We start from the raw sequence: 111,855 nt of genomic DNA on the forward strand, positions 1-111,855 counted from the left end.
GTGCGCGAACTGCGCGAGACCTACGATGCGCGCACGCTGGCGCTCTTCGATGCGCCCCGGCCGCTCGGCTTCAGCCTCGATTTGCGGCGCGGCGTTTTCGACGGCCGCACGGTCGCTTATGCGGGCCTGCAGGTGCTCGCCGCGCTCGGCTTCAAACGGCTCTATCTGCATGGCGTCGATATGGTCGACGCGCGGCGCACGCCGCGCTTCTATGAGGAGGGCGCAGCGAGCATGCAGCCCAGCTATCTCGACGAGAACTTTCAGGACTTCATCGAGCCGTCGTTTCGCCACGCCTCCGCGCTGCTGGCGCGCCGTGGCGTGGACGTGCGCAATCTCTCGATGCATAGTGCGCTCGGCGCAGATATCTTTCCCAAGATGCCGTGGCAGAAGCTCGCGCGTACCTTCGCGAGTGCGGGCTTCACGCCGTTGCGCCTGCGCCCTCGCGTCGGCTTGGGCGTCGTGCGGACGTTCGCGTAGCGCCATGCGCGTCGTCCACATTTCGAACACGCCGGTCGCGGGCAGCCCCGGCAATATCGTCGCGGCGCTGAACCGGCACACCGACATCGAGGCGCGCCACGTCGTGTTCGACGCATCGGCGTACGGCGCGCGCACGTTCGCGGTCGACATCGACTGGCGCACGCAGCGCGACGAAGCGCTAGCGGCCATCGACGCCGCCGACATCATCCACCTGCATCAGCACTTCTCGTTCGACGCGACCTTCGGTGCCGACCTGCCGCGCCGCTTCGGCGCGCGCAAGCTGATCCGCCAATATCACTCGGCGCCCGCGTTGTGGGCGAAGCATGATCCCGATCTGCTCACGCGCATCATTGCCGATCCGGTGCCGCAACTCGTGATCGCGCAGGGGCCGGAGCGCTACTATCCGCTCGCGCGCGTGGTGCCGAACCTCGTGCCGATCCACGACGCGCGCTATCTGCCCGAACCCGAGGACGACGACGGCCCGCCCATCGTCGTCTATGCGCCGAGCGGCAGCCGAAGCGCATGGAAAACGCGCTGGGAAACCAAGGGTGCGCCGCAGACGCTGGCCCTGCTGCGCCGACTCGAACGCCGCGGCCTGTGCCGCGTGCGGACGATCGTGAACACGCCGCACGATGCGTGCTTGCGCCTGAAGCAGCGCGCGGCGCTGGCGGTCGACGAATGCGTGACCGGCAACTATCACCTGAGCGGGCTCGAATCGCTCTCGCAGGGCAAGGCCACAATCGGGCATCTGGATGCACGCGTGCAGGCGCAACTGCGCGCTATGACGGGCGCGGTGGAACTGCCCTGGGTGGACGTGCGGCTGGAAGAGGCGGAGCCCGTGCTGCGCATGCTGCTTGCCGATAAACGCCTGCGCGATGAAATCGGCCTGGCTTCGCGCCGCTGGATGGAAACGCACTACGATGAGCGCACGCTTGTTGGGCATTACGAGCGCGCGTATCTCGATCTGTATGAGGCGCCCGGGACCTTCGGCGTGCCGCGCTTTCGCACGCATGCGGAGCAATGGCGCGCTGTGGCGCTACACGATCACGCATGGCGCGAGCGCCGGCGCGTGGGCATGCCGTGGTGGCACCAGGCCGCCGACGCGCTCAAGCGCTTCGTGAGAGGCACGCAGGGCTTGCCTTGAGACGAAAAAAAACCGGAGACATGCTCCGGCTTTTTTTGCCCGTACGGTGCAACGCTACGGTGCAGCGCCCCCGTGCTACTGCACCGAAACGCTACCGAAGTTCTGCCGCCCGAACGGGCTCACCTGGTAGCCGCTCACGTTCGTGCGCGTGATGGCCGCGGCCGTGGGATATCCAAGCGGAATCCACAGCGCCTGATCGTGGATGATCTTCTGCGCGGCTTCATAGTCCTTCGCGCGCTGTGCCTGATCGGCGGTGGTCTTGCCGTCGGCGATCAGCTTGTCGAGCTGGGGATCGCAGAAGCGCGCGAAGTTGATGCCCGACTTCACCGCGTTGCAGCTAAAGAGCGGCGAGAGGTAGTTGTCGGGGTCGCCGTTGTCGCCGGCCCAGCCCATGAACAGCGTGTCGTGCTGGCCCTGCTTTGCTTCCTTGATGAGCTCGCCCCACTCGATCACCTTGATCTCGGCCTTCACGCCGATCTTCGCGAAATCGGCCTGCAGCAGCTCGGCGCCCGCGCGCGGGTTCGGGTTCAGGACGCTGCCGTTCGGGCGCACCCAGATCGTGGTCGCGAAGCCGTTGGGCACGCCGGCCTCGGCGAGCAACTGCTTCGCCTTCGCGACGTCGTGCGGATACGGCGAGATCGACTTGTCGTAGCCCCAGGTGATGGGCGGCCACGGGTTGGTCGCGGGCGTGGCGGTGTTGTCGAAGATCGCCTTGAGATACGTCGTGCGGTCGAACGCGAGGTTCAGCGCCTGGCGCACCTTCACGTTATCGAGTGGCTTCTTCTGCGTGTTGAGCGCGACGAAGGCGGTCATGAACGCGGGCGTCTGCACGACCTTGAGCGCCTTGTCGGTTTTGGCGTCGGCCACGTCCTGGGGCTTGGGCGAGAGCGCGATCTGGCATTCGCCGGCCTTCACCTTTTGTGCGCGCACGGCGGCGTCGGGCGTGATCGCGTAGATCAGGCGCTCCACCTTGGGCTTGGGCCCCCAGTACGTGGGGTTCGCATCGTAGCGGATCACGGCGTCCTTGGTGTAGCTCTTGAGCACGAACGGGCCGGTGCCCACGGGCTTCGCGTTCAGGTCGACCTGCTTGCCGGCTTTGAGCAACTGGTCCGCGTATTCGGACGAGTAGATCGACGCGAAGCCCATCGTGAGGATCGGCAAGAAGGTGGCGTTCGGTTCGTTGAGCTCGAACTTCACCGTGTTCGCGTCGACCTTCGTGATCGACTTGATGAGCTTCGGCAGGCCCATCGACTGCGCGTGCGGGAAGCCGCTCGCGCCCGCTACCTTGTGCCACGGATTGTCGGCATCGAGCATGCGCCCGAAGGTGAAGACGACGTCGTCGGCGTTGAGCGCGCGCGTGGGCTTGAACCATTCGGTGGTCTGGAACTGCACGTCGGGACGCAGATGGAACGTGTAGGTCAGGCCGTCCGCGCTCACGTCCCACGACTGCGCGAGCGCGGGCACGACCTTCTTCTGCGCTTCGTCGTAGGCGACGAGCGAGTTGAAGATCACGTCGGCGGATGCGTTGGTGGTCACGAGCGAGTTGAACTGCACGACGTCGAAGCCGTCCGGGCTCGATTCCGTGCACACCGTGAGCGGTTTCGCGAGCGCGGGCAGGGCCGCGCAGGCGAGCGCCGCGCCAAGCGCGGCGGCGAGCACGGGAGCGGGCGAGAGGAAGCGCATGGGGTCTCCTAGGGTCTCCGATTGGCTTTATAGCCGGCCAAGCTTATCGAACGGATATTGCGCAGACAACAACATAATCGGCATACCCATATGGGGCGCGATCGGGCGAGGCGGTTGCGTGGGACTGCTGTGCGGATCAGCCGCTGGCGGTCAATGCTGGGTGGCGCGCGGCTTGCGCGGGGCGCGCTCGAACGCGCGGTCGTAGAGCCAGCGCGGCAGCACGCCGAGCAGCGCCGCGACCACGCGCATCGGCCAGGGGAACACCGCAAAGGCGGTGCCGCGCGCGATGGCATCGGCGGCCTTGGCGGCGAAGCGGTCGGCGTCCATGAGGAACGGCATGCGGTACGGGTTCTTCGCCGTCATGGGCGTGCGGATGTAGCCCGGCGCGATCGTCACCACGCGCACCTTGAATGGCCGCATTTCCACGCGCAGCGACTCCAGATACGCGAACGCCGCGGCCTTCGAGGCGCTGTAGGCGCCCGAGCCCGGCAGCCCGCGCACGCCCGCCACGCTCGCGACGCCCATGAGCGTGCCGCGCCGCGCTTGCGCCATGGCCTCGGCGAACGGCTCGAAGGTGGCGACCATGCCGAAGTAGTTGGTGTCCATCACGTCGCGGAACGTGGCGAGATCGCCGTGACCGGTGAGTACGCCACGGCTCACGCCCGCGTTGGCGATCACCACATCGGGCAGGCCGTGCTCGGCGATGAAATCGCGCGCGGCGGCCGCGAGCGCATCGGCGTCGCGTACATCGGCGCAGTAGAGGGAGATGGGGTGCTGCGGCCGGGCTTCGCGGAAGGATTCGAGCGCATCGGCGCGGCGCGCGACGAGGCCGAGGATGGCGCCGCGCCGCGCGTATTCGGCTGCGAGCGCAGCGCCGATGCCGCTCGACGCGCCGGTGATGAAGACCTTCAAGGGTGACGTCATACCGGCGCGCGGGCTCACATCTTCTTGGCGCGGATTTGGGCGATGATGAAGTCCATCACCTGGAGCGTGCCCGGCAGGCTGTTGGTCGCGGCCGGACCCGTCTCGTACTTGCCCTGGATGGCGATGGTCGGCACGCCGTCGATCTTGTACGCGCTTTCCATGGCCTTGCCGCGCTGGAGCGAGCTTTGCGTCGAGAACGAGTTGTACGCTTCCATGTACTTCTTCGGATCGACGCCTTGCGTGGCGAGGAACTTCGCCTGGTCTTCGGGCGTGAGCAGGTAGTTCTTGTTCACATGGATCTCATGGAAGATGACCGGCGTGAGCTTCTGCGTGAGGCCGAGCGCGTCGAGCGCGTAGAGCATCTTCGAATGCGGGATGAAGTCGTCGCGGAACGCGACCGGTATGCGCTTGAACACGACGTCCGGGCCTTGCTTCTTGATCCAGTCTTCGAGCAGCGGGTCGAACTCGTTGCAGTGCGGGCAGCCGTACCACATGAACTCGATGACCTGGATCTTGCCCGCGGGCACGTCGAGCGGCTGCACGGCCTTGAGGACCGTGTAGTCCTTGCCGGCAACAGGCGCTTCGGGCGAGGCGTGGGCCGCACCGGCCAGCATCGAGAGCGAGACCAAAAGCGTTCCGAGAAGTCGTTTCATAGCGTGTTATTCCAGTGGACGGGGCCGGCGGCGTCCGGCGAGGCGGTGCGCGAGCGCGTCATGCGCTCGCGCGGGTGAGGCATCAGGTGGGTTATTGCTTCGTGAAGCGGATCACAGCGGTGTCGATTCCGGCGTCAGACAGACGCTGACGGTTCGAGTTCATGTCGTCGAATTTCGAGAACGGCCCGATGCGCACGCGGTAGTACGTGACACCGCCCGCGTCGCGCTGCGTCACCTTCGACTCGAAACCCTGGAACGCGAGACGCGCGCGTTGCTGCTCGGCGTCCGCCGAGGTCTTGTACGCGCCCACCTGCAGGAAGTAGCCGGTGTTGGCGTCGGCGGCCGTGGGTGCGCCGGGCTGCGCGGGCTTGGCTGCGCTGTTTGCGTTATTTGCATTAGGCGCGGGGATGGCGTTGGGCGCCTTCTGCGGCTGATTGTTGGCGAGCTGCTGCGCGGGCGCGTTCGGCGCCTGCGGCTTCGGCGCGGCGGCCGAGGCATTGCTGCCGGTCGAGGGCTTGGGCGCGACCGCGACGCCGTTATTGGCCCCGTTGTTGGCCCCGCTATTGGCCCCGCTATTGGCCCCGTTGTCGGCGGAACCCGACGGCGGCACTTCGACGATCTGCGGCTCTTCGAGCATGCCCGAGGATTGCGACTGGTTCGTGGTCTGGCCCGGTGCGGTGTTCGGCGGCGTGCTTTGCGCGGCTTGCGGCGGCACCGGCTGGCCAGGCGTCTTGCCTTGCAGCACGCGGTTCGGATCGTATTGTCCGGGCTGGCTCGCGTCGGCGGGCGGGGCGACCTTCGCGACGAACGGCGTGGGCGAGCGCGTGATATAGAGCGCCACGACCACCGCGATCGCAAGGCCGACAATCAGGCCCAGCACGACACCGAGAAAAGTACCCCCGGACTGTTTCGACTGCTGCTTCGTAGTGCGGCGCGGTTTTGCCATCGTCTGAATCACCTGCAAACAAGAGAATCTGGAACGGCGCGTATCCGCGTGCGGATGCGCCCCAAACATGTCGTGCGCGGCTTCGCGCGGCGCGCCGGCGGCGGGTTGGCTTCCGGCGAGCCGCATGCGAAGCGAGTCGTGTTACATGCGCTCGGGCGCCGACACGCCGATCACGGCGAGGCCGTTCGCGAGCACCTGGCGCGTGGCCGCGAGCAGCGCCACGCGCGCGTCGCGCACGGCGGCATCGTCGACGAGAACGCGTTCGGCATTGTAGAACGAGTGAAACTCAGCCGCGAGTTCGCGCAAATAGAACGCCACGGCGTGCGGCGCGAGTTCCGTGGCGGCATGCGTGAGCATGTCGGGGAACTCGCCGAGTTTTGCGATGAGCGCGAGCGCGCGCTCGCTGTCGAGCGGCGCGAGGTCGACCTTGGGCAGCGCGGCCAGATTGCCGCCGTGCTTGCCTTGCCAGTCGCCGAGGATCGACGAGATGCGTGCATGCGCGTATTGCACGTAGTACACGGGGTTTTCGTCGTTTTCCTTGAGCGCGAGGTCGATGTCGAACACGAACTCGGTGTCGGCCTTGCGCGAGATGAGGAAGAAGCGCACGGCGTCGCGGCCGCGGCGGATGGTGGCCTCGTCGAGCAGGTCGGGCGCGACTTCGCTGCCCGGGTTCGCGCCGCCCGACCATTCGATCAGGTCGCGCACGGTCACGTAGCTGCCCGCGCGCTTGGAGATCTTCACTTCCTGGCCGTCGCGCATCACGGTGACCATCTTGTGCAGCACGTAGTCGGGGTAGCCCTTCGGGATGCCCACGCCGAGCGCCTGCAGGCCCGCGCGCACGCGTGCGATGGTGCCGTGGTGGTCCGAGCCCTGGATGTTGATGACCTTGGTGAAGCCGCGTTCCCACTTGGTCACGTGGTAGGCGACGTCGGGCAGGAAATACGTATAGGTGCCGTCGGACTTGCGCATCACGCGGTCCTTGTCGTCGCCGTAGTCGGTGGTCTTGAGCCACAGCGCGCCGTCCTGCTCGTAGGTCTGGCCCGAGGCGATGAGCGCCTCGACGGTCTTCTCGACGCGACCTTCCGTGTACAGCGACGACTCGAGGTAGTAACGGTCGAACTTCACGCCGAACGCCTGCAGATCCAGATCCTGCTCGTGGCGCAGGTACGCGACGGCGAAGCGGCGGATCGCTTCGAGGTCCTCGGGGTCCCCCGCGCCCTTCACGGGCTCGCCGTCCTTGGCGGCGACGGTCGCGCCGGCGAGGTAGTCGCGCGCGATGTCGGCGATGTATTCGCCGTTGTACGCCGCTTCGGGCCAGCCTGCGTCGCCGGGTTTGAGGCCGCGTGCGCGCGCCTGAGTGGAGATGGCGAGGTTGCCGATCTGCACGCCTGCGTCGTTGTAGTAGAACTCGCGATGCACGTCGTAGCCCTGCGAGGCGAGCACGTTCGAGATGGCGTCGCCGAGCGCGGCCTGGCGGCCGTGGCCGACGTGCAGCGGACCGGTGGGGTTGGCCGAGACGAACTCGACCAGCACGTGCTTGCCGGCTTCGCGCTTCGATTGACCGAACGCAGTGCCTTCGTCGAACACGGCGTTAAGCACGGCGCGCTTGGCGTCGGCGGTCAGGCGCAGGTTGATGAAGCCGGGGCCGGCCACTTCTGCGTCGGCGATCAGGCCGGCCGCGGCGGGCAGCGCCTTCACGGTTTCGACGATCTGCTGGGCCAGCGCGCGCGGATTGGTGCGCAGCGGCTTGGCAAGTTGCATCGCGACGTTGCAGGCGACGTCGCCGTGCGCGGCGACCTTCGGGCGCTCGAGCGCGATGGCGGGAACGACGAATGCGGCTTCGGCGGCGCCTTCGGTGGCCTGGGCCACCTTGGCGACGGCGTCGGCGAGCAAGGTTTCCAGGGTCAGTTTCTGTGCGGGCAGCATGCTTGTTGCAGGTCCTGTGCGGGTAATGGGGGCGGGGCTGGCAGCCGTGGCGGCGGGCCGGCGGCGAGGTTTCGGCATTGCGTCTCGCGACGCTTTGGGCAGATCTCGCGCGTGGCTGCGCCCTGCGGGTAATTCCGATCAGACGGATTTTAGCAGGTGCTAATATGTGAAAAGAGATGTGGAACGAGAAGCCCGAGGCGGGCCCCGAAAAACACAAAGGAGAGAGCACAAATGCTGGTTACGTTCAAATGCCACGCAGCGCCCGACGTGACGATGCTGGAAAACCTCGCTCAGTACCTCCTCGGCATTATCGGCAAGCGGCTCGGTCCGCGAGGCGTCATCACGCACGAAGAGCTCGAGACGGCCATCGGCAAGCTCGAAGCCGCCATCGCCACGGACAAGAAGGAACGTGCCGAGCACGAGGGGCATTTCCACGAAGGCGAGGAAGGCCACGACCACCACGAATTGCCCCCGGGCCTCGCGCAACGCGCGTTTCCGTTCCTCGACATGCTGCGTGCGGCGAAAAAGGAAGACAACGACGTGCTCTGGGGCCTCTGAGGCATACAGCCCTACCGGCATCCCCCAAAGCAAAAAGCCCGCACAGCGAACTGTGCGGGCTTTTTGCTTTGGTACTCGCAGCTTTTACTGGCTGGCGGCGGCCGCCGGCGCTGCTGCCGGCGCCTCGGAAGCGGCACCCTTCTTCGCCTTCTGCTTCTTCGGCTTCTTCACGTGCTTCTGGGTGGGGGCCGAATACGACGACGCGTCGCTTGCCTCCTGGTGCACGGCCGCAGGCTGCTGGGCGAACGACGGCTGCGAGAGCGCCGCGACGCCGAAGGCGGTCAACATCAACATCAGCTTCTTCATATGATTTCTCCGGACGACTTTTAAGGACTTGCTGATGAACGAGCCGGAGCGGCGCCAGATGATGCGTGCCGCGTTGGGCTTGGGGTGCTGCCCGGTCATCTTACAAAGCCGAAAAAAAGCCGAGAATTCGCGTGCGCAAAATACTCGGCCTATCGGTTTCCGTATGTTGGCGCTGTCGGCGCCGGCGTATCAGAGCAGCGGCGCGAGCGCGCGTCGTGCGTCCTCGGGAGAGAGGGCCATGCGGCGCCCAAAGTCGGCGAGCTGATCCTGGCCGATCTTGCCCACCGAGAAGTACGTGCTGTCCGGATGCGCGAGATAGAAGCCCGAAACGCTCGCCGCCGGCAGCATCGCGAGCGATTCCGTCACCGTCATGCCGACTTCGTCCGCCTGCAGGAACTCGAACATGTCGCGCTTCACGAGGTGGTCCGGGCACGCCGGGTAGCCCGGCGCCGGGCGGATGCCCGCGTACTTCTCGGCGATCAGCGCGTCGTTGTCGAGCGTCTCGCTGGCCGCGTAGCCCCACAGGTCGCGGCGCACGCGCGCGTGCATCGCCTCGGCGAACGCTTCCGCGAAGCGGTCCGCGAGCGCCTTGAACATGATCGAGCTGTAGTCGTCGAGATCCTTCTGGAACTGCGCTTCTTTCACATCGACGCCGATGCCCGCCGTGACCGCGAACATGCCGATGTAGTCGGCCACCCCCGAGTCCTTCGGCGCGATGAAGTCGGCGAGCGACCGGTTCGGGCGCATCACGCCATCCACCACCGGGCGCACCGACTGTTGGCGCAAATTGCGCCATGTGAGTGCGACTTCCGTGCGCGACTCGTCGGTGTAGATCTCGATGTCGTCGTCGTTCACGGTGTTCGCGGGCAACAGCGCGATTACGCCGTTCGCCTGCAGCCAGCGGCCCTGGATCAGGCGCGAAAGCATCGACTTGGCGTCCGAGAACACCTTGCGCGCCGACTCGCCGACGATCTCGTCGTTGAGAATCTGCGGATACGGGCCCGCGAGATCCCAGGTCTGGAAGAACGGGCCCCAGTCGATGTACTTCGCGAGGTCGTTCAGGTCGAAGTTCTTGAACACGCGGCGGCCGAGGAACTTCGGCTTCACGGGCTGGAAGTTCGCCCAGTCGATCTTGGTCTTGTTCGCGCGCGCCTCTTCGAGCGTGACCATCGGCAACGCCTTCTTGTTGGCGTGCTGGTCGCGGATGCGGTCGTAGTCGGTCTTGAGTTCGTCGAGGTACTTCGCCGCGCCTTCGTCGGAGAGCAGGCTCGACGCCACCGAAACCGAACGCGACGCGTCCGGCACGTACACGACCGGGCCTTCGTAGTTCGGCGCGATCTTCACGGCGGTGTGCACGCGCGAGGTGGTCGCGCCGCCGATCAACAGCGGAATCTTCTTCCCCCGGAAGTAGTCGTCGCGCTGCATTTCGGAGGCCACGTAGGCCATCTCTTCGAGCGACGGCGTGATGAGGCCCGAGAGGCCGACGATGTCCGCGCCTTCGACCTTCGCTTTCGCGAGGATCTCGTTGCACGGGACCATCACGCCCATGTTGACCACTTCGAAGTTATTGCACTGGAGCACGACCGAGACGATGTTCTTGCCGATGTCGTGCACGTCGCCCTTCACGGTGGCGATCACGATCTTGCCCTTCGCGCGCACGTCGCCGCCGGCTTCCGCGAGCTTGCGCTTTTCTTCCTCGATGAACGGAATCAGGTGCGCCACGGCCTGCTTCATCACGCGCGCCGACTTCACCACCTGCGGCAGGAACATCTTGCCCTGGCCGAACAGGTCGCCGACGATGTTCATGCCGTCCATGAGCGGGCCTTCGATCACGTTGATTGGGCGGCCGCCGCCACCCATGATCTTCTGGCGCGCTTCTTCGGTGTCCTCGACAATGAAGTTCGTGATGCCGTGCACGAGCGCATGCGCGAGACGCTTCTCGACTTCCTGGTTGCGCCACTCGAGGTTCTCTTCCTTCTTCGCGGCGCCGGTCTTGAACTTGTCGGCGATTTCGAGCAGGCGGTCGGTGGCGTCGGCGCGGCGGTTGAGCACCACATCTTCTACGCGATCGCGCAGCTCGGCGTCGAGGTCGGCATACACGCCCAGCTGGCCCGCGTTCACGATGCCCATGTCCATGCCCGCCTGAATGGCGTAGTAGAGGAACACCGTGTGGATGGCCTCGCGCACCGGGTCGTTGCCGCGGAACGAGAACGACACGTTCGACACGCCGCCGCTCACCTTCGCGTGCGGGAGGTTTTGCTTGATCCAGCGCGTCGCTTCGATAAAGTCGACAGCGTAGTTGTTGTGCTCCTCGATGCCCGTGGCCACCGCGAAGATGTTCGGATCGAAGATGATGTCCTCGGGCGCGAAGCCCGCTTCGTTCACGAGCACCTCGTAGGAGCGCTTGCAGATCTGCGTCTTGCGCTCGAACGTGTCGGCCTGGCCTTGCTCGTCGAAGGCCATCACGACAGCCGCCGCGCCGTAGCGGCGGATCAGCTTCGCGTGATGGAGGAACGGCTCCTTGCCTTCCTTCAGCGAGATCGAGTTGACGATCGCTTTGCCCTGCACGCACTGCAGGCCCGCTTCGATCACTTCCCACTTCGACGAGTCGATCATGACCGGCACGCGCGCGATGTCGGGTTCGGAGGCGATCAGGTTCATGAAGCGCACCATCGCGGCCTTCGAGTCGAGCATGGCTTCGTCCATGTTGACGTCGATGACCTGCGCGCCGTTCTCGACTTGCTGGCGCGCGACGGCGAGCGCTTCGTCGAACTGGCCGTTGAGAATCATGCGCGCGAAGGCCTTCGAGCCGGTCACGTTGGTGCGCTCGCCCACGTTGATGAAGAGCGACCCTTCGTTCACGTTGAAGGGTTCGAGGCCGGAGAGGCGCAGGGTGTGGTCAGTCATGGCGTGGGACCGGATCGTCAGAGTGTCGTGGTGAATCGGCGCGTGGGCGCTTCGTTATGCGGCGTCGCGATATTGACCGGGCCAGCGGCGCGGCTTGATCTCAGCAAGCGCCTTCGCGATTGCGGCGATGTGTTCGGGCGTCGTGCCGCAGCAGCCGCCCGCCACGTTCACGAGGCCAGCCGCTGCGAATTCCTTCAGCAGCGCCGAGGTATCGGCCGGCGTTTCGTCGAAGCCGGTGTCGCTCATCGGATTGGGCAGGCCCGCGTTCGGATAGCACGACACGTAGGTATCGCACAGCTTTGCGAGCTCGGCGATGTACGGGCGCATGAGCGCGGCGCCCAGCGCGCAGTTCAGGCCGAACGTGAGCGGCTTCGCGTGGCGCAGCGAATTCCAGAACGCCTCGACGGTCTGGCCCGAGAGAATGCGGCCCGAGGCGTCGGTGACAGTGCCCGAGATCATGATGGGCAGATTCTCGCCCGTGTCTTCGAACAGCTGGTCGAGCGCGAACAGCGCGGCCTTGGCGTTGAGCGTGTCGAAGATGGTCTCGACGAGGAACAGGTCGCAGCCGCCGTCCATCAGCGCCTTGGCCTGGTCGTAATACGCGCGGCGCAACTCTTCGAACGTGACGTTGCGCGCGCCCGGGTCGTTCACGTCGGGCGAGATGCTCGCGGTCTTCGGCGTCGGTCCGATGGCGCCCGCAACGAAGCGCGGCTTGTCGGGCGTCGAGTACTTCTCGCACGCGGCGCGCGCGAGCTTCGCCGATTCGAGATTCATCTCGACGGCGAGTTCGCCCATGCCGTAGTCGTCCTGCGCCACGGTGGTCGCGCCGAAGGTGTTGGTCTCGATGATGTCCGCGCCCGCGGCGAGATACTGCTCGTGAATCTCGCTGATGACGTGCGGCTGCGTGAGCGAGAGCAGTTCGTTATTGCCCTTGATATCGCGCGAATAGTCGGCGAAGCGCTGGCCACGGTAGGCGGCTTCGTCGAGCTTGTAGCGCTGGATCATCGTGCCCATCGCGCCGTCGAGGATCAGGATGCGCGAAGCAAGCAGCGCGGGCAGCGCGGCGCCGCGTGTGTACGGGGTAGCGCCCGGGGCGGCCCCGGCGGGGCGCGAAGCGTGTTCGGCAGGCTGGTTCATGGATGGCGGGCGGGCAAAAGCGCCGACTGGACTGGGAAACCCATCATTGTAACGGTAGCGGGGGTGCCTCGCTGGCGCACCACCTGGGCGGCCCGAAAAATGAAAACCCCGCGCGGCTTGCGGCCGGGCGGGGTTCCCTGAGCGGGGGGGGGGTGCCTGTATTGCGGTGAGGGCGCTATGGATTGCCAGGATATTGCGTGTGTGTGGGCGCCGTTTGTTTGAGTGCAGGTGCAACTGCGGGTTTCACTACAAGTCGTACTGCGGGCCTTACTGCGAGCGTGAGCACTGGAACCGCGACGCCAAGCGCGCAGCGTCAGTGAAGCACGACCGGTTGTTGCATGAGGCTGTCGAACTGTCCGAGGAATTCGTCTACCTCGTCGAGCGACTGCTCTTCGTCCATCAGCTTTTGCACGTCTTCGCGAAAACGCGCGGCCATTGCGCCGTCGATAAAAATTTCACGCCGCGCATTTTTGTCGACGATCTCATAGCCTCCCGAGCACATGGCGATATGGCCATCCTGCGGGGGAAACTCAACAACGCAATAGTTGGGACTGTTGTAGATCATTTGCATGGCGACACTCCTTTTTCCTGTGCTCCCTCACTGCTTGCATTGATACATGGAGCGTTCGTTCGGGAATTCAAGGGGTGGGTCCCACATCACCTCTTTATCCGATTGCCCTCCCTATTTCCGCCTTTTTCTCCTTTCTCAGGGTGCAACAAACCCGGCGCATCATTTAGACATGCTGCCCAAGAAACGTTTCGAGCAGGGCCGCGAAACTGTGACATTCCTCTACAGGGGCCAGATGTGCGGCATCAAGCAATTCGAAGCGCGCATCGGGTATGGCTTGCGCCATGGCTTCAGTCAATGCGGGTGGCGTGCCCGTGTCGTGGCGTCCCGCCACGACCAGCGTGGGCACGCGCAACTGCGCGAGTCGTTCGTGAACGTCGAAATCGCGCAGCGCTTCACACGCGCGCGCATAACCTTCGGCAGGCGTGCGTAATAAAACTTCACATATTTGCGCGGCTGTATCGCGATGCGTGAGACGGAAGCCGGCGGTCAGCCAGCGCGCCATCGTCGTGTCGGCGAGCGCCGTTAGACCTTCGCGGCGAACCAGCGCGGCGCGTTCGTCCCATGTCGGACGTGCTTCGGGCGCGGTGCGGCTCGCGGTATCGCAGAGCGTTAGCGAACGCGCACGCGAATGCGCGACCGTTTGTGCGTCTGACGCGGTGTCGGGTGTCGTATGGTCGAGCGCGAACTGTTGCGCGATCATGCCGCCCATCGACATGCCGACGAGATGCGTCTTCTCAATGCCTTGGGCGTCGAGCAGTGCAGCGAGGTCGTCAGCGAGTTCGCGAAAGCCGAACGTCTCGCGCGAAACGGCACTTGCGCCATGGCCGCGCACGTCGTAGCGCAGCACGCTATAGCGATGCCGGAAATGACCCGCGAGGGTGTCCCATACGGTGAGGTCGCCGCCGAGCTGATGAATGAACGTCAATGCGGGGCCACCGCTGCGGTCTTCGAAGACGTAGCGCGTATCGATGCCGTTGACAGTCGCTTGCATGCGTTCCTCCTTGACCTTGAGGTCGGGAGTCCAGCCGATTGCGAGTCCCTGCGTGAACGTCGTTTCCGCGTCGCGAACGCTGCGTACGAAAGGTGTGCGCGGGCGCGGTGGCGTTCATGGCGCTTATCATGTTGCATCGTCATGTGCTGCTGTCCGGCTGCGCGCGCTGTCTCGTTGTGTCTCGTGGCGGGCGCGTCAGCGGATGGGTTCGAAGCTTTTCCTCAGTGGATTCGTCTAGTCGTTCTTTACCGCCCGTATTTGCCACCCGCATTTGCCACCCATAGCGTGCCGCCATGGGCGCTTCGATGATTTTCAGTATGCGCCATTTCGCGCAAACGTGTAGGTAGAACGGCCGGCATCGTCGCGTATCGGCGACTTTGTTATGCGTTTGTGTGTGGCAGGGCGCTCAGGGGTGCATGGGCGCGTCGGCGGGGGGCAACGGCGTCGTGTCTTGCACGGCCGGCTGCGCTGCGGGCTGCATCGGTTGCGCTTCCGCCGGCGCCGCGAACGCGGGCGCGGCGGACGGTGATGCAGCGCCCGGTGTACCGCCGTTGGTGGTGGCCGGCGCGGCTTCATCCGTCACCACCGGAGAGGTTGCGGCGCTGGCTGGCGTGTCCGGCTTCGCATCGTCCGCGGTTGCGCTCGACGTGCCGCTTGCCGTGCCGTTCGCCGCCTCGTTCGCCGGCGGCACGCTGAGCGCCCCGCGCCACAGCAGCTCGATCTGCGTGCCGTTCGGTTCGGTCTGCACGAGCCGTACCGGCAGCCAGCCGAGCGCGGGCGCAAGCCACACGTCGATGCGGCGCTTGTCGCCCTCGCGGCGAGGCAGCCGCATGAAGTGGCGCGCCGTGACCATGCCGTGGTCGGTGCTCACCGTTTCGTCGCCGATGGTGGCGATGGGCCAGGTTTCGCCGCTGTTGTTGTCGGCCACATAGAACTCGCGCGTGACGCCGGGCTTGTAGGCGTCGGGGTCGCCGCGCACGAGACTCGCGAGCTGCATCACCATGCTGAAGCGGTCCTGCGCGCCGTCGGGCAGCGCGAGCGAATTCGGCGTGCGCGTAAAAACGATCTGCTTTTCTTCGCGATTGAAGATCGTGAAGTTTTCGGGGCGGCTGCCGCGCTTTTCGATGTACTGCTCGGGCGCGAGGCCGAACGCATCAACATGGCCGCGGCTCGTCCAGCTGAACGTGCCGACGAAGGGCAGCGGTACTGCCACCACGATCTCGTAGCGTTTGCCGTCGCTCTTCCAGTGGATCGTGCCCGGCTGGTTGCGCGCGCCGTTAAAGAACGTGTCGTATTGAAGCTCGCCTGAAGGCGGCACCGAGAACTTCAGGCCATGTGAGGCCTGATCCGTCTGGGCAGCGGGATTGTTGCCGTTGCCGGACGCGGCGGTTGCGCCGCTTGCGCTGTTCGCGGTGCTTGCCGATGCGCTCTCCGTGTCAGGGCCGGCTTGCGGCGCTTCAGGCGCGGCGGCCGTTTCGGGATGCGGCGCGGGCGGCGTGATGGCATGCAGCGTGTGCGGCGGGCTCGTCGCGCGCTTCGGGCGCACGGGCGCCGCAGGCTTCGGTTGTACCGGGGCGGGCGCGGCGGGCCGCGCCTGCTGCTCGATGCGCTCGGTCTTGAGCAGCGTCACCTGCACGGGAACGCGCGCCGGTGCGAGCGGGGGCGGCGCGCCGTGATGGCGCTCGAACCATTGCATCGCGCCCCAGTGCAGCACGCTCACCGCCACGAACACGGCCACCCAGCGCCACGCGCGTGAGCGACGCGGCGCTGGGCGATCGAGCTGGCGGTTTGCGGTGGACGTGGACATCGGGCTCAAATTGGACTGAAGGTGGACGGAGAGCGCTAGCGCGTAGAGAAAGCGATGACTGCAAGCCCCTTACTGTGACACGGCACGTGCGTTGGCTGCAGAAAGCCTCGACCGCCGGGCTCCCTCAGCGTTCAACGGGGCTGTACCCCAATTCGTACGAGAGCTTCTGCGCGCACGCGCGCAACGCAGTATCGACGACGCCATTCCAGGCAATGTCGAACGCGCCTTCATGGCCGAGTGCGATGAGCCCCAGCGCGAGATCGCCCGTGGCGTCGAAGACAGGCGTACAAAACGCGTGGATGGTCGGCAGCAGCATGCCTTCCACGCGCGCGGCGCCATGTTCGCGCACTTCGGCGAGCGCGCGCTCGAGTGCTTCGGCCGAGCGCGGCGTCGAACCCGATGAGTAGTGCTGCGCGCCGCCGAGTTCGCGCTCGATCATCGGCCCGGTCTTGCTGCGCGGCAGGTAGGCGGCGAACAGCAGCCCCGTGGCGGAGCCGAGCATGGGCATGACGTCGCCGAGCTTGAGCGAGGCCTTGGCCGGATGGCTCGATTCCATCCAGTGCACGACCGTCGGCCCCTGGTTGCCCCATACCGCGATGCCCACGGTGATGTCGAGCGCATCGCGCAGTTCGGCGAGCGCGATGCGCGCAAGCTTCACGCCGTCAACACGCGCCAGGCGTGCGAGCCCGAGTTGCAGCGCGAAGCCGCCCAGTTCGTAGCGGCCCGAGAGCGGATCCTGCGCAACTACGCCGAGCCGCATGAAGCTCACGAGATACCGATGCGCCTTCGCCGGGCTCATGCCCGCGCGCTGCGCGAGGTCGCGCAGCATCATTGCGCGCGGCTCGTTGGTCAGCACTTCGAGCAGCCGGAAGCCCACTTCGATCGACTGAATGCCCGAGCGCAGTTTTTCTTCGCCGGTGTCGGCGCCGTCTTGTGCGTCGTTTGCGTCATCGATGTCGATGGCGTCGTCGGCGCGAGTGGCAGACTCGGCCGGTGTGCTGGTGGAGCGGGCGGATCGGGAAGACGGCGGCATGAAGTCGTTCTGGTCGAGGTGTTCGGAATGCGCTGCGCGGTCCCGCTTGGGTCGCGCCGATTCACCATCGTAGAATACATTTCCTCTATCGTCATCCACGCCCCACTCCATGAAACTCGCCACGTTGAAGGACGGCACCCGCGACGGTCAGTTGATCGTCGTTTCCCGCGACCTGCGCAGCGCCGCCATTGCCGACGCGATCGCGCCCACGCTGCAGCGCGTGCTCGACGACTGGCGCTTCTACGCGCCGCAACTGCTCGATCTTTACGACACGCTCAACCATGGCCGCGCGCGTAACGTCTTCAGCTTTGACGCCCGCCAGTGCATGGCGCCGCTGCCGCGCGCCTACCAGTGGGCGGACGGCTCGTCCTATGTGAATCACGTCGAGCTCGTGCGCCGCGCGCGTGGCGCGCAAATGCCGCCCGAGTTCTGGACCGACCCGCTCATGTACCAGGGCGGCAGCGACGACTTTATCGGCCCGACCGACGACATCGTGTGCGCATCGGAAGACTGGGGCATCGACTTCGAGGCCGAAGTCGCCGTCATCACCGGCGACGTGCAGATGGGCGCGAGCGCCGAGGACGCGCTCAGGGCGGTGCGGCTCGTCGGGCTCGTGAACGACGTTTCGCTGCGCAACCTGATTCCCGCCGAACTCGCGAAGGGCTTTGGCTTTTTCCAGAGCAAGCCGGCCTCGTCGTTCGCACCCGTGATGGTGACACCCGACGAACTCGGCGGGCACTGGCGCGAGGGCCGCGTGCATCTGCCGATGCTGGTGCACTGGAACGGCAAGAAGGTCGGCCAGCCCGACGCGGGCACCGACATGGTGTTCCACTTCGGCCAGTTGATCGCGCACGCGGCGAAGACGCGCAATCTGCGCGCCGGGGCGATCGTCGGGTCGGGCACGGTCTCGAACAAGGATGCAAAGCGCGGCTACTGCTGCATCGCTGAAAAGCGCTGTCTCGAGACAATCGAGCATGGCGAAGCCCGCACCGAATTCATGAAGTTCGGCGACACCGTGAAGATCGAAATGCTCGACGAAGCGGGCCACTCGATTTTCGGCGCGATCGATCAGGCGGTGGCGCCGGAGGCCGAGTCTGCTTGAGTTGTCTGGTAGGGGTGAGCGCAGATTAAGCGGGGGTTTAGCCTGATTCCGCAGGCTTCGAGGGCGGCTACACTGGCCCACTCGAAGCGGTACCCAGAATACGCCGATATACCAAGACACCGGAGACACCGTGAAGCCCCTTCGCCCACGTCGCTTACGTCGTTTTGCTGGCTCGCTCGCATTCAGACTGGCCGCGCCATGCGCGGCGCTCGCCAGCCTGCTCGCCCCCACGCTCGTACTCGCGCAGGTCAAGGTCGGCCTCGTGCTTTCGCTCACCGGCCCGGCCGCTTCGCTCGGCATTCCGGAGCGCGACACGGTGGCCATGCTGCCCACGCAGATCGGGGGGCAGCAAGTCCAGTACATCGTGCTCGACGACGCCTCCGACACCACCCAGGCCGTGCAGGACACGAGAAAGCTGATCGACGAGCAGCACGTGGACGTCATCGTCGGTTCGTCGATCACGCCGAACACGCTCGCGATGCTCGATGTGGTCGCGCAGAGCGAGACGCCCACGATCTCGCTGGCGTCGTCGGCGAAGATCATCGAGCCCGTGGACGACAAGCGCCACTGGATGTTCAAGACCCCGCAGACCGACGCGATGATGGCCGGCGCAATCGCTGAGCACGCGGCCGCACACAATGTGAAGACCATCGCCTACATCGGCCAGGCCGATGCGCTCGGCGAGGCCTTCTATGCCGAAGTCGAGAAGGCTGCGCAGGCGCGCGGCATCAAGCTCGTCGCGAGCGAGCGCTTCAATCGCACCGACCCGAGCGTGACGGGCCAGGCGCTGAAGATCGTCGCCGCGAAGCCCGACGCCGTCGTGGTGGGCGCGGCCGGCACGCCCGCCGCGCTGCCTCCGAAGGCGCTCAAGGAGCGCGGCTACAAGGGCCTCATCTATCACAATCATGGCGTAGGCAACCGCGACTTCCTGCGCGTGTGCGGCGCCGACTGCAACGGCACTTTCCTGCCCGCGAGCCCGGTGCTGGTGGCTTCTCAATTGCCCGAGGACGAGCCTGCGCGGCGCCTCGCGCTCGACTATATTTCGCGCTACGAAGCACGTTACGGCGCCGGGTCGGTGTCGGCGTTCGGCGCCTATGCGTGGGACGCGGGCCTCGTGCTCCGCGGCGCGATTCCGGTAGCGCTCAAGTCGGCGGCGCCGGGCACGAAGGCGTTTCGTCACGCGCTGCGCGACGCCATCGAGTCGACGCGCGGCCTGCACACCACCAACGGCATCGTCAACATGAGCGCCACGGACCATCTGGGGCTCGACGCGCGTGCACGCGTGATGGTCGAGATCCAGGACGGCAAATGGGTCTACCAGCCGCGTTGATGTTGCGTTGATATCGCGTATAACTATGCAATCCGAAGCAATTCAGGAGCCCCTCATGAACGATCCTTTTTATGCTAACTATCACGCGCTGCGCGTGCGGCGGCACGAGCACGGCATCGTCGAGATCGTGATGAGCGGCGAAGGCGCGAACAAGAGTGGTCTCGCCACCGCCGACGCCAACATGCATCGCGAGCTAGCCGAAATCTGGCGCGACGTCGACCGCGATCCCGCCGCGCGCGTCGCCGTGATCCGCGGCGAGGGCAAGGGCTTTTCGGCGGGCGGCGACCTCGCGCTCGTCGAGGACATGGCCACCCATTTCGACGTGCGTGCGCGTGTCTGGCGCGAGGCGCGCGACCTCGTCTACAACGTGATCAATTGCAGCAAGCCGATCGTATCGGCAATGCATGGCCCGGCGGTGGGCGCGGGGCTCGTGGCGGGCCTGCTCGCCGATATCTCCATCGCGGCGAAGTCGGCGCGCATCATCGACGGGCACACGCGCCTCGGCGTTGCGGCGGGCGACCACGCCGCAATCGTCTGGCCGCTGTTGTGCGGCATGGCGAAGGCGAAGTACTACCTGCTGCTGTGCGAACCGGTGAGCGGCGAGGAGGCCGAGCGCATCGGCCTCGTCTCGCTCGCAGTGGACGAGAACGACCTTCTGCCCAAGGCGTTCGAAGTCGCGAAGCGCCTCGCGAACGGTTCGCAAACCGCGCTGCGCTGGACCAAGTACGCGCTCAACAACTGGCTGCGCCAGGCGGGGCCGAATTTCGACACCTCGCTGGCGCTCGAATTCATGGGCTTTGCCGGACCCGACGTCCACGAGGGCGTGAAGTCGCTGCGCGAGCGGCGCGCACCGGAATTTCCGGGTGGCGATCCGTTCTAACGGGACCGTGGCGGCGCGGTATGATCGAAGCAGACTATTCGTGCTTTGCGCCGCGCGCGGCAAGACCTGCCGCGCACCGCAAGTCGCTGTTCACACTGGCCGGCCCGCAAGGCCGCCAACCTCGCGAGGGAGAATCCGCATGACCGAATCCGCAGGCACCGTGCCGCCGTTCCCGGGCTTTCCCGGCTTTCCGCCCGCTGAAATGCTCGACCGCATGTGGGGGATGATGCGCCTCACGCCCTTCGGCAGCGCCTTTCCCGGCAGCGAGCCGGGCGCGGGGCAGGGGCTCGGACCGTCGCTTTCGATGATGTCCGACATGATGACGCCGCTCACGAACATCGAGGAACTCGACAAGCGCATCACCGACCTGCGCGCCGTCGAGCAGTGGCTCAAGCTGAACCTGAGCATGCTGCAGTCCGCGATCCAGGCGCTCGAAGTGCAGCGCGCGACGCTGTCCACGCTGCGCGCGTTTGGTACGTTCGCGCAGTCGCAGATGAGACCGTCTAGCGAACAGAGCGCGCCGGAACCCGAGCCGCGCGCCGCACGCCCGCAGCCGGGCGCCGAGTCGGCCGAGGCGGCCAAGGCTGCGCAGGCAGCGGACGCCGATGGGGCAACGCCGCCGCCGGGCTTCGATGCCTCGTCGTGGTGGAACCTGTTGCAGTCGCAGTTCAATCAGCTTGCGGAGTTCGCGATGGCCCAGCCCGCTGCGGCGGCCGAGGCGGCGCAGGCTGCCGCCGAAGCGGCCGCGCCGCGTGCGAAGCCGGCGGCCAAGCGCAGCAGCAGTGGTGGCGGCAGCGCGGGCAAGACGACTGCGCGCGGCGCGAAGCGCCCGCCCGCGCAGCCCGAGTAAGGCAGGGTGAGGGCGCGGTAAGGGCGCGGTAAGGGCAGTCAACAGCAATTTCGTCCTGCGGGACGGAGCACTCGGGGAGCGTCGGCATCATGCGGCTTGCGCTCGTGATGATGGGCGGCGGCGCACGCGCGGCCTACCAGGCCGGCGCGCTGCGCGCGCTCGCGGAACTCGCCGGAGCGGCCGAGCCGGCGCGGCGCGCGATGCCGTTCACGGTGATCTGCGGCACCTCGGCGGGCGCGATCAACGCCACCTCCATCGCCAGCCACGCCGATCACTTCCTGCATGGCGCCCAGCGTCTCGTCGAGATCTGGTCCTCGCTGAACGCCGCTCAGGTGTATCGCGCCGACTTGCCCGGCGTTGCCGCGTCGGGCGCGCGCTGGCTCGCTGCGCTCATGTTTGGCTGGGCCACCTTCGGTCTCGCCGCGCGACGCACGCCGCGCACGCTGTTCGACAACACCCCGCTCGCGCATTTTCTGGCGGACACGCTCAACTTCCACCGCATCGAGCAGATGCTCGACGAGCGCCTCCTGCACGCGCTTTCCGTGACGGCGCTCAGCTATTCATCGGGGCGGCATCTGACCTTCTATCAGGCCAGCGAGCCGATCAGCGCGTGGCGGCGCGCGCGGCGCACGGCGCGCATGGTCGCGCTCACGCCAGCGCATCTGCTGGCTTCGGCGGCGATTCCCTACGTGTTTCCCGCCGTGCGCCTCGAACTCGACGGCCACCACGAGTATTTCGGCGACGGCTCGATCCGCCAGATCGCGCCGCTTTCGCCTGCCATTCACTTCGGCGCGGAGCGCATCGTCGTGATCGGCGCGAACGCGAGCGCGCCCGAGGTGCCGGCCGCGCGTCCCGACATCGACGTCTATCCGACGCTCGCGCAGATCGGCCAGCAGGTGCTCGCGAGCGTGTTTCTCGACGCGCTGGACGCCGACATCGAGCGCATCGAACACGTCAACCGCATGGTGCTGCACTTGCCGCACACGGTCGATCCGGAAAGCGGCTGGCGGCACATCGAGGTGCTGGCGATCCGGCCGAGCGAGCGCATCGAGTTGATTGCGGCGCGTCACTTGAAGCAGTTGCCGCTCTCGGTGCGCGTGCTGCTGGGCGCGGTGGGCGGCAATCGCGCGTCAGGCGCGGCGTTTGCGAGCTACCTGCTGTTCGAGAGCGCTTTTACCCAGGAACTGATCGAGCTCGGCTATCGCGACACGCTCGCCCAGCGCGAGATTCTTTCGGAATGGCTCAAGCAACCGTCGGACTCGCCCGTCGGCGTGGTGCACGGGCACCCTGAGGCGCGCCGGAACTGAAAGATCGGCGTGCTATCATCGTGTAAGGTTTTTCCGACCGTCGTTGGGCGTGAGTTGGGCGTAGCGAATGCGGCAATTTGTCGCAGATTGCCGGGCCGCCCGCCGCGCGGTATCCCGCGACAATTCCGGCAGCCGGATTCAAGGCATGGTGCAACTACCCAGAATCCATCACGGCGCCGCTCAATCCGGCATTACAGATTGCCACTCGACAGGAAGTAATCTGTTTAGCGGGGTGTGATTGCGTCCGGGCGGCCGGTAACCGCGTAAAATTAAATGCTTTCGCCTGTGGGCGCGCGCGAGGAAGCCAGCGCGGCGCGCCGCGGGCAGCACGATACAAGTCGTCATGCGCAGAACAGGGGCGGGACTATGAACACGATGCTTTATCCGGAACTTTACAAATCGCTCGAATCGGTCCGTTGGGACATGGAAAAAGACATTCCATGGGATAAGTTCGATGCGTCGCTCCTCACCGACGAGCAGGCTCAGACCATCAAGATGAACGCGATCACCGAATGGTCCGCGTTGCCGGCCACGGAGATGTTCCTGCGCGACAATCATCATGACAGCGACTTCTCCGCGTTCATGAGCGTGTGGTTCTTCGAGGAGCAGAAGCATTCGCTGGTGCTGATGGAGTACCTGCGCCGCTTCAAGCCGGAACTCGTGCCCACCGAGGAAGAGCTGCACGCCGTGCGCTTCGTGTTCGATCCGGCGCCGCCGCTCGAAACGCTCATGCTGCACTTCTGCGGCGAGATCCGCCTGAATCACTGGTATCGCCGTGCAGCCGAATGGCACACGGAGCCGGTCATCAAGGCGATCTACGAAACCATCTCGCGCGACGAGGCCCGCCACGGCGGCGCCTACCTGCGCTACATGAAGAAGGCGCTCAACAACTTCGGCGACGGCGCGCGCGCGGCGTTCGCGAAGATCGGCGTGCTGATGGCCTCGGCGCGCCGCACCGAAAAGCCGCTGCACCCGACCAACCTGCACGTGAACCAGGCGCTGTTCCCGCGCGACACCGTGCAGTCGCGCCTGCCCGATCCGGAATGGCTCGAGCGTTGGCTCGACGAGCAAATCCGCTTCGACGACGGCTGGGAAAAGAAGGTGGTCGAGCGCATCCTGCACAACCTGTCGATCCTGTTCGAGCGCACGTTCAGCACGGCGCAGGAACTGAACCGCTACCGCAAGGAAGTGGTGCAGCGCCTGCAGGGCGAACAGGGCGCGCAGCAGCCGGCCTGATGGTCTGCTAGTCCGTGTCCCGCTGAACACCGTTTGTCTCGCCCGCCCGCCGTGGCGCGGCGAACCCGGCAGCCCGGAGCGCTCGCGCGTGACGGGCTGTTTTTTTCATCGGCGAGCTTTCCCTTTCCGTTCTAAACAGCGACCCATTCGAATCCCATGCCCGCATCCTTCGAACGCAAGATCACGACCCGCGAAGCGCTCGCGCAAAGGCGCGCCTCGCTGACCGGCCCGGTGGTGTTCACCAATGGCGTTTTCGACATCCTGCATCGCGGGCATGTCACCTATCTCGCCGATGCGAAGGCGCTGGGCGCGACGCTGATCGTCGGCGTGAACAGCGATGCTTCGGTGCGCATGCTCGGCAAGGGCGACGACCGCCCCATCAACAACGAGAACGACCGCATGGCGCTGCTGGCGGCGCTGGAGAGCGTGGACTGGGTGGTGCAATTCGGCGAGCAAACGCCGGTTGAGCTGATCGAGGCCGTGCATCCCGACATTCTCGTGAAGGGCGGCGATTACGACATGGATGCGCTGCCCGAGTCGGCGCTCGTGCGTGGCTGGGGCGGCCGTGCGCTTGCCATTGCCTTCGAGCACGACCGTTCGACCACCAAGCTGCTGCAGAAAGTGCGCGCGCAGCAGGGTTGAACGGCTTTAACGGCCGACGCGCGGCGCCATGCACGCGCGCCAAGCCGGGCAGGGCCTGGCCGGATTACTGCGTCGAGAGTTCCGAGGCCTTAACGGCCGGATCGGCCATCGGGCCGCCCACCACGGGCACGTCCACCGACTCCGAGGGCTTGATCGGCCTCACCAGGAGGCCTTCCGGGTGGATCTGCCGGTTCAGTTGCTTGTTGCCGCTCGTGCTCGTGAGGGGGGCGGGGCCGAACAGGCCGCGGACCGCCCCGAAGGCGAGCAGGTTGGCGAGAATCAGTATGGCGATCAGCCAGCGCAGCATCGTGTGAGACTCCGTCGATATCGTTCGTGAAGATCGCCGCCGCGCCGTGCGGCAGCACGCGCGCCCACGGCGCATTCAGGCACGCCCAGGCACGCTCAGGATTGCATCGCGATCAGCGCGAGGCCCGCGAGCACCAAGGCATCGTGGCGAGTATGCGGCACCTTCAGCGCCGCTGTCACTTCGGCGGCCGCGCCGCCGCTTACCACCAGCCGGACCGGCATTTTCCACGCATCTTGCAAATCGGCCCACGCGCGCTCGATGAGGCCCGCCTGGGCAAGCGCGCAGCCGGCCGAGATCGAGTGTTTGGTGTCGGTCGCGAAGAGCGGACCAAGTGTCGATGAACCTGTGGACGGCTCCGCTGCCAGGCCGGCGCCTGCTTTGGAACGCTGCTCGCTCCGTGCAGCGCCGATCAAACCGCGCGCGTTGTGCGCGTCGAGCACTGGCAACTGCGCCGTGTGCTCGCCCAGCGAGCGCATCATGAGCGTCCAGCCCGGCGCGATCAGGCCGCCCTCGAAGGTGCCGTCGGCGCGCAGCGCTTCCAATGTGGTCGCGGTGCCGAAGGTGGCGATGAGCAGCGGTTCGTCCGGAAACGCCGCGTGCGCGCCGATCATGCCAGCCCAGCGGTCGCTGCCGAGCGCGTCGGGCGTCGTGTAGCTGTTCGTCACGCCGCATTGCTGCCGGGCCGCGCGGATCACCGTGCGGGCCAGGCCAGGCCAGTGGGCGTCGAGCGCGGCGTCGATGCGCTGCGCCACCGCCGCTCCCGCCACGTTCGAGATCCACGCGCCGCCGGGTGCGGGCAGCGCCGACCAGTCGGCGAAGTCGCGCGCGGCTGGAGTATCGATCGAGGCAACAGCGGAGGTCACGGAGGCGTCGGACGCCGAATGGTCCGGGGCCGCGTCGTGGCTCGACGCGCCCGCGTGCAGGCGCGAGCCGTCGGCGGCCACGAGCGCCCACTTGATCCGGCTATTGCCTGCATCGATCAGCAGATACGGAGGCGGGCAAGCATGCGGGGCGCTGCGCGTACCGCTCATGCGCCGTTGCCCGCGAGCCGCAGGGAAATATCGCCGGTCGTGACGGCCTCGCGGCCGCGCGCGGTATCGACGAGCAACTGGCCGCTCTCGTCCACGCCCACGGCCACGCCGCGCAGCACCTCGACACCTTGCTCGTAGAGCGCCACCTCGCGGCCCGCATAGGCGTGGCATGCGTTCCAGCGCGCCTGGAACGGCGCGAAGCCCGCCGTGCCGAAGCGCTGCAGCGCGCCTTCGAGCGCGTTGAGCTCGGCGGCGAGCACGTCGGTGAGATTGGCGGCGGGCCACATGCGCGAAAGCGCGGTAGGCGCGGCGCCCGGCACCGGCGCGGCCTGCTGGGCAGCCGGGTCGGCGTTGAGCGCCTCGACCTTCGCGGCCAGCGCTTCCGGATGGCGCACGTTCGTGCCGATGCCGATCACCACCGCCGTCGCATTGGCCGTGCTCCACGCGGTCTCGACCAGGATGCCGACCAGCTTGTCACCTTCGAGCAGCACGTCATTGGGCCACTTGAGCGCGATCTGGCCGGGCGCGGCCACGGGCAGCGTGCGCAGGCCGTCCACGAGCGCGGAGCCGATCGCGAGGCTGAGCCCCGCGAGCCCTTCGATCGGGCGCGGCAGCACGCAGCCGATCGAGAACAGCAGGGCGTCGCCAGGCTGGGCGACCCAACTGCGGCCGCGCCGGCCTCGCCCCGCCGTTTGCAGGTAGGCCACCCGCACGATCGGGCGCGCGAGGGCGTTGGCGCGATGCGGCAGCGCTTTCAGGCGCGTCATCAGGTCGGCGTTGGTCGAGCCGGTTTCCTCGACGATCTCGATGGGCCAGTCGTGCGCGGCCGGACCGAACAGTGTCACCGCACGGTCACGGTCGATGCGCCAGTCGTCGGCGCTCGGGGTATTGGGGGTAGGGGTCATCATGTCTCGTATTGTAGTGGCGGCCAACCGTGCCGCGTGCGCCGATTCCATGCCGTTTTTTGCCTGCTATTCAGGCAATTCACAGGCTGCCCACAGCTGACCCACAGGTTATCCACGGAATCATCCACAGGCGGCAGGGTGGCGGGCGTCGACCCAATCGCGCTGGATCGCGCTCAATATCTGAGCATTCCACAGCGTGCCCACAGGCTGCCAACAGGTCATCCACAACCTTGTCCACAGCGGTCATGGGCGCAGCATACGCCCTGCACCGGCAGTGGGATCGGTGCGCGTCCCGACCGACGAAACGGGGCTCGTTCGCTACAATGGTTGATCACTTCTCCTTTTTCCCGAGCGCCCCGCCTTGAGTCATGAGATGCCGCCCGGCCTCGAAATCGCGGCCGGCACCCACGGAAAAATCGTGCGCCTGTCCGGTCAATGGACCGCGCTGGCGCTCGCGCGCGATCGCGACCGCGGCGGCGCGGCGCGGCGTCTGGGTGCGCTCGTTGGCGAGCGCATCGGGCAATGGGATCTCTCGCGTATCGAGCGCATGGATCACGTGGGCGGCCAGGCGCTCTGGCGCGCCTGGGGCCACAAGCTGCCCGCCGATCTCGTCGAACTGTCCGACACTCAGCGCGACATCTTCGAGCGCATTGCGCTGCTCGACTCGGTGCGCGAGCCGGCCGAGCGCGTGGTGCGCACTGGTCCCGTCACGCAACTCGGCCTTGCGATGTTTTCGTTCGGCGATCACCTGTACGGCGGGCTGGGCATGCTCGGCCGCGTGATGCTCGATCTGCTCCTAATCCTGCGCAAGCCCAAGGTCACGCCGTGGGTCGAGATTTCCGCGAACATCTATAACGCCGGCACGCGTGCTTTGCCGATCACGGCGCTCGTCGCGTTTCTGATCGGCATCGTGCTGTCGTATTTGTCGGCGCAGCAGTTGCGGCTGTTCGGTGCGAATCAGTTCATCGTGAATATTCTCGGGCTCGCGGTGATCCGCGAGCTCGGGCCGGTGCTTTCTGCCATTCTGGTCGCGGGGCGCTCGGGCTCGGCCATCACCGCGCAGATCGGCGTGATGCGTGTGACCGAGGAGCTCGATGCCATGCGCGTGATGGGCATCTCGCACGGCCTGCGCCTGATCCTGCCGCGCGTGATCGCGCTGGGCGTGGCCATGCCGCTGCTGGTAATGTGGACCGACATCATCGCGCTGCTCGGTGGCGCGCTCGCGGCCAAGGCCGTGCTCGGCATCGACATCTCGTACTTCGTTCGATCGTTGCCGAGCGTGGTCCCGACAGCGAATCTGTGGATCGGGCTGGGCAAGGGCGTGGCGTTCGGCATGCTGGTTGCTATCGTCGGCTGCCACTTCGGCTTTCGCATCAAGGCGAACTCGCAGAGCCTCGGCGAAGGCACGACCACTTCGGTCGTGACCTCCATCACCATCGTGATTCTCGCCGACGCCGTGTTCGCGATTCTGTTTCAGAACGTGGGGCTGTCATGAGTACGATCGGCACACCCGCAACACCCGGGGCGATCCGCACACCCGGCACGTTGACTACGAGCGGCACGATGACCACGCCGCTCAAGGGCGCGGTCGAGGACTTGCCGCTGCCGGCGATCGGCGAGCCGATCATCGAGGTGCGCAATCTCAGCAAGCGCTATGGGCGCAACATCGTCCATCAGCATCTGAATCTCGACATCCGCCGTGGCGAAATCGTCACGATCGTGGGCGGCTCGGGCTCGGGCAAGACCACGCTCGTGCGCCAGATCCTCGGGCTGGAGCGGCCCACCTCGGGCACCATCAAGATGTTCGGCGAGGACATCTCGACGATCGAGCCCGAGCGCGCCCGCCTGATGCGCACGCGCACGGGCATGCTGTTCCAGCACGGCGCGCTGTTCTCGTCGCTTTCGGTGTTCGACAACGTGGCGCAACCGGTGCGTGAACTCGGCAAGGTGCCGGCGGACCTGTTGCGCGACATCGTGATGCTCAAGCTCGAGATGGTCGGGCTGCCGTGCAAGCACGCATCGAAGCCGCCGGCCGCGCTCTCGGGCGGCATGGTCAAGCGCGTGGGCCTCGCGCGCGCGATCGTGCTGGAGCCGGAGCTGCTGTTTCTCGACGAGCCGACGGCGGGGCTCGACCCGCGTTCGTCCGACGAAGTGGTGGAACTCATCAGCACGCTGCACCGCGCGCTTGGCCTCACGGTCGTGCTGATCACGCACGATCTCGACGCCATGGTCGCGCTGTCCACGCGCGTGGCTGTGATCGCCGAGCGCAAGGTACTGGTGGCGGCGCCCGTGGAAGAGGCGGCGTGCGTGGACGATCCGTTCATCCGCGAATATTTTTTGGGCATGCGCGGCCGGCGCGCGCTGCAGGCGCTGCCGCCAGAGCGGCGCGCAAAGCTGCCGCCGGCGGCGCTCGCGCCGGCTTCGGTGGGCGCGAGGCCATGCTGACGCGCGCCACGCGAGGCGGCACCGGCGCGCGCGAGCGGCGCATGGCCGCGCTCGGGGTTGCGCGCGCAATTGCGCGAGTCGGCGCGCCGGTAGTCGCGCGGTCGGGTGCGCTGGTGGTAGCGGTAGTCGTCGCCAACAAGGGAATCTGACGATGGAAAACAAAGCGCATGCGTTCTGGGCGGGCGCCTTCACAATCGGGCTGCTGGCGGTGATCGCGTTCGCGGTCGTGTTCTTCAGCGCGGACCATACGGTGCGCGTGCCCTACGACCTGATCTCGCGCAGCAACGTGACGGGGCTCTATCCCGATGCGGCCGTGCGCTATCGCGGGCTCGACGTCGGCAAGGTGCAGTCGATCAAGTTCGATCAGAGCCACCCGGGGCAGATCCGCATTCGCGTGCTGGTCGACCAGAAGGCGCCGATGACGCGCTCCACCTACGGCACGCTCGCGCTGCAGGGCGTGACGGGCATCGCGTTCGTTCAGCTCGACGACAACGGTCTCGATCTGTCGCCGCTGCCCTCGTCGGAGAAGCACGTGGCCGAGATCCAGCTGCGCCCGGGCCTGCTCGACCAGTTGCAGCGTCGCGGTGACGCGCTGCTGCGCAAGCTCGACAGCATCGCCAGCGACGCTGACCAGATGCTGAACGAGGAGAACCGCAAGCAGATCATGGCGGCCGTCAACAGCGTGCAGCAGGCCGCGGACAACGTGAACGTCATCGCGCAGCAACTGGAGCCGACCACGAAGCTCCTGCCGGGTGCGGTCACGGACCTGCGCAAGACGCTGCAATCGACCAATCAGCTTGTCATCGGCCTGAACCGCCCGGATGGCCCGTTCCAGACCAACCTGAACAAGGCCGGCACGGCGGCGGCCCAGGCGGGGCAGGCGCTGAGTTCGATCGACGCGTCGATCCAGGAGCTCTCGGCGCGGGTGGGCTACGACACGCTGCCGCGCGTCGACTCGCTGACCGAGGATGTGCGTTCGGCGATGCGCTCGGTGGACCGGGCAGCAGGCACCTTCAGCACGAGTCCGAACAGCCTGTTGTTCGGCGGCGCGCCGCAGCCGGCGCCGGGCCCGGGCGAGCCTGGCTTTGCCTGGCCAGCTGGCGCGGGCGCGAAGTAACGGACGGGAAATAACGGGCGCGCAGCCACTTCGGGCAAAAACCGGCAAAAACCGCAGGAAGCTATTTCAGGAAGGAACCGCAATGTCACGCCAAGCCACTTCGTCACGCTCGCTCCCGAGGCTCTGCCGCGCCGCGCTCGCGGTGCTCGCCATCGGCATGCTGGCGGCGTGCGCAGGCCGCTCCGTCACGCTCTCCGAGGTCCGCTACGACCTCGGGCCGCAACAGGAGGCGGCCAGCCCATCGGCGGCGTCGCCCTCGGCGCCTTCGTCTGCTTCGCTGCCGCCGCTCAAGGTGCTCGAAGTGAACGCGCCGCCGACGCTCGACCACGACGGCATCCTCTACCGCCTGAGCGGCGACTCGCAGCGCACGGGGCGCTACGCGGACAGCCGCTGGACGATGTCGCCCGCGCGCCTGCTCACGCTGCGCCTGCGCAGTGCGCTCGGCTCGCGCGCCACCGTGCTCTCGGGCGCCGACGCGGTGCCGGCCCCCATGTTGAAGGTGGAACTCACCGAGTTCGAACAGGTCTTCGACTCATCGACGCAAAGCGCCGGCGTGCTGGCCGCGCGCGCGACGCTCATGCGCGGCGGCAAGGTGATCGCGCAGCGCTCGTTCGTGGCGCGCGCACCCGCGAGCACGCCCGACGCAGCCGGCGGCGTGGCGGCGCTGCGCGCGGCGAGCGACGATTTTGCGGGCCAGATCGGAACGTGGGTGAGCGCGCAGGCGTTCGCCGGCACGCCTTGAGAAACGCGAGGTCCGGGCGCGCTGGCGGGCCGGACGCATCAGAAGAGGCGGTACAGGCGGTATGTCGTCACCCAAACCCGAAACGCTGCCGCGCCAGGCTTCCATGCTCTCGCGCCAGGCGTTCGCGCTCTACACCGCACTGATCGTCTACGCCTCGTGGTATCCGTTCTCGGGCTGGCGCTCGCTCGGGCTCGGCCCCTTCGACTTTCTCGGCGATCCCTTTCCGAAGTACTGGACTGTCTTCGACGTTGTCACCAACGTGCTTGGCTACATGCCGTTCGGCGCGCTCGCGGTGCTCGCCGTCTGGCCGCGTTGTCGCGGCTTGCTGGCGGTCGCGCTCGCCACGCTGGGCGGCACGCTGCTATCGGGCGTCATGGAGGCTGTGCAGACGTATTTGCCCACGCGCGTCGCCTCGAATCTCGACCTTGGCACCAATGTGCTCGGCGCGCTGCTGGGCGCGGCGATTGCCGCGCCGGCCACGGGCGCGCTGCTTGAACGGGGCTTCCTGCGGCGGCTGCGCTTTCGCTGGTTCGAGCGCGATGCGGGCGCGCTGATGGTGCTGGCCGCGCTGTGGCCGTTCGCGACGATGTTTCCGGTGCCGCGTCTCTTCGGCATGGGCGACTGGCCGCGCGCGCTCTGGGAGCGCTTCGACGTATCGATGCAGGGCGCGGTGCTCGCCTGGGCGCCCGCTGCGTGGCACCTGAGCGCGTGGCCCGATGCGTTGGTCGCGCGCCTGCCGGAGTCTGACTGGGAGACGCTCATCACCGCGCTCAACTTGTTCGGCGCGGCAGCATTCGCCTCGCTGCCGATGCGCCCTCGCGCGCCGCGCGCGCGGCTCATCGTGCTGCTGATCGTGACCACACTCGTTGTGAAAGCGGGTGCGACCTTCCTGCAGTCGCAAAGCGGCCTGCTGTTCGACTGGGCGACGCCTGGGGCGCTCGCGGGGCTCGGCTGGGGCACGCTCACGGCCTTCCTCGCGTTGTTCCTGCCGCGTACGGCGCGCGCCGCCGCCGCGACGGCGGCGCTGGCAGTCTCGCTCGTGCTCGTGAACGTGCTGCCGGTGAGTCCCTATTTCGACGTGCTGCTCGCCGACTGGCGCCAGGGCCGCTATCTGCACTTCAACGGGCTGGCGCGCTGGCTCGCGTGGACATGGCCGTGGGCGGCGCTCGGCTGGACGGCGTTTTCGCTAGAGCGCGCGTGGCTTGCGCGGCGCGCGCGGAACCGGGCGCGATCGGGCCGCTGAATTTGGCGCTGAATTTGCCGCTGAGTTTGCCGCAGCGGTCCGGCCTCGCGTCCCGCACGCACGCCGATGACGCGAGAAGCGTTCGCGCCACGCTCGCTATAATCGATCGCATTGCGCCAACCGCATTGCATCGACGGCGCGCGCGAATGTGATTCAAGCGTGATTCAAACCTGAGCCGACCGCCACGCGCGCCGCGCCCGACACTTCACCGGTATCCCCCGCCATGACCGATTCGTTCTATCAACACCACGTCTTTTTCTGCCTGAACCAGCGCGACCCCGGCGCCGATCGTCCGAGCTGCGCGAACTGCAACGCCCAGGCGATGCAGGAATACGCGAAAAAGCGCGTGAAGGAGCTGGGCCTCGCGGGCCCGGGCAAGGTGCGCATCAACAAGGCCGGCTGCCTCGACCGCTGCGAGGAAGGGCCCACCGTCGTCGTGTATCCCGAGGGCACCTGGTACACCTATGTCGACGAGAGCGACATCGAGGAAATCGTTGTCTCGCATTTGCAGAACGGCCAGGTGGTCGAGCGCCTGAAGATCGACCGCTAATCGCCGGAAAGCGCGCCGGAAAGCGCGACAGGAAAAGCGCCAGATAAAACGCTAAAGAACCCCGCCCGCAAGGGGCCACGGAACCCAGGCAAGATCCGCAACGATGAACGCACAAACCGAAAAATTCCATATCGACGGTCCCATCGGCCAGATCGAATGCGCACTCGACAGGCCCGACGCGAACACGCCCGTGCGCGGCATCGCGCTCGTCGCGCATCCCCATCCGCTGTTTGGCGGCACCATGGACAACAAGGTTGCGCAGACCCTCGCGCGCACGCTCGTGCAGCTCGGCTACGTGACTTACCGGTCGAACTTTCGCGGCGTCGGCACGACGGCCGGCACGCATGACAACGGCATTGGCGAACAGGACGACCTGCTCGAACTCATCGGCTACATGCGCGCGCAGCCGGGCCAGGCCGATGTGCCGCTCGTGCTCGCAGGCTTCTCGTTCGGCACCTTTGTGCTTTCGCATGTGGCGAAGCGCTATCAGGACGCCGGTGGCCAGATCGAGCGCATGGTATTCGTGGGCACCGCGGCCAGCCGCTGGGAGGTCGCGCCGGTGCGCGACGACACGCTGCTGATTCACGGCGAGCTCGACGAAACCGTGCCGATTCTCTCCGTCTACGAATGGGCGCGCCCGCAGGAGCTGCCGATTGTCGTGATTCCGGGGGCAGAACACTTCCTGCATCGCAAGCTGCATATTCTCAAGCGCATCATCGTCGACGCCTGGCGTTGAAGTTCGAAAAGCGCTTCCAGTACGCGCAAACGTGTGCCCAGTTCGAAAAACGCCATCACGTGGCGCGTATAATGGGCCGTCTTTTTTTGCGCTCCGCCGCGCCCGTTTTCCTTGTATTCCGGCGTGTGAGCGAGGCGCCGCGGTTAGCCCCTGATTTCGGCCCCCCACCTGCGCGCCCCGTGGCGCGCAACGTTCATCCCGACCCCAATCCGTTCGACCTGAACCTATGCGTTTTCTCTCCTCCGGCCAGCAATCCTCCTTCGTTTCTTCCTCCACTGTCCGCAACGTCACGCTTGGCGCCATGCTGCCCGCGGCGCTCCTCGCAAGCGCGAGCGCGTTCGCGCAGGTGCCGCCGCCCGCGGTGAACGCGCGTTCGTGGGTGCTCATGGACGCTACCGCGAACCAGGTGCTCGCCTCGGGCAACGCCGACGAGCGCGTCGAGCCGGCCTCGCTCACGAAGCTGATGACCGCCTACCTCGTGTTCGAGGCGCTGCAGGCCAAGAAGATCACGATGGAGCAGATCGTCACGCCGAGCGAAGCGGTGCGCCGCGTGAAGAACGACGAGTCGCGCATGTTCATCGAGGCGAACAAGCCGGTGTCGGTGCATGACCTCGTGTACGGCATGATCATCCAGTCGGGCAACGACGCCGCGATCGCGCTCGCGGAACTCGTGGGCGGCAGCGAGGCGAACTTCGTCAACATGATGAATGCCGAGGCGCAGAAGCTCGGCATGGCGCACACGCATTTCGCCGACGTGAACGGCATGCCCGACCCGAATCACTACACGACGGCCGGCGACCTTGCGACGCTCTCCGCGCGCATGATCCGCGACTATCCCGAGTACTACAGCATCTTCTCGGTGAAGGAGTTCACGTACAACAAGATCAAGCAGCCGAACCGCAACCGTCTGCTGTGGATCGATCCGACCGTCGACGGCCTGAAGACCGGCCACACCAAGGCGGCGGGCTACTGCCTGATCGCATCGGCCAAGCGTCCGCTCGCGGGCGGCGGCGACCGCCGTCTGGTTTCGGTGATGATGGGCGAGCAAAAGGAGCACGACCGGGTTCAGGACAGCATGAAGATGCTGAACTACGGCTATAGCGCCTACGACAGCACGCGCATCTATGCGGCGAATCAGGCCGTGGCCACGCCGCGCGTCTACAAGGGCGCAACGGATTCCGTGAAGGTGGGCGTGAAGAAGGACCAGTACGTGACGCTGCCCAAGGGCGCCGCCGACAAGGCCAAGCCGCAGATCGAAATCACGACCCCGCTGATCGCGCCGCTCGCGGACGGCCAGCAGGTCGGCACGGCGAAGTTCGTCGGCGCGGACGGCAAGGTGCTCACGCAGTTCCCGCTGGTCGCGCTCCAGCCGGTGCCGCAAGCCGGCATCGCGGGCCGCGTGTGGGATTCGCTCATGCTCATGTTCAACAAGAAGAAGTAAATGGACGCATCGACTTCGGCCGCGCATGAGGCTGAGCCGCTCGTCTGGCTCGACTGTGGAACCGGCGGTGAGCTCACGCGGCTTTCCGAAGCGCGCGTGCCGGTGCTCGACCGTGGCTTCATTTTCGGCGACGGCATCTACGAAGTGGTGCCGGCCTATGCGCTCGAAGTCGAGGGCGCCGCGCCCGGCGTGGGCAAGCTGCGCGTGCCGTTTCGCATCGCGCAGCATCTCGCGCGGCTCGCGCGCTCGCTCGACAAGGTGGGCATCGCGAATCCGTTCGATGAGGCCGGCTGGCGTGCGCTCATCGCGCGCGTGATCGAGGCGAACGAGGCTGAGGGCGCGCTCGCGCGCGATGCGCATGCGAACGTCTACCTGCAGGTGACGCGCGGCGTGGCGAAGCGCGGCCATGCGTTTCCGGCGGGCGTGACGCCCACCGTGTTCGTGATGGTCACTCCGCTCGTGCTGCCCGGCGCCGCGCAGCGCGCGAGCGGCGTGGCCTGCGTCACGGCCGAGGATCGCCGCTGGCTCAATTGCGACATCAAGTCGACGTCGCTGCTCGGCAACGTGCTGATGGCGCAGAACGCAGTGGAGCACGGCGTGTTCGAGACGATCCAGTTGCGCGACGGCTGGGTGACCGAAGCGTCGTCGTCGAACGTGTGGATCGTGAAGGATGGCGCGCTCTACGCGCCGCCGCGCAGCAACAAGATTCTCGAAGGCATCCGCTATGGGCTAGTCGAGGAACTGGTGCAGGAATGCGGGATTCGCTTCGAGGCGCGCGAGATCGACGAAGCGGCGCTGCGCGCCGCCGACGAACTGCTCGTGACCTCGGCGACCAAGGAAATCCTGCCGGTGGTCGCGCTCGACGGCAAGGCCGTGGGCAACGGCACGCCGGGCTCGGTCTTTGCGGCGCTTTACGACGGTTATCAGCGTGCGAAAGCGCGCGAGGCGCGTGCGATTCTCGAGGCGCGCGAAGCGCATGGGGCGGCTCACAAGTAAGCCAGGGCCGCACTACACGCATTACAGGAAGTGGAAATATGACTGCATCTGAACTGAACGGCGGCGCTCAGGCGCCGGCCAAAGAATCCCTGATCGAATTCCCCTGCAATTTCCCCATCAAGGTGATGGGCAAGACGCATCCGGAGTTTCAGGACACGATCGTCGCCGTGCTGCGCGAATTCGACGGCAGCTTCGACGTCGCGACCATCGAATCGCGGCCGTCGAGCGGCGGTAACTACACGGGCCTTACGGTGACCGTGCACACCACGAGCCAGGCGCATCTCGACGATATTTATCGCGCGCTCACCGGGCATCCGATGGTGAAGATCGTGCTGTAAAACCTCGGGGCGTTGCGCTCGCTTGAGGTTGTGTTGCAAGGGCTGCTTTCGGGCGGCCCTTGTTGCTTTTATGGGTTCAATGTTCGGATTTAACGCGCGAGTTCAAAGCGCGTCCTCCTCGCGTGCGCGCAGCGCGGCAGCGGCGGCTGTCATGAGCGGGCCCGCCTCGCAGGCGTTCTCATAGAGCCGCCGGAAGCGCGCGACTTCGTCGAACACCCAGTCGCGAAACGCCTGCACGCGCTCGGTCTGCATGCGCTGCTGCGTGCAGATGAAGTAGTAGCGCCATGGGCTCGGCCCGTCGATGTCCTTGAAGAGCCGCACGAGCCGCCCGCGCGTAATCTCGTGCATCGCGAGCGAGCGCCGCACGAGCGCGATGCCCTGGCCGTCCATGGCGGCTTGCAGCAGGTTCGACGAATCCTGATAGAGCACACCGCGCTTGGGCTCGGGCATGTCGTGCATGCCGGCGGCGTCGAACCAGGGGCGCCAGAGCTCGTCGTCGGAGCGCAAGAGGGGCAGCTTCGCCAGTTCGCGCGGATCCTCGGGCAGCTTGCCGCCGTTGAAGCCCGGCGAGCACGCGGGAAAGAAGATCTCGTCGAGCAGGAGTTCGGCGTGCAGCCCGGGATAGTGGCCGTAGCCGAAACGCACGGCCACGTCGACATCGTCGCGCGCGAAATCGACGAGCGAGTTCGTTGATTGGAGCTCGACGTCCCATTGCGGATTGGCCTCGATAAAGCGGCCGATGCGCGGCGTGACCCAGCGCGCGGCGAACGACGAGAGCATCGACACCACGAGGCGCCGGTCGCGGTCGCCCGATCGGATCTCCTGGGTGGCGAGCACTAGTTGTGTGAGCGCGTCGCGCACCTGGCCCGCGTAGCGGCGGCCCGTGTCGGTGAGGCGTACGCGCTTGCCGTCGCGGGCGAACAGCGCAATACCGAGCTCGCCTTCGAGCGCGCGAATCTGGTGGCTGACCGCGCCGTGCGTGACGAACAACTCGTCGGCGGCGCGCGAAAAGCTTTCGTGGCGGGCGGCTGCCTCGAACGCCTTGAGGGCGTTGAGTGCCGGAAGCTGGCGCAGGTCCATCGCAATTTTTCTCACATAGCCGTGAAAATTGATCGTTTTGCCCGATCCCTTGCTGCGCCTACGATTGTAGCCATGGATGCGGCACCTTCGGAGGCAAAAATGAGAGAAATTTCTTCAGATATCACGTTTGAAGTGTCGGCGGATCAAGTGGCTTCGGTGCGGGTGGCGCGCAGCACGCGACTGACCGTGCACTGCGGCGCGGTATGGGTCACGCGCAGCGACGATGTCGCCGACTACTGGCTCGAACCCGGCCACACGCTGCGGCTGCGGCGCGGCGAGCGGCTGTGGATCGGCGCGGAGCAGGGCCGGGCGGCCTGGGTCGCGTTCGCGACGCCGGCGCGCGTAAGCGAGCGCGTGGCCGACTGGGCCACGCGTCTCGCGGCACGCTGGGGCATCCACGCCCGCGACGGATGGCGCACGGTTTGAGGCGGCCGGCCAGGTACGCCCGGTCAGGGGCGCCTGGTTGAGGGGGCTCGGCGCGCTTGTCCCGAATTAGGTAAACTCCGAGGATCATGTGCGCCACCCCGGTTTCAGTACCCCCGATTTCCCCTTCGTCCGACCCCGTCTTGACGGGCGAGCGCTTCGCGCCGCCCATCTTGCGCTGGCGCGGCAACGAGGCCTACCAGGCAAGCTTCGACGCCATGCGCGAATTCACCGCGCATCGCGACGCCCAAACGCCCGATGAAATCTGGCTCGTCGAACATCCCCCCGTCTTCACGCTCGGCCAGGCCGGCAAGCCCGAGCACCTGCTGATTGCCAACAGCGGCATTCCGCTCGTGCAGATCGACCGCGGCGGCCAGATCACGTATCACGGGCCGGGCCAGGTCGTCGCGTATCTGCTGCTCGACCTGCGGCGACGCAAGCTGATGGTGCGCGAGCTCGTCACGCTCATCGAGGAGGCCGTGATCGAAACATTGGCGGCGTATAATCTCGCGGGCGAACGCAAGGCCGGCGCGCCCGGGATTTATGTGCCAGAAGGCGCAACCGGACCCAGCGCGGCCCATGTGGGCGCCAAGGTCGGAGCACTCGGCCTGAAGATTAGCCACGGCTGCAGCTACCACGGCGTGAGCCTGAACGTCTCAATGGACTTGAGCCCGTTCCTCGCGATCAACCCGTGCGGGTATGCAGGCCTCGAAACCGTCGACATGGCCACGCTGGGCGCGCAAGCGTCCTGGCAAGACGTGGCCGCCACACTGGCGGCCCGGCTCGAGGCGAATCTCCACGCACACTGGGATTCGACCCTTTCAGCAGCGCTTTCGGTGGCCGAAGCTGCTGCCTCAGACCCTTCCGCCGCACCTGCGGCCGGGGTGAACCCGGCCACATCGGCCACCATGGGCGGACAACCGCCTCAACCGCGGGCCGGCGTTGCACCGGCGGCCTGACTGGATCGAAACGAATGACTGACGTAACCGCGAATTCTGCTGAAAACCCCGCAGCAACTCCCGCCGACGCCGTGCCCTACGACGCCACCGCGAAACAGAAGGCGCAAGCCAAGACCTCGCGCATTCCGATCAAGGTGATCCCGATCGAGAAGCTCAAGAAGCCCGACTGGATCCGCGTGAAGGCGGCCACCGGCAACTCGCGCTTCTACGAGATCAAGAACATCCTGCGCGAGCACAACCTGCACACGGTGTGCGAGGAAGCAAGCTGCCCGAACATCGGCGAATGCTTCGGCAAGGGCACTGCCACGTTCATGATCATGGGCGACAAGTGCACGCGCCGCTGCCCGTTCTGCGACGTCGGCCACGGCCGTCCCGACCCGCTCGATCCGGACGAGCCGGCCAACCTCGCGCGCACCATCGGCGCGCTCAAGCTCAAGTACGTCGTGATCACGAGCGTGGACCGCGACGACCTGCGTGACGGCGGCGCCGGCCACTTCGTCGAATGCATCCGCCAGGTGCGCGAGCAGTCGCCGCAAACGCGCATCGAGATTCTCACGCCCGATTTCCGGGGCCGTCTGGACCGCGCGATCTCGATTCTCAACGCCGCGCCGCCCGACGTCATGAACCACAACCTCGAAACGGTGCCGCGTCTTTACAAGGAAGCGCGTCCCGGTTCGGACTACGCGCACTCGCTCAAGCTGCTGAAGGACTTCAAGGCGCTGCATCCCGAAGTCGCGACCAAGTCGGGCCTGATGGTGGGTCTCGGCGAGACGCCGGAAGAGATTCTCCAGGTCATGCGCGACCTGCGCGAGCACGACGTCGACATGCTGACAATCGGCCAGTATCTCCAGCCGTCCGAGCATCACCTGCCGGTGCGCGAGTACGTGCATCCGGACACCTTCAAGATGTACGAGGAAGAGGCGTACAAGATGGGCTTCACGCACGCAGCGGTTGGCGCGATGGTGCGTTCGAGCTATCACGCCGATGTGCAGGCGCATGAGGCGGGCGTGGTCTGATATCACCGCTGTATTGCACGTAAATTGCACGTAAAGGAGCCCGCTGAAAAGCGGGCTTTTTTTCGCCCTTTGCTTCCGCCCCCGCACGAAAAGCAATGCTCCAGCGGCGTCATTAGCTATCGCGGATAAATTAGAACCGCGCGCCGCCAGACTCCCTATAGTCGGAACCTTCTTTCACTCGAACGTCGTTCCGCCGGAGTCTCACGATGAGCCATCGCGTCCTTTCCTCACCGCACCATACGCGCGCGCACGCCCTCGAGCGCGTGAGCGCCGCGCGCCGTTCCCGTGTGCGTCTCGCCGCGCTCGCCGCTGCATCGACCATGCTGGCCGTCGCGTTCGCCGCGCCGCGCGCGCACGCCGAAACGCGCGAGGTCGTGATCGCGTATCAGGACATGGTGGTGCCGTGGCGCTACGCACAGGCCACCGGCGCGCTCGAGCAGGCTACCGGCTACAAGATCACCTACCGCAAGCTCGCGAGCGGCGCCGATGTGATCCGCGCGCTTGCCTCGGGCTCGGTGCAGCTCGGCGAGGCCGGGTCCAGCCCTATCGCGGCGGGCCTTTCGCAGGGCGTGAATCTCTCGCTGTTCTGGATCCTCGACAACATCAACGACGCCGAAGCGCTCGTCGCGCGCGACGGCTCGGGCGTGACGAGCATCGCCGGTCTCAAGGGCAAGACCGTGGGCGTGCCGTATGTGTCGACCTCGCACTTTCATACGCTAGTCGCGCTGCAGAACGCGGGCGTGGACCCCAGCGCGGTGAAGATCATCAACCTGCGCCCGCCCGAAGTCGCGGCGGCGTGGCAGCGCGGCGACATCGACGCGACGTATATCTGGGACCCCGTGCTCGCGAAGGTGAAGCAGAACGGCAAGGTGCTGGTCACGTCGGGGCAGGTGGCAAAAGCCACCGGCAAAGCCACTTTCGATGGCTTCGTGGCCGACCGGCGCTTTGCAAAGGATAACGAAGCATTCGTCACGAAGTTCGTGCAGGTGCTGGCCGCCGCCGATGCCGACTACGGTGCGCACAAGGCCGCGTGGAATGCCGCGTCGCCGCAGGTGCAAGCCGTGGCGAAGGTGTCCGGCGCGAACGCGCAGGACGTGCCGGCGAGCCTCGCGCTCTACGCCTTCCCAACGCCCGCCGAGCAGGCCTCGAAGACGTGGCTGGGCGGCGGCGCGCAATCGGGCGCGGCGCAGTCGCTGCTCGCGACCGCGACCTTCCTCAAGGCGCAAGGCACGATCCAGTCGGTGCTGCCCGACTACTCGGTGGGCGTCGATCCGCAGTTCGTGCAGCGCGCCGCCGCGCACTGAGACATCGGTCGGCCAGGCGAAGGAGGGCACGGATGAGCACGCTGGAGATCCGCAATCTGAGCGTCGTCTATGAGGGCGAGCACCGGGGCGACGCGCCGAATCTGGCGCTCGCGCAAGTCAATCTCGACGTGTCGAGCGGCGAGTTCGTGGTCGCGCTCGGCGCTTCGGGCTGCGGCAAGACCACGCTGTTGAACTGCATCGCGGGCTTTGTCGAGCCCGCGCAGGGCGAGGTGCGCGTGAACGGCGTGCGCGTGACCGGGCCCGGCGGGCCGGGCGCGGAGCGCGGCGTGGTGTTCCAGAAACATGCGTTGCTGCCGTGGCTAGACGTGCTCGATAACGTCGCGCTTGGCCTGCGCTTCCGGCGCGTGCCGAAGGCCGAACGCGAGCGCATCGCGCGCGAGCAGCTCGCGCTCGTTGGGCTCGCGGACCACGCGCATTCGCGTGTCTATGCGCTCTCGGGCGGCATGCAGCAGCGCGTAGGCATTGCGCGTGCGCTCGCCAGCGACCCCGAGGTGTTGTTGATGGACGAACCGATGGGCGCGCTCGACGCCATGACGCGCGAGTCGGTGCAGACGCTCGTGCTCGACGTCTGGGCGCGCACGCGCAAGACGGTGTTCTTCATCACGCATAGCGTGGAGGAGGCGCTTTTCCTGGCGACGCGCGTGGTGGTGATGACGCCGGGGCCGGGCCGCATCGAGCACGAATACGAGCTGCCGTTCGCGCGGCGCTATCTGCGCACGCGCGATGCGCGCGCGGTGAAGTCGTCGCCGGATTTCATCGAATGGCGCGAGCGGCTCGTGCGCCTGCTGCATGCCGATGCTGGCGCGCCCGTGTTGCAGTGAGTCGGGCGCCACGTGCGTGGTTGCAATGATGTTGCTGAATGAATCGAGGAAAAGGGTGAAACCATGAGCGTGCCGCAAGAATCGCTGAAGGATGTCGCGTTGACGGCGTGCGGAACGGAGGCGTGCGACGTCAAGGCGCTCGAGGCCCGAGCCAAGGCTAGAAAGCGCGCGCAAGCCGCCGCCGCGAGGCGCACGCGCCTGCGCCAGATGCCGGGCGAAGGTCCCACCGCCGCGCTGAGCGTTGCCTCGGTGGCCGCGCTCGCGCTGCTCTGGTGGCTGGCCACGCACCTGCACTGGCTGCCGCCGCTATTCCTGCCTACGCCCGAGGCGGTCTGGCAGGCTTTCGTCGACGCCTGGCACGGCCGCATCCAGGGTGGCCTGCCGCTCTCCGAGCACCTGTTCTGGAGCACGCTACGTGTGTTCGGCGCGTTCGCGCTCGCGGCGGTCACGGCGGTTCCCATCGGCATCCTGATGGGCGTGTCGCGCGTCGCGCGTGGCCTGCTCGATCCGCCGCTGGAGTTCTACCGGCCGCTGCCGCCGCTCGCCTACCTGCCGCTCGTGGTGATCTGGTTCGGCATCGACGAGACGGCCAAGCTCGTCGTGATCTGGCTCGCTTCGTTCGCGCCCATCGCCATGGCTGCGCGCGCTGGCGCGAAGAGCGCGAGCGTCGAGCAACTGCGCGCGGCGGCCTCGCTCGGCGGCAGTTTTGCGCAGATCGTGCGTTTCGTGGTGCTACCCGCCGCGCTGCCCGAGATTCTCACTGGCCTGCGCATCGCCATCGGCTTTGGCTGGACCACGCTCGTCGCCGCCGAGATGGTGGCGGCCACGGCGGGCCTCGGCCAGATGGTGCTCAACGCGTCGAGCTTTCTGCGCACCGACGTCGTCGTGATGGGCATCGTGCTGATCGGCCTGATCGCGTGGGGCTTCGATCTGGGCATGCGCGCGCTCGAGCGTCGCCTCGTGCCGTGGAAGGGGCGCGGCTGATCTGCGTGTTACGGCTGCGCGCCTTCGCTCCGAGGCGAGCGGCCAGGGGCGCGCGGCATGCGGTTTTCCCTCCTGTTCCTGCTCCCCCCAGCGTTCCGGAAACCCGGACGCTGTCCAGTTACATTTCTGGAAATCCAGATTCCTCCTACACTCTGAAGACGGAGAGGCCTTGTCCATCAAGGCTGAAGCCACTCCGCGTCGCTGGCATCAACCTTGCTCTATAGATCGCGCGGCCACCCAGGCCGCGACAAAAAAGACTTCAAGGAGACAGCCGATGTCCGATCCCTACCTCTGGTTTCGCTGATCCCCGTTTCGACCTGTCGCGGCAAGGCGCTCGTAAAGCGCGCGGCCATCGGCTTAACTCATTTGCAGGATCCAATCGTGAAGAAACCTCTGCACAAAATCCTTTACGTCCAGGTGATCGTGGCGATCGTCATCGGTGTGATTCTCGGCCACTACTGGCCGGCCATCGCCATCGACATGAAGCCGCTCGGCGACGCCTTCATCAAGCTCATCAAGATGGTGATCGGGCCGATCATCTTCTGTACCGTCGTGACCGGCATCGCCGGCATGGAGGACATGAAGAAGGTGGGCCGCGTGGGCGGCAAGGCGCTGCTCTACTTCGAGATCGTCTCGACCTTCGCGCTGGTGCTCGGCCTGATCGCCACGCACGTGCTCAAGCCGGGTGCGGGCTTCAACGTCGACGTCAGTACGCTCGACGCCAAGGCCGTCGCGAGCTTCGCGGAGAAGGCGCATGGCCAGAGCACCGTCGACTTCCTGATGCACATCATTCCGGACACGATGTTCTCGGCGTTCGCGCAAGGCGAAATCCTGCAGATCCTGCTGATCGCGCTGCTGTTCGGCTCGGTGCTCGCGCATCTGGGCGAGCGCGGCCGCGTGGTGACCGACTTCATCGAAGGCGTCTCGGGCGTGCTGTTCGGCGTCGTCAAGATCGTCACGAAGCTCGCCCCCATCGGCGCGTTCGGTGCGATGGCGTTCACCATCGGCAAGTACGGCGTGGGCTCGTTGATCCCGATGCTCAAGCTGGTCGGCACGTTCTATCTCACCTCGGTGGTATTCGTGCTGGTGGTGCTGGGCACGATCGCTCGCCTGGTGGGCTTCTCGATCATCCGTTTCGTTTCCTATATCAAGGAAGAGCTGCTGATCGTGCTGGGCACGAGCTCGTCGGAGTCGGCGCTGCCGCAACTGATGGAAAAGCTCGAGCGCCTTGGCTGCTCGCGCTCGGTCGTGGGTCTCGTGGTGCCGACCGGCTATTCGTTCAACCTCGACGGCACCAACATCTACATGACGATGGCGGTGCTCTTCATTGCCCAGGCGACCAACACCGATCTCACGTGGACGCAGCAGCTCACGCTGCTCGCGGTGACGATGCTCACCTCGAAGGGCGCGAGCGGCGTGACCGGCGCGGGCTTCATCACGCTCGCAGCCACGCTGGCCGTGGTGCCCACCATTCCGCTCTCGGGCATGGTGCTGATCCTCGGCATCGACCGCTTCATGAGCGAGTGCCGCGCGCTCACCAACATCGTCGGCAACGGCGTGGCGACGGTCGTGGTTTCGGCATGGGAGAAGGAGCTCGATCGCAACAAGCTGCGCGCGGCGCTGGCGGGCCAGGCGGAAGACGTCAAGGAGAACGCGGGCGTGTAAGCCCGCGAGGCGCGGCGTGCATGGCGGCGCGGGCCGTCGTGCCGCCGCGGCTCGCGTGACTTGCCGCCGTATCTGTGCTTTATCTGTCTTCGTAGCGCGTGCCGCTGGCCGGCGCGTGCTGCTTTCCTTGCCTTCGTGCATCCGCGCCGTTATTCGACCGCGTGTTCCTTCCTGTTTTCCCTCCGGCGCATTCCTTTTCGCTTCCCGTTCTCACCGTGGGCCGCCTCGCGCGGTAAGCGTGTGCCACAATTCTCACCATCCCCGCACGATCATCCGGAAGCCGCATTCGTGACGCGCCGCCTCATCCTGTTGTTCGCGCTCGCCGTCGGGCTCGCGGCGGTGTGCACGCTCGCTTGGTCGCTCGCCTGGCAGACCGGCATCGACGCGCTGCGCCGCAATGCGGCCGTGCGCAACGACCGCACGACCGCCGCGCTCAAGAGCACGCTCGAGCGCTACGAATCGCTGCCGTATCTGGTGGGCGCGCATCCGCTCGTGCAGGACGTGCTCGCCGACCCGAAACCCAACGAGGTCGCGCAGGCCAACCGCTATCTCGAGGATGTGAACCGCCACGCGCGCGCCACCACGACCTACATCATTCGTGCCGACGGCCTGTGCATCGCCGCGAGCAACTGGCGCGGGCCGGACAGCTTCGTGGGCGTGGGCTACCAGTTCCGGCCGTACTTCATCGAGGCCGCGAAGGGCGGCGTAGGGCGCTTTTTCGGCATCGGCACGATCTCGCACGATCCGGGCTACTACATTTCGCAGCCGGTGCGGCGCAACGGCAAGATCGTCGGCGTGGCGGTGGTCAAGCTCAACCTCGAATGGTTTCCAGGCTCGGATGTCTCTGAGCCGCTGCTCGTCACCGACGATCACGGCGTGATCTTTCTCTCCTCGGTGAACGCGTGGAAATACCGCACAGTGCGCCCGCTGGCCGCCGACGTGGTGGCCTCCATCGACGAGACGCGCCAGTACGCGCGCCAGGACATCGCGCCGCTGCCCGTGAGCGTGGAGCGCGTGCTGGAGGGCGGCGCCGATATCGTGCGCATCGGCAGCGGCCTGCGTGCGCCGCGTTATCTGGAGACGCGCCGCGCGCTCGGCGAGCCCGACTGGCATCTCGTGACGATGTCGCCGGTCGGTCCGGTGCTGGACGCGGCGCGCAACGCCACGATCATGACGGGCTTCGGCTACGTCTCGCTGTGTCTGCTGGCGTTCTATTGGCGCATGCGCCGCGCGCGCGTGCGGGAAGTGCTGCGCAGCCGCGCGATGCTGCAAAAGGCCTACGCGATGCTCAACGACCGCGTAGCCGAGCGCACCGCCGATCTCTCGCAGGCCAACGAGCGCTTGCAGCGCGAAGTGGCTGAGCGCACGCGCACCGAAGCGGAGTTGCGCGCGACCCAGGACGAGTTGATCCAGGCGAGCAAGCTTGCGGCGCTCGGGCAGATGGCGGCGGGCATCACGCACGAACTCAATCAGCCGCTCGCGGCGCTGCGCAGCTTTTCCGATAACACCCGCGTGTTTCTGGAGCGCGGCCAGTACGACGTGGCCCACGAGAATCTGGAAGCGATCGGCTCGCTCACCGAGCGCATGGGCAAGATCGTGAATCAGCTCAAGCTGTTCGTGGGACGCGCGAAGCCGAAGAGTCAACGCTCGCCCGTGGCGCGCGCGTTGCACAATGCGCTCGGGTTGCTCGGCAAGCGTCTCGAGGGCGTGAGCGTGATGCTCACCGTCACCGATGGCGACGCCGCAAGTGCGCCGCTGGATACGCACAACGACTATCCCGAACTGGTCGCGCAATGCGAAGACTTGCGGCTCGAACAGGTGCTCATCAACCTGATCGGCAACGCGCTCGACGCAGTAGCCGGGACGAGCGCGCCGCGCATCGCGATCGACGTGCGCGCGCGGCCCGCGACCATCGAGATAGCCGTGTGCGACAACGGGCCGGGCATTCCCGCCGAGGTCATGCCGCGCCTGTTCGAGCCGTTTTTCACCACGAAGGAGATGGGGCAGGGCTTGGGCCTGGGGCTGGCGATCTCCTCATCGATCGCGCGCGATTGCGGCGGCACGCTAGCGGCGCACAACGCAGCCGATGACGCGACGAATGGCACGACATCAGGCGGCGCCTGCTTCGTGCTGACGCTGCGCCGCACGCGCGTGAATGCGGCGCTCGCGACCGCCAACGAACACACGACGCCGCCCGCGAGCGGCATGCAACACTGAATTAAGGAAGGCGAACCAACATGATCAGCTCGATGCCCGGCCGGGTGCTCTACGTGGAGGACGACGAACTGGTGCGGCGCGCCGGCGTGCAGAGCCTGCAGCTCGCGGGCTTCGACGCGGCCGGCTTCGCCAACGCCGAGGCCGCGCTGCCGCTCGTGGACGCCGAGTTCGCCGGCGTCGTGGTGAGCGACATCCGCCTGCCCGGCATGAGCGGGCTCGACCTGCTCGCGCAGTGCCACGAGCGCGCGCCCGACGTGCCGGTGATCCTCGTCACGGGCCATGGCGACATCTCGATGGCGGTGCAGGCAATGCGCGATGGCGCTTACGATTTCATCGAGAAGCCGTTCGCGTCCGAGCGCCTGATCGAAACGGTGCGGCGCGCGCTCGAGCGCCGCATGCTGATGCTCGAAAACCTCGCGCTGCGCCGCGAGTTGGCGGGGCAGAACACGCTCGCGCCGCGCATCATCGGCAAGAGTCCGGCGATCGAGCAGGTGCGGCGGCTGATCGCCAATGTCGCGCCCACGGACGCTTCGGTGCTCATCAACGGCGACACCGGCGCGGGCAAGGAACTGATCGCGCGCAGCCTGCACGAACTCTCGCCGCGCCGCGACAAGCCATTCGTGGCCGTGAACTGCGGCGCGCTGCCCGAGCCGATGTTCGAATCGGAGATGTTCGGCTACGAACCCGGCGCGTTCACGGGCGCGGCCAAGCGGCGTATCGGCAAGCTCGAGCACGCGATGGGCGGCACGCTCTTCCTCGACGAGATCGAGAGCATGCCGCTCGCGCTCCAGGTGAAGCTGCTGCGCGTGCTGCAGGACGGCGTGCTGGAGCGCCTCGGCTCGAACCAGCCGGTGCGCGTGGACTTGCGCGTGGTCGCGGCGGCCAAGGGCGACATGATGGAGCACGTCGCGGCGGGCACCTTCCGGCGCGATTTGCTGTATCGCCTGAACGTGGTGACGATCGCGCTGCCGCCGCTCGCCGAGCGCCGCGAAGACATCGTGCCGCTCTTCGAGCACTTCCTGCTGGACGCGGCGGTGCGCTATCAGCGTCCCGCGCCGCTGTTGACCGAGCGTGACCGTATGCGTCTCGCGCAGCGCGACTGGCCCGGCAACGTGCGCGAATTGCGCAACGCGGCGGACCGCTATGTGCTTGGCATTCCCGACGATGTCGCGCCGCAGGCCGCAAGCGGCGCCGACGACGCGCTGCCGCTCAAGGAGCGCGTGGAGCAGTACGAGCGCGCGCTGATTGCCGATGCGCTCCAGCAGACGCACGGCGCGGTCGCCCAGGCCGCCGAGCGGCTGCAGATGGCGAAGGCCACGCTCTACGAGAAGATGCGCCGTTATGGGTTGGTGGCACGAGGGGAGAGCGAAGCGCGCGGGTGAGAACGGAGATTACGGCGGAAACGAAAACGGCAGCGGGGTTTCCGCTGCCGTTTGTGTCAGTTGCTGCCTGGTGTGTGAAGCGCGTCAGGTCGCCAGCGCCTTTTGCAGCAGCGCGTCGAGCTCCGCGAATTTCGGCTCGCCCACGTAACGCTTGAGGATCTTGCCGTTACGGTCGATCACGAAGGTGGTGGGCGTGAGCTGGACGTTGCCGAACTGCTTGGCCGCCGAGCCGTCGTCCATCGCCACCTTGAACGGCAACTGGCGCGTTTGCGCGTAATTGACGACGTACATGGGCGCGTCGTAGTTCATCGCCACCGCGACGAATTCGAGGCCTTCGCCCTTGAACCGGTTATAGGTCTGGATCATCTGGGGCATTTCCTTCATGCAGGTGGTGCAGCTCGTCGCCCAGAAGTTGACGAGATAGACCTTGCCCTTGAGATCTGCGGTCGAGACCTTTTGACCGGAGAGCAGCGTGAAGGTGGCGTCGGGCACGCGTTGCTGGCTGCCAAAGAACGCGAAGTAGCCGGCGATGGCCAGCGCGGCGACAACGACTACGGCGCCGATGCTGCGGATCGCGCTGGAGCGCGCCTTCGGGGGTGTCGGGGATGCGGACATGAATGAAGCCTCGGGCGCCTCAGGGCGCGGAAATGAGCCGAAGTATTGTAGCGCTGAATTTCCCGGCATAGCGGTTGCATCGGCACGTGTGGGCATAAGCCAGGGATAATGTCCCGCTCTTTCTTCACACTTTTTGGTCGCCCCGTTCGCGTCTTATGGCCTCAAACGTTCTCTCTCGCGCCCGTTTTTCGCGGCTTTTGCCTTCGCCCTTGCTTAAGCGCTTGCGCGCGCCCGTCGCTCGCACCGCGGCCGCGCTTGCGCTTGCGGGCATGCTCGCGCCGCTCATCGCCTGTTCGCCCACCTACGACTGGCGCACGATTTCGAATAACGCGAGCGGCTATAGCGTCGACATGCCGGCCAAGCCCGGCTCGGACGAGCGCAGCCTCGACGTGGCCGGCACGCCAATGCGCATGCGGGTCCAGACCGCAGAGGTGAGCGGCGCGGTGTTCGTGGTCGGCACGCTCGAGCTTCCCGATGCGCAGCCGGCCACGCAGCAAAAAGCGCTGGCGTACCTGAGCGCGGGGCTTGCGCACAACGTGGGCGCGACTCCCAAGACGCACTCGGTAGCGGTGCCGGTCGAGGCGGGGGGCTCGGTCGAGGGTATCGATATGGAGCTTGCGGGCAAGGCCGGGGCGAAGGAGGAGCAGCGCACGATCCACGCCCGGCTCGTGGCGAAGGGGACGCATGCCTATCAGTTGGCGATCGTGGGCCGCGAGCAGCCGGCGCCCGAACAAGTCGATCAGTTCTTCCAATCGTTCAAGCTCCATTAAGCGCCTCTTAGGATTACGGAGCGACAAGCGATTGCGGCTAGAAGTGAATGTGTAGTCCTGGGTTTACGGGCTAATTCTCGGATTTTATTGAGGGTTTACGAGTTACCCACAGGTCATGTGGATAACTTTGTGGACAAAGCCGGTTTGTCGCTCGCAAAAGGCCGTACTGTGGGTTTTTTGTTAGTTTGGCGTACTTCTCGGCAGGATTTTAATTACATAAAAATCAATGACTTGCGTTTTGGGTTAAGGCTGAATGCGAATCGTGCATGAAATTTCAGCCCATACGACAAAGTGTGCATAAGTCAAGTCTTGACTTCCTTTTTTTGATCCGTCTGAAGTTTGAATTCGAGTCGCGGCGCCGGCCGCGTGCGATGCTCAGCCCGTATCGATGCGTCCCCGTTATTGCGCACTACTGATCGCTGAATGCGCGCCGATACTGCACCGCTTCCGCGACGTGCGCCGCTTCGGGCATGGGCGAGTCCGCGAGGTCTGCGATCGTGCGCGCTACCTTGAGCGCGCGGTAGTACGCACGCGCTGACCAGCCGAAGCGCTCGCCGGCCTCGCGCAGCAACGCTTCGCCTGCGGCATCGGGGCGACAGACCGCGTCGGTCTCGCGCCCGCTCAGTTCGCGGTTGGTCTTGCCCTGGCGGGCGATCTGGCGTTCGCGCGCCGCCGCCACGCGAGCGGCCACGACCGCGCTCGGCTCGCCCGGCGCGCTTGCGCGCGAGGCGAGTTCGGCTGGCGGCAGCGCGGGAATCTCGATCTGGATGTCGATGCGGTCGAGTAGCGGCCCAGACAGCTTGCGGCGGTAGCGCGCGGCGGCCTCGGGCGTGCAGCGGCAGCGCCCCGAAGGGTCGCCGCGCCAGCCGCACGGGCAGGGATTCATGGCGGCGACGAGCTGGCAAGCGGCGGGAAAGTCGGTCTGCCAGGCCGCGCGCGAGATGGTGATGGAGCCCGCTTCGAGGGGCTCGCGCAAAGTCTCCAGCACGTGACGGTCGAACTCGGGTAATTCATCGAGAAACAGGACACCTGAATGGGCGAGCGTGATCTCGCCGGGCTGAGGCGGATTGCGTCCGCCAATCAGCGCCGCCGCGCTGGACGAATGGTGCGGCGCGCGAAACGGCCGCCGGCGCCATTGTTGCGGCGAGAAACCCAACGAGCTCGCCGAGAGCAGCGCGGCGCTGGCGAGCGCCTCGGCGTCGGTCATCGGCGGCAGTAGACCGGGCAGGCGCGCGGCGAGCATCGATTTGCCCGCGCCAGGAGGGCCGACCATCAGCAAATGGTGGCCGCCCGCCGCCGCGACTTCGAGTGCGCGGCGCGCGCCACGCTGGCCGATTACGTCGACCATGTCGGGCGGCGACGCGGCCTGCGCCGCGTCGAGCGCGCTGGCTCGCACGGGCGCAAGACGCGCGCCTTCTTCGCCCGAGAGATGCGCGCAGAGCGTGCGCAGATCGGGAACGGCATAGACATCCACACCGGGTACGAGCGCGGCCTCGGCGGCATTGTCGGCGGGCAGGTAGATCTCGGGCGTGCACGCGCAAGAGGCCTGCGCTTCGAAATGCGTGTGCGCGGGCGCCGCGTCATGCGTATCGGGCGGCTGCGGCGCGCCGGAATGTGCGCGCGCCGTGCCACACGCCATCGCGAACGCGCCGCGCATGGGACGCACCGCGCCCGACAGCGAGAGTTCGCCCGCGAATTCGCGCGCGGCCGTGAGCGACGCAGCGGGAATCTGACCGCTCGCCGCGAGAATGCCAAGCGCGATGGGCAAATCGAAGCGGCCCGACTCTTTTGGCAGGTCGGCGGGCGCGAGATTCACGGTGATGCGGCGCACGGGAAAATCGAAGCCGCAGTTCGAGAGCGCCGCGCGCACGCGCTCGCGGCTTTCGCGAACTTCGAGATCGGGCAGGCCGACGATCGAGAACGACGGCAGCCCATTGGCGAGATGGACTTCTACGGTCACATCGGGCGCGCGGCCAGCAGCCGGCGCGCGGCTACGCACCACGGCAAGCGACATGGAGATCTCCGGAAGGGGCACACGAGTGGCGAGCGGAAGAAGCCGCCGTTGATGCGCCGGGCTGGTGAGGCGCGTGCCCCTTTACGGTTCCATTGCGGAACGGTTACGGCTCGCTTGCCTTGGCGGTGGTGCATCGAATTAATCAGGATGACTGGCCAGTCAGAGGCTGCTTCTGTTCGAGCTCGGCCACGCGGCGCTCGAGTTCTTCGAGGCGCTGACGCGTGCGCACCAGCACTTGCGTCTGCGCGTCGAACTCTTCGCGCGTGACGAGATCAAGCTTCGAAAAGCCTTGCGAGAGCATGGCGCGTACATTGCGCTCGACGTCGCGCGCCGGCGAGTTCTTCAGGAGCTCGCCCACCTTCGATTGCAGATCGTTGAATACATCGTTTGGCTGTTTCATTCGGTTCCCCTTACTACTTCAATTCGCTGCACAAAAAATGTGCAGATTTCGTTTCGACTGTGCCTCACTTTGGATCGTGACCGATCCTGGTGCGAGGCTTGCAGCCCGTGAACGCAACTGGTGCACGGCGCGCCCGCCATGTGCCTGCGACACCTCATGCGGGACGCTGACGCACCTGCGATGCCCAAGCGCCGTGCCGGCCTGCCTGAAAACACTCTAGCAACGATCGACAGGCGCCGCCACCGCGCGGCGCGTGCGCTGGCCGTCCGGCCAGGACCCCGGCGCAGGCCGCTCGCGCCCGTGTGGCGCGGGTTGGCATGCGTGGATCGGCATTGTCCACGGCTTGCGCAATTCCTGCATCGAAATCCGTCAGAGAAGCAGCGTGCGCAAATTGGCACAGGTGTTGCTAGTACTGCCTCGCACACTGAATCACGCATACGGCATGACTACGGAACAACGGCACAGGAACCACAACGAGGACCACATGAAACTAATCACAGCAATCATCAAGCCGTTCAAGCTCGATGAGGCGCGCGAGGCCCTCTCGGCCATTGGCGTCTCGGGGATCACGGTCACCGAAGTGAAGGGCTTCGGCCGTCAGAAGGGGCACACCGAGCTGTACCGGGGCGCGGAATACGTCGTCGACTTCCTGCCCAAGGTCAAGATCGAAGCTGCCGTCTCCGACGACATCGTCGAGCAGGCCATCGAGGCGATCGAGCGCGCCGCCCGCACCGGCAAGATCGGCGACGGCAAGATCTTCGTCGCCCCCATCGAACAAGTCATTCGCATCCGCACCGGCGAGACCGGCGCCGACGCGCTGTGAGCGCCCAATAAAGTCCCTGTGACAGACGAAAGAGACAAGAGGAAACCGAGATGCGCAAACTTTTGATGTCCCTGCTGATGGCCGGCTCGCTGCTGGCTGGCGGCATCGGCGCTGCACTGGCCGACGATGCGTCCGCACCCACCGCAGCATCCGCACCGGGCGCATCGGCTCCCGTAGCCTCCGCACCCGACGCAACGGCCGCCGCCGCGGCAAGCGCACCGGCCGACGCCTCCGCCGCCGCTGCAGCCGCCGCTCCCGCGGCCCCGACCGCGCCGTTCTCGGTCGACTCGTCGAAAATCAACTCGGGCGACACCGCATGGATGCTCACGTCCACCGCGCTCGTGCTGTTCATGACGATTCCGGGTCTCGCGCTCTTCTACGGCGGCATGGTCCGCAAGAAGAACGTGCTCGCGACGCTCATGCAGAGCTTTGCGATCACCTGCCTCGTGACGGTGATCTGGACGGTGGTGGGTTACAGCCTCGCGTTCACGCCGGGCAACGCGTTCATCGGCGGCTTCTCGCGCGTCTTCCTCGAAGGCATGAACTACATCAAGGGCGACAAGGCGACGACGCTCACCGTGAGTCACCTCGCGCCGACCATCCCCGAGACCGTGTACTTCGTCTATCAAATGACGTTCGCGATCATCACGCCGGCGCTCATCACCGGTGCGTTCGCTGATCGCATGAAGTTCTCGGCGATGCTCGTGTTCATGTCGCTGTGGTCGATCATCGTCTACGCGCCGATCGCGCACATGGTGTGGGAGCCGACCGGCTGGCTCGCGAGCGCAGGCATCCTCGACTTTGCGGGCGGCACGGTGGTGCACATCAACGCCGGCATCGCGGGCCTCGTGTGCTGCATCGTGCTCGGCAAGCGCGTGGGCTATGGCCGCGAAGCCATGGCGCCGCACAACCTCGTGCTCACGCTGATCGGCGCGGCCATGCTGTGGGTGGGCTGGTTCGGCTTCAACGCGGGCTCGGCGGTCGCCGCCGACGGCCGTGCCGGCTTCGCGATGCTCACGACGCAAGTGGCCACCGCCTGCGCGGCGCTCGGCTGGATGTTCGCGGAGTGGATTGCCAAGGGCAAGCCCTCGGTGCTCGGCATCGCTTCGGGCGCGGTGGCGGGGCTCGTGGCCGTGACGCCGGCGTCGGGCTACGTTGGCGTGATGGGCGCGATCGTGATCGGCGTGGTGGCGGGCGTGGTCTGCTTCTGGTCGGCCACCTGGCTCAAGCACAAGTTCAACTACGATGATTCGCTCGACGCGTTCGGCGTGCACGGCGTGGGCGGTATCCTCGGCGCGCTGCTGACCGGCGTGTTCGCGGTGAAGGACATCGGCGGCGCGGACGGCAGCCTCCTCCTCCAGGCCAAGGGCGTGCTCACGACCCTCGTCTACAGCGGCGTGGTGAGCTTCGTCCTGCTCAAGGTGATCGATATGGTGATGGGCCTGCGCGTGAGCGAAGAACAAGAGCGCGAGGGCCTCGACGTGGTCCTGCACGGCGAGCGCGTGGAGTGAGTCTTACGCGCGCGACGCTCGCTTCAATCGATTAGCGGCAGTAAAGAGTAGCAAGCAGGCAGTACGGAGCGCAGCGACTTGGGCCCGCCTTCACACGGCGGGCCCTTTTTCTTATCAGGACGCATACGCCGCGAGAAGGGAATAAGCCCGATTTCGCCCGCGTTAGCGTTAGTGTCCCTTCTTTTCGTGTGTCTCCATTGCGCCGGACCGCGCACGCGGTCCAGAATGGATATTCGGGGTGGATGATCGGGCATCGAGTAACCCTATGGTGTGTAAGGGAAAAGCCGTCTTGCAACCGCTGCAATCGTCCCCAGATAGGCTCCCGGTTTCCTTACCCTCAATCAGCTTTTGTCCGCGAGTATTACCTTATGGTCCCGCATCTGGTTACGGCGTTGAACGGTCCGCTTCTCGAGCTCGAGCAGCGCATCCTTGACGCGACGCCGTCCATCGAGCGCTGGTTCCGCCTTGAATGGATGGAGCACACGCCGCCGTTCTACTGTTCGGTGGACCTGCGCAATGCCGGCTTCAAGCTCGCGCCGGTCGACACCAATCTCTTTCCCGGCGCCTTCAACTGCCTGCCGCAGGAAGTGCTGCCGCTCGCCGTGCAGGCCGCCATGGCGGCCATCGAAAAGATCTGCCCGGACGCCAAGAACCTGCTCGTGATTCCCGAGATGCACACGCGCAACGCGTTCTATCTGGAGAATGTTGCGCGCCTGGCCACGATCATGCGCCAGGCGGGCCTGAACGTGCGCTTCGGCACGCTCGACGAAACCATCGCCGGGCCGGTCACGATCTCGCTCGCGGACGGCCAGAAGATCGTGCTCGAGCCGCTCGAGCGTTCGCAGCGGCGCCTCGGGCTGAAGAACTTCGATCCGTGCTCGATCCTGCTGAACAATGATCTCTCGGGCGGCATTCCGCCGGTGCTGGAGAACCTGCACGAGCAATATCTGCTGCCGCCGCTGCACGCGGGCTGGGCGGTGCGCCGCAAGTCCACGCACTTCTCCTGCTATGACGACGTGGCGAAGAAGTTCGCGAAGATGGTGGGCGTGGACCCGTGGATGATCAATCCGTACTTCGCGCACGTGGAGGGCGTCGATTTCGAGGCGCGCACGGGCGAGGAGAAGCTGGCGGCGTCCATCGACGCGGTGCTCAAGAAGATCGCGAAGAAGTATCGCGAGTACGGCATCAGCGAAAAGCCCTATGTGGTGATCAAGTCCGACGCCGGCACCGATGGTCGCGGCGTGATGACGGTGCACGACGCCTCCGAGGTCGCCGCGCTCACGAAGCGTGAACGTGCGAAGATGTCGGCCACGAAGGACGGGCTTGAAGTGCGCGACGTGATCGTGCAGGAAGGGGTCTACACGTTCGAGCATATCGGCGACGAAGTGGCCGAGCCGGTCGTCTACATGATCGACCGCTACGTGGTGGGGGGCTTCTACCGCGCGCACGGCAGCCGCGAGCGCGACCAGAACCTGAATGCGCCGGGCATGCACTACGTGCCGCTCGGCTTCGAGCACACTGCGCTGCCCGACACGCGCGCGAAGCCCGGCGCAGCGCCGCCCAACCGCTTCTACATGTACGGCGTGGTGGCGCGTCTGGGCTTGCTCGCGGCGTCGGTCGAGCTGGAGAAGACCGACCCCGAGGCGATCCAGGTATAGCCAGGTTAGAGCCCCACGACCGCCGTTTTTCGGACAATTCAACGCAGCGCCCGCCCCCGAGCGGGCGTTGCCGTCATAACACCCCGCACAACGCGGGCACCAGGCAGGGACAAGGCAGAGACGATATGGACATTCTCTTCATCGCCGATCCGCTCGAGCGGTTCAAGATCTACAAGGACTCGACTTACGCGATGATGGCCGAGGCCGCGAAGCGCGGCCATACGCTGTTTGCGTGCGAGCCCCAGCATCTGGCATGGGTGAACGGCCAGGTCGAGGCCGACGTGCGGCGCTTCGAGATCGTTGGCGACACGTCGGACCTGCATCGCGAAACCTGGTTCAAGGACACGCCGGACGAGCGCGCGCTCACCGGCTTCGACGCGGTCATCATGCGCAAGGATCCGCCGTTCGACATGGAGTATGTGACCTCCACGTGGCTGCTCGAAATCGCCGAGCGCGCGGGCGCGAAGATCTTCAACAAGCCGCAATCGATTCGCGATCACTCGGAAAAGCTCGCCATCGGCGAATTTCCGCAGTTCGTTGCGCCCACGCTCGTCACGCGTAGCGCAGCGCGCCTGCGCAAGTTCCATGAAGAGCACCAGGACGTGATCCTGAAGCCGCTCGACGGCATGGGCGGCATGGGCGTGTTCCGCGTAAAGGCGGACGGCATGAACCTCGGCTCGATCATCGAGATGCTGAGCCACGACGGCGCGCGCAGCGTGATGGCGCAGAAGTTCATCCCCGAAATCAAGGCCGGCGACAAGCGCATCCTGCTGATCGGCGGCGAGCCGGTGCCGTATTCGCTCGCGCGCATTCCGCAGGGCAACGAGGTGCGCGGTAATCTGGCGGCGGGCGGCCTCGGCGTTGCGCAGCCGCTCACCGCACGCGACATGGAGATTGCGAAGGCGCTTGGGGCCCCGCTCGCGGCACGCGGCCTGCTGCTCGTGGGGCTCGATGCCATCGGCGACTGGCTCACCGAGGTCAACGTGACGAGCCCGACTTGCTTTCGCGAGATCATGGAGCAGACCGGCTTCGACGTGGCGGCGATGTTCATCGACGCGCTGGAACGCGCGGCGGCTTGATTCCCGGCGCGGCGGCTGCATGTACTCGGTGCGGGCTACGCGGCCCGTGCAGCTGGCGCGTCCAGCGCATGGGCATTTCGCGACGCAAAACCACAAGCAAAACCGCTTGGTGTGCGCGAAAATGACCCTGTTACAATGCCGCGAGCCTGCGTTTCGCGGCGAGTTGTCCGGTGTGCCTTGAGATGTGCTTCGAGGTGCGCGTGGGCTGCCGCGCGGCGTGTGCTCCGACCCTGATGGCTCACGGCTGGCCACAGGATCGGCGCTGGCCGGGAAGGTCCGGTATCAACTGAAGCCGTCATTTGCAGTCACGCTGAAATATGAACTACCCCCAACGCGCCCTGCGGTCGCTGCCCCCCGAGGGGGTGTCAGTACTCTTGGGGCGGCCCGGCGAGTACTGACATGGCAGGAATTCTGATCATCGCCCACGCACCGCTCGCCACTGCGCTGCGCGAGTGCATCGCTCATATCTATGGCGGCTGTCCGGCGCGCATTGGCGCGCTCGATGTCTTGCCCGACAGCGACCCCGTCGAGGTGGTCGCGCAGGCAACATCCGAAATCGAGCGTCTGCGCGAGGACAACGGCGCGCTCGTGCTCACCGACATGTTCGGCGCCACACCTTCGAATATCGCTGCCCGGCTTGCTACCGTGCCACAGGTGCGCGTGCTGGCGGGCGTCAATCTGCCGATGCTTGTGCGCGCCGTGTGCTACCGCACGACGCCGCTCGATTTGCTGGTGGAAAAAGCGCTTGCGGGCGCGAGCAAGGGCATTCAGGCGATCGGGCCGGGCACGCCGGCTCCCGAATGCGGCTGCGCGCCCACCCCGTGTGCCGAGGCTGCGGCCGATGCGGCGGAGCAGGCCGCGGCGGGCACGGCAAGCCTGACGGGCGCAACGGATAGCGCCAAAGTGGCGAGCGTCCTTTCAACCGGGGTTCTGAAGCCTGCCGGCGCGGCCTGAGTTGGCAATTGGCCTGGCCATCAGCCAGGTACCGCACTGCCAACCGGGTTGCCATTGTGTGGACAAACCGCACGGGCAAACCCGCCAAACGCAGCGGCCACACAGCGTGCACGTCCCGCGCGAGCGACGCACAATCACCAAGCATTACATCAACACACTGCGCCTGGATCGACGAACTATGCTGCAACAAGAAACGACCATCGTGAACAAACTCGGCCTGCATGCACGCGCGTCGGCGAAGCTGACGCAACTGGCCGGCAACTATCAGTCGGAAATCTGGATGAGCCGCAATGGCCGCCGGATCAACGCCAAAAGCATCATGGGCGTGATGATGCTGGCGGCGGGCATCGGCAGCACGGTGCTGATCGAAACCGAAGGCCCGGACGAAGCCGACGCCATGGGCGCGATGCTCAAGCTCATCGCCGACAAGTTCGGCGAAGGCCAGTGAATTTCGTGCATCGGCGCGCTATGACTTCCCGGTATTTGCCGGCGCTCTGATCATTGCCGGCGGTGCTGATTGCCGCCACCCCCGCCTCCACGACGCCGCGCTTGTCCGCGGCGTTTTCATTTCCGCGCTGCGCCAGGCAACATCGGCGCGCTGCGGAATTTATAATGAACGCCGGGGTCAGAGAGAGCGCATTGCAGCGGTTTGCCGCGGCATCAAATAACCAGAGGAGGTGCGCGTGCCGTTCACGCTGCATGGGATTCCCGTATCACGCGGTATTGCCATCGGGCGAGCGTATCTGATCGCCCCGGCTGCGCTCGACGTCGACCACTATCTGATCGAGCCGCCGCAGATCGAAGGCGAAATCGAGCGCTTTCGCGCCGCGCTCGCGCTCGTCGAGCGGGAGCTCGATACGCTGCGCGCCGACCTCGCCGCCGACGCGCCCACCGAAATGGGTGCCTTCATCGACGTGCACCTCATGATCCTGAACGACGTCATGCTCGTTCAGGAGACCATCGACCTCATCCGCACGCGCCGCTTCAATGTGGAGTGGGCGCTCACTGAGCAGCTCGAGCGCCTCACCCGCCACTTCGACGAAGTCGAGGACGAATACCTGCGCGAGCGCAAGGCCGACATCGAGCAGGTGGCCGAGCGCGTGCTGAAGGCGCTCGCGGGCGCCTCGCCCGCGGCGCTGCACGGTGGCTGCGACGAGATGATCGTGGTGGCGCACGACATCGCGCCCGCCGACATGCTGCAGTTCAAGGGGCAGACGTTCCAGGGCTTCGTCACCGATCTGGGCGGGCGCACCTCGCATACGGCGATCGTTGCGCGCAGTCTCGGCATTCCGGCCGCCGTGGGCGTGCAGCAGGCGAGTGCGCTGATTCGCCAGGACGACCTCATCATCGTCGATGGCGATCACGGCGTCGTGATCGTCGACCCCGCGCCCATTGTGCTGGAGGAGTACACCTACCGGCAAAGCGAGATGGCGCTCGAGCGGCGCAAGCTGCAGCGCCTGAAGTTCTCGCCCACGCAAACACTGTGCGGCGCGAAGATCGGGCTCTACGCGAACATCGAGTTGCCCGAGGACGCACAGGCGGCGCTCGACGCGGGCGCGACGGGCGTGGGCCTGTTCCGCACCGAGTTCCTGTTCATGAACCACAAGGACCGGCTGCCGGAGGAGGAGGAGCAGTTCATCGCCTACCGCCGCGCGGCCGAGTTGATGAACGGGCTGCCCGTGACCATCCGCACGATCGACGTGGGCGCGGACAAGCCGCTCGACTCGATGAGTGGCGGCGACGGCTACGAGACCGCCGCGAACCCGGCGCTCGGCCTTCGCGCGATTCGCTGGAGCCTTTCCGAGCCGCAGATGTTCCTCACGCAGTTGCGAGCGATCCTGCGAGCGTCGGCGTTCGGCATGGTCAAGATCCTGGTGCCGATGCTCGCGCACGCGCAGCAGATCGACCAGACGCTCGACCTCATTCGCGAGGCCAAACGCCAGCTCGACGACGCGGGGCTCGCCTACGACCCGAACGTGCAAGTGGGCGCGATGATCGAGATTCCGGCGGCGGCGCTTGCGCTGCCGATGTTCTTGCGGCGTCTGGATTTCCTCTCGATCGGCACCAACGACCTGATCCAGTACACGCTCGCGATCGACCGCGCCGACAACGCCGTGGCGGATCTCTACGACCCGCTGCATCCGGCCGTGCTGCAACTCATCGCGCATACGCTGCGCGAGGCGAAGCGCGTGGGCGTGCCGGTTTCGGTGTGCGGGGAAATGGCTGGTGATCCGCAGCTCACGCGTTTGCTGCTCGGCATGGGGCTGACCGAATTCTCGATGCATCCGAGTCAGCTGCTCGTGGTGAAGCAGGAGATCCTGCGCTCGCAGATCAAGGCGCTGGAGAAGCCGGTGGCCGACGTGCTGGCCGCCTATGAGCCCGAGGAGCTGCAGGCGGCGCTCGAGAGGCTCGCGCTCGCGTAGCGGGTTTTTAGCCTTCGCGAGAAGCCTTGACGAACGGCACGCTCAGCCGCGCCGTTCGCCGCACACCGGGCAATCGGGCTGGCGCGCCACGCGCATCGTGTTCCACTCCATGCGCAGCGAGTCCAGCATCATCAGCCGGCCGACGAGCGGCGTGCCGATCTCGCCGATCACGCGCAATGCCTCGGCGGCCTGCATCGATCCGATGATCCCCACCGTGGGCGCGAAGACGCCCATCGTCGAGCACGCCACTTCCTCGAAGGGTTGATCCTCCGGGAACACACACGCATAGCAGGGCGAGGCCGCGTCGCGGAAATCGAAGGTGCTGATCTGCCCGTCGAAGCGCAGCGCCGCGCCCGAGACGAGCGGCACGCCGTGCTTCACGCACGCGCGATTGATGGCGTGGCGCGTGGCGAAGTTGTCAGTGCAATCGAGTACGACGGTCGCGCTCGGCACGTGCGCGTCGAGCCATGTATCGTCGATGCGCGCCTGTACGGCATTGACCTTCACCTCGGGATTCAGGCGCGCGATGGCGTCGCGACCCGATTCGACCTTGGCGTGGCCCACCGAAGCCGTCTCGTGCATGATCTGCCGCTGCAGGTTGGTGAGGTCGACGGTGTCGTTGTCGACGAGCGTGAGCGTGCCCACGCCCGAGGCCGCGAGATACATGGCCGCCGGCGAGCCGAGGCCGCCCGCGCCGATTACGAGCGCATGCGCGTCGAGAAAGCGCTGCTGCGCCTCTATGCCGATCTCGTCGACGAGGATATGGCGGGAATAGCGGAGGAGTTGGTCGTCGTTCATCGCGATGCGCACGGTGCTTGGGCGCTGCGATGGGCAGGGGGGCCGTGACGCGCGCCGGGAGTACGGAAACCTTATTGTACTGGCGCGGAGGACTTCGTCCTCGCGGCCCACGATGTGCGGGCCGCGAGGCGAGTGATGCTGAACTGCGAACAAACAGGGAGCCAGCGGCGAAACCGCTGGCCGGACCCCGGTGTTACTTCGCCGGCGCGGAGGCCGGAGCGGCTGCGGAGCCCGCTGCGGGCGCGGAGGCAGGCGGTTGCACGGCGATCGGCGCCGAAGCCGACGCAGCCGGCTTCTGCTGCGCGAGGCGGCGCTCCATCGGCGACTTCGACTCCGTCACCGGCTTGCCCTGGAGCTTGTTCAACGCCTGCTGGAGCATGAAGTCGTCGGCCGTGCCGAACTCGACGGGCTTGCGCTCGCGGTCCTTCTGGCGTTGTTCCGGCGTCTTCTTGTCGTTCTGCTCCTCGAGCTGGCGCAGCGTGTCCATGCGCTCCTGCTCGCGCGCTTCCTGCTCCTTCTTCTCGTTCGGATCCTGCGTGTTCGCAAGGTGGTTCTGGTAGTCGACCTCGCGCGTAACGAGTGCGTCGTCCGGATCGCCGTCGGCGTACTGATCGACCGGAAGGTCAGGACGAATGCCCTTGTTCTGGATCGAGCGGCCGCTCGGCGTGTAGTAGTACGCCGTGGTCAGACGCAGCGCCGTGTCGGCCGTCATCGGACGCACGGTTTGCACCGAGCCCTTGCCGAAGGTCGTCTTGCCGATGATGAGCGCACGCTTCTGGTCCTGCAGCGCGCCGGCCACGATTTCCGACGCCGAAGCCGAATAGGCGTTGGTCAGCACGATCATCGGCACGGTCTTGAACTCGGCTGCCTCACCCTTGAGCGGGTCGCCGTCGAACGAAGGCAGGCGGTAGTTCTCGTAGGTGTCGCGGTAGACCTGCTTGGAGTCCGGGATCTGGCCGTTCGTGGAGACCACGACCGAGTCCGGCGGCAGGAACGCGCCCGCCACGCCCACGGCGCTCTGCAGCAGGCCGCCGCCGTTGTTGCGCAGGTCGAGAATGAAGCCCTTGAGATTCGGTTCCTGGCGCGCGATGTCCTGGAGCTTCGCGGCGAGGTCGGGGACCGTGCGCTCCTGGAAGCTCGTGATGCGCACGTAGGCGTAGCCCGGCTGCAGGATCTTCGACTTCACGCTCTGCACCTTGATGATGGCGCGCGTGATGGTGAGCGGGAAGGTACGGTCGTCGGTCTTGCGGAAGATCGTGAGCGTGACCTTCGTGCCCGGGTCGCCGCGCATCTGCTTGACGGCCTGGTCGAGCGTCATGCCGCGCACGGGCTTGTCGTTGATGCGCGTGATGAGGTCGCCCGGACGGATGCCGGCGCGGAACGCAGGCGTGTCCTCAATCGGCGAGATGACCTTGATCAAACCGTCTTCCGACGAAATCTCGATGCCGAGGCCGGCGAAGCGGCCCTTGGTCTGCTCCTGGAGTTCTTGATAGTCGGTCTTGTCGAGATACGACGAGTGCGGGTCGAGGCTCGACACCATGCCTTTGATGGCGGCGGTGAGGAGCTTTTTGTCGTCGACCGGCGTGACGTACTCATGCTTGATTTGGCCGAACACTTCGGCGAAGAGCCGGAGCTGGTCGAGCGGCAGCGGCTCGATCACGGTTTGCTGGGTTTGCTGCGCCGAAGCGGAGATCTGCAGGGTGGCAAATACGCCGGTCGCGAGGCCAGCAGCGATCAGGCCGATGTTTTTGAGGTTTTTTCGCATAGAGATTGTTGCGTGCGGTCGAAAAGGCGCGTGGCAGCGTCTAATGGAAAAGCGACGGACAAGTATAACTGCACACTTGACCGCTCTGTGCATAAGGCGCGATCAGGGCTGATGGAGGTGGTGTCCGCGAACGCGATTCGAGCGCTGGCGCGTGGACGAACGTTGCGGGTTCGACAGTCCGGATGCAGCGGGGTTCGCACGTTGCGTGCCGCAATGCCTTGCCAGGCGCGGGGCTGGCGGGAGACTGGCAGCGCGGTGGCTGTGGGCTGGCTTGTTTGTCAGCGAAGCTGGAAACGCGGAAGGATTTACCCGCTTGAATGGCTTGAACCGCTTGAGACGCGGGGATGAGCTACCACAGAGGTGCTGCTGAACCGCCGACCCCGTGCGATTGCGCGAGGCGGCGGTTTGGATGCAATACGGGCGAGAAAAGGCTTAGCCCGCCTTCTTGCCCTGGTTCGCGACAGCAGCTGCAGCCTTCGCGATAGCGTCGGCGTCGCCCAGATAGTAGTGCTTGATGGGCTTGAGGTTCTCGTCGAGCTCATAGACGAGCGGCACGCCGTTCGGGATGTTCAGGCCGACGATGTCCGAGTCCGAGATGTCGTCGAGATACTTCACGAGCGCGCGGATCGAGTTGCCGTGCGCGGTGATCACGACCTTCTTGCCCGCCTTGATGGCCGGGGCGATCGATTCGTTCCACAGCGGCATCACGCGCGCGACCGTGTCCTTCAGGCACTCGGTGAGCGGCAGCGCTTCGCGCGGCACCTTCGCGTAGCGCGGATCGTCGTAGGCCGTGCGCGAGTCGGTGGGTTCGAGCGCGGGCGGCGGCGTGTCGTAGCTGCGGCGCCAGACCAGCACCTGCTCGTCGCCGAATTTCGCGGCGGTTTCCGCCTTGTTCAGGCCCGAAAGCGCACCGTAGTGACGCTCGTTCAGGCGCCACGAATGGACCACCGGCAGGTACATCTGGTCCATTTGGTCCTGCACGTGCCAGAGCGTGCGGATCGCGCGCTTGAGCACCGACGTATAGGCGATGTCGAACGAATAACCCGACGCCTTGAGCAGCTGGCCGGCCTGCTGGGCTTCGAGGTTGCCCTTTTCGGTCAGGTCGACGTCGACCCAGCCGGTGAAGCGGTTTTCCTTGTTCCACGTCGATTCGCCGTGGCGGATGAGTACAAGTTTGAACATGAAAATGACGGTCGGTAGTGAAGGAAGCGGTAATCGGGGCCGGAGTTCGCCGGGGGCGCCGGTCATGCGGCTGCGTCGCTGCGGCGGTTCGGTCCCGTGCGTCGCATACACGATTGCGCACCCGGGCTGGAGGGCGGCAACCTTGCGACAAACGGTTATTTTATAATGAGCGGATTGCCCAAATCAGTTTCTCCCCGATTTCTCTTTTTCCCGGCGGATCATCCGTGACGTTCTTTACCAATTACATCAACCTTGTACTCATCGCGATCGTCCTCATCTCAGGAGCGTTGCTCCTGTGGCCGACGCTCAAGCGCGGCGGGCGCGGCGGCGTTTCCGCCGCCGAGGCGACGCAGATGATCAACCGCCGCAACGCGGTGGTGATCGATCTGCGTTCCGCGGACGACTTTGCGAAAGGCCACTTGCCCGCCGCCCGTCACCTGGAATTCGGCGAGCTGCAGGCCAAGGTCGGCCAGTTCGTGAAGAACAAGAGCAACCCGGTGTTGCTGGTCTGCCAGACGGGCCAGCAGTCGCACAAGGCGCAGCGCCTCGTGAAGGATGCCGGTTTTGCCGAGGTCCACGTGCTGGACGGCGGCGTGAACGCCTGGCAGCAGGCCGGCATGCCGGTCGTGAAACAAGGAGCTTCGAAGTGAACAAGGTGGTCATGTACAGCACCCAGGTGTGCCCGTATTGCCAGATGGCCGAGCGTCTTTTAAAGTCGCGCGGCGTCGACCATGTCGAGAAGGTGCTGATCGACCGGGACCCGGTGCGCCGTGAAGAGATGATGACGCGCACCGGCCGCCGGACGGTACCGCAGGTTTTCATCGGCGAGACGCATGTGGGCGGTTACGATGACCTCTCCGCGCTCGACCGTGCCGGCGGCTTGATGCCGCTGCTCGAAGCCACGGCCTGACGTAGTTTTTTACGGCGCGTCATTGCGCCACGGTTTTTCGCCCGTGCGAGCCGGCAAGGCATGCGCGGGCGCGTTGTCGTCTGTTGCTGCTCATTGCGGCTGCACGGCATTGCCCTCGATTTAGCGAGACGAAGCGATACTGTGCGGTTGCAACTCAATTTAATCAGGAAGCCATACACCATGTCTGACGAGAACAACCAGCCGTTCTTCAACATCCAGCGCATTTACCTCAAGGATCTGTCGCTCGAGCAGCCGAATTCGCCGGCCATCTTCCTCGAGCAGGATATGCCTTCGGTGGAAGTGGAAGTCGACGTGAAGGCCGAGCGTCTCGCGGAATCGGTGTTCGAGATTCTCGTAACCGGCACGGTGACCGCGAAGATCAAGGACAAGGTCGCGTTCCTGATCGAAGCCAAGCAAGCCGGCATTTTCGACATCCGCAACATCCCGGCGGAACAGATCGATCCGCTCGTCGGCATCGCATGCCCGACCATCCTGTTCCCGTACCTGCGCTCGAACATTGCCGACGCGATCACGCGTGCGGGCTTCCCGCCGATCCACCTGGCAGAGATCAACTTCCAGGCGCTCTACGAGCAACGTCTGCAGCAAATCGCGCAGCAGCAGGAAGGCGCGAGCAACGCCACGCATTGATTGGCGCTGAAACGAAACCACCGGTGCGGAGTATCGGAATGAAAGTTGCCGTTCTCGGCGCCGGAGCGTGGGGCACCGCGCTGGCAGGGCACCTGGCCCAGGCGCATGACACGCTGTTGTGGGCGCGCGATGCCGCGCTCGTCAACGCAATGCGTCAGACGCACGAGAACGCCCGCTATCTCGCGGGCGTCTCGCTGCCGAAAAAACTTCACTACGAAACAGATCTGGCCGCCGCGCTCGACTTTGCGTCGGGCGAGGCGGATCTCGTCGTGCTCGGCACGCCGGTGGCGGGCCTGCGCGACATGTTGCGCATCATGCGCGGCATGAACCGCGCGCCCGCGCACTTCGTGTGGCTGTGCAAGGGCTTCGAATCCGACTCGCAGCTCATGCCGCATCAGGTCGTGGCCGCCGAGCTGCCCGGGCACAAGAGCAACGGCGTGCTTTCGGGGCCGAGCTTCGCGCGCGAGGTGGGCGAGGGCCTGCCCGTTGCGCTCACCATCGCGAGCGCCTCGGTCGACTGCCGCGAGCGCACGCTCGCAGCCTTCCATCATCGCGCGATGCGCATCTATACCGGCGACGACGTCGTGGGCGTGGAAGTGGGCGGCGCGGTCAAGAACGTGCTCGCTATCGCAACCGGCATCTCCGATGGGCTTGGCCTCGGCCTGAATGCGCGCGCCGCGCTCATCACGCGCGGCCTCGCGGAGATGACGCGCCTTGGCGTGACGCTAGGTGGGCGCGCGGAAACCTTCAATGGGCTCACGGGCCTCGGCGACCTCATCCTCACCGCGACGGGCGACCTCTCGCGCAACCGCACCGTGGGCAAGCAGCTTGCGAGCGGACGCACGCTCGACGATATCCTCGGTGCGCTTGGCCATGTGGCGGAAGGCGTGCGATGCGCGCGCGCCGTGCTTGCCATCGCGCGCGCGCACAATATTGAAATGCCGATCACCCAGGCGGTATGCGCCGTGCTGTTCGACGGCGTGGCTGCGCGCGATGCCGTGAGCGCACTGCTCAGGCGCGACGCGAAGGCGGAGTAGGGCGCGGGTTTTTCACGCGCTCAGGCGTTGCGCCCGGGCTCCCGCCGCCTGCTTCAACGCGAGTGGAGGACCGCCATGCTCACCATCGGAAATTGCCGCATCGAAGCGCAAGTTGTCGACATCACCACGCTGCATGTCGATGCCATCGTGAACGCCGCGAACACGTCGCTGCTGGGCGGCGGCGGCGTGGATGGCGCGATCCATCGCGCGGCCGGGCCGCAGTTGCTGCGCGAATGCGAGACGCTGAACGGTTGCCCGACCGGCGACGCGAAGATCACCGCCGGCTACCGGCTTCCCGCGAAACACGTGATTCACACGGTCGGGCCCGTCTGGTACGGCGGCGCGCGTGACGAGGCATTGTTGCTCGCGTCGTGCTACCGGCGCTCGCTCGAATGGGCGCGTGCGGCCGGTGTGAGGAGCATTGCGTTTCCGGCGATCAGTTGCGGCGTGTATCGTTTTCCGCCCGATGAAGCCGTGAAGATCGCGGTGCAGACCGTGATCGACGTGCTGAGTGCCGAGCGCTCGTTCGAGCGAGCCGTATTCGCATGCTTCGACGAGGCGATGCTCGCGCGTTACGTGCTCGAGTTGAGTTTGCATTGAATGCGCACTGAGCGTACGCGCTTCATTCGTCCTTGATTCGTCCTTCATTCCCCGCCTTCAAAGCCTGACTGACGCCACGCCTCGAACGCCACCACGGCCACGGTGTTCGACAGATTCAGGCTGCGGTTGCCTGGCCGCATCGGCAGGCGCACGCGCTGTTCGGGCGCGAAACGCTCGAGCACCGAGTCGGGCAACCCGCGCGTTTCCGCGCCGAACACGAACCAGTCGCCCGGCAAGAATGCATGATCGTGAAAGCGTCCCGAGCCGCGCGTCGTGAACGCGAACATGCGCGCTGGGTCGGGCGTCTCGGTGGCGATGAAGGCATCCCAGTTGCGATGCACGTGCATTTGCGCGTATTCGTGATAGTCGAGGCCGGCGCGGCGCATTTTCGCGTCGTCGAGCGGGAAGCCGAGCGGCTCGATCAGATGCAGCCGCGCGCCGGTGTTCGCGCACAGGCGGATCACGTTGCCGGTGTTCGGTGGAATTTCAGGTTCGACGAGAACGACATTGAACATGGCGATGAAAGTCTGGAAAAACGATAAAAACGAAAAGAGACAAAACGGCGGCGTTCAGTCCTTCGGTGTGCGCAGCACGACGAAATTCGTCACGCGGCGCGCGCCCGCTGCCTTTAGCGTATGCGCGAGCGCATCGAGCGTCGCGCCCGAGGTCATTACGTCGTCGACCACGCCCACGTGCACGCCGCTTAACGCTTGGCCTGCGCGCGTGAGCGCGAACGCGTGGCCCACGTTGCGGCGGCGCATCTCGCGGTCGAGCTTCGATTGTGCCGCCGTATGCAGCGTGCGGCGCGCCAGCGTGGCATCGGCGCGCGTACCGAGCGCGCGGGCGAGCGGCCTCGCGATTTCCCACGCCTGGTTGTAGCCACGCTCGATTAGGCGTTCGCGCGAGAGCGGCACCGGCACGATGAGACTTGGCGCGTCGTCGGTATCGAGCACGTCGACGGCTGCGTGCGCGAGACGCCGCGCGAATTCTTCGCCGAGCGCGAGCCGCGCGCGAAACTTCAGGCCGAGCGCGAGCGCATCGAGCGGCGCGCGATAGTCCGCGAGCGCCAGTGTCGCGTCGAACGCGGGCGGCGATTTTATACAGGCGTCACACCGGTAGCGATCGCCGCCTCGCGCGTGCCGCGCTGCGTGACGCATGCCCGAAAGCGGCAGCGCGCAAACGGTGCAGCGCAAACGCGCCTCATTCCAGTACGCCGCATCGCAAGCCGCGCACAGCACAGCGCGCGCGTCGCTGCGAGCCTCATTCGAAACATGGCCCGTGTGGCGCGACAAATTGCCGCATAATGGACACAGATTGGGCAGCACGAACTCGGCGAGCCGCGGCCAGTGCGTTCGCGCGCTGCGCCGGACGCGCGCCATGGCGCGTCGCAAAGCCTGCGCTTTCGCTCCGGTTTTTTTCGCAGGACAAGCACGCCTCAATGCGGGCGAGTGGCTTGACGCCGAAATCGGTGATTGTGCGGAACGCTGCGGCATCGATGGACGGCCCGAACCAGGTTCGAGACTCGCGACTGAAGGAATAACAGTGAGCGAGTATACTTCGCGGACTTCGCCAATACGACCGACATGTCTCCGTCTCACCCAAGACCTGGCCGTCCGGCCTACGATTCGCGCTATCTCCGACGGATATTCGACCGCCGCGCGGCGACGTTCGACGAGGTTGCGTTCCTTACACGCGAAATCGCTGAGCGTATGCGCGAGCGCCTCGAGTACATCAAGGTGAATCCCGCGAGCGTGCTCGACATGGGCTGCGGTCCTGGCGACGACCTTCCCAATCTGCGCGAGCGCTTTCCCGAAGCGCCCGTATTCGGCACCGACCTCTCTCTCGCGATGCTCGAGCGCGCCCGCGCGCACGACGCCGGCGACACGAGCTGGCGGCGCTTTCTTCCCGCCTCGATTGGCCGTGCGCTCGGTGCGCGCGGTCCGCGTTTCGCGCAGGCCGACTTCGCCGAGTTGCCGTTTGCGCGCGAAGCGTTCGAGTTGCTCTGGTCGAATCTCGCCTTGCATTGGCATCCGCGTCCCGATCTCGTGTTCGGCGAGTGGCAGCGCGTGCTCAAGGTGAACGGCCTGCTCATGTTCAGCACGCTCGGTCCCGACACGCTCAAGGAATTGCGCGGCGCCTGGGCAGAAGTCGAAGCCGCGCACGGCGTGCCCACGCGGCCTCATGTGATCGATTTCGTCGACATGCACGATCTCGGCGACATGCTCGTCGAGAACGGCTTCGAGATTCCGGTGATGGACCAGGAGACGCTCACCGTCACGTACAAGACGCCTGAGAAGCTGCTCGCCGACGTGCGCCGCTGGGGCGCGTATCCGTTCAACCGCACATTCTCCGTGCGCGAAATCCATGAAGACCATGAGGGCGATCCGCCCGAAGGGCTCGCGTCGCGGCGCCTCAATCGCGCGCTCGTGGACGCGCTGGAGGCGCGCCGTTTGAAGGATGGGCCCAACGCAGGTACGATTGCGCTCACCTTCGAAATTATCTATGGGCACGCGTGGAAGGCTGTGCCGCGCACGACAGCGGAAGGCCATGGCATTGTGCGCATAGAGGATATTGGACGCGGCGGTCCGACCAGGAATCGCTAACGTGATAAGGGGGGCTTTCGTTATGCCTGAAATTAGCGCCGGAAAAGCCCTCGAAAAATTATCGAAAAATCGCTGAAAGCCCCGTCAGTACTGGATTTGCGGCGGATTGTGGCTTGCTTGTGGGTGCTCGGGATCACGCCTATAATGCGTCGGTTGCCGTATTGACTGGGTCCCCAAATCTTACGCAGCAAGTCCAGATCTCCCGCAGTTGTGTAAGGCAGCAAGCGGCGATAGTCTGCGAATGTTGCAGTGGGGGAGGCGAGCAATGCAGACGTCTGATCTGCTGGCGAGTCCGGAGCCGATCCTGAAAGACTGGCTCATGAAGCGCAACTGCTCGGTTTCGCCCAGGCAATTCGTGTTGTTCTATGTATCGCTGGCGCTAGTATCCATCGCGATCGCCGTTCTGTTGTTGATCCGTGGCGCCTGGATGGTATTGCCGTTTACCGGCATCGATCTGTTGGTGGTAGGGGGCGCCTTTGCCATTTATGCGCGCCATGCTGTCGATTACGAACGTATCAAGCTTTATCCGAACCGGCTGGTGATCGAGCAGATGAGCGCCGAAGCGCTCACGCAGTTCGAATTCAATCCCCGCTGGGTGCGGGTCGAACCGGGCGCGACCCCACGCGATCCGGTACGTCTCGTGTCCCGCGGCCAGACGGTCGCAGTCGGTTTGCATTTGCCGCAGTATCGGCGTGCGCAGTTCGCGCGGGAACTGCGCATGTGGCTCGCGCGCGCCGCTTGAAGGCGGATCGCGTGGCAGGGTGAGGTTCATTCAGAGTGCGAGTCATTAAATGACGCGCACCCAGGGCGTGACCTGGTTGCAGAACCTTCCTGCGGGGTCGAGGGTTTGAATGGAATTTATGGGTAAGGAAGCTATGAAAACAATCAAGCGAGCCCTACAGGGCGTGCTGGCGTGCAGCGGACTCCTCGTCGCCGGCTCGGCACTCGCTGTCGGAGACAGTCCGGGCGGCCCAGCCGTCAATGAGATCAATTTCCAGCCGCCCGTCACGCGCATCGCAGAAGAGCTTTATAACCTGCACATGATGATGCTGCTGTTATGCACCGTGATTTTTATCGGTGTATTCGGCGTCATGTTCTATTCGATGTACGCACACCGTAAATCGAAGGGCCATAAAGCTTCGCATTTCCATGAAAGCACGACCGTCGAAATTATCTGGACGATCGTGCCGTTCATCATCGTTGTGCTGATGGCACTGCCGGCCACCAAGGCCGTCGTCGCCATGAAGGACACGACCAACGCCGACCTCACCGTCAAAGTCACCGGCTACCAGTGGAAGTGGGGCTACGACTACGTGAAGGGTCCGGGCGAGGGCATCAACTTCATTTCGACGCTCACGACGCCGCGCTCGGAAGTGAACGGCCAGGCGCCGATCACCGACACCTATCTGCAGGAAGTCGATAACCCGCTCGTCGTGCCGGTCAACAAGAAGATCCGCATCATCACGACCGCCAACGACGTCGTGCACTCGTGGTACGTGCCCGCGTTCGGCGTGAAGCAGGACGCCATTCCGGGCTTCGTGCGCGACACCTGGTTCAAGGCCGAGAAGGTGGGTACCTACCGCGGCTTCTGTACCGAGCTGTGCGGCAAGGAACACGCGTTCATGCCGGTCGTGGTCGAGGTGCTGTCCGACGAGGACTATGCAAAGTGGGTGGATACGCAAAAGGCGAAGATGGCTGCCGCCAGCGACGATCCGAACAAGACCTACACGATGGCTGAGCTCAAGGAGCGCGGCGAGAAGGTCTACGCAGCGAACTGCGCGGCTTGCCACCAGGCAAACGGCAAGGGCGCGGGCACGTTCCCGGCGCTCGACGGCAGCAAGGTCGCCAACGGCCCGATCGCCGGTCACGTGGACATCGTCCTGCACGGCAAGGCTGCAATGCCGCCTTGGGCGCCTACGCTGAACGACGTCGAAATCGCTTCCGTGGTCACGTTCGAGCGCAACGCATGGGGCAACCATATGGGCGACATGCTGCAACCGCGCCAGGTGGCCGACGCACGCAACGGCAAGATGCCCGAAGGCGGCACGCAAGCGGCGGCGGAAGCTGCTCCGGCAGCGCAAGCAAGCGGCGCGGAGCAGCCGGCTGCGGCGAGCGGCGCCGAGCCGGCTTCGGGCGCAGCGCAGAGCAACGCAGCGGCGCTCCCGGCCAGCATTTATTTCGAAGTTGGCAAGAGCACGCTGCCGGCTGACGCGAAAGACGCAATCCAGGCTGCAGCCGACTACGCGAAGGCGCATCCGGACGCGAAGTTCACGCTCTCGGGTTTCACCGACGCGAGCGGCAAGGCAGACACCAACGCGGAACTCGCCAAGCATCGCGCGCAAGCTGTGCGCGACGCGCTGAAGGCGGCGGGCATCGCCGAGGATCACATCGTCCTCAAGAAGCCGGAGACGGTTACCGGCGGCGCCGACGCGAAGGAAGCGCGGCGCGTGGAAATCAGCCCGGCAGCCTGAGCGGCGGCTGATCGGCTCCGGAGCGCGAGAAGCAACGAGGCGCGCACCGGGCCGCGAAAAGAACAGTCAGTCGCATAGGCCAACATAGTAGTAAGAGACGCAAAGCAATTCGCTTCAGGAGAGAGTCATGTCTAGCATCGGACACGATGTAGCGGGCCACGGTCATGTGCACGGGGACCACGCCCACGAGACGCCCCACGGGTGGCGACGCTGGCTGTTCGCCACGAACCACAAGGACATCGGAACGCTGTATCTGATTTTTTCGTTCGTGATGTTCCTGTCGGGCGGTGTGATGGCTCTGGCCATCCGTGCCGAGCTGTTCGAACCGGGTCTGCAGATCATGCGCCCCGAGTTCTTCAACCAGCTCACCACAATGCACGGCCTCATCATGGTGTTCGGCGCGATCATGCCGGCATTCGTGGGCTTCGCGAACTGGATGGTGCCGCTGCAGATCGGCGCATCGGACATGGCGTTCGCGCGCATGAACAACTTCAGCTTCTGGCTGCTGCCGGCTGCCGCCGTGCTGCTCGTCGGGTCGTTCTTCGCACCGGGCGGCGCAACCGCCGCGGGCTGGACGCTCTACGCGCCGCTTTCGACGCAGATGGGCCCGGGCATGGACTTCGCGATCTTCGCGGTGCACATCATGGGCGCGTCGTCGATCATGGGCGGCATCAACATCGTCGTGACGATCCTGAACATGCGCGCACCGGGCATGACGCTCATGAAGATGCCGATGTTCGCATGGACCTGGCTGATCACCGCTTACCTGCTGATCGCAGTGATGCCGGTGCTCGCAGGCGCGATCACGATGCTGCTGTTCGACCGTCACTTCGGCACGAGCTTCTTTAATGCGGCAGGCGGCGGCGACCCGGTCATGTACCAGCATATCTTCTGGTTCTTCGGCCACCCCGAGGTCTACATCATGATCTTGCCGGCGTTCGGGATCGTGTCGCAGGTGATTCCGGCGTTCTCGCGCAAGCCGCTGTTCGGCTATAGCTCGATGGTGTACGCCACGGCGTCGATCGCGATTCTCTCGTTCATGGTCTGGGCGCACCACATGTTCGCGACCGGCATGCCGGTCACGGGCCAGCTGTTCTTCATGTACGCGACCATGCTGATCGCCGTGCCGACGGGCGTGAAGGTGTTCAACTGGGTGGCCACGATGTGGCGCGGCGCGCTGTCGTTCGAAACGCCGATGCTGTTCGCCGTGGGCTTCCTGATCGTGTTCACGTTCGGTGGCCTCTCGGGTCTGATGCTCGCCATGGCGCCGCTCGACATCCAGTACCACGGAACCTATTTCGTCGTTGCGCACTTCCATTACGTGCTAGTGGCGGGTTCGCTGTTCGCTTTGTTCTCGGGGTGGTATTACTGGGCGCCGAAGTGGACTGGCTGGATGTACAACGAGATGCGCGGCAAGATCCACTTCTGGTGCTCGCTGATCTTCTTTAACCTCGCGTTCCTGCCGATGCACTTTGTCGGTCTCGCCGGGATGCCGCGTCGCTATGCCGACTACCCGGCCCAGTTCACCGACTGGAACCAGGTGATTACGATCGGCGCGTTTGGCTTCGGCCTCTCGCAGGTGTACTTCCTGTTCTTCGTCGCGCTGCCCGCATACCGTGGTGGCGGCGAGCTGGAAAAGGCTGGGGACAAGCCGTGGGACGGCGCAACCGGTCTCGAGTGGACCGTGCCGAGCCCGGCTCCGTTCCACACCTTCGAAAATCCGCCGACGGTCGAATAAACCATCGGTCCTGGGCGTCCGGCCGCCGTGCGCGGCCGGGCGCCAGACATCCCGCAGCAACTCCGCAACTTCGCAACACAAGCGCATGACCCGGAATCCACAAAAAAGACGTACGCCCGAACAGATCCGCTCGGGCAACCTGCGGCTCGGCCTGATTCTGCTGGCTGTCGTCGGCGTCTTTTTTCTGGGTGCCGTACTGAAGCAGGTGTATTTCGGCGCTCAATAAGGCCAAGAGAAGTGAGGCGCTTCGCATCGCGTTGAGCGCTGGTGTTCGTACGAGGAAGTTCGATGTCCACGCCGAAGTTTTCAGATCGCCCAGACGGCGATCGCGGGTTCAACCGCTCGATGCTCATCAAGCTCGTGGTGGTCGCCTTCTTGATGTTCGGTTTCGGTTTTGCGCTCATCCCGATGTACCGCGCGATTTGCCAGGTCACCGGCATCAACAATCTCGTGCAGCGCGACGCCACTGTGCGAGAGGCACGCAACACGCAGGTCGACATGACGCGCACGATTTCGGTCGAGTTCGATGCGAACGCGCGCGGGCTGCTGGGTTTCAAGCCGGAACAGACGAGCCTCGAGGTGCATCCGGGCGAAGTCATGACGGTGATGTACGACATTTCGAACAACGAAGGGCGCACGATCGACGCGCAGGCGATTCCGAGCTACGCACCGAAGCAGGCGACGGAATACTTTCGCAAGATCGAGTGCTTCTGCTTCACGCAGCAGACTTTGAAGCCGAACGAGACGAAGCGCATGCCGGTGGTGTTCGTGATCGATCCGAAACTGCCGAAGGACGTGAAGACGATCACGCTGTCGTACACGTTCTTCGAACTGAACAAGCCCGCAGTGCCGCAGCCGCCGAAGCAGTCGGCCGGCGCATGAGATGAGCGAGGCGTGAGCCCACCGGGATGACGCGCATGAACGGCAACGATAGAAAGGAACAACGCGACGACGCCAGCCAGGGCGCCGGCGCGGCAAAGCAGAAGAAGATCGGCGTGCTGCAACTGGCGAAAGCCGTGGGGTGGTCGTTCTTTGGCATACGCAGGCGCGCCGACCTCGAATCGGACGCCGCGCAGCTGCACCCGCTGGCGCTGATTGCCGCGGGGATCATCGGTGCGGTGGTTTTTATCGTCGTGCTGCTGTTGATCGTGCACGCGGTGGTGGGCCAGGCGTAGCGCGGGGCAGCATGCGGAACGCATGCGCTCGCGCTTGACGGCGAAAACGAATAACGAAGACAGACCGCCGGCAACAGTCGGCAAAAGCCGGCACTGTCCGGAGCAACTGGAAATTGGAGAATCAGGCATGAGCGGCCAAAACGATAGCCCGTACTACTTCGTACCGCACCCGTCGCGGCATCCGATCAGCGCGTCCATTGGTATTCTGATCATGCTTGGCTCGCTGGCCTCGTGGATCAACGGCGAGTCGTGGGGGCCGATCGGCGTGGCCGCCGGTCTGCTGTGGATGCTCTTCACGTTGTGGCACTGGTTCGGCGACGCCATTGCCGAGTCGGAAGGCGGCATGTATGGCAAGCGCGTCGACAAGTCGTATCGCTGGAGCATGAGCTGGTTCATCTTCTCCGAAGTGATGTTCTTCGGCGCGTTCTTCGGTGCACTGTTCTACGCGCGCCAGATCGCCCTCCATCAGCTCGGCAGCCTCGACTACAAGCTGATTTGGCCGGACTTCGCAGCGGTGTGGCCGAACAACGGCCCGGCGGCGCTCGTCTCGCACTTCCGCGCAATGACGCCGTGGCCCGTGCCGACCATCAACACGGCGCTGCTGCTTTCCTCGGGCGCGACGCTCACGGTTTCGCACCACGCGCTGCGCGACGATCACCGCAACAAGGCCATCGCATGGCTCGCAGCGACGGTCCTGCTGGGCCTGTGCTTCCTGTGCCTGCAGATCTTCGAGTACGTTCACGCGTATAACGAACTGAATCTCACGCTCGCTTCGGGCATCTACGGTTCGACGTTCTTCCTGCTTACCGGTTTCCACGGCTTTCACGTGTTCCTCGGCGGCACGATGCTCACCGTGGTGATGGTCCGCCTGATTCGCGGCCACTTCACGGCTGAACACCACTTCGCATTCGAAGGCGCTGCGTGGTACTGGCACTTCGTGGACGTGGTCTGGCTCGGCCTCTACGTCGTCGTGTACTGGCTGTAACGCGCACGCCGCGGGCGTAAAAAACAAGGCGCCGCTCCGACAATGTCGGCGCGGCGCCTTGGCTTTTGCAGGACCGGATGATGCGGGACGCTGCCCGGAGGCCGGGCACGGTGCGGGCTTAGCGTTGAGCTTTAGCGGCCGTACGGAATCCCGGTGGACTGGATCCAGCCCATCCAGTGCGCGAAGAGAATGAAGAGGAAGAGCGAGATGGACAGACCGACGCGCGTAGCGAGCGACCACACCATTCGCTTGCTGCGGCCGCGGTCGTGCATCATGAAATAAAGCGCTGAGATCATGCTCGCGATGATCAGCACGAATGCAATGGGGACAAGTATGTGCATGAAGTTCACTGAAGTTGGCATGCCTGAAAACGCCTGTCTCATTATCGCACCGCGCTCCCGGGGGCAGGGTTCGCCCATTCGAATGCAGTGCATTGGACGTGCCCGATGAAGATCCGCCTCGTTCCTGCGCTGCTCATCCTGATCGTGATGGCCGTGACCATCCGGCTCGGTTTCTGGCAGCGCGATCGCGCCCATCAGAAGGAAGCGCTGCAAGCGCAGATCACGCGCTACGAGAACGCGAACCCGCAGACCGTGAGCGCAGCGCCGATCGCCCTGAAGGACATCGAGTTTCATCGGGTGCGCGCAAAGGGCACGTTCATGCCCGAGCGTGTGGTGTATCTCGACAATCGTCCGTATAACGACCAGCCAGGCTTTTACGTGGTGATGCCGCTTAAACTGGAGGGCGGTGGCTACGTGCTCGTGAATCGTGGCTGGCTGCCACGCAACATCCAGGATCGCGAGCAGATCGCGCCTTATCTGACCCCCACGGAGCCGGTCGAAGTGGTGGGCATTGCGCGTGCCGATGCCTCGCGTGCCTTCGAACTGGGGGCGGGGGGCTCTGCAGCACAAAAGAAGATACGGCAGAATCTCGGCGTCGCTTCCTATGCGGCGGAAACCGGGCTGCCGTTGCAGCCCTTCGTGATCCAGCAAACGGACGCTGTGCCGGCCTTGAAGGACGGCCTCGTGCGCGACTGGCCGGTGCCGGCCACGGACGTCGAACGCAACTACGGTTACATGCTCCAGTGGTGGGGCATGGCGGCCGCGGCGCTCGGATTCGGCCTTTACGCGGCTCGCCGGGCTGCGACAAAAGAGCGCAGTAAGGGGCAAGGTCAGGAGCCGGCTCACGGCACGAAGGACGCCTGACGACTCGCCGGGCGACGGTTCGCCGGGCGACGTTCGCCGGGCACAAAGATACGCTGCAGCATCGCAGCACATGAATAACTGGAAGCGACAGAAACGAGGTTCGAGCAGTGTCGACGCATTCTCCCGATTCATCCCAGGTTTCGCGCAACGCATCACAGCAGAAGGGCGCTGCGCCTAAAGGCGCTCCGCAGAAGCCCTCCTGGCAACGCGGCCGCTGGATGCTGCTGCTGATTGCGCTGATCTGCGGCGCACCCATTGCGATCTCGTACTTCACCTACTACGTGATCAAGCCGAAGGGCGGCTCGACGAGCTACGGCACGCTGATCGAGCCGCAGCGCACGATTCCGTCCGCGCTGATGGTGACCGGCGACGATGGCCGCGAAGTGCCGCTCGATTCGCTTAAGGGCCATTGGCTGATGATCTCGGTGGATGGAAGCGCGTGTGGGGAGACCTGCGCGCAGAAGCTTTACTTCATGCGCCAGGTACGCGCGACGCAAGGCGCGGAGCGCGAGCGCGTCGTCACGGTCTGGCTGCGCACCGATGACGCCGCGGTGCCGGCCGTGGTGAAGACCGCCTATCCGGACACGCGCATGCTGCGCGCCGATTCGGCCGCGGTGGCCGCGTGGCTGCCCGCGACCGACAAGACGAACGACACCGATCACATCTACCTGGTCGACCCGAACGGCAACCTGATGATGCGTTTCCCGGAGCAGCCGGATCCGTCGAAGATCAAGCAGGACGTGACCAAACTCCTCAAGTGGTCGCGTATCGGTTAAGGTGCGCAGCGCGAGTCTGACAGAGAAGAGTACGAGAGATGTTTATCCTTGAGCTGGGCCTGATTGGCCTGTGCATCGCGTTGCTGCCGCTGTCGTGGGTCTGGGTGAAGGCCGACGACGACAAGTTCCGCAAGCTTGTGTGGCTCACGACCTTCATGACGCTCGACCTCGTGATGTTCGGCGGCTTCACGCGCCTCACCGATTCGGGGCTCGGCTGTCCTGACTGGCCCGGTTGCTATGGCACCTCGTCGCCGTTCATCGCGCACGTGCAGATCGCGGCCGCGCACCTCGCCATGCCCAGCGGCCCCGTGAGCATGACCAAGGCGTGGATCGAGATGATTCACCGCTACTTCGCGATGGCCATCGGCGTCCTGATCATCGCCCAGACGGCGATCGCCTGGCGCGCGCGCATCAAGCGCCTGCCGCTGCACGTCTCGCCGTGGTGGCCCACGGCGCTGCTCGGCCTGATCGTCGTGCAAGGCGCGTTCGGCGCCTGGACGGTGACGATGAAGCTGCAGCCCATCATCGTCACCACGCATCTTTTGCTCGGTCTCCTGCTGCTCGGCTCGCTCGCGTGGCTCGCCGCGCGCATGACGCCGCTGCCCGCGTACGAGCCCGACGCCGCGCGCTGGCGCGTGGCCGCGCTCGTGGCGCTCGTGCTGCTCGTCGTGCAAATCGCGCTGGGCGGCTGGGTGAGCACGAACTACGCGGTGCTTGCGTGCACGGACTTTCCGACCTGCAACGGCGCATGGATTCCGCCGATGGACTTCCACCATGGCTTCCATCTCTGGCGCGCGCTCGGCATGGACGGCAACGGCGACGTGATCACTCAGGACGCGCTCGTGGCGATCCACTGGACGCATCGCACGTTCGCGTTCATCGTAGTCGCTTATCTGGTATGGTTCGCCCTCAAGTTGCGGCGTTACGCCTCGCTGCGACGCCCCGCTAACTGGATCGTGATCGTGATCGTGATCCAGTTTCTGACCGGGCTATCCAACATCGTGCTGCAGTGGCCGCTGCCCGTGGCAGTGGCGCACAACGGTGGCGCGGCGATCCTGTTGCTTCTGGTCGTCGTGCTAAACTTTCGAATTGCTTGTAGCCGCCCCGGCCGCGCCGTTCTCCCTGCGCGCGACACCGCTGCGGTGTGATCCCGCCCTATGGAAAGTACAACCATCTCTCAGACGCCCGGCAGCCGGATTTCGCAGTATCTCGCGCTCACGAAGCCCCGCGTCACCCAATTGGCCGTGTTCTGTGCGGTCATCGGCATGTTCCTCGCCGTTCCGGGCATGGTGCCCTGGAAGCAACTGGTCGGCGGCACCGTCGGCATCTGGCTGACGGCCGGCGCGGCCTTCGCGATTAACTGTCTCGTCGAGCAGAAGGTAGATGCGCGCATGCGGCGCACCTCCTGGCGTCCTTCGGCGCGCGGCGAGATCACCAGCGCGCAGATCCTGGCGTTTTCTGCGGTGATCGGTGGCCTCGGCATGTGGGTGCTGTACACGTTCGCCAATCCGCTCACCATGTGGCTCACGGTCGCGACCTTCATTGGCTACGCGATCATCTATACGCTGCTGCTCAAGCCCGCCACGCCCCAGAACATCGTGATCGGCGGCGCCTCGGGCGCGATGCCGCCGGCGCTCGGTTGGGCGGCCGTCACGGGCCACGTGCCCGCCGACGCCTGGATTCTCGTACTCATCATCTTCGTGTGGACGCCGCCGCACTTCTGGGCGCTCGCGCTGTATCGCCGCAAGGACTACGAAAACGCCGGCCTGCCGATGCTGCCCAATACGCACGGCGAAAAGTACACGCGCCTGCACATCCTGCTCTACACCGTGATCCTGTTCGCGGTCACGTTGATGCCCTATATCTCGGGCATGAGCGGCGTGCTGTATCTGGCCACGGCGGTTTTGCTCGGCGCGGTGTTCCTCGCCTATGCGTGGAAAATCTACGTCGAGTATTCGGACGCGCTTGCACGCAAGACTTTCCGCTATTCGATCGTCTACCTCTCGGTGCTGTTCGCCGCGCTGCTGGTTGACCACTACGTCCGCGCGCTCATCGGGATGTAACGGCATGACCCATTCAATGTTCGCGCGCGCGGCGCGTGCCGCGCGTGTCACGCTCATTGCGCTTGCGGCGGCGGGCGCGCTCGGCAGCACGTTGCTGCTCGAAGGCTGCGGCCAGCAGCCGCCGACGTTCTCGAACCTCGATATCACCGGCAACACGCAGTTCGGCAAGGACTTCTCGCTGCCGGATTCGAGCGGCAAGATGCGCTCGCTCGCCGACTTCAAGGACAAGGTGGTCGTGCTGTTCTTCGGCTACACGCATTGCCCGGACGTCTGCCCGACCACCATGGCCGAGCTTTCGCAGGCGCTCCAGCAACTCGGGCCCGATGCCGCGAAGCGCGTGCAGGTGCTTTTCGTGAGCGTCGATCCCGAGCGTGACAGCGCCGCGATCCTGGGCCAGTACGTGAGCGCGTTCAATCCCACCTTCATCGCGCTGCGCCCGGCCAATGAAGAGCAGCTCAAGCAGATCACCAAGGACTTCCGCGTCTACTACGCGAAGGTGCCCGGCACGACGCCTGACAGCTACACGATGGATCACACAGCCGCGAGCTACGTGTTCGACACCACCGGCAAGCTGCGGCTCTTCGCGCGCGACGGGCAGGGCGTCACGCCCTGGCTGCACGATCTGAAGATCCTGCTCGACGCCAACGACTGAGGCCGTCAGGCCACGGAAACACCCCGGTTCGCCCAGTGCTCCGGCGCTAGCCAGCGCCGTGGAATATCCGTATGCGATTTCTTTATTTCGCGCGGCCGGGGCCATATGAGACCATTCACGTCCACCCGGCGGGCGGCACACGATGCCCCCGCAGCCGGGACATGACAGGAACAACACGCAACCAGCGGGAACATCATCGCCATGCAGCGCAGAAATCTGATTAAAGCTCTCCTCGCCGGCTTCGCCGCCGCCACCACACTCACGGCCAGCTTCGGCGCTCACGCCGACGACAAGGCCATCAAGGTCGGCACCGTCTCGGGTCCGGACGCGCAAGTCTGGGCCGTGGTCCAGAAGGTCGCCAAGCGCGAAGGCCTGAACGTGAAGGTCATCGAATTCAACGACTACGTGCAGCCGAACGCGGCGCTCGACTCTGGCGACCTCGACGCCAACAGCTTCCAGACCGGGCCCTACCTCGATAGCCAGGTCAAGCAGCGCGGCTACAAGCTCGTGAACGCGGGCCTCACGTACATCTCGCCGATCGGCGTGTACTCGAAGAAGCTCAAGTCGCTGAACGATCTGCCGCAAGGCGCGAAGGTCGCGGTGCCGAACGATCCGTCGAACGAGAACCGCGCGCTGCTGCTCCTGCAGAACAAGGGTGTGATCAAGCTGCGCGCTGGCGCGGGCACGAACGGCAATAACGCGACGCCGCTCGACGTCGCTGAAAACCCGAAGAAGGTGAAGCTCGTCGAACTGGACGCCGCACAGTTGCCGCGCGCGCTCGGCGACGTGGACGCCGCCGTGATCAACACGAACTACGCGCTGGCCGCCGGCCTGCAGCCGACCAAGGACGCCATCGCGCTGGAAGACACGCACAGCCCGTACGCGAACCTGATCGCCGTGCGCGCCCAGGACAAGGACAAGCCGTGGGTGAAGAAGCTGGTCGCGGCTTATCAGTCGGAAGACGTGCGCCAGTTCATCAAGAGCGAGTTCAAGGGTTCGATGATTCCGTCGTTCTAAGCGACGCGGGACCCTCGCGCGGCGTTAAAGCCGCCACGCTGGTGATCCAGCAAACGAAAAAGCCGCTTCCTGGAAGCGGCTTTTTTTGCGCCTGCATTTCTGGGCCGCGCGCTTATTCCAACAGCCTTGGCTCGAACTAACGCTCTGGCAGCGAACGGGCCCAGCGGCCTCCTAAAGAGAGCCCACAGGTATCACTCCAGGGAAAATCCCGATCACTGCGTCAACGCGCGCCACACCCTTGAATTTAATATAACTGTTTGATTTTTATGTGGTTTTAGTCGATTCACGTGCGGCGACTGTGCCTGTTGACTGGTATTATTGTGGTTATATAATGGGCTCGAATTTGCAACGGGCCGACGCCACATGGCAATGTCGAAAGTGCCAGATGACCTGCCCCGGTGCCCCCACGATCTGTCCACCCGCTGGCCGGAGTTCCATGGAAACCCGTTGGTCTGCCCTGATGCCCGATGCGCGCAACGTCACGCCGCTCTATCTGCAGCTGGCGCGCAATCTTGCGACGGCCATTCATTGCGGCGTGTGGTCGGCGGGCGAGGCGCTGCCGTCGGAGCGCACGCTTTCGGATGCCATCGGCGTTTCGCGCATCACGGCGCGCAAGGCCATCGAGCTGCTGGTCGAGCAGGGGCTGATCCGGCGCGCACGCGGCGCAGGCAGTTTCATCACGCCGCGCGTGGAAGATCCGCTTTCGCGCCTGACCGGCTTCACGAAAAAGATGGAGCAGCGCGGCTTCACGCCCGATTCGGTATGGCTGGAGCGCGAGGTGCGCGCCGCCCACCGCGAGGAGATTGTGCAGTTGGGGCTGTCGCCCGGCGCCTCGGTCGCGAGCCTGCGCCGCCTGCGTCGCGCGGACGGCATCGTGATGGCCGTTGAGCATTCGGCGCTGCCGGTGTCCATCGTGCCGGACCCGGGCGCGATCGACGGCTCGCTATACGCGTATCTCGAAGGGCGCGGCGTGCCGGTCGTGCGCGCGCTCCAGCACTTTCGCGCGGTCAACGCGACGGGCGAAATCGCCAGGCTGATGGATGTGGAGCCGCGTGCAGCACTGCTCGTGATCACGCGTGTAGGTTTTTCGCGCGACCAGCATGCCATCGAGCTCACCGACACTTATTGCCGCGATGGCTTTTACGACTTCGTCGCGGAGCTCAGGCAATGAACGCAGTAATCCAGAAGGCAATTCGCGGGAACGCGACGCCGCGCCACGAATCTCTCATGCACGTCATCGTCACGACTCACCGCGCACCCAAATTTGTCGTGCGCAAAATCGGAAAAATCTCATGCTGAGCGGAAACATTCTCACCCCTGACGGCTGGATCAACGGCACGATCACGTTCGAAAACGGACGCATCACGTCGATCGAAGGCGAGGCCACCGATCCGGCGAAGAACGACGAGCCGTACCTCCTGCCGGGCTTCATCGACCTGCACGTGCACGGCGGCGGCGGCGCCGACGTCATGGAAGCGGGCGACGCCATCGAAACCATCGCGCGCACCCACGCGCGCTACGGCACGACGAGCCTGCTCGCGACCACCATGACCGCGCCGCGCGACGAGTTGATGAGCGTGGTGTCGAGCCTCGGCGATGTGGCGCGGCGGCGCACGCCGGGCGGCGCGCGCGTGCTGGGCGTCCATCTCGAAGGGCCGTACATCAATCCGGGCAAGCTGGGCGCGCAGCCTGACGCCGCGGTGTCCGCCGTGCTCGACGAAGTGCTCAAGTATCTGTCGATCGCGCCGATCCGCGTGGTGACCGTGGCGCCGGAAATCGCGGGCCATATCGAGATCATCGGCGAGATGGCGGCGCGCGGCGTGCGGGTGCAACTCGGCCACTCGCTCGCGACCTACGACGACGCCGTGGCCGCACTCAAGCACGGCGCGCGTGGCTTCACGCATCTTTTCAATGCGATGTCGCCGCTGCATCACCGCAATCCGGGTCTCGTCGGCGCGGCGCTCGCGCACGCGGAATACGCCGAGATCATCCCCGACTTGCTGCACGTGCACCCCGGCGCGATCCGCGCGGCGCTGCGCGCGATTCCGCGCCTATACGTGGTGACCGACAGCACCTCGGCCACCGGCATGCCTGACGGCGAATACCGCCTCGGCAGCCAGCACGTGACCAAGTGCCTCGGCGGCGTGCGTCTTGCCGACGGCACACTGGCCGGCAGCACCCTCACCATGGACCAGGCCTTGCGCAATCTCGTGTCGATTGGCCTGCCGATTGCAGATGTTTCCGCGCGCCTGTCGCGCTATGCGGCCGACTATCTCGGCATCGAAGACCGTGGCCGCCTCACGCGCGGCGCATGGGCCGATGTCAATGTGTTCGACCGTGAACTGACGCTTACCGCGACCTACGTCGAAGGAGAATCGATTGTCGAATATGCTTAAAGAAGCGCTGGCCTCGGCTGGCGTCGTCGCCGCGCAGCTCGCGGACACCTCGCGCGTCGAGGCGCTCGCCCGCGCGCTCGAGGCCGAGCCGCGCCACGTTGCGCTCACGGTCGCGCGCGGCAGTTCGGACCACGCGGCGAGCTATTTCGCTGCGCTCACCATGAGCCGCATCGGCGTGCCGGTCGCTTCGGTTCCCATGTCGATCGCGACGCTGCAACAAGCGCCATTGCGCGTAAAGGGCCAGTTTGCTTTGGCTTTCTCCCAATCAGGCAGGAGTCCTGATCTGGTCGCGACGATGCGCGCGCTGCATGACGCGGGCGCGCTCACGGCGGCGATGGTCAACGTGGCCGGCTCGCCGCTCGCCGATGCGGCGGGAGCGGAACTGCCCTTGCTCGCCGGCCCGGAGCTGAGTGTCGCCGCAACCAAGAGCTATATCGCAATGCTCGCGATGTCGGCGCAACTCGTCGCGTTCTGGCAGCGCGACGCCGAGCTGCTCGACGCCGTGCGAGCGCTGCCTGAAGCGCTCGACTGCGCGGGCGCGCTCGACTGGTCGAAGGCCGTGGATGAACTGCGCGACGTCTCGCAGATGATTGTGATCGGCCGCGGCCCGGGGCTTGCCATCGCACAGGAAGCGGCGCTCAAGCTCAAGGAAACCTCGAGCATCCAGGCCGAAGCGTTCTCCAGCGCCGAAGTGCGCCATGGCCCGATGGAGCTCATCGACCGCGACTATCCGCTGCTCGTGTTTGCACCGCGCGGGCCGGAGCAGGCCGGGCTCGTGCAATTCGCGCGCGACATGCAACAGCGCGGCGCGCGTGTGCTGCTCGCGGCGCCCGCCGATGTGCAGGACGCCACGCTGCCGCTCGTCTCGACGGCCGACCCGGCGCTCGATCCGATTGCCGCCATTCTTTCGTTCTACGTGATGGCGGCGAGTCTCGCCGCCGCGCGCGGCCGCAACCCGGACGAGCCGCGCTACCTGAACAAAGTCACCGAAACCCACTAGATTGGAATGCTGATGGAACGCACCCAGGAGTCTCGCCTGATGAAGCCGGAAAATTCCGCCGCGGGCCGTATCGAACTGATCGCGCCGTTGAGCGGCCCAGTTGTGCCGCTCGCCTCGGTGCCCGATCCGGTGTTCTCGGAAGGCCTGTTCGGCGACGGCATCGGCATCGATCCGCTCGTCGGCCGGCTGGTCTCGCCGTGCGACGGCACGATCATGCACCTCGCGCGCACCGGCCATGCCGTCACGCTGCAGACCGCCGAGGGTGCGCAGGTGCTCGTGCATATCGGCATCGACACGGTCGAGCTGAACGGCAAGGGCTTTACGCCGAAGGTCGAGCAGGGCGCCCAGGTGCGTCGTGGCGACCTGCTGATCGAATTCGATCTCGATGTCGTGGCGTGCAACGCGCCTAGCCTCGTCTCCGTGATCGCGGTGGCGAACTCCGATGCGTTCGAGGTGATCGAGCGCGCGAGCTTCTCCGAACATGTCGAGGCTGGCGAGACGCCGCTGCTCGTATTGCGCGCGCGCGCCGGCGCAGTGCCTGCTGCCGACGTTGCGGAAGTCGTGACGAATGAAGTGCGCCGCAGCGTGACGCTCACGCACGCGGGCGGCCTCCATGCGCGGCCCGCGGCGCGGGCGCGTGAAGCCGTGCGCGGGATCGATGCGCGCGTGGAAGTGCGCTACGGCGAGCGCAAGGCAGCCATCGAAAGCGTGGTGGGCCTGCTTGGGCTGGGTGCGGGCGAGGGCACGACCATCGAACTGGTCGGCATGGGCCGCGAGGCGCAGAAGGCCGTCGATGCGGTCGCCAATGAGCTCCTGCGCGATGCGCCGGGTGAAGGCGGCGAAGCGCCCGCGCGGAAGTTGTCGCCCGCGCCGGTGGCCACCGCGGCGAGTGCCGCCAGTGCCGCTGGTGCGGCCATCGCCGCTCAGCAGGCTTCGCGCGGCGCGCCGGGCACGCTGGTCGGCGTGTGTGCTGCGCCGGGCGTGGCCGTCGGCAAGCTGGTGCGCTGGGACGACGCCGAACTCGTTCCCGCCGAACTCGCAAGCGGTCCTTCGGCTGCTGAAAGCCGCTTGCTCGACAAGGCGGTTGCGTCCGTCGATGCCGAGCTGGACGCCTCGGTGCGCGTGGCCTCGCAGCGCGGCGCGATCAGCGAAGCGGGCATCTTCCAGATGCACCGCGTGCTGCTCGAAGATCCGACGCTTATCGACGCCGCACGCGACCTCATCAGCCTCGGCAAGAGCGCGGGCTTCGCGTGGCGCGACGCGATCCGCGCGCAGATCACGGTACTCGGCCAGGTGGACGACCCGCTGCTCGCGGAGCGCGCCGCCGATCTGCGCGACCTCGAAAAGCGCGTGCTGCGTGCGCTCGCGAACGCGAGCGGTACGGGTAACGCGGCGGCCGCGCAGCGCGAGCTGCCTGAAGAGGCTGTGCTCGCCGCCGACGAATTCACGCCTTCCGATCTCGCCTCGCTCGACCGCAAGCGCGTTACCGCGCTTGTGATGGCGCGCGGCGGCGCGACCTCGCATGCCGCGATCATCGCGCGCCAGGCCGGCATTCCGGCGCTCGTCGCGCTCGGCGACGCGCTGCACAAGATCGAAGAGGGCACGACTGTGGTGGTGGACGCGGGCGCTGGCAGCTTCGCTTTCGCTCCGAGCCCGCAGGACGTCGAACGCGCCCGCGCCGAGAAGCAGCGCCTTGCTGGCGTGCGCGAGGCGAACCGGCGCACTTCGCATGAGGCCGCCGCCACGCGCGACGGCCATGCGGTCGAAGTCGCCGCGAATATCGCGACGCTCGACGACGCGCGCACCGCCGTGGACAACGGCGCCGATTCCGTCGGCCTGCTGCGCACCGAACTCATGTTCATCCATCGCCAGGCGGCGCCCACGGTGGACGAGCATCGCGAGGGCTACCAGGCCATTGCCGACGCGCTCGGCGGACGCACGGCCATCATCCGCACGCTCGACGTGGGCGCGGACAAGGAAGTCGACTATCTGACGCTGCCGCCCGAGCCGAACCCCGCGCTGGGCCTGCGCGGCATCCGCCTCGCGCAGGTGCGTCCCGACCTGCTCGACGATCAGTTGCGCGGCCTGCTCGCGGTCGAGCCCATGGGCGCCGTGCGCATCCTGCTGCCGATGGTCACCGACGTGGGCGAACTCGTGCGTCTGCGCGAGCGCATCGACACGTTCGCTCGCGAAGCAGGCCGCACCGGCCGCATCGAAGTGGGCGTGATGATCGAGGTGCCCTCGGCGGCGCTGCTGGCCGACCAACTTGCGCGCCACGCCGATTTCCTCTCGATCGGCACCAACGACCTCACGCAGTACACGCTCGCGATGGACCGCTGCCAGCCCGATCTGGCTGCCCAGGCCGACGGCCTGCATCCGGCCGTGCTGCGCCTCGTCTCGGTGGCGGTGGAGGGCGCGAGCAAGCATGGCAAGTGGGTAGGCGTGTGTGGCGCGTTGGCGGGCGACCCGCTCGCGGTGCCGCTGCTCGTCGGCCTTGGCGTGACCGAGCTGTCGGTCGATCCGGTATCCGTGCCGACGATCAAGGCGCGCGTGCGCAAGCTCGACTACAGCCAGTGCCGCGAGCGTGCGTTCGAGGTGCTCGCGCTGGAATCGGCTCAGGCCGTGCGCGCGGCAAGCCGCGCAAGCTGGCCGCTCGACTGATTTCCTGGGTGGCTGAGCAATCAGCCACTCTATTTACCCGGCAGCGGGCACTTTAAACCGTTCGCTTTCCTTAATAAAAACCCGCCGGCGGGCGCAGCGACCGCACACCGGTTTATCTCACCTCATCTTCTTCACGCAAGAGACAGAGACTGGAGGCAGTTCAATGGATGGCAATCCGTTTCTCAAGATTCAGAGCCTCGGCCGCGCGCTGATGCTCCCGATCGCAGTGCTGCCGGTGGCCGGCATCCTGCTGCGCTTCGGGCAGGCCGACATGCTCAACATCAAGATCATCGCCGACGCAGGCGGCGCGATCTTCGACAATCTGCCGCTGCTGTTCGCCATTGGCATCGCGGTGGGTTTCGCTAAAGACAATAACGGCGTGGCGGCGCTCGCGGGCGCGCTCGGCTATCTGGTCGAGACCGCCGTGATGAAGGACATCAACGACAAGCTCAACATGGGCGTGCTCTCGGGCGTGGTGGCCGGCGTCGTGGCGGGTCTGCTGTACAACCGCTTCAAGGACATCAAGCTGCCCGAGTTCCTTGCCTTCTTCGGCGGCAAGCGCTTCGTGCCGATCGTGACCGGGCTCGTGTGCTTGTTGCTCGGCATCGTGTTCGGCTATGCGTGGGGACCGGTGCAGCACGTGATCGATACGGCGGGCCACTGGCTCACCACGGCGGGCGCGATCGGCACGTTCGTCTACGGATTGCTGAACCGTCTGCTGCTCGTGACCGGCCTGCATCACATCCTGAACTCGCTCGTGTGGTTCGTGTTCGGCTCGTTCACGCCCGCCGGCGGCGCGGCCGTGACCGGCGACCTGCACCGCTTCTTCGCGGGCGACCCCACCGCGGGCAGCTTCATGGCCGGCTTCTTCCCGGTGATGATGTTTGGCCTGCCGGCCGCGTGTCTCGCGATGCTGCACGAGGCGCCCAAGGAGCGCCGCGCGATGGTGGGCGGCCTGCTGCTCTCAATGGCGCTCACTTCGTTCCTCACGGGCGTGACCGAGCCGATCGAGTTCACCTTCATGTTCCTCGCGCCGGTGCTCTACGGCATTCACGCCGTGCTCACAGGCCTGTCGCTCGCCATCTGCTCGCTGCTCGGCATCAAGCTCGGCTTCACGTTCTCGGCGGGCGCGATCGACTACGTGCTGAACTACGGTCTGTCGACGCACGGTTGGGAGGCGATTCCGCTCGGCATCGCCTATGCGGTGGTGTACTACGTGCTGTTCCGCTTCTTCATCCGCCGCTTCAATCTGCCGACGCCGGGCCGCGAAGCCTCGGCCGGCGACACGGCAATCGCCTCGTCGATGTCGGGCGTGGCGGTGGCGGCCGCTTCGTTCGATTCGGCGGCAGCGGCCACGGCGCTCTCGCGTGCGGCCCGCTATATCGATGCGCTCGGCGGTGCGGCTAACCTGAAGGTGGTCGATGCGTGCACGACGCGCCTGCGCCTTAACGTGGCCGATCCGGCACACGTGTCGGAGCCGGCGCTCAAGGCAATCGGCGCGCGCGGTGTGCTCAAGCGCGGCGGCGAAAGCGTTCAGGTCATCATCGGGCCGGAAGCCGACATGATCGCCGACGAGATCCGTCGCGAGATCGCCAGCGGCCGCCCGGCGGCGGCTGCTGCTGCGGTGAAGGCGGCGCCGGTGGCTCCGCAGGCTGCGGCGCAGTCATCGGCCGGTACGAACGATGAAGTGGGTCCGCTCGACCCGAATCCGTCGCGCTGGTTGGCGGTGCTGGGCGGCGCGGCGAACATCGTGTCGCTCGATGCGGTCGCGGTTACGCGTTTGCGTGTGATCGTGCGCGATCCTTCGGCAGTCGATCGTGCCCAGTTGGGTGCGCTCGACGTGGCATGGGTGTCGGCGGATACGCTGCACATCGTCGTGGGCGGCGCAGCGCAGCGCTATGCGCGCGAGCTTGCCTTGCAGGCAGCCTGAAGATCGACGAATTGCGGCCGGCATTACAGCCGGCCAAAAAGAAAAAGCCCCACTCTTAGTAAGAGTGGGGCTTTGCGTTCAAGCAGGGACCAGGCGCGGATCAGGCGTATTCGGCCAGCGCAGTGCGCATCTTCTTCATGGCGCTGGCTTCGATCTGGCGGATGCGCTCGGCCGAGACGCCGAACTCGTCGGCCAGTTCGTGCAGCGTCGAGCCACCCGAGCCGTCATCTTCGACGTTCAGCCAGCGCGCCTCGATGATGCGGCGGCTGCGCGCATCGAGGGCTTCCAGCGCGCTCGCGATGCCGTCCGATTGCAGACGGTCGCGCTGGCGCGAGGCGATCACGGCAGTCGGCTCGCTATGCGAGTCGGCGAGCCAGGCGATCGGGGCGAATGACTCTTCGCCGTCTTCGGTCTGGCTTTCGAGCGCGATGTCCGAACCCGAAAGGCGTGTTTCCATCTCCACGACTTCTTCGCGCTTCACGTTCAGTTCCTGCGCGAGGCCTTCGATTTCCTCAGGCGTGAACGATTGCAGGCCCTGCTTGTGGCTGCGCAGGTTGAAGAACAGCTTGCGCTGCGCCTTGGTCGTGGCGACCTTCACCATGCGCCAATTGCGCAGGATGTACTCGTGAATCTCTGCCTTGATCCAGTGCATGGCGTACGACACGAGGCGTACGTTTTGCTCGGGGTCAAAACGCTTGACCGCTTTCATCAAGCCGATATTGCCTTCCTGGATCAGGTCGGCATGCGGCAGGCCGTAGCCCAGGTAATTGCGCGCAATGGACACCACGAGGCGCAGGTGCGACAGCACGAGGCGGCGCGCGCCTTCGAGATTGTTTTGCTCGCGAAACTCGGTCGCGAATTGGCGTTCCTCTTGCGGCGTCAACATCGGGATCCGGTTCACGGCCTGGATGTAGGCGTCGATGTTGCCGAGCTGGCCAGGCAGCATGGAAGCATTCGCGAGCGCCAGTACACCCGAACCCCCGGCCTTGGCCGACGACGGGCTAAGCATATTCGGAAGGGTCATGGTCATTGTGTTGCTCACGTAGCGAACTCCTAAGGGATCTTGCAAAAGTCAGACATCGACTCCACGGGGGATGTTAGCACTCTCAATTAACGAGTGCTAATACTTCGAGTCTGTAGGGACTTCAAGGTTCCGCTGTCTCTATCGGAATATTTGTTTCGATAGATTTCAACGAATCCGCGAGAGGCAAGCTGGACGGGGTTTGCAGCGTGCCCCCGGTCTTGAAGGCACCGGAGGACCGAAGAAATACTCTAGAACGGGCTGCCATCCATCGCGGATAGGGTCGAGAAAACGGGCGGGAATCGGCGATTTCAGGGGACGGCTGGCGCCTCGGGCCGATGTCTTGAATCAGGCCCGAATTTCCTCGCCGGAATCTGTCTAATAGACAGCGGGGCGGGACAAAAGTGCTGCGATGCGACATTCAGGCACGCCGCGCCGCGCATTCATGGTGTTTAGCCCCATGTGGGTGCGATCCTGTTGATCGCAAGTTTCCATGCGTCAAAACCTGGTATAAATTTCACCGAGACGCGTGCGATAAATCTTCGGCGCGGATCGACGCGATGATGCGGACTCTTGCGCAGGGGGCTCGAGCAATGGCTGCAAAAATAATCGATGCGATTCGGGGGCTGGAGCGCGAGCGATTCCGCGCGATGGTGGATGGCGACGGCTCATCGCTGGAGCAACTCCTGTCCGACAACGCCACCTTCATCCATACGAACGGCAAGCGCGAGACCAAGCAGCAGTTCATCGACGCGATCACGGCGGGGCGCCGCCGCTATCGCCAGATCGAGATCCAGTCGCAGGACGTGCTGCCGGTGGGACGCGAGGCCTGCGTGATCTCGGGCCGCGCGCTGATCGAGATGGAAGCGAACAACGGCGCGCTGCTCTATCCCATTGCCTACACGGCGATTCAGACTCAGGAGGATGGCCACTGGCGTCTGCTCGCGTGGCAGGCGACGCGTTGCGCTGTCGAGTGACGACCGGTAGGTCCACTCGCCGATATCGCTTCCTGAGCGTATCGGGCGCACGCCAACGGCCCGTTTTGCCGCCGGCGCTCAACGCTAAGCCCGGGTACTGCTTTCTACTAAACCGCTGGTTTCACCATGCCGCCGCGTCTGTGCGTGGCGGCATGCGCGTTTGCGTAATCAAGCCGCCGCACGCTGATCGATCCGAGGCCAGACAGCGCGATTGACCGCGCTGACCATGGCGGCGACGGCCGCATGCGCGGCGTCGTCGGCCACGCCTGCGCCGTGACGCAGCGGCTGGCCGCCCACGCGGCAACCGACGAACACCGCCGTGGCGCCCTGCGCCGTGCGCAGGGTTTCGAACGACGTGACTTCGATGCTTTCACCCGCCGCCGCCGCGATCGCCCCGGCCATGACCTGCGCGTGCGCCAGGTCGATCTGCGCCGCCACCGGAATCGCGATCTCGCGGCCCTCCCAGCGCACCCGCCCGGCACCGGCGTGCGTGGCCGGACCGCGCGTCTCGAAGTATTCGCGCGCGAAGAGCGCGCAAATTGCGTCGCCCGAAATTTCCTCGCCCGAGCCGTCGGTGACCGTCTGCACGGCGTGGCTGAATTCGATCTGCACGCGGCGCGGCGGCGTGAAGCCCATGCCGCGCTCGAGCAGCCAGGTGGCACCGCCCTTGCCCGACTGGCTGTTCACGCGGATCACGGCGTCGTAGCTGCGGCCGAGGTCGGCGGGATCGATTGGCAGATAGGGCACTTCCCAGACGGCATCGGGCTGCTGCTGCGCGAAGCCCTTGCGGATCGCGTCCTGATGCGAGCCCGAGAACGCCGTGAACACGAGGTCGCCGGCATACGGGTGGCGCGGGTGGACCGGCAACTGATTGCAGCGCTCGACCATGCGGCGCACGGCATCGATATCGGAGAAGTCGAGGCCCGGGTCGATGCCCTGCGTATAGAGATTCATCGCGAGCGTGACGAGGTCGACGTTGCCGGTGCGCTCGCCGTTGCCGAACAGGCACCCCTCGATGCGGTCCGCGCCCGCGAGCAGCGCCATTTCGGCGGCAGCCACGGCCGTGCCGCGGTCGTTGTGCGGATGCACCGAAAGCACGATGCTGTCGCGGTACGCGAGGTTGCGATCCATCCACTCGATCTGGTCTGCGTAGACGTTGGGCATTGCGGCCTCGACGGTCGCCGGCAGATTCACGATCATTTTGTGATCGCGCGTCGGGCGCCAGGTCTGGGCGACGGCATCGCAGACTTCGCGTGCAAACGAAAGCTCGGTCATGCTGAACGTCTCGGGCGAGTACTGGTAGATCCAGTGCGTGCCGGGGCGCGCGTCGGCGTATTCGCGGATCAGGCGCGTGCCTTCCACGGCGAGCGCTTTCACCTCGTCCCTCGACTGCCCGAACACGATCTTGCGGAACGAAGGGCAGATCGCGTTGTAGAGATGGACGATCGCGCGCGGCGCGCCTTCGAGCGCCTCGAACGTGCGGGCGATGAGTTCTTCGCGCGATTGCACGAGCACTTCGATCGTCACGTCATCGGGAATGCGCTTTTCGTCGATCAGCTTGCGCACGAAATCGAAGTCGGTTTGCGACGCCGACGGAAAGCCGACTTCGATCTCCTTGAAGCCGATCGCGACCAGCATCTCGAAGAATTCGAGCTTCTGCTCGATGCTCATCGGCTCGATCAACGACTGGTTGCCGTCGCGCAAGTCGGTGCTCATCCAGATGGGCGCGTGCTCGACGGTGCGCGTGGGCCAGCGGCGGCCGTTCAAGCGGATGGCGGGGAAGGGGCGGTACTTCTCGGCGGGATTACGCAACATGACATGCCTCGTTCTTCATGGTGTCGTTTGCGATGGCGGTCGGCAGCGGGCGGCTGGCTTGCTGACGACGAAGCACGATGCGCGCAACTTCGGGCGTGCGGGCGGCAACCACGGACGCGAAGAAGATGGCCACGGTGACGGCGGTAACCGGCGCGGCAGAAGCGGACATGAACGAAGCCCATGCGACGTGCATTTTGACCCTCGCGACTCGCCCGAACGGTAAACGGACGAATGCAGACGACTAGGTTGTAGAGAAACTGCGGTTTGGGGTACTGCGAGAACTGCTTGGGAGGACCGCGGTGACCAGGGAGAGGGTCGTTGCGGCGCTACACCAGCTTTAGGCTAGGCGTAGCGATAGGGCCGATAGTAGGCCGAAGACAATGCGGAGGGTGTTCGGAAAGGAACGCATTCATCCAATGTAAGGCAGGACTGGCGAATGTGTCAACAGCGAATTCGCTGCCTGGGTTGACCCAGGCCGTTGACCTGAGCCGTTGACCTAAGCGCGCTTCGCAATGCGCTTGATCGTTTCGACCTGGCGGGCGATGGCCTCGGGCACCGGCGCATGGCCGCCCAGCACCGCGTCGATCCAGGCTGCCGTCGTGGGAGCGTCGCGGCCTTCGGGCAAGTCGACCTCGGGTGTGTCCGGCGACGAGCGCACCGGCTCGATCAGCGTCTCGCAGACACCGTCGTGCAGCCAGTCGACCTGCACCTGGCGGCGCGTGTCGGCGACGGCTTCGCCTTCGGTGCCGCGCGCCAGGAGCGCGCCGCCCAGGGCTGCATCGGGGTGCGCCGCGAAGAGGGCGCTCAGGCTTTCGCGATAGGCGGGATGCGTGTAGTTCACGAGCCGCAGGCCGGGTTGCGCGAACGGCTGCAATAGCTTGACAAGCGTATGCGTGGAGTTGCGCACGCCCATGCGCCGGCGCAGCGATAGCAGACGCGCGAGCTTCGGCGCGAGTGTTTCGATCGACGCGAACGCTACGCGGCGCTCGCCAAGCTGGGCTTCGATTTCGGCGTGATCGTGCGCGGCGGGCAGGTTCAGCGCTGCGAAGATTTCCGCGCTCGTCACGCGGCCCGGATCTTCGGCGACGCCGTGCACGAGCGTCGGCACGCCTTCGCGTGCGAGCAGAAGCGCGAGCAGCGGCACGAGGTTCGGCTGCTTGCGCGCGCCGTTGTAGCTCGGGATCGACACCGGGCGATACCCGCCCTCAGCCACGGCGATAGGCGTGAACGACGCGTGTGCGGCTACGAGCATCGCGGAGAGTTCGTCGGCAGTTTCGCCCTTGAGCCGGTACGCGAGCAGCACCGCACCCAGTTCGAGTTCGGGCACGCGGCCGTCGAGCATCGCCGCGTAGAGTGCCTGCGTGTCTTCCGCTGACAGCGAACGCGCACCGTGCGGCCCGCGACCGATTTCCTTGATAAAGCGGGCGCAGGAGAAGGTGTCGGTGGAGTCGGGGGCGTTCATGGCGGCGTGGTGGGTGGAGCGTGGGTGGGGCGGCTGGGGCGGATTTGGGCTGCTTTCGTCTGCACGTTGGGCTGAATCGGCTTGTGGCAGTCCAGGAAACGGGAAGATGCTGGAAGTATCGCACGAGCGCTGCGGCGCACCGCCACCGCAGCGCGTTACACTCGCGTTCTACGTTGCGTGGGCCTTGCCGCTGCGCCTGCGCGCCTCGCTCGCTTGCCGTGCGCCTTGAGCGGCGCGCGGCCCATCACGAAGACGGAGATCCCGATGACATACGTATTTGACCCGGTGCCGCAAGCCGCCGTGCCCGTGGCCGGCAGCGATGCGCACTTTCCGGTGCGCCGTATCTACTGCGTCGGTCGCAATTACGAGGCGCATGCTCGTGAGATGGGCCACGACCCGAGCCGCGAGCCGCCGTTCTTTTTTGCCAAGCCCGCCGATGCGCTGCTCTACGTCGCGCCGGGCGCGACCGCTGAATTCCCGTACCCCTCGCAGTCGCAGAACGTCCACTTCGAGATGGAGTTGGTCGCCGCGCTCGGCAAGGGCGGCAAGAACATCCCCGTCGAGCAAGCGCTCGATCACGTGTTTGGCTATGCGCTCGGTCTCGACATGACGCGCCGGGACTTGCAGGCCGAAGCGAAGAAGCTCGGCCGTCCGTGGGACATCGCGAAGGGCTTCGACCATTCGGCGCCTATCGGCCCGATTCATCGTGTTGCGCAAGTCGGCCAGATGGCAAGCGGCGCGATCTGGCTTTCGGTGAACGGCGAGGAGAAGCAGCGCTCCGACATTTCGCAGATGATCTGGCCGGTTGCCGACACCATCGCGTTTCTCTCCACGCTTTTCGAGCTGAAGGCGGGCGACCTGATCTATACGGGCACGCCGGAGGGCGTCGGCGCGGTGAAGCCGGGCGACCTGATGAAGGGCGGCGTTGACGGCATCGGTGAGTTCTCAGTGCGCGTGGTGTGAAGCGTGACCGGGTCGACAGAGGAGCATGAGGAGAGCATGAAGCTTTACAGCTATTTCCGCAGTTCGGCGTCGTATCGCGTGCGCATCGCGCTGAACCTGAAGAACCTGCCGTACGAGTACGTGCCGGTGCATCTGGTGCGCGAGGGCGGCGAGCAATTGAAGCCCGCGTACCGCAAGATCAATCCCGATGCGATCGTGCCGACGCTCGTCGACGACGAGAATCACACGATCCAGCAATCGCTCGCGATCATCGAGTATCTCGAGGAAACGCATCCCGAGCCGCCGCTGTTGCCGAAGTCGCCCGCCGACCGCGCACACGTGCGCTCGATTGCGCTGCAGATCGCGTGCGAGATTCATCCTGTCGACAACCTGCGCGTGCTGAGATACCTGAAGCGCACGCTGGGCGTGGATGACGCGGCAAAGGATGCCTGGTACCGGCACTGGATCGAAGCCGGGTTCGCGACGCTCGAGGAGCGCCTGGCGAACGATCCGCGTACGGGCAAGCTCTGTTACGGCGACACGCCGACCCTCGCCGACCTGTGCCTCGTGCCGCAGATCTACAACGCGCACCGCTTCAAGATCGATACGACGCGCTATCCGACCATCCAGCGCATTCACGATCACGCGGTGCAGCTCGATGCGTTCGTGCGGGCCGCGCCGGGCGTGCAGCCGGACGCGGAGTGACGCGGGCGCGCTTGCGCCGTCTGTGCATTCGTGCATGAAAAAAGGCGTTGTTCGTGAGAACGACGCCTTTTGTGTTCCGGCACGCGCCTGATAGCGGGATCAGTCCCCGAGCAGCGCGTCCGCGAATTCTTCGGCCACGAACGGCTGCAGGTCCTCGACCTTCTCGCCTACGCCGATGAAGTACACCGGGATCGGACGCTGACGCGCGATCGCGGCGAGAATGCCGCCCTTCGCGGTGCCGTCGAGCTTCGTGACGACGAGGCCGGTCAGGCCGAGCGCGTCGTCGAACACCTTCACCTGCGTGAGTGCGTTCTGGCCCGTGTTCGCGTCGATCACGAGCAGCACTTCGTGCGGCGCGCCGTCGAGCGCTTTGCCGATCACACGCTTGACCTTCTTGAGCTCGTCCATGAGGTGCAGCTGCGTGGGCAGGCGGCCTGCCGTATCGGCCATCACCACGTTGATGCCGCGCGCGCGCGCCGCGCTCACCGCGTCGAAGATCACGGCGGCCGGGTCGCCGCTTTCCTGCTGCACGACCGTCACGTTGTTGCGCTCGCCCCAAATCGCGAGCTGTTCGCGCGCGGCGGCGCGGAACGTGTCGCCCGCGGCCAGCAGCACGCTCTGGTTGAAGCTCTGCATGTGCTTCGCGAGCTTGCCGATGCTCGTGGTCTTGCCCGCGCCATTCACGCCCGCGATCATCATCACGAGCGGCTGCGCGCGGCCCAGCATCAGCGATCTTTCGAGCGGCTTGAGCAGGTCGACGAGCAACTGGCGCAGCGCGTTCTTCACTTGCTGGGCGTCGGTCAGGCGCTCGGCGCGCACCTTCTGGCGCAGCGTTTCCAGCAGGTACTCGGTTGCGTCGACGCCCGCGTCGGACATCAGCAGCGCGGTCTCGAGCTCTTCGTAAAGGTCGTCGTCGATCTTCGCGTTGACGAAGATGCTTTGAATGTTCGAGCCGGTCTTCGAAAGCCCCGACTTCAGGCGCGAGAGCCACGACTTCTTCGCGTTGGCGTCGGGCGCGGGCGGCGGAACGATTTCGACGGCTTCGTCTTCGTAGGCGTCCTGGGGTTCGCCGGCTTCGGCTTGTGACGCGATGGAGACCGGCGCAGCGGGAGAATGCTCGTCGGGCAGGTCGGGCAGGTCGGGCAGGTCAGGCGCCGGTGCGTCGGGCGTGGCTAGCGCTTCGGGCGCCGCGTCGGTTTCGGCCGCCTCGTTTCCGGCGCCCTTAGAGCCCCGGAGTCGTTTGAAGAAACTGAACATGGTCTGATGTGAGGAAAACGCGCTGCGGGTCTGACCGAGGGACGGTCATCGACGTCGCTTGTCGACGTGGCTCGTTGACGTGATTCAAGCGGGCAACGCGTGGAAAACATGTCATTTTATCAGGCGCTTCCGGGCGCGTCGTTGCGGCAGGCGTGCGGCAGATATCCAGCGCACGAGCGGCCCTGTGGTAACGTTCGCGCATTGGCCGGCGCGGCGCTTGCCTGGCGGCGCAGATCGGCACCGAATCACTTAGCAAAAAACGCATGCCTCGTTCATCTTCCCCGCGCCCGCAGGGCGCCCGTGCCGCTCGCGGTGCAAAACCCGGTGCGCAAGCCGGCCGTGCAGGCGGCACGCACACGATCCGCATCATCGGCGGCGACTGGAAACGCACGCCGCTGCCGGTGCTCGATCTCGAGGGCCTGCGGCCCACGCCCGACCGCGTGCGTGAAACGCTCTTCAACTGGCTCGGCCAACGCCTGGACGGCCAGCGCTGCCTTGACCTGTTCGCGGGCAGCGGCGCGCTCGGCTTCGAAGCGGCGTCGCGCGGCGCGGAACGCGTGGTGATGGTCGAGCGCAATGCGCGCGCTGCCGCACAATTGCGCGCGAACCAGGCGCACCTTGCCGCCCGTATGATCGAAGTGGCCGAAGCCGACGCGCTGCGGCTTGCCGCCAATCTCCCGCCGGGCTCGTTCGATGTCGTGTTCCTCGACCCGCCATTTGGCGACGCCGCGCTGCTCGTGCGCTCGCTCGAACTGGCCGCGCCGCTCGTAGCACCCAATGGCTGGCTCTACGTGGAGTCGGGCGAGCCCGTGGATCCCGCCACGCAGCCCGCGCTGGCGGGCTGGAGCGTGGTGCGCGAGGGCAAGGCGGGGGCGGTTCGCTATCATTTGCTGCAGCGCGAAAATGAGGAATAATGCGCGTTCGATAAGGAAGCGGGCGGGCGGGTTCTGGCGCCACGCAGGCACTTGCGCATGCTGCGTATCAATCGCACATTGCGCCCCATTTCAGTTGAGAGGAGAAGCCTCATGGTAGTCGCCGTGTACCCCGGTACGTTCGATCCGCTGACGCGTGGTCACGAAGATCTCGTGCGGCGCGCGTCGAGCATTTTCGACACGCTGGTGGTCGGTGTTGCCGACAGCCGCGCCAAGAAGCCGTTCTTCTCGCTCGAAGAGCGGCTCGACATTGCGCATGAGGTGCTCGGCCACTATCCGAACGTCCAGGTGATGAGCTTCAAGGGCCTGCTCAAGGACTTCGTGCGCAACAACAACGCACGCGTGATCGTGCGTGGCCTGCGCGCCGTGTCGGACTTCGAATACGAGTTCCAGATGGCCGGCATGAACCGCTACCTGCTGCCCGATGTTGAAACGATGTTCATGACGCCATCGGATCAATATCAGTTCATTTCGGGCACGATCGTGCGCGAAATCGCCCAATTAGGTGGCGATGTCAGCAAGTTCGTGTTTCCCTCGGTGGAAAAGCGATTGCAGGACAAGGTTGCCGAGCTCGGCGGCCCGGCGTGACCAACGCCTGAGTTCGAGTGGTGCGCGCCGTGTCGTGTGGCGCCGCTTTTTTGCCTTCCTCCAGCGGCCGCAGGCTTGCGGCCGCGTGCATCGAAGGCCCGGCATGACTCGGGGCGCAGCGCTATAATTAATTGTTTTTGAAGGGAAACGCGAGAGTAGTATGGCCCTGATGATTACCGACGAGTGCATCAATTGCGACGTCTGCGAGCCCGAGTGCCCGAACGATGCAATTTCGATGGGCCCGGAAATCTACGTGATTGATCCGAACAAGTGCACCGAATGTGTTGGCCATTTCGATGAGCCGCAGTGCATCCAGGTCTGTCCCGTCGAGTGCATTCCGAAAAGTCCGGAGCATGTGGAGTCGCACGAGCAATTGATGGAGAAGTACCGTGCGCTTATCGCGGCGAAGAATGCTTGAAACGCTGGTGGCTCTGGAATAAAAGCCGCGCAGAAATAAAAAACGCGCCTCAATCGAGGCGCGTTTTTTATTTCATGCGGATTTTTTAGCCGACGATCGTTTTCAGGGCGTCGATCAGCGCATTGCATTCGTCGTCGGTTCCGATCGAGATGCGCAGGTGCTGGTTCACGCGCGGCGCGTTGAAGTGGCGCACGAAGATCTCCTTTTCGCGCAGCTTCGCGGAAATTTGCGCCGCGTCGTGTGCAGGATGCCTTGCGAACACGAAATTGGCCGCAGAGGGCACAACCTCGAAGCCCAGCGACGCGAGCGCGGCGCTTAGGCGCTCGCGGCTTTCCATGACACGCTTGCTGGTGGTTGCCAGCCACGCTGCGTCTTCGTAGGCAGCGGTTGCCGCGGCTTGTGCGAGGCGGTCGAGCGGATACGAATTGAAGCTGTCCTTCACGCGATTGAGCGCGTCGATCAGATCGGCGTGACCGAACGCGAAACCCACGCGCATGCCCGCGAGCGAGCGCGACTTCGAGGTCGTGTGCACGACCAGCAGGTTCGGATAGCGGTCGATCAGCGCGATGGCCGATTGCGTGCCGAAATCGACATAGGCCTCGTCCAGCACCACGACGGAATCGGCGTTGCCCGCCACGAGACGCTCGACTTCCGCGAGCGGCAGCGCGTGGCCAGTGGGTGCGTTCGGATTCGGAAAGATCACGCCGCCATTCGTTGCGCCATTCGCCGGCAGATAGTCGTCGACGCGAATCGCGAACTGCTCGTCAAGCGGCACCGTGCGGTACTCGACCCCGTAAAGGCGCGCATAGGTCGGGTAGAAGCTGTACGTGATGTCGGGAAAGAGAATCGGCTTGTCGTGCTTGAGCAGCGCCTGGAACGCATGGGCGAGCACCTCGTCGGAGCCGTTGCCGACGAACACCTGATCCGCGCGAATGCCGTGATGCTTGGCCACGGCGGCGCGCAGGCGCTTGGCGACCGGGTCCGGATAGCGGCGCAGCGACTCGGCCGTTTCGCCGAGTTCGGCGCGAATGGCTTCGAGCACGCGCGGCGAGGGCGGGTACGGGTTCTCGTTGGTATTGAGCTTCACCGGCTTCGCGAGCGCGGGCTGTTCGCCCGGCACGTAGGGCACGAGGCGGTGGACGATGTCACTCCAGTAACGACTCAAGTTGCTCTCCTTCGATACTTCGAGGTGGCTTGCAGAGGATGGACGCGATGAACGCAACGGGCGCGAAAATCAGCCGTTGCGATGCAACTGCATGACCGCGCGCTCGGCCTCGCCCTTCACGAAAGTGGGCATGACGGCGAGCGCACGCTCGATCGACGCGTCGATCACGTCCTGCTCTTCGCGGCGCGGCGGCTTGAGCACGAAGTTCGCGACGTCGGGCTTGGCGCCCGCGCGCGCGCCTTCGGGAATCAGGTCGCGCGGATGGCCGATGCCAATGCGCAGGCGCCAGTATTGTTGCGTCGACAGATGCGCGGAAATGTCCTTCAAGCCGTTGTGACCGCCGCTGCCGCCGCCGAGCTTGAGCTTGACGGTGCCAGGCGGCAGGTCGAGTTCGTCGTGCGCGACGAGGATCTCATCAGGCAGGATCTTGAAGAAATTCGCGAGCGCGACGACCGACTGGCCCGAACGGTTCATATAGGTCTGCGGCTTGAGCAAATGTACTTCCTCGCCGTAGAGGCGCACCTTCGCATAATGGCCATGGAAGCGCCGCTCGTCGCGCAGCGTGGTGCCAGCTTCGCGCGCGAGCTGGTCTACGAGCCAGAAGCCCGCGTTGTGGCGTGTTGCTGTGTATTCGGCGCCCGGATTGCCGAGCCCGACGATCAACCTGATCATTGTGGTGTTCCGCCTGCGGAATTCGTTGAAACAACCGCCAAGTGTACGAAAAAACAGCGAAAAAAAACCCGCCGGGGCGAACCGCGGCGGGTCACGTCGTCCGTTTCGTTGAAACGGATCGAGAGGATCAGCTTACTTCGTGCTGGGTGCTTACTCAGCAGCAGCTTCGCCTTCAGCAGCAGCCTGGGCGCCAGCCGGCACGGGTGCCGACGCGACCACCGGGTTTTCGGCTTCGACGTGCGGGACCAGCGTGACGCCTGCGGGCAGCGTGATGTCCTTGGCGTGCAGCGATTGGCCAGCTTCGATCTTCGCGAGGTCGACTTCGAGGAATTCCGGCAGTTGGCTCGGCAGGCACTGGACTTCGACTTCAGCCAGAACGTGCGAGATGATCGCGCCGCCCGTCTTCACGGCCGGGTTGGTTTCCTGGTTCAGGAAGTGCAGGGGCACCTTCGTGTGGATCTTCTTGTTCGGATCGACACGTTGGAAGTCCACGTGCAGCACGAGCTGACGGAACGGATGGTATTGCACGTCGCGCAGCAGGACTTGCTGCGACTTGCCGGCCACTTCGAGGTCGAGAATCGACGAGTGGAAGGCTTCCTTCTTCAGGGCGTGCCACAGCGCATTGTGGTCGAGTTCGACCAGTTGCGGCTCCGAACCGACACCGTACACGATGCCAGGGGTCTTGCCAGCATTGCGCAGGCGGCGGCTCGCACCCGTACCTTGCAGATTGCGTTCGAAAGCGATGACTTTCATGATGTTCTCAGTTAATGCACTGCCCGCGACCAGGCAGTAAATAAAACGGGGTCCTTTCGGCAGGATGTCCGCCAGAAGGCCCCCTACTATGCGGCGCAAACCTTCGTTCGCTTGCGCCGATTACACCGAAGCGCGGCATCCTTGCGAATGCCGCGCTTCAGCGCGAATCTCTTTAGCTTTCCGCGAACAGCGACATCACCGAGTCGCCACGACGGATACGCGAGAACGTTTCCGCCAGCAGACCCGCGCTCGTGAGCGAACGGATCTTCGCGCAGGAGCGGGCTTCGTCGCCCAGCGCGATGGTGTCGGTCACGACCAGCTCGTCGAGCGCCGAAGCGGCGATGCGCTCGCCCGCGCCACCCGAGAGCACCGGGTGCGTGGCGTACGCGAACACCTTCTTCGCGCCGCGTTCCTTGAGCACTTGCGCTGCCTTGCAGAGCGTGCCTGCGGTGTCGACCATGTCGTCCATGATGACGCAGGTGCGGCCTTCGACTTCACCGATGATGTTCATCACTTCGGCGACGTTCGCCTTCGGGCGACGCTTGTCGATGATCGCGAGATCGCAGCCGAGTTGCTTGGCGAGCGCACGGGCGCGCACCACGCCGCCGACGTCCGGCGAAACGACCAGCAGGTTCTCGTAGTTCTGCTTGCGCAGATCGCCGAGCAGCACGGGCGTTGCGTAGATGTTGTCGACGGGAATATCGAAAAAACCCTGAATCTGGTCAGCGTGCAGATCCATCGTGATGATCCGCTCGACGCCCGCGATTTCCAGCATGTTCGCCACGACCTTCGCCGAGATGGCGACGCGCGCCGAACGGGGGCGGCGGTCTTGACGGGCATAGCCGAAATAGGGGATGGCTGCGGTGATCCGGCCCGCGGATGCGCGTTTGAGCGCATCGACCATGATCATCAGTTCCATCAGATTGTCGTTGGTCGGCGCGCTGGTCGACTGAAGGACGAAGACGTCCTTGCCTCGCACGTTTTCCTGGATTTCGACCTGGATCTCACCGTCGGAGAAGCGGCTAACCATAGCCTTACCGAGGGGAATACCGAGGATCTTGACGACTTCCTGTGCAAGCGCGGGATTCGCGTTGCCAGTAAAAACCATCAGGCCGTCATGGCTGCTCATCATGCACCTGCTGCGGACTTTGGGGGGGCGAGAGGAACTACTTGGGCGAACTGCTTTAGAATTTTTGGCAGGGGAGGAAGGACTCGAACCCTCGCATGCCGGAATCAAAATCCGGTGCCTTAACCAACTTGGCGACTCCCCTACACTCAACTTCGAGCCTGACTGACCGGCAAAGCGATCAGTCACGCAAAACTATGCCGCGAAAGCGAAGAGTGGATGTGTGTCCAGGCTCGATGTCACTGCGCTTCTCCAGTCTGCCGGAAGTTGTGTTTGCACAACTTCTGCTTCAGCCCGACTGGCAAACGCTGCAAAAACACTTGCGCCTGACCCGGTCATCCGCGCCGGTGCGATGCTGCTTGAGACATTCTCAAACCATCTGAGCACCCGCGCTACTTCCGCGTATTTTCCTGCGACAACCGCTTGCATGTCGTTTTGGCCGAAGCTGTCTGGCCATCCGTTCTGCGCCGCTTGCTGTGCAAGAAAGACTGCTATTGTGCAAGCTCTTGTGTCCCTTGTCAACGACTTTTCTGAAAAAATTTCAGCGGTAGGAACGTGAACTCGCGGCGTCACCACCAAAAAGTGGCGCGGGGGCAATTGTACAGCCTCCAGTGCCTCTCCAACACCCTCGGCGAACGCATTTTTCCCGAATACGAAGAAGGGTACGTCGGCGCCGAGTTTGAGCGCGAGCGTTTGCAATTCCTCGCGTGGCAGGTTGAGTTTCCACAGGCGATTGAGCGCGAGCAGCGTGGTGGCCGCATCCGAGCTGCCGCCGCCAAGCCCCGCGCCCATCGGCAGACGCTTTTCGATGTCGATTTCGACGCCTTCGTTCGTGCCGGTATGTTGCTTGAGCAACGCCGCGGCGCGCACGGTGAGGTCGTGCTCGGCGGGCACGCCGTCGACTTCCGTGGTGCGCGTGATGCGGCCGTCGTGGCGGCGCGTGAAATGCAGCGTGTCACCCCAGTCGAGCAACTGGAAGACGGTTTGCAGGTCGTGATAGCCGTTGGGCCGGCGACCCGTGATGTGCAGGAAGAGATTAAGTTTCGCGGGCGCGAGGCAGTCGCGCAGCGAGTCCTGGGTTTCGGTCATGATGCTGGGTAAGCGCCTTGCGGGCGGCGAGCGCATCGCACTTGCCGCCCGCAAGGCGCAATTCCTTTACTGGTCGAGCACGAGCTTGATCTGAAGCGGCGGGTCGTCGCGCGTGAGATTCACGCGCTTTACGCCGGTGGCGGGTGCGTCTGCGTAGGCGAGATAGTCGATGGTCCAGCCGTCCTGCTGGATCTGCGCGAGGCGCTGCGGATCTTTCGCGTCGGGCGTGGTGCGCGCGCGCGACGTGGGGGCAACCGACGGCTGCAGCCAGTAGCGCAAGCCCTCCACCGGTAGCGCGAAGCCGAGTGCCTGCTGCATCAGCGTGCTGACGTTGTCGGCGGTGAGCGGCTGCTTGTTCGGCAATTCGAGCGTGGCCTGGGCCGGCGACGACGTGACGAGGGCTAGCGTCTGCCCAAGCGGATTGAGCAGTTGCAGCGTCACGGTCGAATCGGCTTCGCGCCAGTCGAAATTGCCGTAGGCGTTGCGCTGCTGGCCGTTCTGGTCGTCGTATTGAACGGCGAAGCGGCCGTGGTAGGCGCGGCTCGTTTGAGTGGTGAGCGATGTCGTGGCGCGAGCGGTGGACGGCTCGTGTGGCACCTGCGTCGCACAGCCCGCGAGCGTGAGCAGTCCGGCCACCGCCACGCCCAGCGCCGGCCGCAGGATGGCCTGCCCCAGGATCAGACGCGAGCAGCGTCTCGCAGCGGCCGCGGCGGTGGGGCGGAGATGCAGTTGAAATTCAGCCATCAGAGATCGTTGACCTGGAAGCGCTTGAGCGTTTTCAGGAGTGTGTCGTTGTCGGGTTCGAGCTTGCGTGCTTCGCGCCAAGCCTGGCGCGCGCCGTCCTGGTCGCCGTTCTTCCACAGCACCTCGCCGAGGTGCGCGCCGATCTCGGCGTTCGGTTGCAGGCTGTAGGCCCTGCGCAATAGCTTGATGGCGTCGGCGTTGTCGCCCATGCGGTACTTCACCCAGCCCACGCTGTCCATGATGAACGCGTCGTCAGGGGCGAGCGACGAAGCCTTTTCGACCAGCTTGTCCGCTTCCGGCAGGCGCTGGTTGCGGTCCGCGAGCGAGTAACCGAGCGCGTTGTAGGCCTGCGGGTTGTCGGGCTGCGTCTTGATCAGCTTGCGCAGCTGCGCTTCCATGACCTCGTAGTGACCGGTCTTTTCGGCCGCCATGGCGTAGTCGTAGGTGAGATCAGGGTCGTCCGGGAAGTCCGCGGTGGCCTTGGCGAGGCGCGATTCCGCTTCCGGGTAGCGTCTCGCGTCGAACAGGATAGCGGCGTCCGTGCGTGCGATCAGCGCCTGGTCGCGCGGGTCGTCGGACTGGATGCTCGCGAGCTGGCGGCGTGCGTCGTCGATCTTGCCCTGCTTGTCGAGCATCTGCGCGCGCGTAATCTGCGCGGGCACGTATTGCTGGCTGCTGGGCTGAATCTTGTTGAGCCATTGCTGCGCGCCCGCGTCGTCCTTCTGCTCGGCGGCGAGTTGCGCGAGATAAATGTAGCCCTGGCCCGGATCCGCGCCTGGCGTTTTTTCCGCCACCTGCGTGTACTGCACCAGATACTGCTTGGCCTCGTCGTACTTCTTCTGCTGCACGTCGATGAGCGAGAGCGCCATCAGCGGCATCAGGTCCGTCGAATTGGCCTTGTGCAAGTACTCGAACTGCTTTTTCGCATCGTCGAGGCGGTCGGCGGCGAGGTAGGTTTGCGCGAGCGCAAGACGTCCTTCACGCGACTTCGGATTCTGCTGAACATATTTCTCGATCGACGCAATGCCTTCCTGGCGCTCTTCCGGGCCCATCTGCGCGAGCATCAGCGCGGCGGGCAGGTAGTCGGGCTTGATGGCGAGCGCCTGCTCGAACGATTTGCGCGCGGCCGGAACGTCGTCGACGAGCAATTGCTGGCGTCCGAGGGCAAGCTGCGCTTCGGGACGATTCATGTCGTCCTTGAGCAGCGTCTTGAGCACGTCGAGACCGCCTGCGCGATTCGGACCGCGAGAGAGCAGCAGTTGCAGCGAGAGCAGCGCCTGGCCGCGGCTGTCCGCCGGCACGCGGGCCAGCTCGCGCGCGAGCAGCGGCTGGGCGTCGGCGGGCTTGCCTGCCAGCACGAGCAGTGAGGCGTCGAGTTGCGCTGCACGTTCCGAATCTGGCGCGTACTGTTGCCAGAGCTGCACGGCGGTGAGCGCGTCGGTGGGGCTTTGCGCCGCGAGCGCGATTTCCGTCGCGCGCTGCGCCATGCGCGGGTCGTGCGTGTCGCGGGCGAGCGCTAAATAAGTCTGATAGGCCGGCGCCGGCTGATTGCGTTGCAGCGCGATCTCAGCGGCAAGCACCTGGAAGACGATCTGACTTGAGAGCGCGACGCCCGGCAGATCCTTCATTTCGTCGGGTGAAGCAGGCCCGAACACATCCGGCATGGTGACGGAAGTGTCGTCCGAGGTGGGGGGCTGATCCTGCGCGTACGCGCTCGACGTGGTCAACGCCCACGCCGCGAGCACCGCCGCGCCGATCAGGCGCCGGGGACCCGGCGCACGCAGCGCTTCGCGCAGACGCGGCTCTGCCGCCCTGGAGCCCGCTTTGAAGCCCCGCAGCGAGCGCTTCGCAAACAGCTTTACGAAAGACAGTTCCATGGAATTCCGTCGAATGTTTCGGTCGATTGTAACGCGCTGGATACAATACGCGCACAACAGCGACGCAAGTTGCAGACCAGCACGGTTACGCTCGTCGGATTGTTCCGGCACAACCTCTCACCCCTTTTAGACATGCCAGAACTGCCAGAAGTTGAAGTCACCCGCAGGGGCATCGAGCCGTGGGTAGCGGGCCGCCGCGTCGAGCGCGTCGAGGTGCGCAATCCGGCCCTGCGCTGGCCTGTGCCGGCCACGCTCGCTCGCACGCTGCGCGGGCGCACGATTCGTTCCGTGGGTCGGCGTGGCAAGTACTTGCTGTTCGAGGTCGACGAGGGCTGGTTCATCGTCCATCTTGGCATGACCGGCACGCTACGCGTGTTACGTAATCTTCCAAAGCCGCCGGCCGCGGAGAAGCACGATCACGTCGACTGGTTCTTCGACGACTTCACGCTGCGTTTTCGCGACCCGCGCCGCTTCGGCGCGGTGCTCTGGCATCCGCGCGAGGCGGGCGACGTGCTCGGCCATCCGCTCCTCGCGAATCTCGGCATCGAACCGTTTACGCCTGCATTCTCGGGCGCGCTGCTGTTTCGCGAGACGCGCGGCCGCAAGGTTTCCGTGAAGCAGGCGCTGCTCGCCGGCGACATCGTGGTGGGCGTCGGCAATATCTACGCATCGGAAAGTCTGTTTCGCGCGGGCATCCGGCCGACCACGGCAGCGGGCCGCGTCTCGCTCGCGCGCTACGAACTGCTAGCCGACGCCGTGCGCGCCGTGCTGGCCTCGGCAATCGAGAAGGGCGGCAGCACGCTGCGCGATTTTGTCGGCAGCAACGGCGAAAGCGGCTACTTTCAGCTCGAATACTTCGTTTATGACCGCGCGGGCCAACCCTGCCGCGTGTGCGGCACGCCGATCAAACAGATCGTGCAGGGCCAGCGGTCGACCTATTTCTGTCCGCGCTGTCAGCGCTGATTGGCAAGCTCTTCCATGTATCTTTCATCCGCTTCTACCGAAAAGCCCGCTCCCGGCACGTATCCGGACGATCTGCTCGCAAGTTTCGCGCCGCGCCTGATTGCCTGGCAGCGCGAACACGGCCGCCACGATCTGCCATGGCAGAACACGCGCGACGCCTATCGCATCTGGCTCTCGGAAATCATGCTGCAGCAGACGCAGGTTTCCACGGTGATTCCGTATTACGCGCGCTTTCTCGAACGCTTTCCCACGGTCGAGGCGCTCGCGGCCGCGCCCATCGACGACGTGATGGCGCTGTGGGCCGGGCTCGGCTACTACTCGCGTGCGCGCAATCTGCATCGATGCGCGCAGGTGGTCGCGCAGGAGCACGGCGGTCAGTTCCCATCAACGGTTGAAGGGCTCGCCGATTTGCCCGGCATCGGTCGCTCGACGGCAGCGGCGATTGCGTCGTTCGCGTTCGGCGCGCGGGCAACGATTCTCGACGGCAACGTGAAGCGTGTGCTCGCGCGGGTGTTCGGCGTGGAAGGCTTTCCGGGCGAGAAGCGCGTAGAGAACGCGATGTGGACGCTCGCCGAATCGCTGGTGCCGGGCGCCGATGCCAGCGACGCCGATGTGAGCGCCTACACGCAAGGGCTGATGGATCTTGGCGCGACGCTGTGCACGCGCGGCAAGCCCGATTGCGAGCGCTGCCCTTTTGCGAACGATTGCGTGGCGAAGACGACAGGCCGTCAGCGCCAGTTGCCCGCTGCGCGTCCGAAGAAGGCCGTGCCTACGCGCCGCACGTGGATGCTCGTGCTGCTCGACGGCGACGCGGTGATGCTGGAGAAACGCCCGCCCACGGGCATTTGGGGCGGCTTGTGGAGCCTGCCCGAAGCCGCTGGCGAAGTGGCGCTGGCCGATCGTGCACGAGGCTTCGGCGTGAAGCCGGAGCACGCGGCGTCAAGTTCCGCGCTCATGCCGCTCACGCACACGTTCACGCACTTCAAGCTCGACATCGAGCCGCGTGTGATCGAGCTCAAGCGCCATGGCGCCACGCTCGTGGCGAACGAGGGAGAGACGGTGTGGGTCACGCTTGGCGAGATCGACGCTTACGGCGTGCCCGCGCCGGTGCGCAAGCTGTTAGACGGCCTGCGCGGTTCGCTGATCTGAGAAAAAATGCGGGCTGTGGGCGCTACAGCAACTGATGCTGCTGCATGTAGTGATGCACGACGTCGATGCGCGCACCGGCGTCGTTGAGTTCCATCAGCTTCTGGCGCGCGCGCAATGCAATCGGCAGGACTTCCGCGAGGCGGTTGGAGACCCACGACGGGTCGTCGAAGCGGAACGGTTCCGCGAACGGCAGACTCGCCGCATCGCGCTCGCGGATCGTTGCGATGATGCGCTCCAGCACCTCCGCGCACGCGCCGAAGCGCGCGAGATGCTGCGCGCCTTCGAGCGGAATGTCCTCGGGTAGCGGCTCGGCCATGCCCACCAGCAAGCCGTCGGCTTGCGCGCGATGCGAGAGCAGCCTGAAGCGCCGAGTGCCGTGCGCGCGAATGTGCAGCATGCCGAAGGTTTCGACATCGCACTGCTCGATTTCGGCGAGACAGCCCACGCTTTCGGGAACCGCGGTCGCTTCGTCGGGTTGTGCGACTTCGGCGCCGCTCTTGAGCAGGCATACGCCGAACGGCGTTTTCTCGCGCAGACATTCGCGCGCCATGTCCAGATAACGCGCTTCGAAGATCTTCAGCGGCAACAGGCCGCCGGGGAAGAGCACCGTATGCAGCGGAAAGAGCGGCAAATCGGCGAGCACGGCAGGAGAAGAGGACATGGCGCAACGCTTTCGGTTAAGGGCCGCGCGACGCGGCCGCGTTAGGCGATCAGCCGGGACGATTCTCCGACGTCGAGTGGAGCGTCGCGATGACGCACGATGACGTTCGACTCGCCGGCGAAGCGTGTGGCGAGCGTCTGGGCAATGTAGACCGAGCGATGCTGGCCGCCGGTGCAGCCGATTCCGACGGTCAGATAGCTGCGGTTGTCGTCGCGGAAATGCGGCAGCCATTTCGCGACGAACGCGTAGACATCGTCGATCATTTCGTGGACGGCCGGCTGCGCGTTCAGAAATTCGATCACGGGCGCATCGAGCCCGGTGAGCGGCCGCAGGAGGGCGTCGTAATGCGGGTTCGGCAGCGTGCGCACGTCGAACACGAGGTCCGCGTCGAGTGGCACGCCGCGCTTGAAGCCGAACGATTCGAAGGTGAGCATCAGCGAGCCGCGCCCGCCTTCGACGAACACCTTGACCCACTGGCGCAGCGCATTGGCGCTCAGGTTGCTCGTGTCGACCTGATGGCCGAATTCGGCGAGATTTGCGACCAGTACGCGCTCGTGCTCGATGGCCTCTTCAAGCGACTTGAGCATGCCGACGTTGGCGTCATGCGTGACGGACCCGGAAAGCGGATGTCGGCGACGCGTCTCGGAAAAGCGCTGAATGAGCGATTGCGTGCTCGCATTGAGGAACAGCACGCGCAAATCATGCTCGCGCGCGAGGTCGCGGATCATTTGCGGCATGTCGTCGAACGAGGAGCTCGAGCGCGCGTCGATCGCAACCGCGAGACGCTCGTAGCCGTCTGCGGAGAGATATTGGGCAAGCTGCGGCAGAAAGCGCGGAGGCAGATTGTCGACGCAGAAATAGCCGACGTCTTCGAGCGCATTCAGCGCCACTGACTTGCCGGAGCCCGAAATGCCGGTGATCAGGATGATACGCATGAGAAAGAGGATGAACCCGATTGGGTCATCATAGCATTCGATCTATGCGCCGGTGATGACGCTACGGCGCATAGATCGCGCGTCATGGCCGCGCGTGGTGAGTCAGATCAGCTTGCCGGGGAACTGGCTGTCCGGATCCTGCATGGCGAGACGCTGGCGGTCCATGAAGTCGCGCAGGGTGTCGATGCCGCGCAATTGCAGGATGGTGTTGCGCACGGCGGCCTCGACGAGCACCGCGAGGTTGCGCCCAGCCGCCACCTGGATCGTGACCTTGCTGATGGGCAGGCCGAGCACGTCCACGGTCTGGCTTTCGAGCGGCAGGCGCTGGAATTCGCCGTCGGGCCGGCGCACCAGTTGCACGATGAGCTTGAGTTTCATCTTTCGGCGCACCGCGGTCTCGCCGAAGATCGTCTTGATGTCGAGCAGACCGAGGCCGCGTACTTCGAGCAGATTCTGCAGGAGCGGCGGGCAGCGGCCTTCGACGAAATCGGGGCCGAGGCGCACGAAGTCCACGGCGTCGTCGGCCACGAGGCCGTGGCCGCGGCTGATCAGTTCGAGGCCGAGTTCGCTCTTGCCGAGGCCCGAGTCGCCGGTGAGCAGCACGCCCATGCC

The 111,855-nt window shown here is 65.4% G+C and carries 110 protein-coding genes and 1 tRNA gene (2 of these 111 only partly in view); 70 read left to right on the top strand and 41 right to left on the bottom strand.

Translation table 11 applies throughout. The annotated features are described in order from the left end of the window. Together HV773_RS08910 and HV773_RS08915 are read left to right on the top strand one after the other, a co-directional pair. Nucleotides 1-477, top strand: the 3' end of a protein-coding gene (locus HV773_RS08910; protein WP_129561007.1) for a hypothetical protein. 612 nt of this gene lie to the left of the window's left edge; the window shows 477 of its 1,089 coding nt (coding positions 613-1,089); the start codon falls outside the window, past its left edge; the stop codon is at nucleotides 475-477. 4 nt (nucleotides 478-481) lie between these two features. Then, nucleotides 482-1,621 (top strand): hypothetical protein, encoded by a 1,140-nt coding sequence (locus HV773_RS08915; RefSeq protein ID WP_129561008.1) that lies wholly within the window; start codon nucleotides 482-484, stop codon nucleotides 1,619-1,621. Between the two features lie 75 nt (nucleotides 1,622-1,696). Here HV773_RS08915 and HV773_RS08920 read toward each other — a convergent pair whose 3' ends face one another. The 5 genes from HV773_RS08920 to argS form a co-directional block, all read right to left on the bottom strand. Further along, entirely contained in the window at nucleotides 1,697-3,304 is a 1,608-nt protein-coding gene (locus HV773_RS08920; protein ID WP_129561009.1) for an ABC transporter substrate-binding protein, read from the bottom strand. 150 nt (nucleotides 3,305-3,454) lie between these two features. Then, nucleotides 3,455-4,228, bottom strand: a complete 774-nt coding sequence (locus HV773_RS08925; RefSeq protein ID WP_129561010.1) for an SDR family oxidoreductase — start codon at nucleotides 4,226-4,228, stop codon at nucleotides 3,455-3,457. 14 nt (nucleotides 4,229-4,242) lie between these two features. Continuing rightward, entirely contained in the window at nucleotides 4,243-4,881 is a 639-nt protein-coding gene (locus HV773_RS08930; protein WP_129561011.1) for a thiol:disulfide interchange protein DsbA/DsbL, read from the bottom strand. A 91-nt stretch (nucleotides 4,882-4,972) separates the two neighbouring features. Continuing rightward, entirely contained in the window at nucleotides 4,973-5,827 is an 855-nt protein-coding gene (locus tag HV773_RS08935) for an SPOR domain-containing protein (protein WP_129561012.1), read from the bottom strand. 141 nt (nucleotides 5,828-5,968) lie between these two features. Beyond that, the gene (argS, locus tag HV773_RS08940; RefSeq protein ID WP_129561013.1) at nucleotides 5,969-7,753 is read right to left on the bottom strand and encodes an arginine--tRNA ligase; all 1,785 of its coding nucleotides are present in this window, start codon (nucleotides 7,751-7,753) and stop codon (nucleotides 5,969-5,971) included. Nucleotides 7,754-7,984: 231 nt separating this feature from the next. Between argS and HV773_RS08945 the strand changes: the two genes are divergently transcribed. Further along, complete coding sequence (locus HV773_RS08945; protein WP_129561014.1) at nucleotides 7,985-8,311, top strand: DUF1840 domain-containing protein; 327 nt, start codon at nucleotides 7,985-7,987, stop codon at nucleotides 8,309-8,311. 84 nt (nucleotides 8,312-8,395) lie between these two features. Here HV773_RS08945 and HV773_RS08950 read toward each other — a convergent pair whose 3' ends face one another. From HV773_RS08950 to HV773_RS08980, 7 genes are all read right to left on the bottom strand, one after another. Further along, nucleotides 8,396-8,617 (bottom strand): acid-shock protein, encoded by a 222-nt coding sequence (locus HV773_RS08950; RefSeq protein WP_129561015.1) that lies wholly within the window; start codon nucleotides 8,615-8,617, stop codon nucleotides 8,396-8,398. A 189-nt stretch (nucleotides 8,618-8,806) separates the two neighbouring features. After that, complete coding sequence (gene metH / locus HV773_RS08955; RefSeq protein WP_281365263.1) at nucleotides 8,807-11,539, bottom strand: methionine synthase; 2,733 nt, start codon at nucleotides 11,537-11,539, stop codon at nucleotides 8,807-8,809. A gap of 39 nt (nucleotides 11,540-11,578) precedes the next feature. Continuing rightward, the gene (locus tag HV773_RS08960; RefSeq protein WP_129561017.1) at nucleotides 11,579-12,661 is read right to left on the bottom strand and encodes a homocysteine S-methyltransferase family protein; all 1,083 of its coding nucleotides are present in this window, start codon (nucleotides 12,659-12,661) and stop codon (nucleotides 11,579-11,581) included. A 313-nt stretch (nucleotides 12,662-12,974) separates the two neighbouring features. Beyond that, nucleotides 12,975-13,232, bottom strand: coding sequence for a BTH_I0359 family protein (locus HV773_RS08965; RefSeq protein WP_035523642.1), 258 nt, complete (start codon nucleotides 13,230-13,232; stop codon nucleotides 12,975-12,977). A 163-nt stretch (nucleotides 13,233-13,395) separates the two neighbouring features. After that, nucleotides 13,396-14,223, bottom strand: a complete 828-nt coding sequence (locus HV773_RS08970; RefSeq protein WP_129561018.1) for an alpha/beta fold hydrolase — start codon at nucleotides 14,221-14,223, stop codon at nucleotides 13,396-13,398. A gap of 406 nt (nucleotides 14,224-14,629) precedes the next feature. Beyond that, a complete protein-coding gene (locus tag HV773_RS08975) occupies nucleotides 14,630-16,030 on the bottom strand; it encodes a DUF3108 domain-containing protein (protein ID WP_129561019.1) in 1,401 nt (466 codons plus the stop codon). A gap of 124 nt (nucleotides 16,031-16,154) precedes the next feature. Further along, the gene (locus tag HV773_RS08980) at nucleotides 16,155-17,063 is read right to left on the bottom strand and encodes an IclR family transcriptional regulator (RefSeq protein ID WP_129561020.1); all 909 of its coding nucleotides are present in this window, start codon (nucleotides 17,061-17,063) and stop codon (nucleotides 16,155-16,157) included. Between the two features lie 109 nt (nucleotides 17,064-17,172). Between HV773_RS08980 and HV773_RS08985 the strand changes: the two genes are divergently transcribed. The 7 genes from HV773_RS08985 to rfaE2 all read left to right on the top strand — a co-directional run bounded on the left by HV773_RS08985 (nucleotide 17,173) and on the right by rfaE2 (nucleotide 24,410). Further along, nucleotides 17,173-18,165, top strand: a complete 993-nt coding sequence (locus HV773_RS08985) for a fumarylacetoacetate hydrolase family protein (RefSeq protein WP_129561021.1) — start codon at nucleotides 17,173-17,175, stop codon at nucleotides 18,163-18,165. Between the two features lie 130 nt (nucleotides 18,166-18,295). Next, entirely contained in the window at nucleotides 18,296-19,495 is a 1,200-nt protein-coding gene (locus HV773_RS08990; RefSeq protein WP_129561022.1) for an ABC transporter substrate-binding protein, read from the top strand. A 55-nt stretch (nucleotides 19,496-19,550) separates the two neighbouring features. After that, a complete protein-coding gene (locus tag HV773_RS08995; protein ID WP_129561023.1) occupies nucleotides 19,551-20,375 on the top strand; it encodes an enoyl-CoA hydratase/isomerase family protein in 825 nt (274 codons plus the stop codon). Between the two features lie 139 nt (nucleotides 20,376-20,514). Beyond that, complete coding sequence (locus HV773_RS09000; RefSeq protein ID WP_129561024.1) at nucleotides 20,515-21,225, top strand: PhaM family polyhydroxyalkanoate granule multifunctional regulatory protein; 711 nt, start codon at nucleotides 20,515-20,517, stop codon at nucleotides 21,223-21,225. A gap of 89 nt (nucleotides 21,226-21,314) precedes the next feature. Further along, nucleotides 21,315-22,532 (top strand): patatin-like phospholipase family protein, encoded by a 1,218-nt coding sequence (locus HV773_RS09005; RefSeq protein ID WP_129561025.1) that lies wholly within the window; start codon nucleotides 21,315-21,317, stop codon nucleotides 22,530-22,532. Nucleotides 22,533-22,907: 375 nt separating this feature from the next. Beyond that, a complete protein-coding gene (locus HV773_RS09010) occupies nucleotides 22,908-23,768 on the top strand; it encodes a ferritin family protein (protein WP_174220075.1) in 861 nt (286 codons plus the stop codon). Between the two features lie 156 nt (nucleotides 23,769-23,924). Beyond that, on the top strand, nucleotides 23,925-24,410 hold the full coding sequence (gene rfaE2 / locus HV773_RS09015) for a D-glycero-beta-D-manno-heptose 1-phosphate adenylyltransferase (RefSeq protein ID WP_129561027.1): 486 nt from the start codon (nucleotides 23,925-23,927) through the stop codon (nucleotides 24,408-24,410). A gap of 64 nt (nucleotides 24,411-24,474) precedes the next feature. Here rfaE2 and HV773_RS09020 read toward each other — a convergent pair whose 3' ends face one another. The 3 genes from HV773_RS09020 to HV773_RS09030 all read right to left on the bottom strand — a co-directional run bounded on the left by HV773_RS09020 (nucleotide 24,475) and on the right by HV773_RS09030 (nucleotide 26,665). After that, nucleotides 24,475-24,717 (bottom strand): hypothetical protein, encoded by a 243-nt coding sequence (locus HV773_RS09020; protein ID WP_129561028.1) that lies wholly within the window; start codon nucleotides 24,715-24,717, stop codon nucleotides 24,475-24,477. 95 nt (nucleotides 24,718-24,812) lie between these two features. Then, nucleotides 24,813-25,748, bottom strand: coding sequence for a type III pantothenate kinase (locus tag HV773_RS09025; protein WP_129561029.1), 936 nt, complete (start codon nucleotides 25,746-25,748; stop codon nucleotides 24,813-24,815). Next, nucleotides 25,745-26,665, bottom strand: a complete 921-nt coding sequence (locus tag HV773_RS09030; protein ID WP_377731424.1) for a biotin--[acetyl-CoA-carboxylase] ligase — start codon at nucleotides 26,663-26,665, stop codon at nucleotides 25,745-25,747. The genes HV773_RS09025 and HV773_RS09030 overlap by 4 nt, the downstream gene beginning before the upstream one ends. 361 nt (nucleotides 26,666-27,026) lie before the next feature. Here HV773_RS09030 and HV773_RS09035 point away from each other — a divergent pair, with 361 nt between their 5' ends. The 10 genes from HV773_RS09035 (at nucleotide 27,027) to HV773_RS09080 (ending at nucleotide 36,261) form a co-directional block, all read left to right on the top strand. Then, a complete protein-coding gene (locus tag HV773_RS09035; RefSeq protein WP_377731425.1) occupies nucleotides 27,027-28,148 on the top strand; it encodes an MlaE family ABC transporter permease in 1,122 nt (373 codons plus the stop codon). A gap of 68 nt (nucleotides 28,149-28,216) precedes the next feature. After that, entirely contained in the window at nucleotides 28,217-29,098 is an 882-nt protein-coding gene (locus tag HV773_RS09040; RefSeq protein ID WP_129563257.1) for an ABC transporter ATP-binding protein, read from the top strand. A 151-nt stretch (nucleotides 29,099-29,249) separates the two neighbouring features. Beyond that, nucleotides 29,250-30,215, top strand: coding sequence for an MlaD family protein (locus HV773_RS09045; protein WP_129561032.1), 966 nt, complete (start codon nucleotides 29,250-29,252; stop codon nucleotides 30,213-30,215). 82 nt (nucleotides 30,216-30,297) lie between these two features. Next, nucleotides 30,298-30,957 carry an ABC-type transport auxiliary lipoprotein family protein gene (locus HV773_RS09050; protein ID WP_129561033.1) on the top strand — a complete coding sequence of 220 codons (660 nt, stop codon included), beginning with the start codon at nucleotides 30,298-30,300 and terminating at the stop codon, nucleotides 30,955-30,957. A gap of 61 nt (nucleotides 30,958-31,018) precedes the next feature. Further along, on the top strand, nucleotides 31,019-32,200 hold the full coding sequence (locus HV773_RS09055; RefSeq protein ID WP_129561034.1) for a VanZ family protein: 1,182 nt from the start codon (nucleotides 31,019-31,021) through the stop codon (nucleotides 32,198-32,200). A 223-nt stretch (nucleotides 32,201-32,423) separates the two neighbouring features. After that, the gene (locus HV773_RS09060; protein WP_035524047.1) at nucleotides 32,424-32,750 is read left to right on the top strand and encodes a (2Fe-2S) ferredoxin domain-containing protein; all 327 of its coding nucleotides are present in this window, start codon (nucleotides 32,424-32,426) and stop codon (nucleotides 32,748-32,750) included. Between the two features lie 103 nt (nucleotides 32,751-32,853). Further along, nucleotides 32,854-33,486, top strand: coding sequence for an alpha/beta hydrolase (locus tag HV773_RS09065; protein WP_129561035.1), 633 nt, complete (start codon nucleotides 32,854-32,856; stop codon nucleotides 33,484-33,486). Nucleotides 33,487-33,712: 226 nt separating this feature from the next. Next, nucleotides 33,713-34,927: a D-alanyl-D-alanine carboxypeptidase family protein gene (locus HV773_RS09070; protein WP_129561036.1), complete on the top strand. Its 1,215-nt coding sequence runs from the start codon at nucleotides 33,713-33,715 to the stop codon at nucleotides 34,925-34,927. Then, nucleotides 34,928-35,923, top strand: coding sequence for a D-amino acid aminotransferase (locus HV773_RS09075; protein WP_129561037.1), 996 nt, complete (start codon nucleotides 34,928-34,930; stop codon nucleotides 35,921-35,923). 38 nt (nucleotides 35,924-35,961) lie between these two features. Then, a complete protein-coding gene (locus tag HV773_RS09080) occupies nucleotides 35,962-36,261 on the top strand; it encodes a DUF493 family protein (protein WP_129561038.1) in 300 nt (99 codons plus the stop codon). Between the two features lie 102 nt (nucleotides 36,262-36,363). Here the strand turns inward: HV773_RS09080 and HV773_RS09085 are convergent, their stop codons facing one another. Continuing rightward, nucleotides 36,364-37,341, bottom strand: coding sequence for a transcriptional regulator GcvA (locus HV773_RS09085; RefSeq protein ID WP_129561039.1), 978 nt, complete (start codon nucleotides 37,339-37,341; stop codon nucleotides 36,364-36,366). Between the two features lie 99 nt (nucleotides 37,342-37,440). On the opposite strand from HV773_RS09085, the gene HV773_RS09090 reads away from it, so the two are divergent. From HV773_RS09090 to HV773_RS09130, 9 genes are all read left to right on the top strand, one after another. Then, nucleotides 37,441-37,767 carry a DUF2917 domain-containing protein gene (locus HV773_RS09090; RefSeq protein WP_129561040.1) on the top strand — a complete coding sequence of 109 codons (327 nt, stop codon included), beginning with the start codon at nucleotides 37,441-37,443 and terminating at the stop codon, nucleotides 37,765-37,767. An 86-nt stretch (nucleotides 37,768-37,853) separates the two neighbouring features. Continuing rightward, nucleotides 37,854-38,723: a lipoyl(octanoyl) transferase LipB gene (gene lipB / locus HV773_RS09095; protein WP_129561041.1), complete on the top strand. Its 870-nt coding sequence runs from the start codon at nucleotides 37,854-37,856 to the stop codon at nucleotides 38,721-38,723. Between the two features lie 14 nt (nucleotides 38,724-38,737). Further along, the gene (gene lipA, locus HV773_RS09100) at nucleotides 38,738-39,739 is read left to right on the top strand and encodes a lipoyl synthase (RefSeq protein ID WP_129561042.1); all 1,002 of its coding nucleotides are present in this window, start codon (nucleotides 38,738-38,740) and stop codon (nucleotides 39,737-39,739) included. A gap of 320 nt (nucleotides 39,740-40,059) precedes the next feature. Then, nucleotides 40,060-41,043 (top strand): taurine ABC transporter substrate-binding protein, encoded by a 984-nt coding sequence (gene tauA, locus HV773_RS09105; protein WP_129563258.1) that lies wholly within the window; start codon nucleotides 40,060-40,062, stop codon nucleotides 41,041-41,043. Between the two features lie 32 nt (nucleotides 41,044-41,075). Continuing rightward, nucleotides 41,076-41,885 carry a taurine ABC transporter ATP-binding protein gene (locus tag HV773_RS09110; RefSeq protein ID WP_129561043.1) on the top strand — a complete coding sequence of 270 codons (810 nt, stop codon included), beginning with the start codon at nucleotides 41,076-41,078 and terminating at the stop codon, nucleotides 41,883-41,885. A gap of 63 nt (nucleotides 41,886-41,948) precedes the next feature. After that, a complete protein-coding gene (locus HV773_RS09115) occupies nucleotides 41,949-42,869 on the top strand; it encodes an ABC transporter permease subunit (protein ID WP_129561044.1) in 921 nt (306 codons plus the stop codon). 378 nt (nucleotides 42,870-43,247) lie between these two features. Further along, nucleotides 43,248-44,534 (top strand): dicarboxylate/amino acid:cation symporter, encoded by a 1,287-nt coding sequence (locus HV773_RS09120; protein ID WP_129563259.1) that lies wholly within the window; start codon nucleotides 43,248-43,250, stop codon nucleotides 44,532-44,534. 240 nt (nucleotides 44,535-44,774) lie between these two features. Continuing rightward, nucleotides 44,775-46,751, top strand: coding sequence for a sensor histidine kinase (locus tag HV773_RS09125; protein ID WP_377731396.1), 1,977 nt, complete (start codon nucleotides 44,775-44,777; stop codon nucleotides 46,749-46,751). A 20-nt stretch (nucleotides 46,752-46,771) separates the two neighbouring features. Then, entirely contained in the window at nucleotides 46,772-48,133 is a 1,362-nt protein-coding gene (locus HV773_RS09130) for a sigma-54-dependent transcriptional regulator (protein WP_129561046.1), read from the top strand. An 84-nt stretch (nucleotides 48,134-48,217) separates the two neighbouring features. On the opposite strand, the gene HV773_RS09135 is transcribed toward HV773_RS09130, so the two are convergent. Further along, on the bottom strand, nucleotides 48,218-48,748 hold the full coding sequence (locus HV773_RS09135; protein ID WP_129561047.1) for a TlpA disulfide reductase family protein: 531 nt from the start codon (nucleotides 48,746-48,748) through the stop codon (nucleotides 48,218-48,220). Between the two features lie 209 nt (nucleotides 48,749-48,957). On the opposite strand from HV773_RS09135, the gene HV773_RS09140 reads away from it, so the two are divergent. After that, complete coding sequence (locus HV773_RS09140) at nucleotides 48,958-49,518, top strand: hypothetical protein (RefSeq protein ID WP_227875355.1); 561 nt, start codon at nucleotides 48,958-48,960, stop codon at nucleotides 49,516-49,518. Nucleotides 49,519-49,927: 409 nt separating this feature from the next. On the opposite strand, the gene HV773_RS09145 is transcribed toward HV773_RS09140, so the two are convergent. After that, nucleotides 49,928-51,532, bottom strand: a complete 1,605-nt coding sequence (locus HV773_RS09145; RefSeq protein WP_129561048.1) for a YifB family Mg chelatase-like AAA ATPase — start codon at nucleotides 51,530-51,532, stop codon at nucleotides 49,928-49,930. 142 nt (nucleotides 51,533-51,674) lie between these two features. Further along, nucleotides 51,675-51,932 (bottom strand): accessory factor UbiK family protein, encoded by a 258-nt coding sequence (locus HV773_RS09150; RefSeq protein ID WP_129561049.1) that lies wholly within the window; start codon nucleotides 51,930-51,932, stop codon nucleotides 51,675-51,677. 484 nt (nucleotides 51,933-52,416) lie between these two features. On the opposite strand from HV773_RS09150, the gene HV773_RS09155 reads away from it, so the two are divergent. The 7 genes from HV773_RS09155 (at nucleotide 52,417) to ptsP (HV773_RS09185) (ending at nucleotide 60,380) form a co-directional block, all read left to right on the top strand. Beyond that, the gene (locus tag HV773_RS09155) at nucleotides 52,417-52,755 is read left to right on the top strand and encodes a P-II family nitrogen regulator (protein ID WP_129561050.1); all 339 of its coding nucleotides are present in this window, start codon (nucleotides 52,417-52,419) and stop codon (nucleotides 52,753-52,755) included. Nucleotides 52,756-52,805: 50 nt separating this feature from the next. Next, nucleotides 52,806-54,266, top strand: a complete 1,461-nt coding sequence (locus tag HV773_RS09160; protein WP_129561051.1) for an ammonium transporter — start codon at nucleotides 52,806-52,808, stop codon at nucleotides 54,264-54,266. Nucleotides 54,267-54,634: 368 nt separating this feature from the next. Then, nucleotides 54,635-55,924: a glutamate--cysteine ligase gene (gshA, locus tag HV773_RS09165; RefSeq protein ID WP_129561052.1), complete on the top strand. Its 1,290-nt coding sequence runs from the start codon at nucleotides 54,635-54,637 to the stop codon at nucleotides 55,922-55,924. Nucleotides 55,925-56,049: 125 nt separating this feature from the next. Further along, nucleotides 56,050-57,003 (top strand): glutathione synthase, encoded by a 954-nt coding sequence (gene gshB, locus HV773_RS09170; RefSeq protein ID WP_129561053.1) that lies wholly within the window; start codon nucleotides 56,050-56,052, stop codon nucleotides 57,001-57,003. A gap of 399 nt (nucleotides 57,004-57,402) precedes the next feature. Next, nucleotides 57,403-57,957 (top strand): PTS sugar transporter subunit IIA, encoded by a 555-nt coding sequence (locus HV773_RS09175; RefSeq protein ID WP_129561054.1) that lies wholly within the window; start codon nucleotides 57,403-57,405, stop codon nucleotides 57,955-57,957. A gap of 178 nt (nucleotides 57,958-58,135) precedes the next feature. Further along, nucleotides 58,136-58,405 (top strand): HPr family phosphocarrier protein, encoded by a 270-nt coding sequence (locus HV773_RS09180; RefSeq protein WP_129561055.1) that lies wholly within the window; start codon nucleotides 58,136-58,138, stop codon nucleotides 58,403-58,405. A 235-nt stretch (nucleotides 58,406-58,640) separates the two neighbouring features. Continuing rightward, nucleotides 58,641-60,380: a phosphoenolpyruvate--protein phosphotransferase gene (gene ptsP / locus HV773_RS09185; RefSeq protein ID WP_129561056.1), complete on the top strand. Its 1,740-nt coding sequence runs from the start codon at nucleotides 58,641-58,643 to the stop codon at nucleotides 60,378-60,380. Nucleotides 60,381-60,422: 42 nt separating this feature from the next. Here ptsP (HV773_RS09185) and HV773_RS09190 read toward each other — a convergent pair whose 3' ends face one another. From HV773_RS09190 to gpmA, 3 genes are all read right to left on the bottom strand, one after another. Continuing rightward, nucleotides 60,423-61,178 carry a HesA/MoeB/ThiF family protein gene (locus tag HV773_RS09190; RefSeq protein WP_129561057.1) on the bottom strand — a complete coding sequence of 252 codons (756 nt, stop codon included), beginning with the start codon at nucleotides 61,176-61,178 and terminating at the stop codon, nucleotides 60,423-60,425. A 193-nt stretch (nucleotides 61,179-61,371) separates the two neighbouring features. Beyond that, complete coding sequence (locus tag HV773_RS09195) at nucleotides 61,372-62,943, bottom strand: S41 family peptidase (RefSeq protein ID WP_129561058.1); 1,572 nt, start codon at nucleotides 62,941-62,943, stop codon at nucleotides 61,372-61,374. A gap of 432 nt (nucleotides 62,944-63,375) precedes the next feature. Continuing rightward, nucleotides 63,376-64,125, bottom strand: a complete 750-nt coding sequence (gene gpmA, locus HV773_RS09200) for a 2,3-diphosphoglycerate-dependent phosphoglycerate mutase (RefSeq protein WP_129561059.1) — start codon at nucleotides 64,123-64,125, stop codon at nucleotides 63,376-63,378. A gap of 224 nt (nucleotides 64,126-64,349) precedes the next feature. Between gpmA and HV773_RS09205 the strand changes: the two genes are divergently transcribed. The 5 genes from HV773_RS09205 (at nucleotide 64,350) to HV773_RS09225 (ending at nucleotide 67,320) form a co-directional block, all read left to right on the top strand. After that, nucleotides 64,350-64,775 carry a rhodanese-like domain-containing protein gene (locus tag HV773_RS09205; protein WP_129561060.1) on the top strand — a complete coding sequence of 142 codons (426 nt, stop codon included), beginning with the start codon at nucleotides 64,350-64,352 and terminating at the stop codon, nucleotides 64,773-64,775. Then, nucleotides 64,772-65,035, top strand: a complete 264-nt coding sequence (grxC, locus tag HV773_RS09210; protein ID WP_129561061.1) for a glutaredoxin 3 — start codon at nucleotides 64,772-64,774, stop codon at nucleotides 65,033-65,035. The genes HV773_RS09205 and grxC overlap by 4 nt, the downstream gene beginning before the upstream one ends. Nucleotides 65,036-65,215: 180 nt before the next feature. Then, the gene (gene secB, locus HV773_RS09215) at nucleotides 65,216-65,683 is read left to right on the top strand and encodes a protein-export chaperone SecB (protein WP_035523721.1); all 468 of its coding nucleotides are present in this window, start codon (nucleotides 65,216-65,218) and stop codon (nucleotides 65,681-65,683) included. Nucleotides 65,684-65,721: 38 nt separating this feature from the next. Continuing rightward, entirely contained in the window at nucleotides 65,722-66,720 is a 999-nt protein-coding gene (locus tag HV773_RS09220) for an NAD(P)H-dependent glycerol-3-phosphate dehydrogenase (RefSeq protein ID WP_129561062.1), read from the top strand. 75 nt (nucleotides 66,721-66,795) lie between these two features. After that, nucleotides 66,796-67,320: an O-acetyl-ADP-ribose deacetylase gene (locus HV773_RS09225; RefSeq protein ID WP_129561063.1), complete on the top strand. Its 525-nt coding sequence runs from the start codon at nucleotides 66,796-66,798 to the stop codon at nucleotides 67,318-67,320. Nucleotides 67,321-67,364: 44 nt separating this feature from the next. On the opposite strand, the gene trmL is transcribed toward HV773_RS09225, so the two are convergent. Then, nucleotides 67,365-67,835, bottom strand: coding sequence for a tRNA (uridine(34)/cytosine(34)/5-carboxymethylaminomethyluridine(34)-2'-O)-methyltransferase TrmL (trmL, locus tag HV773_RS09230; RefSeq protein WP_129561064.1), 471 nt, complete (start codon nucleotides 67,833-67,835; stop codon nucleotides 67,365-67,367). A gap of 54 nt (nucleotides 67,836-67,889) precedes the next feature. Then, the gene (locus HV773_RS09235) at nucleotides 67,890-68,699 is read right to left on the bottom strand and encodes a ComF family protein (RefSeq protein WP_174220034.1); all 810 of its coding nucleotides are present in this window, start codon (nucleotides 68,697-68,699) and stop codon (nucleotides 67,890-67,892) included. Nucleotides 68,700-68,903: 204 nt separating this feature from the next. On the opposite strand from HV773_RS09235, the gene HV773_RS09240 reads away from it, so the two are divergent. From HV773_RS09240 to HV773_RS09275, 8 genes are all read left to right on the top strand, one after another. Beyond that, nucleotides 68,904-69,923, top strand: a complete 1,020-nt coding sequence (locus tag HV773_RS09240) for a methyltransferase domain-containing protein (protein WP_129561066.1) — start codon at nucleotides 68,904-68,906, stop codon at nucleotides 69,921-69,923. A 265-nt stretch (nucleotides 69,924-70,188) separates the two neighbouring features. Continuing rightward, on the top strand, nucleotides 70,189-70,665 hold the full coding sequence (locus tag HV773_RS09245) for a DUF2244 domain-containing protein (RefSeq protein ID WP_129561067.1): 477 nt from the start codon (nucleotides 70,189-70,191) through the stop codon (nucleotides 70,663-70,665). 109 nt (nucleotides 70,666-70,774) lie between these two features. After that, on the top strand, nucleotides 70,775-72,394 hold the full coding sequence (gene coxB / locus HV773_RS09250) for a cytochrome c oxidase subunit II (RefSeq protein ID WP_129561068.1): 1,620 nt from the start codon (nucleotides 70,775-70,777) through the stop codon (nucleotides 72,392-72,394). A 127-nt stretch (nucleotides 72,395-72,521) separates the two neighbouring features. Continuing rightward, entirely contained in the window at nucleotides 72,522-74,132 is a 1,611-nt protein-coding gene (gene ctaD / locus HV773_RS09255; protein ID WP_129561069.1) for a cytochrome c oxidase subunit I, read from the top strand. An 85-nt stretch (nucleotides 74,133-74,217) separates the two neighbouring features. Continuing rightward, nucleotides 74,218-74,358 carry a cytochrome oxidase small assembly protein gene (locus HV773_RS09260; RefSeq protein WP_174220035.1) on the top strand — a complete coding sequence of 47 codons (141 nt, stop codon included), beginning with the start codon at nucleotides 74,218-74,220 and terminating at the stop codon, nucleotides 74,356-74,358. Between the two features lie 62 nt (nucleotides 74,359-74,420). Then, complete coding sequence (locus tag HV773_RS09265) at nucleotides 74,421-75,014, top strand: cytochrome c oxidase assembly protein (protein ID WP_129561070.1); 594 nt, start codon at nucleotides 74,421-74,423, stop codon at nucleotides 75,012-75,014. Nucleotides 75,015-75,049: 35 nt separating this feature from the next. After that, nucleotides 75,050-75,307: a DUF2970 domain-containing protein gene (locus HV773_RS09270; RefSeq protein WP_129561071.1), complete on the top strand. Its 258-nt coding sequence runs from the start codon at nucleotides 75,050-75,052 to the stop codon at nucleotides 75,305-75,307. Nucleotides 75,308-75,434: 127 nt separating this feature from the next. After that, nucleotides 75,435-76,292: a cytochrome c oxidase subunit 3 gene (locus HV773_RS09275; RefSeq protein ID WP_129561072.1), complete on the top strand. Its 858-nt coding sequence runs from the start codon at nucleotides 75,435-75,437 to the stop codon at nucleotides 76,290-76,292. Nucleotides 76,293-76,423: 131 nt separating this feature from the next. On the opposite strand, the gene HV773_RS09280 is transcribed toward HV773_RS09275, so the two are convergent. Continuing rightward, nucleotides 76,424-76,633: a twin transmembrane helix small protein gene (locus tag HV773_RS09280; RefSeq protein WP_035524088.1), complete on the bottom strand. Its 210-nt coding sequence runs from the start codon at nucleotides 76,631-76,633 to the stop codon at nucleotides 76,424-76,426. A 105-nt stretch (nucleotides 76,634-76,738) separates the two neighbouring features. Here HV773_RS09280 and HV773_RS09285 point away from each other — a divergent pair, with 105 nt between their 5' ends. The 11 genes from HV773_RS09285 to nagE all read left to right on the top strand — a co-directional run bounded on the left by HV773_RS09285 (nucleotide 76,739) and on the right by nagE (nucleotide 89,992). Continuing rightward, nucleotides 76,739-77,497: an SURF1 family protein gene (locus HV773_RS09285; RefSeq protein WP_129561073.1), complete on the top strand. Its 759-nt coding sequence runs from the start codon at nucleotides 76,739-76,741 to the stop codon at nucleotides 77,495-77,497. Nucleotides 77,498-77,604: 107 nt separating this feature from the next. Further along, nucleotides 77,605-78,273: an SCO family protein gene (locus tag HV773_RS09290; protein ID WP_129561074.1), complete on the top strand. Its 669-nt coding sequence runs from the start codon at nucleotides 77,605-77,607 to the stop codon at nucleotides 78,271-78,273. Nucleotides 78,274-78,311: 38 nt separating this feature from the next. Continuing rightward, nucleotides 78,312-79,421, top strand: a complete 1,110-nt coding sequence (locus tag HV773_RS09295; protein ID WP_129561075.1) for a COX15/CtaA family protein — start codon at nucleotides 78,312-78,314, stop codon at nucleotides 79,419-79,421. 9 nt (nucleotides 79,422-79,430) lie between these two features. Further along, nucleotides 79,431-80,336, top strand: a complete 906-nt coding sequence (gene cyoE / locus HV773_RS09300; protein WP_129561076.1) for a heme o synthase — start codon at nucleotides 79,431-79,433, stop codon at nucleotides 80,334-80,336. 4 nt (nucleotides 80,337-80,340) lie between these two features. Then, entirely contained in the window at nucleotides 80,341-80,988 is a 648-nt protein-coding gene (locus tag HV773_RS09305) for an SCO family protein (protein ID WP_129561077.1), read from the top strand. 201 nt (nucleotides 80,989-81,189) lie between these two features. Next, nucleotides 81,190-82,005, top strand: coding sequence for a MetQ/NlpA family ABC transporter substrate-binding protein (locus HV773_RS09310; protein ID WP_129561078.1), 816 nt, complete (start codon nucleotides 81,190-81,192; stop codon nucleotides 82,003-82,005). Between the two features lie 436 nt (nucleotides 82,006-82,441). Next, nucleotides 82,442-83,176 carry a GntR family transcriptional regulator gene (locus HV773_RS09315; protein WP_129561079.1) on the top strand — a complete coding sequence of 245 codons (735 nt, stop codon included), beginning with the start codon at nucleotides 82,442-82,444 and terminating at the stop codon, nucleotides 83,174-83,176. A gap of 121 nt (nucleotides 83,177-83,297) precedes the next feature. Beyond that, on the top strand, nucleotides 83,298-84,401 hold the full coding sequence (gene nagA, locus HV773_RS09320; protein WP_129561080.1) for an N-acetylglucosamine-6-phosphate deacetylase: 1,104 nt from the start codon (nucleotides 83,298-83,300) through the stop codon (nucleotides 84,399-84,401). Continuing rightward, nucleotides 84,394-85,401, top strand: a complete 1,008-nt coding sequence (locus HV773_RS09325; RefSeq protein WP_129563261.1) for an SIS domain-containing protein — start codon at nucleotides 84,394-84,396, stop codon at nucleotides 85,399-85,401. The genes nagA and HV773_RS09325 overlap by 8 nt, the downstream gene beginning before the upstream one ends. 12 nt (nucleotides 85,402-85,413) lie before the next feature. After that, the gene (ptsP, locus tag HV773_RS09330; protein ID WP_129561081.1) at nucleotides 85,414-88,062 is read left to right on the top strand and encodes a phosphoenolpyruvate--protein phosphotransferase; all 2,649 of its coding nucleotides are present in this window, start codon (nucleotides 85,414-85,416) and stop codon (nucleotides 88,060-88,062) included. 163 nt (nucleotides 88,063-88,225) lie between these two features. After that, nucleotides 88,226-89,992 (top strand): N-acetylglucosamine-specific PTS transporter subunit IIBC, encoded by a 1,767-nt coding sequence (gene nagE, locus HV773_RS09335; protein WP_129561082.1) that lies wholly within the window; start codon nucleotides 88,226-88,228, stop codon nucleotides 89,990-89,992. 100 nt (nucleotides 89,993-90,092) lie between these two features. On the opposite strand, the gene rpoH is transcribed toward nagE, so the two are convergent. Further along, entirely contained in the window at nucleotides 90,093-91,016 is a 924-nt protein-coding gene (gene rpoH, locus HV773_RS09340; protein ID WP_377731412.1) for an RNA polymerase sigma factor RpoH, read from the bottom strand. 590 nt (nucleotides 91,017-91,606) lie between these two features. On the opposite strand from rpoH, the gene HV773_RS09345 reads away from it, so the two are divergent. After that, entirely contained in the window at nucleotides 91,607-91,990 is a 384-nt protein-coding gene (locus tag HV773_RS09345; RefSeq protein WP_129561084.1) for a nuclear transport factor 2 family protein, read from the top strand. Between the two features lie 168 nt (nucleotides 91,991-92,158). Here HV773_RS09345 and leuA read toward each other — a convergent pair whose 3' ends face one another. From leuA to ybiB, 3 genes are all read right to left on the bottom strand, one after another. After that, nucleotides 92,159-93,805 (bottom strand): 2-isopropylmalate synthase, encoded by a 1,647-nt coding sequence (gene leuA / locus HV773_RS09350; protein WP_129561085.1) that lies wholly within the window; start codon nucleotides 93,803-93,805, stop codon nucleotides 92,159-92,161. After that, a complete protein-coding gene (locus HV773_RS09355; protein WP_129561086.1) occupies nucleotides 93,795-93,974 on the bottom strand; it encodes a hypothetical protein in 180 nt (59 codons plus the stop codon). Before HV773_RS09355 ends, leuA begins: the two co-directional genes overlap by 11 nt. A gap of 327 nt (nucleotides 93,975-94,301) precedes the next feature. Next, nucleotides 94,302-95,267 (bottom strand): DNA-binding protein YbiB, encoded by a 966-nt coding sequence (gene ybiB / locus HV773_RS09360; RefSeq protein WP_129561087.1) that lies wholly within the window; start codon nucleotides 95,265-95,267, stop codon nucleotides 94,302-94,304. Between the two features lie 106 nt (nucleotides 95,268-95,373). Between ybiB and HV773_RS37245 the strand changes: the two genes are divergently transcribed. From HV773_RS37245 to maiA, 3 genes are read left to right on the top strand one after another with little or no spacing between them, the layout of a single operon-like run. Continuing rightward, complete coding sequence (locus HV773_RS37245) at nucleotides 95,374-95,496, top strand: hypothetical protein (protein WP_257791182.1); 123 nt, start codon at nucleotides 95,374-95,376, stop codon at nucleotides 95,494-95,496. A gap of 35 nt (nucleotides 95,497-95,531) precedes the next feature. After that, on the top strand, nucleotides 95,532-96,230 hold the full coding sequence (locus tag HV773_RS09365; RefSeq protein WP_129561088.1) for a fumarylacetoacetate hydrolase family protein: 699 nt from the start codon (nucleotides 95,532-95,534) through the stop codon (nucleotides 96,228-96,230). A gap of 36 nt (nucleotides 96,231-96,266) precedes the next feature. Further along, entirely contained in the window at nucleotides 96,267-96,914 is a 648-nt protein-coding gene (maiA, locus tag HV773_RS09370; protein ID WP_129561089.1) for a maleylacetoacetate isomerase, read from the top strand. A 99-nt stretch (nucleotides 96,915-97,013) separates the two neighbouring features. Here maiA and ftsY read toward each other — a convergent pair whose 3' ends face one another. Continuing rightward, nucleotides 97,014-98,171: a signal recognition particle-docking protein FtsY gene (ftsY, locus tag HV773_RS09375; RefSeq protein ID WP_129561090.1), complete on the bottom strand. Its 1,158-nt coding sequence runs from the start codon at nucleotides 98,169-98,171 to the stop codon at nucleotides 97,014-97,016. Nucleotides 98,172-98,434: 263 nt separating this feature from the next. Here ftsY and rsmD point away from each other — a divergent pair, with 263 nt between their 5' ends. The 3 genes from rsmD to HV773_RS09390 all read left to right on the top strand — a co-directional run bounded on the left by rsmD (nucleotide 98,435) and on the right by HV773_RS09390 (nucleotide 100,109). Continuing rightward, nucleotides 98,435-99,085, top strand: a complete 651-nt coding sequence (gene rsmD / locus HV773_RS09380; protein WP_129561091.1) for a 16S rRNA (guanine(966)-N(2))-methyltransferase RsmD — start codon at nucleotides 98,435-98,437, stop codon at nucleotides 99,083-99,085. Between the two features lie 111 nt (nucleotides 99,086-99,196). Next, nucleotides 99,197-99,691: a pantetheine-phosphate adenylyltransferase gene (gene coaD / locus HV773_RS09385; protein ID WP_129561092.1), complete on the top strand. Its 495-nt coding sequence runs from the start codon at nucleotides 99,197-99,199 to the stop codon at nucleotides 99,689-99,691. Between the two features lie 160 nt (nucleotides 99,692-99,851). Then, nucleotides 99,852-100,109, top strand: a complete 258-nt coding sequence (locus HV773_RS09390) for a YfhL family 4Fe-4S dicluster ferredoxin (protein WP_129561093.1) — start codon at nucleotides 99,852-99,854, stop codon at nucleotides 100,107-100,109. Between the two features lie 85 nt (nucleotides 100,110-100,194). Here HV773_RS09390 and hisC read toward each other — a convergent pair whose 3' ends face one another. From hisC to HV773_RS09430, 8 genes are all read right to left on the bottom strand, one after another. Beyond that, nucleotides 100,195-101,274 (bottom strand): histidinol-phosphate transaminase, encoded by a 1,080-nt coding sequence (gene hisC, locus HV773_RS09395; protein WP_129561094.1) that lies wholly within the window; start codon nucleotides 101,272-101,274, stop codon nucleotides 100,195-100,197. 69 nt (nucleotides 101,275-101,343) lie between these two features. Then, on the bottom strand, nucleotides 101,344-101,946 hold the full coding sequence (gene pth, locus HV773_RS09400) for an aminoacyl-tRNA hydrolase (protein ID WP_129561095.1): 603 nt from the start codon (nucleotides 101,944-101,946) through the stop codon (nucleotides 101,344-101,346). 150 nt (nucleotides 101,947-102,096) lie between these two features. Next, the gene (locus HV773_RS09405; RefSeq protein ID WP_129561096.1) at nucleotides 102,097-102,699 is read right to left on the bottom strand and encodes a 50S ribosomal protein L25/general stress protein Ctc; all 603 of its coding nucleotides are present in this window, start codon (nucleotides 102,697-102,699) and stop codon (nucleotides 102,097-102,099) included. A 172-nt stretch (nucleotides 102,700-102,871) separates the two neighbouring features. Further along, nucleotides 102,872-103,828 (bottom strand): ribose-phosphate pyrophosphokinase, encoded by a 957-nt coding sequence (locus tag HV773_RS09410; protein ID WP_129563262.1) that lies wholly within the window; start codon nucleotides 103,826-103,828, stop codon nucleotides 102,872-102,874. Between the two features lie 65 nt (nucleotides 103,829-103,893). After that, nucleotides 103,894-103,970: transfer RNA gene (locus tag HV773_RS09415), tRNA-Gln, on the bottom strand. A gap of 50 nt (nucleotides 103,971-104,020) precedes the next feature. Continuing rightward, entirely contained in the window at nucleotides 104,021-104,914 is an 894-nt protein-coding gene (gene ispE, locus HV773_RS09420; RefSeq protein WP_129561097.1) for a 4-(cytidine 5'-diphospho)-2-C-methyl-D-erythritol kinase, read from the bottom strand. 66 nt (nucleotides 104,915-104,980) lie between these two features. Beyond that, a complete protein-coding gene (gene lolB / locus HV773_RS09425) occupies nucleotides 104,981-105,658 on the bottom strand; it encodes a lipoprotein insertase outer membrane protein LolB (RefSeq protein WP_129561098.1) in 678 nt (225 codons plus the stop codon). Then, nucleotides 105,658-107,535 carry a tetratricopeptide repeat protein gene (locus HV773_RS09430; RefSeq protein ID WP_129561099.1) on the bottom strand — a complete coding sequence of 626 codons (1,878 nt, stop codon included), beginning with the start codon at nucleotides 107,533-107,535 and terminating at the stop codon, nucleotides 105,658-105,660. Before HV773_RS09430 ends, lolB begins: the two co-directional genes overlap by 1 nt. Before the next feature lie 132 nt (nucleotides 107,536-107,667). Here HV773_RS09430 and mutM point away from each other — a divergent pair, with 132 nt between their 5' ends. After that, a complete protein-coding gene (gene mutM, locus HV773_RS09435; protein WP_129561100.1) occupies nucleotides 107,668-108,498 on the top strand; it encodes a bifunctional DNA-formamidopyrimidine glycosylase/DNA-(apurinic or apyrimidinic site) lyase in 831 nt (276 codons plus the stop codon). A gap of 15 nt (nucleotides 108,499-108,513) precedes the next feature. Further along, nucleotides 108,514-109,647 carry an A/G-specific adenine glycosylase gene (gene mutY, locus HV773_RS09440; protein ID WP_129561101.1) on the top strand — a complete coding sequence of 378 codons (1,134 nt, stop codon included), beginning with the start codon at nucleotides 108,514-108,516 and terminating at the stop codon, nucleotides 109,645-109,647. Nucleotides 109,648-109,669: 22 nt separating this feature from the next. Here mutY and HV773_RS09445 read toward each other — a convergent pair whose 3' ends face one another. The 3 genes from HV773_RS09445 to hprK form a co-directional block, all read right to left on the bottom strand. Continuing rightward, nucleotides 109,670-110,308 carry an LON peptidase substrate-binding domain-containing protein gene (locus tag HV773_RS09445; protein ID WP_129561102.1) on the bottom strand — a complete coding sequence of 213 codons (639 nt, stop codon included), beginning with the start codon at nucleotides 110,306-110,308 and terminating at the stop codon, nucleotides 109,670-109,672. A gap of 41 nt (nucleotides 110,309-110,349) precedes the next feature. Next, the gene (rapZ, locus tag HV773_RS09450) at nucleotides 110,350-111,243 is read right to left on the bottom strand and encodes an RNase adapter RapZ (protein ID WP_129561103.1); all 894 of its coding nucleotides are present in this window, start codon (nucleotides 111,241-111,243) and stop codon (nucleotides 110,350-110,352) included. Between the two features lie 102 nt (nucleotides 111,244-111,345). Continuing rightward, nucleotides 111,346-111,855: the 3' portion of an HPr(Ser) kinase/phosphatase gene (hprK, locus tag HV773_RS09455; protein WP_027795920.1), read on the bottom strand. Its footprint extends 459 nt past the window's final position; 510 of the gene's 969 nt are visible here — the last part of the coding sequence; the start codon falls outside the window, past its right edge; its stop codon occupies nucleotides 111,346-111,348.

The organism is Paraburkholderia caffeinitolerans, assembly GCF_902859945.1.
In the GTDB taxonomy this organism is placed as follows: Bacteria; Pseudomonadota; Gammaproteobacteria; order Burkholderiales; family Burkholderiaceae; genus Paraburkholderia; species Paraburkholderia caffeinitolerans.

Coding starts and splice junctions, on each gene's coding strand:
- HV773_RS09220 (WP_129561062.1), top strand. CDS start 65,722: ATGAAAGTTGCCGTTCTCGGCGCCGGAGCGTGGGGCACCGCGCTGGCA.
- HV773_RS08945 (WP_129561014.1), top strand. CDS start 7,985: ATGCTGGTTACGTTCAAATGCCACGCAGCGCCCGACGTGACGATGCTG.
- nagE (WP_129561082.1), top strand. CDS start 88,226: ATGGATGGCAATCCGTTTCTCAAGATTCAGAGCCTCGGCCGCGCGCTG.
- HV773_RS09010 (WP_174220075.1), top strand. CDS start 22,908: ATGCTTTATCCGGAACTTTACAAATCGCTCGAATCGGTCCGTTGGGAC.
- trmL (WP_129561064.1), bottom strand. CDS start 67,835: ATGTTCAATGTCGTTCTCGTCGAACCTGAAATTCCACCGAACACCGGC.
- HV773_RS09310 (WP_129561078.1), top strand. CDS start 81,190: ATGCAGCGCAGAAATCTGATTAAAGCTCTCCTCGCCGGCTTCGCCGCC.
- HV773_RS08920 (WP_129561009.1), bottom strand. CDS start 3,304: ATGCGCTTCCTCTCGCCCGCTCCCGTGCTCGCCGCCGCGCTTGGCGCG.
- rsmD (WP_129561091.1), top strand. CDS start 98,435: ATGCCTCGTTCATCTTCCCCGCGCCCGCAGGGCGCCCGTGCCGCTCGC.
- HV773_RS09195 (WP_129561058.1), bottom strand. CDS start 62,943: ATGCGAAAAAACCTCAAAAACATCGGCCTGATCGCTGCTGGCCTCGCG.
- HV773_RS09355 (WP_129561086.1), bottom strand. CDS start 93,974: ATGTCCGCTTCTGCCGCGCCGGTTACCGCCGTCACCGTGGCCATCTTC.
- HV773_RS08970 (WP_129561018.1), bottom strand. CDS start 14,223: ATGCAAGCGACTGTCAACGGCATCGATACGCGCTACGTCTTCGAAGAC.
- HV773_RS09295 (WP_129561075.1), top strand. CDS start 78,312: ATGTTTATCCTTGAGCTGGGCCTGATTGGCCTGTGCATCGCGTTGCTG.
- HV773_RS09065 (WP_129561035.1), top strand. CDS start 32,854: ATGAACGCACAAACCGAAAAATTCCATATCGACGGTCCCATCGGCCAG.
- lipA (WP_129561042.1), top strand. CDS start 38,738: ATGACTGACGTAACCGCGAATTCTGCTGAAAACCCCGCAGCAACTCCC.
- HV773_RS09265 (WP_129561070.1), top strand. CDS start 74,421: ATGTCCACGCCGAAGTTTTCAGATCGCCCAGACGGCGATCGCGGGTTC.
- HV773_RS08995 (WP_129561023.1), top strand. CDS start 19,551: ATGAACGATCCTTTTTATGCTAACTATCACGCGCTGCGCGTGCGGCGG.
- HV773_RS09275 (WP_129561072.1), top strand. CDS start 75,435: ATGAGCGGCCAAAACGATAGCCCGTACTACTTCGTACCGCACCCGTCG.
- HV773_RS09150 (WP_129561049.1), bottom strand. CDS start 51,932: ATGAAACAGCCAAACGATGTATTCAACGATCTGCAATCGAAGGTGGGC.
- coaD (WP_129561092.1), top strand. CDS start 99,197: ATGGTAGTCGCCGTGTACCCCGGTACGTTCGATCCGCTGACGCGTGGT.
- HV773_RS09270 (WP_129561071.1), top strand. CDS start 75,050: ATGAACGGCAACGATAGAAAGGAACAACGCGACGACGCCAGCCAGGGC.
- HV773_RS09315 (WP_129561079.1), top strand. CDS start 82,442: ATGGAAACCCGTTGGTCTGCCCTGATGCCCGATGCGCGCAACGTCACG.
- HV773_RS09365 (WP_129561088.1), top strand. CDS start 95,532: ATGACATACGTATTTGACCCGGTGCCGCAAGCCGCCGTGCCCGTGGCC.
- HV773_RS08975 (WP_129561019.1), bottom strand. CDS start 16,030: ATGTCCACGTCCACCGCAAACCGCCAGCTCGATCGCCCAGCGCCGCGT.
- nagA (WP_129561080.1), top strand. CDS start 83,298: ATGCTGAGCGGAAACATTCTCACCCCTGACGGCTGGATCAACGGCACG.
- HV773_RS09000 (WP_129561024.1), top strand. CDS start 20,515: ATGACCGAATCCGCAGGCACCGTGCCGCCGTTCCCGGGCTTTCCCGGC.
- HV773_RS09160 (WP_129561051.1), top strand. CDS start 52,806: ATGCGCAAACTTTTGATGTCCCTGCTGATGGCCGGCTCGCTGCTGGCT.
- mutY (WP_129561101.1), top strand. CDS start 108,514: ATGTATCTTTCATCCGCTTCTACCGAAAAGCCCGCTCCCGGCACGTAT.
- HV773_RS09050 (WP_129561033.1), top strand. CDS start 30,298: ATGTCACGCCAAGCCACTTCGTCACGCTCGCTCCCGAGGCTCTGCCGC.
- HV773_RS08965 (WP_035523642.1), bottom strand. CDS start 13,232: ATGCAAATGATCTACAACAGTCCCAACTATTGCGTTGTTGAGTTTCCC.
- rfaE2 (WP_129561027.1), top strand. CDS start 23,925: ATGCCCGCATCCTTCGAACGCAAGATCACGACCCGCGAAGCGCTCGCG.
- mutM (WP_129561100.1), top strand. CDS start 107,668: ATGCCAGAACTGCCAGAAGTTGAAGTCACCCGCAGGGGCATCGAGCCG.
- gshA (WP_129561052.1), top strand. CDS start 54,635: ATGGTCCCGCATCTGGTTACGGCGTTGAACGGTCCGCTTCTCGAGCTC.
- HV773_RS09090 (WP_129561040.1), top strand. CDS start 37,441: ATGAGAGAAATTTCTTCAGATATCACGTTTGAAGTGTCGGCGGATCAA.
- HV773_RS09055 (WP_129561034.1), top strand. CDS start 31,019: ATGTCGTCACCCAAACCCGAAACGCTGCCGCGCCAGGCTTCCATGCTC.
- lolB (WP_129561098.1), bottom strand. CDS start 105,658: ATGGCTGAATTTCAACTGCATCTCCGCCCCACCGCCGCGGCCGCTGCG.
- HV773_RS09060 (WP_035524047.1), top strand. CDS start 32,424: ATGACCGATTCGTTCTATCAACACCACGTCTTTTTCTGCCTGAACCAG.
- pth (WP_129561095.1), bottom strand. CDS start 101,946: ATGATCAGGTTGATCGTCGGGCTCGGCAATCCGGGCGCCGAATACACA.
- tauA (WP_129563258.1), top strand. CDS start 40,060: ATGCTGGCCGTCGCGTTCGCCGCGCCGCGCGCGCACGCCGAAACGCGC.
- gpmA (WP_129561059.1), bottom strand. CDS start 64,125: ATGTTCAAACTTGTACTCATCCGCCACGGCGAATCGACGTGGAACAAG.
- HV773_RS09025 (WP_129561029.1), bottom strand. CDS start 25,748: ATGAGCGGTACGCGCAGCGCCCCGCATGCTTGCCCGCCTCCGTATCTG.
- HV773_RS09115 (WP_129561044.1), top strand. CDS start 41,949: ATGAGCGTGCCGCAAGAATCGCTGAAGGATGTCGCGTTGACGGCGTGC.
- ctaD (WP_129561069.1), top strand. CDS start 72,522: ATGTCTAGCATCGGACACGATGTAGCGGGCCACGGTCATGTGCACGGG.
- HV773_RS09070 (WP_129561036.1), top strand. CDS start 33,713: ATGCGTTTTCTCTCCTCCGGCCAGCAATCCTCCTTCGTTTCTTCCTCC.
- cyoE (WP_129561076.1), top strand. CDS start 79,431: ATGGAAAGTACAACCATCTCTCAGACGCCCGGCAGCCGGATTTCGCAG.
- HV773_RS09155 (WP_129561050.1), top strand. CDS start 52,417: ATGAAACTAATCACAGCAATCATCAAGCCGTTCAAGCTCGATGAGGCG.
- maiA (WP_129561089.1), top strand. CDS start 96,267: ATGAAGCTTTACAGCTATTTCCGCAGTTCGGCGTCGTATCGCGTGCGC.
- HV773_RS09325 (WP_129563261.1), top strand. CDS start 84,394: ATGCTTAAAGAAGCGCTGGCCTCGGCTGGCGTCGTCGCCGCGCAGCTC.
- HV773_RS09110 (WP_129561043.1), top strand. CDS start 41,076: ATGAGCACGCTGGAGATCCGCAATCTGAGCGTCGTCTATGAGGGCGAG.
- HV773_RS09280 (WP_035524088.1), bottom strand. CDS start 76,633: ATGCACATACTTGTCCCCATTGCATTCGTGCTGATCATCGCGAGCATG.
- leuA (WP_129561085.1), bottom strand. CDS start 93,805: ATGTTGCGTAATCCCGCCGAGAAGTACCGCCCCTTCCCCGCCATCCGC.
- HV773_RS09235 (WP_174220034.1), bottom strand. CDS start 68,699: ATGGCGCGCGTCCGGCGCAGCGCGCGAACGCACTGGCCGCGGCTCGCC.
- ftsY (WP_129561090.1), bottom strand. CDS start 98,171: ATGTTCAGTTTCTTCAAACGACTCCGGGGCTCTAAGGGCGCCGGAAAC.
- HV773_RS09135 (WP_129561047.1), bottom strand. CDS start 48,748: ATGTCCGCATCCCCGACACCCCCGAAGGCGCGCTCCAGCGCGATCCGC.
- rpoH (WP_377731412.1), bottom strand. CDS start 91,016: ATGACCCTTCCGAATATGCTTAGCCCGTCGTCGGCCAAGGCCGGGGGT.
- HV773_RS08960 (WP_129561017.1), bottom strand. CDS start 12,661: ATGAACCAGCCTGCCGAACACGCTTCGCGCCCCGCCGGGGCCGCCCCG.
- argS (WP_129561013.1), bottom strand. CDS start 7,753: ATGCTGCCCGCACAGAAACTGACCCTGGAAACCTTGCTCGCCGACGCC.
- HV773_RS08950 (WP_129561015.1), bottom strand. CDS start 8,617: ATGAAGAAGCTGATGTTGATGTTGACCGCCTTCGGCGTCGCGGCGCTC.
- HV773_RS09040 (WP_129563257.1), top strand. CDS start 28,217: ATGACCACGCCGCTCAAGGGCGCGGTCGAGGACTTGCCGCTGCCGGCG.
- HV773_RS09410 (WP_129563262.1), bottom strand. CDS start 103,828: ATGAGCAGCCATGACGGCCTGATGGTTTTTACTGGCAACGCGAATCCC.
- HV773_RS09190 (WP_129561057.1), bottom strand. CDS start 61,178: ATGAACGACGACCAACTCCTCCGCTATTCCCGCCATATCCTCGTCGAC.
- secB (WP_035523721.1), top strand. CDS start 65,216: ATGTCTGACGAGAACAACCAGCCGTTCTTCAACATCCAGCGCATTTAC.
- HV773_RS09390 (WP_129561093.1), top strand. CDS start 99,852: ATGGCCCTGATGATTACCGACGAGTGCATCAATTGCGACGTCTGCGAG.
- HV773_RS08985 (WP_129561021.1), top strand. CDS start 17,173: ATGAAACTCGCCACGTTGAAGGACGGCACCCGCGACGGTCAGTTGATC.
- HV773_RS09130 (WP_129561046.1), top strand. CDS start 46,772: ATGATCAGCTCGATGCCCGGCCGGGTGCTCTACGTGGAGGACGACGAA.
- HV773_RS09175 (WP_129561054.1), top strand. CDS start 57,403: ATGGCAGGAATTCTGATCATCGCCCACGCACCGCTCGCCACTGCGCTG.
- HV773_RS09085 (WP_129561039.1), bottom strand. CDS start 37,341: ATGGACCTGCGCCAGCTTCCGGCACTCAACGCCCTCAAGGCGTTCGAG.
- HV773_RS09180 (WP_129561055.1), top strand. CDS start 58,136: ATGCTGCAACAAGAAACGACCATCGTGAACAAACTCGGCCTGCATGCA.
- HV773_RS08925 (WP_129561010.1), bottom strand. CDS start 4,228: ATGACGTCACCCTTGAAGGTCTTCATCACCGGCGCGTCGAGCGGCATC.
- rapZ (WP_129561103.1), bottom strand. CDS start 111,243: ATGCGTATCATCCTGATCACCGGCATTTCGGGCTCCGGCAAGTCAGTG.
- HV773_RS09445 (WP_129561102.1), bottom strand. CDS start 110,308: ATGTCCTCTTCTCCTGCCGTGCTCGCCGATTTGCCGCTCTTTCCGCTG.
- HV773_RS09145 (WP_129561048.1), bottom strand. CDS start 51,532: ATGTCGCTTGCCGTGGTGCGTAGCCGCGCGCCGGCTGCTGGCCGCGCG.
- HV773_RS09240 (WP_129561066.1), top strand. CDS start 68,904: ATGTCTCCGTCTCACCCAAGACCTGGCCGTCCGGCCTACGATTCGCGC.
- HV773_RS09005 (WP_129561025.1), top strand. CDS start 21,315: ATGCGGCTTGCGCTCGTGATGATGGGCGGCGGCGCACGCGCGGCCTAC.
- HV773_RS09260 (WP_174220035.1), top strand. CDS start 74,218: ATGACCCGGAATCCACAAAAAAGACGTACGCCCGAACAGATCCGCTCG.
- HV773_RS08930 (WP_129561011.1), bottom strand. CDS start 4,881: ATGAAACGACTTCTCGGAACGCTTTTGGTCTCGCTCTCGATGCTGGCC.
- HV773_RS08915 (WP_129561008.1), top strand. CDS start 482: ATGCGCGTCGTCCACATTTCGAACACGCCGGTCGCGGGCAGCCCCGGC.
- HV773_RS09080 (WP_129561038.1), top strand. CDS start 35,962: ATGACTGCATCTGAACTGAACGGCGGCGCTCAGGCGCCGGCCAAAGAA.
- ybiB (WP_129561087.1), bottom strand. CDS start 95,267: ATGAACGCCCCCGACTCCACCGACACCTTCTCCTGCGCCCGCTTTATC.
- HV773_RS09285 (WP_129561073.1), top strand. CDS start 76,739: ATGAAGATCCGCCTCGTTCCTGCGCTGCTCATCCTGATCGTGATGGCC.
- coxB (WP_129561068.1), top strand. CDS start 70,775: ATGGAATTTATGGGTAAGGAAGCTATGAAAACAATCAAGCGAGCCCTA.
- HV773_RS09020 (WP_129561028.1), bottom strand. CDS start 24,717: ATGCTGCGCTGGCTGATCGCCATACTGATTCTCGCCAACCTGCTCGCC.
- HV773_RS09245 (WP_129561067.1), top strand. CDS start 70,189: ATGCAGACGTCTGATCTGCTGGCGAGTCCGGAGCCGATCCTGAAAGAC.
- HV773_RS08935 (WP_129561012.1), bottom strand. CDS start 5,827: ATGGCAAAACCGCGCCGCACTACGAAGCAGCAGTCGAAACAGTCCGGG.
- HV773_RS09045 (WP_129561032.1), top strand. CDS start 29,250: ATGGAAAACAAAGCGCATGCGTTCTGGGCGGGCGCCTTCACAATCGGG.
- HV773_RS09405 (WP_129561096.1), bottom strand. CDS start 102,699: ATGAAAGTCATCGCTTTCGAACGCAATCTGCAAGGTACGGGTGCGAGC.
- ptsP (WP_129561081.1), top strand. CDS start 85,414: ATGGAACGCACCCAGGAGTCTCGCCTGATGAAGCCGGAAAATTCCGCC.
- HV773_RS08980 (WP_129561020.1), bottom strand. CDS start 17,063: ATGCCGCCGTCTTCCCGATCCGCCCGCTCCACCAGCACACCGGCCGAG.
- gshB (WP_129561053.1), top strand. CDS start 56,050: ATGGACATTCTCTTCATCGCCGATCCGCTCGAGCGGTTCAAGATCTAC.
- HV773_RS09345 (WP_129561084.1), top strand. CDS start 91,607: ATGGCTGCAAAAATAATCGATGCGATTCGGGGGCTGGAGCGCGAGCGA.
- HV773_RS37245 (WP_257791182.1), top strand. CDS start 95,374: ATGCTGGAAGTATCGCACGAGCGCTGCGGCGCACCGCCACCGCAGCGC.
- HV773_RS09225 (WP_129561063.1), top strand. CDS start 66,796: ATGCTCACCATCGGAAATTGCCGCATCGAAGCGCAAGTTGTCGACATC.
- HV773_RS09430 (WP_129561099.1), bottom strand. CDS start 107,535: ATGGAACTGTCTTTCGTAAAGCTGTTTGCGAAGCGCTCGCTGCGGGGC.
- HV773_RS09035 (WP_377731425.1), top strand. CDS start 27,027: ATGCCGCCCGGCCTCGAAATCGCGGCCGGCACCCACGGAAAAATCGTG.
- ispE (WP_129561097.1), bottom strand. CDS start 104,914: ATGACCGAAACCCAGGACTCGCTGCGCGACTGCCTCGCGCCCGCGAAA.
- HV773_RS09075 (WP_129561037.1), top strand. CDS start 34,928: ATGGACGCATCGACTTCGGCCGCGCATGAGGCTGAGCCGCTCGTCTGG.
- HV773_RS09305 (WP_129561077.1), top strand. CDS start 80,341: ATGACCCATTCAATGTTCGCGCGCGCGGCGCGTGCCGCGCGTGTCACG.
- lipB (WP_129561041.1), top strand. CDS start 37,854: ATGTGCGCCACCCCGGTTTCAGTACCCCCGATTTCCCCTTCGTCCGAC.